Source organism: Cypionkella sp., from assembly GCF_036782355.1.
Taxonomy (GTDB): Bacteria; Pseudomonadota; Alphaproteobacteria; order Rhodobacterales; family Rhodobacteraceae; genus Cypionkella.
In genome coordinates, this window is sequence record NZ_DAIPZF010000011.1 from 1 (window position 1) to 86,640 (window position 86,640).

Sequence of the window (86,640 nt, forward strand, 5' to 3'; positions counted from 1 at the left end):
GAAGGCGGCCGCACCGTCGGCGCTGGCGTGGTTTCGAAAATCATCAAGTAAAAGCAGCGAATCGCCTTTCCAAAGGCGGTTTGACGCTATAAGGCACAGCGGCGCGCCCCCAACAGGGCGCGCCTTCTACGAATTCACAATTGAACCTATGGGCCGGGCATGTTGCCCCGTCTACGTTCAGAAGGAAGAACAAATGCAAGGTCAAACCATTCGCATTCGGTTGAAAGCCTTCGATTACCGCGTTCTGGATGCCAGCACGCAGGAAATCGTAAGCACCGCGAAGCGCACTGGCGCCACTGTGCGCGGTCCGATTCCACTGCCGAACAAAATCGAGAAATTCACGGTTCTCCGTGGTCCGCACATCGACAAAAAGTCGCGCGACCAGTGGGAAATCCGCACGCACAAGCGTCTTCTTGATATCGTCGATCCAACCCCCCAGACCGTGGACGCGCTGATGAAGCTCGACCTCGCTGCGGGCGTTGACGTCGAAATCAAAGTATAAGGGGGCATCAGATTATGCGCTCTGGCGTTATTGCAAAGAAACTGGGCATGACCCGGTTGTTCCTCGAGAACGGCACACAGGTTCCTGTGACCGTTCTTCAACTCGACAATCTGCAGGTTGTGGCACAGCGCACCGCCGAGAAGGATGGCTACACTGCCGTTCAGCTGGGTGCAGGCGCTGCCAAGGCCAAGCGGACCACCGCAGCAATGCGTGGCCACTTTGCCAAAGCAAATGTCGAACCCAAGCGTAAGATCGTGGAATTCCGCGTATCGGCAGCAAACCTGATCGAAGTGGGCGCGGAAATCACCGCTGGCCACTATCTTGAAGGCCAGTTCGTCGACATCGCCGGTACCTCGATCGGTAAAGGCTTCCAGGGTGCTATGAAGCGGCACAACTTTGGCGGTTTGCGCGCGTCGCACGGTGTTTCGGTTTCGCACCGTTCGCACGGTTCGACCGGCCAATGCCAAGACCCAGGTAAGGTTTTCAAGGGTAAGAAAATGGCTGGCCACATGGGCGCAGTTCGCACCACCACGCAGAACCTGCAAGTGGTCCGCACTGACTCCGAGCGTGGCATCCTGATGATCAAAGGCGCCGTTCCAGGCTCCAAAGGCGGTTGGGTCACCATCAAGGACGCTGTGAAGAAAGCAGCTCCTGCTGGTATTCCATTGCCTGCTGGCATCCGTATGGCCGCACAGGCTGCTCCGGCTGCAGATGTTGCAGTTGAAGGGGGTGAAGCATGAAACTTGACGTGATCAAACTTGATGGCGGCAAAGCCGGTTCCATCGACCTTGACGAAGCTCTGTTCGGCCTCGACCCGCGTGCAGACGTTCTGCACCGTGTCGTTCGTTGGCAGCGCGCCCGCGCTCAGGCTGGAACCCACTCGGTTCTGACCCGCGCAGAAGTCTCCTATTCGACCAAGAAGATCTACAAGCAAAAAGGCACCGGCGGCGCTCGTCACGGTTCCAAGAAGGCTCCGATCTTCCGTCACGGTGGCGTTGTTAAGGGCCCGACCCCGCGTTCGCACGCTCATGATCTGCCGAAGAAATTCCGCGCTCTGGGTCTGCGTCACGCTTTGTCCGCAAAGGCCCGCGCAGGCGAGTTGGTGATCTTGGATGCAGCCACTATGGCTGAAGTCAAGACCGCAACGCTTGCAAAGCATGTGTCGGAATTGGGCTGGAAGCGCGTTCTCATCATCGACGGTGCAACGGTTGACGCGAACTTCGCGCTGGCTGCTCGCAACATCGAAGGCGTGGACGTTCTGCCAACCATGGGCGCAAACGTCTATGACATCCTGAAGCGTGACACCCTGGTGATCACCAAAGCAGGTGTCGAAGCTTTGGAGGCTCGTCTGAAATGAGCGTTAAACCAGAACACTACGACCTGATCAAAAAGCCGGTTATCACCGAAAAAGCCACCTTGGCTTCGGAGCATAACGTGGTGGTGTTTCAAGTCGCTATGGACGCAACCAAGCCCCAGGTCAAAGAAGCAGTGGAAGCTGTCTTCGGCGTCAAGGTGAAGGCGGTTAACACCACCATCACCAAGGGTAAGGCGAAAAAGTTCCGTGGCCGCGCCGGCGAGCGCAGTGACAAGAAGAAAGCCTATGTGACGCTGGAAGCTGGAAACACTATCGACGTTTCCACCGGCCTCTGATATTGGGCATCGAATCCCACGGCCTCGGTTCTTCCGAGGCCGTGTGGTTTTTGAAGAATCCGCTTTTTTAGGGTCCAACCCTGCAAAAGCGTCCTCGGGGATCTACGGAGCCCTATAACCATGGGTCTGCCAAATTGCAGGCCCGCTAGCTGACGGAAGACAGAAAGCATGGCACTTAAGTCGTATAAGCCGACGACGCCTGGCCAACGCGGGTTGGTTCTGATCGACCGTTCGGAGCTGTGGAAAGGCCGTCCGGTCAAATCCCTTACTGAGGGTTTGACCAAGACAGGTGGCCGGAACAACACCGGACGTATCACTATGTGGCACAAGGGCGGGGGCGCCAAGCGTCTCTACCGTGTGGTCGATTTCAAGCGCACAAAGTTTAACATTGCCGCGGTCGTCGAGCGGATCGAATACGATCCGAACCGCACCGCGTTCATCGCCCTCGTGCGTTATGCCGATGGCGAACTCTCGTACATCCTTGCACCGCAGCGTTTGGCCGTGGGTGACAGCGTGATCGCTGGCGCCAAGACCGACGTCAAGCCGGGCAACGCTATGCCTTTCTCGGGCATGCCGATTGGTACGATCGTGCACAACGTCGAGATGAAGCCAGGTAAGGGCGGCCAAATGGCCCGCGCTGCTGGCACCTATGCTCAGTTCGTTGGTCGCGATGGCGCCTATGCTCAGCTGCGTTTGTCCTCGGGCGAACTGCGTCTGGTGCGTCAGGAATGCATGGCCACCATCGGTGCTGTGTCGAACCCTGACAACTCGAACCAAAACTTCGGTAAAGCTGGCCGGATGCGTCACAAGGGCGTTCGCCCGACTGTGCGCGGTGTTGCAATGAACCCAATCGACCACCCACATGGTGGTGGTGAAGGCCGGACCTCGGGTGGTCGTCACCCAGTGACGCCTTGGGGTAAGGGCACTAAGGGCAATCGCACCCGCAAGGCTAAAGCTTCGGACAAGATGATTGTCCGGTCGCGTCACCTGAAGAAAGGGCGCTAATCCATGGCACGTTCTATCTGGAAAGGCCCGTTCGTCGACGGCTATATCTTTAAAAAAGCTGAGAAGGCGAAAGAATCGGGCAAAAACGAAGTGATCAAGATTTGGTCGCGTCGCTCCACCATCCTGCCGCAGTTTGTCGGTCTGACCTTTGGCGTTTACAACGGCAAAAAGCATATCCCAGTCGCTGTGACCGAGGAAATGATTGGTCAGAAGTTCGGTGAATATTCGCCGACCCGCACCTACTACGGCCATGCTGCCGACAAGAAAGCGAAGAGGAAGTAAGCCATGAGCACGGAAAAGAACCCCCGTCGCGTGGCGGACAACGAAGCAATGGCGATCTCGCGGATGCTCCGCACCTCGCCACAAAAGCTGAACCTCGTCGCTGGCCTGATCCGCGGTAAGAAAGTGGCGCACGCCCTTTCCGATCTGACCTTCTCGAAGCGCCGCATCGCTGGCGACGTCAAGAAGTGCCTACAGTCGGCTATCGCGAACGCAGAGAACAACCATAACCTGGACGTCGACAGCCTGATCGTTGCCGAAGCCTGGGTTGGTAAGAACCTTGTGATGAAGCGTGGGCGTCCGCGCGCACGCGGCCGTTTCGGCAAGATCATGAAGCCGTTCTCTGAGATCACCATCAAGGTCCGTCAAGTCGGGGAGACTGCATAATGGGTCAGAAGGTAAATCCGATCGGTATGCGTCTTCAGGTCAACCGCACCTGGGACAGCCGCTGGTTCGCAGAATCGAAAGACTACGGCAATCTTCTGCTTGAAGACCTCAAAATGCGCGAATTCGTGCATGAAGAGTGCAAGCAGGCTGGCGTTTCGCGCGTGATCATCGAGCGTCCGCACAAAAAATGCCGCGTGACCATCCACACCGCACGTCCGGGCGTGATCATCGGCAAAAAAGGCGCCGATATCGAAACCCTGCGTAAGAAACTGGCGGCTTTCACCAAGTCGGACCTGCACCTCAACATCGTTGAAGTGCGTAAGCCCGAAGTGGACGCTCAGCTGGTTGCCGAGTCGATTGCACAGCAAATGGAACGTCGTGTTTCCTTCCGTCGCGCTATGAAGCGTGGCGTGCAGAACGCGATGCGCATGGGGGCCCTGGGCATCCGTGTGAACGTTGCTGGCCGTCTTGGCGGTGCAGAAATCGCGCGGACCGAATGGTATCGTGAAGGCCGTGTGCCCTTGCACACCCTGCGCGCTGACATCGACTATGCTCTGTCCGAAGCCATGACGCCTTATGGCATCATCGGTGTTAAGGTCTGGATCTTCAAAGGCGAAATCCTCGAGCATGATCCGCAAGCCCATGATCGCCGTCTTGCCGAAGCGCAAGAAGGTGCAGCACCGCGTTCGCCTCGCCGCGACCGCGAACGCGCGTAAGGGAGTAGAAGAAGATGTTGCAACCAAAACGGACTAAGTTCCGCAAGCAGCACAAGGGCCGTATCCACGGCGAAGCCAAAGGCGGCTTTTTGCTGAACTTCGGCTCCTTTGCGCTGAAAGCGACTGAACCAGAGCGTGTGACGGCTCGTCAGATCGAAGCGGCTCGCCGCGCGATCACCCGTCACATGAAACGTCAAGGCCGTGTCTGGATCCGGATTTTCCCGGATACTCCGGTCTCGTCGAAGCCAACAGAAGTGCGTATGGGTAAAGGTAAAGGCTCCACCGACTATTGGGCAGCCCGCGTCAAACCCGGCCGTATCATGTTCGAAATCGACGGCGTTTCGGAAATCATCGCCCGCGAAGCCCTGCGCCTTGGCGCAAACAAGCTTCCAGTGATGACCCGCATCGTGGCCAAAGAAGATTGGTAAGTGGTGGGGTGTAACCCCACCCTACGCTGAAATCGCCCCCATCGGAAACGGTGGGGGCTTTTTGTTGCGAGCTGTGTGTTAACCAAAAGGCATCTTGGCGGGGCCGGCAAACGAGGCGGCCTTATTTCTTGGAACTTCGCGCTTGCCATCCCACCCCCCAAAGCCTATACGCACCCATCCACGGCTCCGAGGCGACTCGGAATCGGTGGTTTTATATTGATCCACTAGGTCAACGGTTACCCTCGGGGCCGTCTGGTGAACGAAAAGGAAGAGGCGCATGAACGCCAAGGAACTTTTGGGCCAAACGCCCGAACAGCTGCGCGAGACTTTGGTTTCGCTGAAAAAGGAAGCCTTCAACCTGCGCTTCCAAGCAGCCACCAACCAGCTTGAAAACACCGCCCGTATGCGTGCTGTCCGTCGTGACGCTGCGCGTGTTCTGACCGTGTTGAACCAGAAAGCCGCGCAAGCGGCTGCGAACTAAGGAGCGCACCATGCCTAAACGTATCCTGCAAGGCGTTGTGACTTCTGACAAGAACGAGCAGACCATCACCGTTCTGGTGGAACGCCGCTTTAAGCACCCGTTGCTGCAAAAGACCGTCCGTAAGTCGAAGAAATATCGCGCTCACGACGAGCTGAACAAGTACAAGACCGGCGATTCGGTTCGTATTGAAGAATGCGCTCCAATTTCCAAAACCAAACGCTGGACTGTGGTCGTCGAGGCGTAAGCCGCGATCGCTTTTCAGATCTGAACGAAACCCTGGGGAATGAGCCCCAAAGGTCGGGAGAAACCTAAATGATCCAGATGCAGACCAACCTGGATGTTGCTGATAACTCCGGCGCTCGCCGAGTACAGTGCATCAAGGTTCTCGGCGGTTCGCACCGTCGTTATGCATCCGTTGGCGACATCATCGTGGTGTCCGTCAAGGAAGCAATTCCTAAAGGCCGTGTTAAAAAAGGCGACGTCCGTAAGGCCGTTGTTGTTCGCACAGCCAAAGAAGTTCGCCGTGAAGACGGCACAGCTATCCGTTTTGACCGCAATGCCGCTGTCATCCTGAACAACCAGGGTGAACCCGTTGGCACGCGTATCTTCGGGCCAGTTGTGCGCGAACTTCGCGCCAAGAACTTCATGAAAATCATCTCGTTGGCTCCGGAGGTGCTCTGATGGCTGCGAAGCTTAAAAAAGGCGATACCGTCGTCATCCTGACTGGCAAGGACAAGGGCTCTAAGGGCGAGATTTCGTCCGTGAACCCTTCGGCCAACAAAGCCATCGTCGAGGGCGCCAATATGGCAATCCGTCACACCAAGCAAAGCCAGACTTCGCAGGGTGGCCGTCTTGCCAAGGCAATGCCAATCGATTTGTCGAACCTGTCCTTGTTGGACAAGAACGGCAAAGCAACGCGCGTTGGCTTCCGTATGGAAGGCGACAAGAAAGTCCGTTTCGCTAAGACAACTGGGGAGGCGATCTGATGCTTGATCAAGCTCAATACACCCCGCGTTTGAAAGCGGAATACATCACCAAACTGCGCGCTCTTATGAAAGCCGAACATGGCTATAAGAACGACATGCAGATCCCAAAGCTCGACAAAATCGTGCTGAACATGGGTGTTGGTGATGCCGTCAAGGACACCAAGAAAGTCAAGAAAGCCGCAGAAGAGATGACCGCTATTGCTGGTCAGAAGGCTGTCATCACCATGGCTAAGAAGTCCATCGCTGGCTTCCGCGTCCGTGAAGAGATGCCGCTCGGCTGCAAGGTTACCCTTCGTGGCGACCGGATGTATGAATTCCTTGACCGTCTGATCACGATCGCTCTGCCTCGCGTCCGCGACTTCCGCGGCCTGAAGCCGACTTCGTTCGATGGCCGTGGCAACTATGCTATGGGCCTGAAAGAACAGCTCGTGTTCCCCGAGATTGAATTCGACAAAGTCGAAGACACTCACGGTATGGACATCATCATCTGCACCACCGCCAAAACCGATGCCGAAGCAAAGAGCCTGTTGAAGCTTTTCAACATGCCCTTCACGTCGTAATCGCGCGAGGAACCTGACAATGGCAAAAAAATCCATGGTGAACCGCGAAGTAAAGCGCGCAAAGCTCGTGCAACAGCACGCGACCAAGCGCGCCGCACTGAATGCGGTGATCAAAGACCAGTCGAAGCCCGTTGAAGAGCGCTTTAAAGCGACCATCAAACTGGCAGAGATGCCCCGTAACTCGTCCGCCGTACGCTTGCACAACCGTTGCCAGCTGACCGGCCGTCCGCATGCGTTCTATCGCAAGCTCAAACTCTCGCGGATCATGCTTCGTGAACTGGCCTCCTTTGGTCAGATCCCGGGCATGGTTAAGTCGAGCTGGTAAGGAGGTTCTAAAATGATGATGAACGATCCTATCGGCGATATGCTTACACGCATCCGGAACGCACAAATGCGCGGCAAGTCGACTGTGTCGACACCTGCCTCGAAGCTGCGCGCCTGGGTTCTGGAAGTTCTCGCAAGCGAAGGCTACATCCGCGGTTTCGAGCGCGCCACGACCGACAACGGTCAGGGCGAGCTGGTGATCAGCCTCAAGTACTTTGAAGGCGTGCCTGTGATCCGCGAAGTAAAGCGCGTCTCCAAGCCCGGCCGTCGTGTGTACATGTCGGTCAAGGAAATTCCATCGGTCCGCAACGGCCTTGGTATCTCCATCGTGTCGACGCCTAAGGGCGTCATGTCAGATGCAAATGCGCGCGCAGCCAATGTTGGCGGCGAAGTGCTTTGCACCGTGTTCTGAGGAGGGTGGTATGTCTCGTATTGGCAAAAAGCCCGTAACTCTGGTCACGGGCGTAACGGCTTCGATTTCCGGTCAAACCGTCGAAGTAAAGGGGCCGAAAGGCACCCGCAGCTTCACTGCGACCGACGATGTAACGCTGACCATCGAAGAGGGTGCCGTAAAGGTCTCTCCTCGTGGGACTTCCAAGCGTGCGCGTCAGCAGTGGGGCATGGCCCGTTCGATGGTCGAAAACCTGGTGGTTGGCGTCTCTACTGGCTTCAAGAAAGAGCTTGAAATTCAGGGTGTTGGTTATCGCGCAGCGATGAATGGCACCAATCTGAAGCTCTCGCTTGGCTATAGCCACGAAGTAAACTTCGAGGTTCCAGCCGGTGTCACCGTTTCGGCTCCGAAACAAACTGAAATCATTGTGGAAGGCATTGACCAACAGCTCGTTGGTCAGGTCGCTGCGAATATCCGCGAATGGCGCAAGCCCGAGCCCTATAAGGGCAAAGGCATCCGCTATAAGGGTGAATTCGTATTCCGCAAGGAAGGTAAGAAGAAGTAAGGACCGCAATCATGGCGAACACAAAGAGAGACCTGTTCCTCAAGCGCCGCCAGCGCGTCCGGAACAAAATCAAAGCTACATCGCACGGGCGTCTGCGCCTGTCGGTTCACCGCTCGTCCAAAAACATCAGCGTTCAGCTGATCGACGACGTCAAAGGCGTGACCTTGGCTTCGGCATCCACTCTCGAAAAAGAGCTGGGTTTCGTGGGCAAGAACAACGTCGAAGCAGCGACCAAGGTCGGTGCGACGATCGCAGAACGGGCAAAACAGGCCGGTGTCGAAGAGTGCTACTTCGACCGCGGTGGTTTCCTCTTTCACGGCAAGATCAAGGCTTTGGCCGATGCTGCTCGTGAAGGTGGACTTAAGTTCTGAGGAGTTGAAAAATGGCAGAACGTGAAAACCGCCGGGACAACCGTGGCAACAGCCGCGACAACCGGCCCGAAGAGACACCGGAATTCGCTGACCGTTTGGTTGCGATCAACCGCGTTTCTAAAACCGTCAAGGGCGGTAAGCGCTTTGGCTTCGCAGCTTTGGTCGTCGTTGGCGATCAAAAAGGCCGCGTAGGCTTTGGCAAAGGCAAGGCTAAGGAAGTTCCAGAAGCGATCCGCAAGGCGACCGAGCAGGCAAAGCGCCAGCTTATTCGCGTGCCGCTGAAAGACGCCCGCACCTTGCACCACGACATGGAAGGCCGTCATGGCGCCGGTAAAGTTGTGATGCGGTCGGCAGTTGCCGGTACCGGTATCATCGCTGGTGGCCCAATGCGCGCCGTTTTCGAGATGTTGGGTCTTCAGGATGTGGTGGCGAAATCCATCGGCACCTCGAACCCCTACAACATGATCCGTGCCACCATCGACGGTCTTAAGTCCGAGACCTCGCCCCGCCTTGTTGCCGCACGTCGCGGTAAGAAAGTGGCCGAGATCCTGAACAAGCCCGCCGCTGAAACCGTGGAGGCTTAATCATGGCTGACAAGAAAACCATCGTGGTCAAGCAGGTGGCTTCGGCTGCCCGCCGCCCAGCGATCCAGACCGCGACCCTGAAGGGTCTTGGCCTGAACAAAATGAACCGCACCCGCGAGCTGGAAGACACACCTTCCGTGCGCGGCATGGTCAACAAGATCTCGCATCTTGTTCAGATCATCGAAGAGCGCGGCTAAGGCTTTGGGTGGGGTGTAACCCCACCCTACGCTTGTCGAAACGCCCCGCCGTAAGGTGGGGCGTTTTGCGTTTCAGGGTGGGTTACTTACGAAACCGAAACGCCTCGCAAAACTCGACCATCTTCGGATTATCGGCCCGCGCCAAAGCAGCGGCATAGGCCAGATCCAACACGCGTTGGGCGGCGATGATCAGCCGCTCTTCGCGCTCGGAATGGGGCGAGATGTCGCCGTGGAACAGGTTGTTGCGCACATCCTTGACCACCAGAAACCAATCGGCCACCGAATTGATCGCACGGGCCTTTTTCCACGAGCTTTCCTCGCCCTGATCGACCTTGAGCAACATCGGCGGGTTGGTGAACAGCTTTTCCAGATCGGGATCGGCGCGGCAGGTTTCAAGAAAGCCCGCGCCAAGGTCGGCGGCAAAGCCTGCCCAGCCCGCTTCGGCGGTGACACCGGTTTTGCCGTGCTTTAGATAGGGTGCCTTGATCAGCGCATGTTCAAACCGCGCGAAGGTGGCGAAAAAGCTGACCCAATCGGCCTGAAACTGCTGTTCTAGGCCTGCGCGATAGCTGGTATTGGTCGACATTGCGTTCCGATCTGTATTGGGTCAAGCGCGCATCTTGCAGTATTTGGCGCAAGTGTCTATACGCCGCCAATGGCCGCCTATGGTCATAAGAATCATCAACGCCGCGTTTGCCCCCGCCGTCGCAGCCAGGGCAGTTCCGGCATAGGAGTATGCGACATGAAACTTCATGAACTTCACGACAATCCAGGCGCAACCAAAAAGCAAAAGCGCGTTGCACGTGGTCCTGGTTCGGGCTCGGGTAAAATGGGCGGCCGTGGTATCAAGGGCCAGAAATCGCGTTCGGGCGTCGCTATTGGCGGCTACGAAGGCGGCCAGATGCCTCTGTATCGCCGTCTGCCAAAGCGCGGCTTCTCGAAGCCAAACCAGATGCGCTATGCGGTCATCAACCTGGGTTTGATCGAAAAATTCGTTGCCCTTGGCAAGCTGGATATCTCGGCTGAGATCACCGAAGTGATGCTGGTAGAGGCTGGTCTGACCGGTCACCTGCGCGACGGTATCCGCATCCTGAACAAGGGCGAGATCAAATCGGCTGTCAAATTGTCCGTGACCGGCGCTTCGGCGGCTGCGATCGAGGCTGTTGCGGCTGCTGGCGGCACGCTGACTGTTGCGCCAACCCTTGCTCCACACGGTAAGTCGGTGCGCAAAGCGCAATAAGTGGTTGTGAGCCGGCCTTAGACCGCTTACATATCGCCAAGTTCCCGCGCCGCCGACCGGAAACGGTTCGGCGGCGCTTCCCATAATGGGCCTACGCAGAAAGATTTGATCATGGCATCTGCTGCAGAGCAAATGGCCGCGAACCTCAGCTGGGGTACGCTAGGCAAGGCAACCGATCTTCGGAGCCGTATTTTTTTCACCGTCGGCTTGCTGATGGTCTATCGTTTGGGCACCTATGTGCCTGTTCCAGGTATTGACGGAACCGCGCTGCGCAACTTTATGGATGACGCAGGCCAAGGCATCGGCGGCATGCTGTCGATGTTCACCGGCGGCGCAATTAAGCGCATGGGCATCTTCGCGCTGGGGATCATGCCCTATATTTCGGCCTCGATCATCATTCAGCTGCTGGCCTCGATGGTGCCCGCGCTGGAGCAGATGAAGAAAGAGGGCGATCAGGGTCGCAAAAAGATGAACCAATGGACCCGTTACGGCACGGTTGTCTTGGCAACCTTCCAAGGCTTTGGCATTGCCAAGTCGATCGAGGCGGGTGGTCTGGCGCATACGCCGGGCATGTTCTTTGTGATCTCTTGTGTGATCACGCTGGTCGGCGGGACGATGTTCTTGATGTGGCTGGGCGAGCAGATTACTGCGCGCGGCATCGGCAACGGCATCTCGCTGATCATCTTTACCGGCATTGTAGCAGAAATTCCGCGGGCTTTGGCGCAGTTCTTTAGCCAAGGTCGCGCGGGTGTGATCTCGACCCCGGTGATCTTGGGCGTGCTGGTGATGGTGGTTCTGGTTATCGCGGCGGTGGTGTTCATGGAACGCGCCCTGCGCAAGATCCATATCCAATATCCCCGCCGTCAGGTTGGCATGAAGGTTTATGACGGCGGATCGTCGCATTTGCCGATCAAGGTTAACCCAGCTGGCGTTATTCCTGCGATCTTTGCCTCGTCCTTGCTGCTGCTGCCAACCACGATTGCGACCTTCTCTGGCCAGAACACCGGCCCGATCATGTCGACGATCTTGGCCTATTTCGGCCCCGGTCAGCCGCTGTATCTGGCGTTCTTTGTTGGCATGATCGTGTTCTTTGCCTATTTCTACACCGCCAACGTCGCCTTTAAGACCGACGAAGTGGCCGATAACCTGAAGAACCAGAACGGGTTCATTCCGGGGATCCGTCCGGGCAAGAAGACCGAAGAATATCTGGATTATGTCGTTAACCGTGTCTTGGTGCTGGGCGCTGCCTATCTGGCCGCGATCTGCCTTTTGCCCGAGATTTTGCGCGATACCTTCTCGGTGCCGTTCTACTTTGGCGGCACCTCGGTTCTGATCGTGGTTTCGGTGACGATGGACACCATCCAGCAGATTCAATCGCATCTTCTGGCGCATCAATACGAAGGTCTGATCGAAAAGTCGCAGTTGCGTGGCAAAAAGCGCAGCACGGCCAACCGGCCACCTGCACGCCGCTAACTTTGTTCTGCAAAGGCCCGTCTTGCGGCGGGCCTTTTGTTTCCTGACCGCTTGCGAAAGAGTAAACTCATGGCAAACATCATCCTTCTGGGGCCTCCGGGGGCCGGCAAAGGCACTCAAGCCAAGCGTTTGGTGGAAGAGCGTGCGATGGTGCAGCTGTCCACGGGCGACATGCTGCGCGAGGCGAAAACCTCGGGCACCGAGATGGGCCGCCGCGTTGCCGAGGTGATGGCGCGGGGCGAGTTGGTGACCGATGAGATCGTGATCGGTCTGATCGCGGAAAAGCTGGCCTCTCCGGCAGCGGGCGGTTTCATTTTTGATGGCTTTCCGCGCACCTTGATGCAGGCCGATGCTTTGGGCGCCTTGCTGGCGCGCACGGGGCAGGGGCTGGATGCCGTGATCGAGATGCAGGTGGATGACGCCGCCTTGGTGGCGCGCATCACCGGCCGCTATACCTGTGGCAGCTGTGGCGAGGTTTACCACGACCAAACCCGCCCCAGCAAAGTCGAGGGCACCTGCGACGTCTGCGGCGGTCACAATATGCAGCGCCGCGCTGACGACAACGCCGATGCGCTGAAAACCCGGCTGATGGAATATTACAAGAAAACCTCGCCGCTGATCGGCTATTACTATGCCAAGGGCCAGCTTTCGAGCGTTGACGGCCTTGCCGAGATGGACGCGGTCGCGGCTGCCGTGGCTAAGGTTCTTGACAAAGCGTGAAATTCGCCGCGCTGCCCTTGACGATTGCCCCAAAAGCCCCTAATGCACGGCGTCCCGCAGCGGAATCGCTTGCGGGCTTCCGCTTTTGCGGAGATTCGAATCGCCTCTGAAAAAGTGGTGTTGTGAAAAAAGGTTCTGGCGTTACGGAACCGCAACCAAAAAGGAATACACGTTTGGCACGTATTGCTGGCGTAAACATCCCGACCCAAAAGCGGGTCCCGATTGCCCTGACCTATATTGCTGGCGTTGGTCCCGCCATTGCAGAGCAAATCTGCGAAGCCACCAACATCGACCGCACCCGTCGCGTGAACCAGCTGTCTGACGCTGAAGTTCTGGCGATCCGCGAATTCATCGACGCAAACGTCACCGTTGAAGGCGACCTGCGTCGCGAAACCTCGATGAACATCAAGCGTTTGATGGATCTGGGTTGCTACCGTGGCCTGCGTCACCGTAAGAACCTGCCGGTTCGTGGTCAGCGCACGCACACGAACGCTCGTACCCGCAAGGGCCCCGCAAAAGCCATCGCTGGCAAGAAGAAATAAGGGGAGCGCTTAGTTATGGCACGCGATACAAAAGCACGGACGAAGAAAAAAGAGCGTAAGAACATTGCCGCTGGCGTTGTTCACGTGAACTCCTCGTTCAACAACACCAAAATCCTGATCTCTGACGTTCAGGGCAACGCGATTTCCTGGTCGTCTTCGGGCACCATGGGCTTCAAAGGCTCGCGGAAATCGACCCCCTATGCTGCTCAGATGGCTGCGGAAGATGCTGCCAAAAAGGCACAAGAGCATGGCATGAAGACTGTTGAAGTCGAAGTGCAAGGCCCAGGTTCGGGCCGCGAGTCGGCTCTGCGCGCCTTGGCTGCTGTTGGTTTGAACGTCACCTCGATTCGTGACGTCACCCCATTGGCACACAACGGCTGCCGTCCGCCTAAGCGCCGCCGCGTTTAAGGCAATCACTATTGGTCGGGCTGCGCGATGACGCGCGGCCCGATTTCGTCATTTCTGAACCTCGGGCGTCGTCTGCTTTGGACATGAGCAGAGGCAAGTATGGAGGCGGTCACATGATCCACAAAAATTGGCTTGAACTGATTAAACCGACACAGCTGGTTGTCAAAGCAGGGGCAGATGCACAGCGCACCGCCACCGCGATTGCAGAACCGCTGGAGCGCGGCTTTGGTCTGACACTTGGCAACGCGCTGCGTCGCGTGCTGATGTCGTCGCTGCAAGGCGCTGCGATCACTTCGGTGCAGATCGACAACGTGCTGCATGAATTCTCCAGCGTTGCTGGCGTGCGCGAAGATGTCACTGACATCGTGCTGAACCTGAAGGGCGTCAGCCTGAAGATGGACGTCGAAGGGCCAAAGCGCCTGTCGATTTCGGCAAAGGGTCCGGGCGTTGTCACCGCTGGCGACATCTCGGAAACCAATGGCATTGAAGTTCTGAACAAAGACCACGTGATCTGCCACCTTGATGATGGTGCAGATGTGTTCATGGAACTGACGGTTAACACCGGCAAGGGCTATGTTGCGGCTGACAAGAACCGTCCGGAAGATGCGCCAATCGGCCTGATTCCAATCGATGCGATCTATTCGCCGGTCAAGAAAGTCAGCTACGAAGTCACCCCGACCCGCGAAGGTCAGGTTCTGGACTATGACAAGCTGACGATGAAAATCGAAACCGACGGCTCGCTGACCCCAGAAGACGCAATCGCTTATGCGGCGCGCATTCTGCAGGACCAACTGGCGGTCTTCGTGAACTTTGACGAGCCAGAAGCGGCAGGCAAGGGCGCTGAAGACGCAGGTCTTGAGTTCAACCCGCTGCTGCTGAAGAAAGTCGACGAGCTGGAATTGTCGGTGCGTTCGGCAAACTGCCTCAAGAACGACAATATCGTTTACATCGGCGATCTGATCCAGAAAACCGAAGCCGAAATGCTGCGCACACCAAACTTTGGCCGCAAGTCCTTGAACGAAATCAAGGAAGTGCTGTCGGGCATGGGCCTGCACTTGGGCATGGAAGTCGAAGATTGGCCACCAGAGAACATCGAAGATCTGGCCAAGCGTTTTGAGGACCAGTTCTAAGATCAATCGGGTGCGCAACACATGCGCACCCGACCAAATGCCCGGGCTGCCGGGGAACACTGGGTCGCATGACCCCAAGGTGAGCAGGACCACTCGTAGGATCTGCCGGACAAAGCAAAACACGCGATAGGAGATACCCATGCGTCACTCTAATGGCTACCGTAAGCTGAACCGCACCCACGAACACCGCAAAGCGATGTTCGCAAACATGGCTGGTTCGCTGATTGAACACGAGCAGATCAAGACCACTCTGCCAAAAGCAAAAGAACTGCGTCCGATCATCGAAAAGCTGATCACGCTGGCAAAGCGCGGCGACTTGCACGCCCGTCGCCAAGCGCATTCGCAGCTGAAGCAAGACATCCACACCGCGCGCCTGTTCGAGATCCTTGGCCCACGCTATCAGGACCGTCAGGGCGGCTATGTGCGCGTGCTGAAGGCTGGCTTCCGCTTCGGCGACATGGCGCCAATGGCGATCATCGAATTCGTTGACCGCGACGTTTCGGCCAAAGGTGCCGCAGACCACGCCCGCACCGCAGCAGAAGACGCTGCCGAGGCATAAGTCCTAGGGTTAACGCAAAGGCCGTGAAGGCCGTTCTGTTAACCATGTTTGAAAATAAAAAGGCCTGCCCGACGCGGCAGGCCTTTTTATTTTGCCGGAATTGTTGATTGGTGGTTAATACGAAAAGCGTTGTTCTCCAGAATGCGCTAGTCAGTCGATTGTATACTTCTTAAAGTTGTAATCGAATCGTTAAGATTAGGTAAGTATGTCAGTGAAGTTGGGTATCGAGGTCGAATTGCATCAGTTGGCGCTTATGGCTCCTGCTGGGTATTTTCTCGGTTTGCATATTCGCTTTACGGCGCCCCTTTTTACCTTTCAGGCCTATCCGCAGGACTGGCTCGATCACTACACTGAAAAAGGCTATGTGCTGCGCGATCCCATGGTAGCTTGGGGCTTTAGCACGACTGGCGCGATTAGGTGGAGTGATAAGGCCCTGCCCGACCCCTTTGGCGTGTTCAAAGAAGCGGCGCTTTATGGGCTGAAATTCGGGGCAACGGTGGCATCCGGACCTGTTAAATCTCGATCAATTGCCTCTTTCGCGCGCAGTGATCGTGAGTTCGAGGATCATGAAATTGCAGCCTTTGCGGTTATTGTGCAACGGCTGCATGACGTGACAGAACCTCCGGAAGAGCTGACAAAGGCTCAGATCGAGGCTCTGCGCTGTATTGCTGGGGGAGACCGGTTTACTGCCGCTGCGGCGAAACTGGGCATATCGGAAAGTGCCCTTAAGGCCCGTATTACATCTGCAAGAGTACGGTTGATGGCACGCACCACTGCGGAGGCCATCCAACGCGCCAAAGACTATCGGCTTATCTGAAACTCCCTCCGCAAGGTTAGACTGCCATCTAAACCCCTGGAGGCCAAAATGATTACAACGACGCTTTCTTTTGCCAATTTACACAACCACGGCGAGCTTTTCGCCAATATGCTGCGCGCTCGGCGTGAACTTTTTATCGTTCACAACAAATGGGATCTGCCTCAAGCTTTGGGGATGGAATATGATCAATACGACACTCCTGCCAGCCGCTGGGTGGTGGTGCATGACGATCAGGGTAGGGTGCTTGCGGGCAATCGCTTGACGCCAACCACCGCGAAATGCGGGATCTATTCCTATATGATCCGCGATGCACAGCTTGGCTGTCTCGAGACGATTCCCGCCAACCTGCTTTACCAGCCTGCGCCGATTGGGGATCATATCTGGGAATCCAGCCGTTTGTTTGTAGCCCATGATGTGCCCGCCTCTATCCGACGGCGCGTTCATGCGCAGTTGATCCAGCAGTTGGGTGAAACCGTGCGCAGTCTGAACGCCACCCATTGCCTGACACTTTTGGCGGCCACTTGGCCACGCTGGGCCGATCGTGTCGGGGTCAAGATGCGCGCGATGGGGCCGGTGATGGAAATCGACGGCGTCGAAAATCAGGTCGTCGAGATGGATTTCTCTTTGACGGTCCATTAGCGATCCCGCTTTGGCGAAAGCCGCTTCCCAAGCCAAAGGCTCCGCCTGTGAAAGAGGCCTTTCGCAGGCGGGGTGCAGCATTGGATTGCGCTTTCCCTGCCCGCCATCAGGCCCTATTCTGTGCTGATGAGCGATCTTTTTGACATGAACACGGGCGCTGCCAAACCCGCCGAAGGCCCGCGGCCTTTGGCAGACCGTCTGCGTCCGCGCAGCCTGTCAGAGGTGATAGGCCAAAGCCATGTGCTTGGCCCCGATGGTCCCTTAGGGGCCATGCTGGCGGCGCGCAGCCTGTCCTCGCTGGTGCTTTGGGGCCCGCCCGGAGTGGGCAAAACCACCATTGCCCGCCTGCTGGCTGCGCAAACAGACCTGGCCTTTGTGCAAATCTCAGCGATTTTCACCGGCGTGCCGGATCTGCGCAAGGTCTTCGATTCTGCCAAAATCCGGCGTCAGAACGGACAGGGTACTTTGCTTTTTGTCGATGAAATTCATCGCTTTAACAAGGCGCAACAAGACGGCTTCCTGCCTTATATGGAGGATGGCACCATCCTGCTTGTGGGCGCCACCACCGAAAACCCCAGCTTCGAGTTGAACGCCGCCCTGTTGTCGCGGGCCCAAGTCATCGTGCTCGAGCGGCTCACTCTCACCGATTTAGAACGTTTGGTGCAACGCGCCGAAAAGGAACTGGCGCGCGCACTGCCCTTGGATGGCGAGGCCCGCGAGGCGCTGATCGAGATGGCAGATGGCGATGGTCGCGCGCTTCTCAACCTGATCGAGCAGGTCGCGGCATGGCGGCTCGACAAACCCCTTGGCCACGCGGCGCTGGCAACGCGGCTGATGCGGCGCGCCAGCAAATATGACAAATCTGGCGAAGAACATTACAATCTGATTTCAGCGCTGCATAAATCAGTGCGTGGCTCTGACCCCGATGCCGCGCTTTATTGGTTCGCCCGCATGCTGGAAGGCGGCGAAGACCCGCGTTTTCTCGCCCGCCGCATCACCCGCATGGCGGTTGAAGACATTGGCCTTGCCGATCCGCAGGCGCAGCAGATCTGCCTTGAAGGCTGGCAAACCTTCGAACGTCTGGGCTCTCCCGAAGGCGAGCTTGCGCTGGCGCAGGCCGTGGTTTACCTTGCCCTCGCTCCCAAATCGAACGGCGTCTATACCGCCTTCAAGGCCGCCCGCGCGCTGGCACGCGAAACAGGCAGCCAACCGCCACCGCTGCACATCCGCCCCGCCCCGACCAAGCTGATGAAAGAGATCGGCTATGGCAGCGGCTACGCCTATGACCACGACGCCGAAGATGGCTTCTCGGGCCAAAACTATTTCCCCGAAGGCGTGAAACGCCCGGTGCTCTACACCCCGCCCGAGCGCGGCTTTGAACGCGAATTGCGCAAACGCATCGACTATTTCGCCAAACTGCGCGCCAAACGACAGCTCGACTGACAGCAACCCTTCATCTGTCTCTAAATATCCCGGGGTCCGGGGCAGAGCCCCGGTCGGGCTGTTGACAATTCCCGCGCTTACGCCCAAGGAAACCTGATGATCTGGACCCTCTCTCAAGTCGCCCTTGGCGGCGCAATCGGCGCGAGCCTGCGCTATCTCTCGAATGTCTCTGCGATGCGGATTTTCGGGCCCGGTTTCCCTTACAGCACGCTCTTCGTCAATATCCTTGGCTCCTTTGCTATGGGGGTGCTGATCGTGGCGCTTGCGAAAAAGGGCGGCACGCATTTGGCACCGTTTTTGATGACCGGCATTCTTGGCGGCTTCACCACCTTTTCGGCCTTCTCGCTGGACAGCTTTACGCTCTGGGAACGTGGCGACATCACGACGGCTTTGGCCTATGTCGCAGGCACTGTTATCCTCTCTCTCGGCGCTCTTGCCGCAGGGATTTACCTTTCGCGGGAGATTTTCGCATGAGCGCTGTCAGCCTTTTGACTGTCTCGGAAGCCGAGGGCGAGCAGCGCCTTGATAAATGGTTCAAGCGCCGCTTTCCGCAGCTGACCCAAGGCCATGTGGAAAAGATGTGCCGCACTGGGCAAGTGCGGGTTGATTCCGCGCGCTGCAAGGCCTCGGACCGCATCGTGCCGGGCCAAACCATCCGCATTCCGCCGCTGCCCGATCATGCGGCCCCCGTGGTCAAGCGTGTCAGCTATACGCCTGCGGATGCCAAAATGATCCAAGACGCGGTGCTGTGGAAGGATGAGCATATGATCATCCTGAACAAGCCTCCGGGTCTGCCCAGCCAAGGCGGCTCGGGGCAGGGCGATCGCCATGTTGACGGTCTGACCGAAGCGCTGAAGTTTGGCTACAAAGAACGCCCCAAGCTGGTGCACCGTCTGGATAAAGACACCTCGGGTCTGTTGATGCTGGCGCGCACCGACCGCGTGGCGCGCGCCTTGTCGGAAATGCTGCGCCACCGCAACACCCGCAAGATCTATTGGGCCGCCGTCGCAGGCGTGCCGCATCCGCGCAAAGGCTCGATCAAATACGGGCTGATGAAGGGCGGGCGCGGCTATGGTGATTCTGAAAAGATGATCTGTGTGCATCCGGCCAAGATGGCGGACTATCCCGACGCCAAACGCGCCCATACCGACTATTTCACCCTGTGGTTCTTGGGCAATCGCATCTCTTGGTTGGCGATGGAGCCGGTGACAGGGCGCACGCATCAGTTGCGTGCCCATATCGCCGAGATGGGCTTTCCGATCATTGGGGACGGCAAATACGGCGGCTCGTCGACCGAGAATATGGGCGATGGCTGGGGTGCTGGCATTGGCGGCGATCTGTCGCGCAAGCTGCACCTGCATGCGCGGATGCTGAAGGTTCAGCACCCAATCACCAAAGAGATGATGACCTTTATCGCGCCCCTGCCCGAGCATATGGCGCGCACCTGGAAAACCTTGGATTGGGGCGAAAACGATGTGCCTTTGGATCCATTCGGGGGCGATGAATGAGCGCTTGGTCCGCCAAACGGTTCTGGAAACAAGCAACCGCCTCGGCCTGTGACGGGGGCTTTACCGTCACGCTTGACGGTCGCGCCGTAAAGACACCCGCCAAAGCACCGCTTGTGGTGCCGACGCTTGCGATGGCCGAAGCGATTGCACTGGAATGGGATGCGCAAAGCGGCGTGATCAAACCGGACACCATGCCGGTGACCCGTGCCGCCAATTCCGCGCTGGATAAGGTCGCGCCGCAGTTTGCCGAAGTGGCAGGTCTGCTGGCGGCTTACGGTGAGACCGATCTGCTGTGTTATCGCGCCACCGCGCCACAAGAATTGATCGACCGCCAAGCGCAGGGCTGGGATCCGGTGCTGGCTTGGGCTGCGCAGGAATACGCAGCGCCCTTGCTGGTGACGGCTGGCGTCGTGCACATCACCCAGCCCGAGGCCAGCACGCGGGCTTTGTCGCAGGCGCTGCATCAGCTCGACCCTTTTCGGCTTGCCGCCGCGCATGATCTGATTGCGATTAGCGGCTCTTTGGTGCTGGCACTGGCGGTTTTGCGCAAAAACCTGACGGCGGCGCAGGCTTGGCAGTTAAGCCGAATCGACGAGGCTTGGCAGAATGAACTTTGGGGCGTCGACGAAGAAGCCGCCCGTCTTGAATCGTACAAACAAGAGGCTCTTTTTGCCGCAGAGCGATTCTTTGGATTGTGCGGGTAACAATCTTTCTGTTAACTGCCTGAAGTTTGCGCAATCTGTCTAATAGGTCTATTAATCTGAGGCTGTTTGCGCAAACATCCGTTATATTGGCGGTTTTGCTTGACCAACTACGAGGCTATAACTCAAACTGCCCTACACCGACGGCGTTTCCGTCACCGGTCTCGCACCCGCGGTCTACGTGGGGCACTTAACCTTCGCCCAAAAAATGGGCGGAAACAGGAAGAGGTAAGAATGAAAAAATCCGTGTTCCTTGGAACTCTTGTTGCGACTTCGCTTTTGGCGGGCTTTGCTTCGGCTTCGACGCTGGATGATGTGAAAGCACGCGGCGAGTTGATCTGCGGCTCGAACACCGGCCTGACCGGCTTTGGTGCGCCAGACGCAACCGGCCAATATATGGGCTTTGACGCTGATCTTTGCAAAGCCGTTGCCGCAGCCGTGTTGGGCGACGCTTCGAAAGTAAAATACGTTCCAACCACCGGTGAGACCCGTTTCACCGCGCTGGCTTCGGGCGAAGTTGACATGCTGGTTCGTAACTCGACCTGGACCTTCTCGCGCGATAACGACCTGAAACTCGACTTCGTGGCAGTCAACTACTACGACGGTCAGGGCTTTATGGTGCGCAAAGATCTTGGCGTGTCTTCGGCAAAAGAACTCGACGGCGCGACGATCTGTATCCAGACCGGCACCACCACCGAGCTGAACTTGGCTGACTTCTTCAAGACCAACAACATCAACTACACCCCCGTCACCATTCAGGACGATGCTGAAGGCCAGCGCCAGTTCTTGGCTGGGGCTTGCGACGCCTATACCACCGACGCTTCGGGTCTTGCTGCACTGCGCGCAACCCTGCCGTCGCCAGCTGACTATGTGGTTCTGCCAGAGATCATCTCGAAAGAGCCACTTGGCCCAGTCGTGCGTCACGGCGACAACCAGTGGGGCGATATCGTCCGTTGGACCTACTACGCATTGGTCGCTGCTGAAGAAAAAGGCATCACCAAAGCAAACATCGAAGAAGTCGCAGCTTCCACCAACGACCCAGAAGTTAAGCGTATGCTTGGCCTCGAGGGCGACCTTGGCGCTATGATGGGCCTCGATAAAGAGTGGGCAAAGCGCGCGATTTCTGCCAACGGCAACTATGGCGAAATCTTTGAAGCCAACATCGGCGCTTCGACCCCAATCGGTCTGGCTCGTGGCTTGAACGCACAATGGACCCAAGGCGGCTTGCAGTACGCACCACCTTTCCGTTAATCGCACTTGTCTAAGGGGCGCAGTGCAAGCTGCGCCCTCCTTTTCTGATCCTAGAAAATCACCCGTACCGCATGGGGCGCGACCCCGCACCGATCGACCATTAGTCCGACAGGCGGTAGGGCAGGGGGTAATACCATGACGTCTGCAACCGAGGCGCCGAAAGCAAGCTTTCGGCTGGGTATGCTTATCTATGACACACGTTACCGGTCGATCACGATTCAGGTAATTGCGCTTGTTTTGCTGGCGGTTGTGCTGTGGTGGCTGCGCGATAACCTTGTCACCAACTTGGCTGACAAGGGCAAGGATATCAACTTTAGCTTCCTGTGGACACGGGCTGGCTATGATATCGACCAGCAGCTTATCAGCTATACCAATGATGATACCCACTCGCGTGCGCTGTTCATCGGCCTGCTTAATACCTTGGCCGTGGCGTTTTTTGGCTGCATCCTTGCCACCATCATCGGCGTTTTTGCTGGCGTGCTGCGGCTGTCGAAAAACTGGATCGTCGCGCGTCTGATGACGGTCTATGTCGAGGTGTTTCGCAACGTGCCCCTGCTGTTGTGGATTATTCTAGCCTACACTGTCTTTACCGAAATCATGCCGCAGGTGAATGATTTCAAAGTCACGCAAGCGATGATCGACAGCGGCACCCCTGCGGCTGCGTCTATGCTGTTTGACAATACCGTGGCGATTTCGAACCGTGGCACCAGCGTGCCCTATCCTTTGCTGACCCATCCGCTTGGCGGGTTCGAGTTTCTGGGGATACCCTTCAACTTTTCCTTTATCGCGGTTGTCGGCCTGTTTGTGGCCTCGATCTTTGCCAGCCGTGGTGTGACCCGCCGTGCAAAAGCTGTGCAAGAGGCAACCGGCATCCGCCCTGCGACCTGGTGGAAAAACCTGGCCCTGATCGTGCTGCCGACCACGCTGCTGTTTTACGCGCTGGGGTTGCACTGGGATGTGCCGCATTTCAACATCGACGAAAACGGGGTCTGGAAGGGCTTTAACTTTGTCGGTGGCATCTCGATCGCCCATAACTTCACGGCTTTGGTGATCGCCCTGTCGCTTTACACGGGCGCTTATATCGCCGAGGCCGTGCGCGCAGGCATCATGGCCGTTAGCCGTGGCCAATCCGAGGCCGCCGCCGCGCTGGGTCTGCGTCAGGGGCGGATCATGAGCCTTGTGGTGCTGCCACAGGCGTTGCGGGTGATCGTGCCGCCGCTGATCAGCCAATATTTGAACCTGACCAAGAACACCACGCTGGGCATCGCGGTCGGCTATCTTGACCTGAAGGGCACTTTGGGCGGTATCACCATGAACCAAACCGGACGCGAGCTGGAGTGCATGTTGCTGATGATGATGATCTATCTGATCCTCTCGCTGCTGATCTCTGCGATGATGAACGTCTATAACGCCACCACCAAACTGAAGGAGCGCTAAGATGACGCAATCATCCATGTCCTTCGTGCGCGACAAAATGCTGACCCAGCAGAAACCACCCGCCAGTGAAGTTGGCGCGGTGCGATGGGTGCGCGAGAATCTGTTCTCTAGCCCGCTGAACGGCTTTTTGACGCTGATCAGCCTTTATGTGGTCTATTGGATCATCGCTTCGTCGCTGCCTTGGTTCCTGAATGGGGTTTGGACTGCAAATTCGCTGGGCGAATGCCGCCAGATCATCGAAGCCAACGCAGGCCCGGGGGCCGAGGGCGCCTGCTGGGCCATCCTGCGCGAGCGGTGGCACCAGTTTCTGTTCGGTTTTTACCCGATGGATGCCTATTGGCGGCCTGTGCTGGCCTTTGGCCTGATGCTGATGGCGCTGGCGCCGGCGCTGTATTACGGCCTGCGCCGGGTCAATATGCTGATGCTGGGCACAGTTAGCGTGCTGACCTTGCTGGGCATGCTGGGCGTCGGCACTGATGGCTTTCACCTTTTGCTGTCGGTTGTGGTGTTTGCGGCGCTGTTCGCTGTCGCGGCGCTGATGCCGAAAAAGCTGTTGTGGCTGACCTTGGTCTATCCGCTGGTGGGGTTTTACCTGCTCTGGGGTGGGTCGGTTTGGGGCCCTGTAGGGGTGGCGATTGGCTTTGGCCTGTTGGTTGTCGTCTGGAACAAGCTGCAATCGCGGCTGGGGGCGGTGGTTGCGGGCGGTATCGCGGTTGCGGTTGCGTTGATCTGGTGGCTGCAAGTGCAGCCGATGGTGACGACACCGCTAGCACATATGATGCCGATCCGGCTGATGTCGGTCGACAGCGACCAGTTTGGCGGCTTTTTGCTGTCCTTTGTCATCGGCGTCACGGCGGTTTCGGCCAGCCTGCCGATGGGGCTGCTGCTGGCTTTGGGGCGTCGGTCGGACATGGTTTTCATCAAATCGGTGTCGGTTGTCTTCATCGAATTCATCCGCGGCGTGCCGCTGATCACCATGTTGTTCACCGCCTCTTTGCTGCTGAACTACTTCCTGCCGCCGCGCAGCAACTTTGACCTGATCTTGCGGGTTATCATTCTGGTGACCTTCTTTGCGGCCGCCTATATCGCCGAGGTGATCCGTGGCGGTCTGGCCGCCCTGCCCAAGGGCCAATCCGAAGCCGCTGATGCGCTTGGCTTGGACTATTGGCAGGCGCAGCGCTTTATCATCCTGCCACAGGCGCTGAAAATCTCGATCCCTGGCATCGTGTCCTCCTTCATCGGTCTGTTCAAAGACACGACGCTGGTGGCGCTGGTGGGTCTGGCCGATCCGCTGCAGGGCATCACCAAAATGGTTCGTGCCGATATCAACTGGAAGGGCGTCTACTGGGAGCCTTTGCTGTTTGTCGGCGTTATCTTCTTTATCTTCTGCTTCGGCATGTCGCGGTACTCGATGTACCTAGAGCGCAAGCTGAAGACCGATCACCGTTAATAGGGGCCTCTCTCATGAACACACCTGCAATCGACCGCAGCAAGATGACCGTCTCTGATGAGGTGGCGATCCAAGTAACCAATATGAACAAATGGTATGGCCAGTTCCACGTGCTGCGCGATATCGACATGACGGTGAACCGGGGCGAGCGTATCGTGATCTGCGGCCCATCGGGCTCGGGGAAATCGACGCTGATCCGCTGCATCAACCGGCTGGAAGAACACCAGCAGGGCCAGATCATCGTGGATGGCACCGAGCTGACCTCGGATTTGAAGAACATCGACAAGGTGCGCTCGGAAGTGGGGATGGTGTTTCAACACTTTAACCTGTTCCCGCATCTGACCATCATGGAAAACCTGACGCTGGCGCCGATCTGGGTTCGCAAGACCCCGAAAAAAGAGGCCGAGGAAACCGCGATGTATTTCCTTGAAAAGGTCAAAATCCCCGAGCAGGCGCAGAAATACCCCGGCCAGCTTTCGGGCGGTCAGCAGCAGCGTGTGGCGATTGCGCGCTCGCTGTGCATGAAACCACGGATCATGTTGTTCGACGAACCGACATCGGCGCTTGACCCCGAGATGATCAAAGAGGTGCTCGACACCATGATCGAGCTTGCCGAAGAAGGCATGACCATGCTGTGCGTCACCCACGAAATGGGCTTTGCCCAAGCCGTGGCGAACCGCGTGATCTTTATGGATCAGGGCCAGATCGTCGAGCAGAACGAGCCGAAAGAGTTCTTCAACAACCCGCAATCGGATCGCACCAAGCTGTTCCTAAGCCAGATCCTTGGCCACTGATTAAGGGGTCTGCGCAAACAAAAAAGGCGCCCGTTTGGGCGCCTTTTTCATGGGTTAAACCTGGATCTCTCGGGGGATCACGAAATCGACCGTGGCGCCAAGGCCAAAGCCAACCTCGGCCCAGCTGTCGATCATAAAATCGGCAACCAGAGTGGCCCCAGTTGGATACCGCGAAAATTCGGGGTTCAGCGGCGCGGTCGCCACCAAGCGCGCGGCGAAATCGGCGATGCCGGGATTATGGCCGATCATCATCACCACATCGGCCTGCGCATGCTGCAACACCGCAAGCATCACATCGGGCCCGGCATGATAAAGCGCGGGCTTCAGCTCTAGCACCGGTGTGCCGGGCAGGGCGGGGGCCAGCCCTGACCAAGTGGCACGGGTGCGCACAGCATCAGAACAAAGAATTTTTTCAGGCACATAGCCGCGCGAGGCCAACCATTCGCCCAAGTCGGCAGCGGCCGCCTTGCCGCGTTCGTTCAGCGGTCGGTCGTGGTCGGTTACGGTTGGATCGTCCCAAGCGGATTTGGCGTGGCGGGTCAGGATAAGGCGCTTCATGTGTGGAATATTCCCATGTGATAGGCCGAGTGTTCGGCCAGTCTTGCACGGCTCTGCGGTAACGGGCAAGCCCGCCGCACGGCGCAGCCCGAATTCAGGCAATCCCCCCCCGCCGCGCTGTCGAGATAGCCGTGACATGCGGGCAGGTCATAGCCCTGCGCCCCAAGCGCGCCAGCAGGGCAGGCGGTCAGGCAGGGGGCCGTGCAGCTGTCGCAAGGCCACACCGCCTGCGGCAGCTCGACCACTTCGCGCAGCGCCAAGGCACCGCGAAAGCTGACCATCAGGCCGTGGCTGTCATGCACCAACAACCGCACTGGGCTTTCCCAAATCCGCCCCGTGCGCAGCGCCCAGCGGTAAAACGGATGATAGGGCGCACCGCCAAAGGGGAACAGCGCCTTGCCACCTAACTGACAGGCAAGCCCGCCAATCACCCGCCGCGACCAGCGGTCAATCGGGTCCGGCGCGCCGTCTTGCCATTCGGGTTGCGCGGTTACATGCGGCCAATATTGCGGCCCTGCGGGGCCCAGCAGCAACAGGCTGCGGGTGCCCTTTGGCAGGCTTTCGTCCGCGTCACAGGTGAAACCGCCCAGCACCTCGAGCTGATGCGCCGCCGCCAAACCTGCGATCTGCGCCAGCATCAGCGCTTGACGCGGGGCATCACGCGCGGCGCGGTCGAGCGGATCTGACTGCCCGCGCCGTGATCGGTGAACAGCTCAAGCAAGCAGGCGTTGGGAATGCGGCCATCCAGAATCGTCACCGCCCGGGTGCCCGCATCAATCGCCATCAGCGCGGTTTCAGTTTTGGGAATCATCCCGCCGGAAATCACGCCGTCTGCGGTCATCTGCCTGATCTCTTCGGGGGTGATCTGAGTCATCACCTCGCCCGCGGCGTTTTTCACGCCGGCAACATCGGTCAGCAACAGCAACCGATCCGCCTGCAAAGCGCCCGCAATCGCGCCCGCTGCGGTGTCGCCATTGACGTTAAAGGTCTCGTTGTCGGCCATGCCGGTCGCCACAGGGGCCACCACCGGGATGATTCCCGCGCCGTAAAGATCGCGCAGCACCTGCACGTTCATCTCGACTGGCCTGCCGACAAAGCCAAGCTCTGGATCATCGGGCACGCAGACCATCATATCGTCGTCTTTGCCCGAAATCCCCACCGCACGGCCGCCGGCATCCATGATCGCCTGCACGATGCGCTTGTTCACCAGCCCCGATAGGATCATTTCGACCACCTGCACCGTGGCCTTATCGGTCACCCGCTTGCCCCGCACGAATTTGCTTTCGATGCCCAGCTTGGCCAGCATCTCGTTGATCATCGGGCCACCGCCATGCACCACGACCGGGTTCACCCCAACCTGCCGCATCAGCACGATATCGCGGGCAAATTCCGCCATTGCGGCATCATCGCCCATGGCATTGCCGCCAAATTTCACCACCACCACCGCGCCGGAAAACCGTTGCAGATAGGGCAGTGCCTCGGACAGCATTTTGGCGGTGTGAATGGCATCGGTCATGGTAAGGGTCTGCTTCTGCATGGGGCGACTCCGTGGTTGCGAAATACCTAGCGGCTTTGGCAGCCCCTGCCAAGACGCGTTTGGCGCTGCGGGCCAAGGCTTGCTTTCCCCAGCCAAAGCCGTAGCTTGGCGCTAGAAATGGAGACCCCGATGAGTGACCAAAAAACCATCGTGCTGACAGGTGCAAGCCGCGGCATCGGTCATGCCACCGTCAAGCGCTTTGGCTCGGAGGGCTGGCGCGTGCTGACCTGTTCGCGCCAACCCTTTGACCCGCGCTGCCCTTGGCCGGGTGGCGAAGAGAATCACATCCAGATCGACCTTGCCGATCCGAAAAAGACCATCGAGGCGATCGAGACGATCAAATCCAAGCTTAACGGCCGTTTGGATGCGCTGGTCAACAACGCCGGGATCTCGCCCAAGGGCGAGGGTGGCAAGCGGTTGACCACGCTGGACACCGATCTGCGCACTTGGGGGCAGGTGTTTCATGTCAACTTTTTCGCGCCGGTTATTCTGGCGCGCGGGTTGCAAGACGAGCTGGTTGCAGCGGGCGGGGCGGTGGTGAATGTCACCTCGATCGTCGGCTCGCGGGTGCATCCCTTTGCGGGGGCGGCCTATGCGACGTCAAAAGCGGCGCTTGCGGCGCTGACCCGCGAGATGGCGCATGATTTTGGCCCGCTTGGCGTGCGCGTCAATGCCATCGCGCCCGGCGAGGTGGAAACCGCGATCCTGTCACCGGGCACAGATAAAATTGTGCAAACCCTGCCGCTGCGCCGCCTTGGCCAGCCAAAAGAGGTGGCCGAGGCGATCTGGTTCCTGTGTTCGGCGCAATCAAGCTATATCACCGGCACCGAAATTCAGATCAACGGTGGCCAGCACGTTTAGCGCTGTTACACCAAAGTCGCGATAATGGCGCGCAGCGTCTCGATGCCATCGCCCTTTTCCGAGCTGGTTAGCACCAGTTCAGGATAGGCAGCGGGGTGCTTTTTCAAGGCCTCAATCGACAGCGCGATATTGGCGTCGCGCTCGATCTTGGAAACCTTATCAGCCTTGGTCATCACCACCTGAAACGTGACGGCAGACCGGTCGAGCAGCGACATGATCTCTTCATCCACCGGCTTTACGCCGTGGCGGGTGTCGACCAACACGAAAGCGCGGCGCAGGGTCTGACGACCGGCCAGATAGGATTTCAGCAGCGCTTGCCACTTTGCCACAATCGGTTTCGGCGCTTCGGCATAGCCATAGCCGGGCAGGTCGACCAAAAAGCGGTTCATCTCGCCCAGTGCGAAATAGTTGATCTCTTGCGTCCGGCCGGGGGTGTTCGAGGCCCGCGCAAGGCTTTTGCGGCCGGTCAGCGCGTTGATCAGGCTCGATTTCCCAACGTTCGAGCGGCCCGCAAAGCAAACCTCTAACCGGTCTGGTTCGGGCAGGCCCGACATCGCCACCACGCCTTTGACGAAATCAACGGGGCCCGCGAACAGCAAGCGGCCTTTTTCGCGGGCTTCCAGTTCGGGTTCAGGGGCAAGGGTGAATTGCAGGCTCATGCCAGTCTCCATTCATCGCCGACAGAAATCTGTCCGCTTTCTACCACCACGGCGTAAACGCCGAAATCTTGGTGGCCATAATTTTCTTCCAGCGCCGCCAAGGTTGGGGCCGAAATCCGCCCCGTCTTCGGGTCCACGGTTGTGGCGCTGCACCTAGTGATGCGTTCGGTTATTTCAAAAACCGCTTCGCCTATGCAAAGCCGCTGCCCGATCCAGCCAAACTCGGCCCAAGCTGCTGCCCCTTCGATCCACAGATTGCCGCGAAAGCGATCAACCGATAGATCGGTGCCCATCTTGGCCGACAGATCCGCCAGCGACGCCATCGACAAGATCGAAACGGATTCGACCGGATTGTCAGTCATACCGCGCCCTGCGCTGACAATCGCCACTGGCTGCGCACGCTCGGCTGGGTTCAGCGGGCGCACCCAATCCAGAAACCGTGGCAGATCGGCGGCATCATCCGGGCGAAAGGCAATCTCGCCCGCCTCGGGGTGGCGCAGGGTTATCACGCCCATAGCCTCGTCAAAATCCGATGTGATCGCCATCAGGGCGGGCGCCTTGGCGCCGCGCGCAAAATTGGCACAGTGGTTCCAGCCATCGACCAGCTTGGCCGCGTCATGGGCGACGGCCCAATGCCGGTCCCATGGCATGCAGGCCCCCGCCAAAAGACGAACGGACGCGAGGGTCTCGCGTCCGTGTCCCTTGATCGGGTGCCGGCAAATCTGTGCCAGCACTTGCGTCATTTTTCGGCTACCGCCTGCTTTTTCTTAAAGCCTGACTTGATGTTGCCAAAGATGTCGGGCTTGTGGCCATGGCTGCGCATGATCAGATATTGCTGGGTGAAGGTGATGGTGTTGTTGGTGATCCAGTAGACCACCAGACCGCTTGCAAAACCACCCAACATGAACATGAAGACCCAAGGCATCCAAGCAAAAATCTGCTGTTGCACCGGATCAGCGGGCGCTGGGTTCAGTTTTTGCTGCAACCACATCGAGATGCCCAGCAAGATCGGCAGCGCACCGATGAAAATCGTCGCAAGCAGGGTGCCGTGCAAAGGCGCATCCCAAGGCAAAGCGCCAAACATGTTGAAAATCGACGAGGTGTCAGGCGCAGAGAGGTCTTTCAGCCAGCCAAAGAACGGCGCTTGGCGCAATTCCAGCGTGACAAAGATCACCTTGTAAAGGCTAAAGAAAATCGGGATCTGGATCAGAATTGGCAAGCAACCTGCGGCCGGATTGACCTTCTTTTCCTTGTAAAGCTGCATCATTTCCTTTTGCAGCTTTTGCTTGTCTTCGCCGACACGCTCTTTCAGCGCTTCGATTTCGGGCTGCAATTCCTTCATCCGCGCCATCGAGACGTAAGATTTATAGGCCAGCGGCAGCACCAAAAGCTTCAGGAAGAAGGTCAGACCAATGATCGCCAGACCCATGTTGCCGATCAGCGCGTGCAAAAGGTGCAAGACTTGGAAGATCGGCTTGGTCAGGAAATAGAACCAACCCCAATCGATCGAATCGATAAAGCCTTTGATCTGTGGCCGTGCGGGGTCGATTTTTGCGCCAAACAGTTGCGCCACGACGCCCGGATCATTCTCGTATTCGCCAATCGTCTGCCAAACCTTGGCGCCGGCAAACAGCTGGGTCGAGGTTTCCGTCGCCTCGCCCGGTGCCAGCGTCACCAAAGGTTCGCGGACTTCGGCCTGATAGATATCGGCGCCAGCCACATATTTCACCACCGATGTATAGGGCTTGCCCTGTTCGGGGATCAGCGTCGTCATCCAATAGTGGTCGGTAAAGCCGATCCAGCCATCGGTGCTGGCTTGCTTCACCTCGGCTTGTGCCGATTCGGAGTCGACTTGTGGAAGGCCAGCTACCTTTTTGTATTTGATCTCTTCAAGGCTGCCATCGGTGCGACGCACCAGACCTTCGTGAACCACATAGATGTTTTGCAACTGCGGCAAGCCATGGCGGGCAATAATGCCGTAACTGTAAAGGCTTGCAGCCGAGGTGCCATTGTTTTCAACGCGGTCGCTGACGGTGAACATGAAGTTCGCATCAACAGAAATGCTGCGTACAAAGCTCATGCCCTTGCTGTTTTGCCAGGTTAAGCTGACTGGCTGACCAACCGAAAGCGTGCTGCCCGAGGCCAGTTTCCATTCCGATTTCGCGCCCGGTACGTCATCTGCGGTCAGTCCCGCGCCCGGCGCCCAGCCAAAGACGGCATAGTAGGGCGTGGTCTGGCCTACCGGCGACAGAAGCCGCACATTGGCAGAGTCTTTCTCAAGCGTGTCTTTAAAGGTTTTCAGCGACAAATCATCCAACCGGCCACCCAAGAGCGAGATCGACCCTGTCAGCATCGGCGTGTCGATGGTCAGGCGCGGCGCTTCGGGCAAAGGCTCGGTCGAGGTGACCGGCGCGGCAGGTGCCGTTGTGGCTTGCGGCGCGACAAGTGGCTGATCCGCTGCGATTTCAAGCGCGGCTGGGTCTGGAAACCACTGCGGAAACAGCTTGGGCCCTGCGACGAACCAACCAAGGATCACCAGAAAGCTGAGCACTGTCGTGAGGACTAAATTCTTATTTTGATCGTCCATTGGACCACCACCATTCCTGTTCAAGGTCAGGCGTGGTTCAACGATAGGGGCGGGCAAAGGTCAAGCGGTTTTCCCCCTTCTGTGACACTCGGTCAGGGATTTGGGGCAAATTGCGCGGCTTTTCTGTCGATAATGCTGGATCTGGCCTGCTGTCTCGCGCTGGCGCAGCCTGCCCCAAGCCTAACGATGCGCGGCAAGACTTTTGACCTTTGACAGATGTCCGCGATGGCGCGGGATCCAATCCATGGTTTCATCCAAAGGCATTGGGCGGGCAATGCCAAACCCCTGGATATGCGAGCAACCCAGCTGCGCCAACATTTCGTGTTCACCCGGGGTTTCGACCCCCTCGGCCAAAGTGGCCAGCCCCAGCCGCTCGGCCATCGATAAGATCGCCGAGACCATTTTTTGCTGGTCGCGGTCGCTGTCCAGACGGGTGATAAAGCTTCGATCAATCTTGATGCGGCGCACCGCAAAACGCCGCAGTGCAGTGATCGAGGCATGTCCGGTGCCGAAATCGTCTAGATCAATGCCGCAGCCCATCCGCGCCAAAGCCGCGATATTGGCGACCACAACATCATTTGCAGTCTCCGCCACAACGGTTTCTAAGATTTCCACCGAAAGGCGTTTGGGTTCCAGATCAAAGCGGTCCAATTCCCATTTCAACCGCTCTGCCAGCCGTGGATTGCGCAGTTCTTGCGCCGAAAAATTTACGGCCACGGTCGGGATTTTCAGGCCAGCCTTGTCCCATGCAGCCAGCGCCATCAGCGCGTGGTACAAAATCACTTCGCCCAGACGGTCTTCCATGCCGGCGTCTTCGATCAGGGGCAGAAATTCGGCAGGCGGGATCAGTCCCTTTTCGGGATGATACCAACGCGCGAGGGCCTCGAAGCCCGTGATTTCGCCCGAAAAGGTTTCGGTTTGCGGCTGGAAATGCGGGCGAATCTGCCCTTCTTCCAATGCGCGTTCCAGATCTGCGCGCAAAGATTCGCGGATGGCGCGGCTGCGGGCCATATCTGCAGAATAGGCTCTGATCGCATTCGGCCCGCGTCGGCGCGCCTCATCCGCGGCGATTTGAGCGGCGTTCAAAAGGCTGGCCCCGCTTAGGTCGGGGGCATTCACACTGTGGCAAAACCCGATCGAACAAGTGACGTAAAGCTTTGAGGCATCGAGGTTTACCGGCACAGAGACCGCAGATTGCAGCCGCGAGGCAAGCTGCACCAAAGCTTCAAGCTCTAGCCTTCGCACCGGCGCAAGCGCCACAGCGAAACCGCCACCTTCAAGCCGTGCCACAACATCGCCTGCGCGCAAAACGGCACAAATACGCTCGGCAGATCGGGCCAGAACCTCGACTTGGGCGGCGCGGCCAAAGCGGGTGAGCAAACGGTCGCTGTCATCAAATTGCAGCACAAAACAGGCCGAGCTTCGCCCGCTGATAGGGGCGTCCTGCAAGATTTTATCAAGGCTGCCAATGATTTGGCTGCGCAAAGACAATCCCTCTAACACATCGGGCAACCGAGCTGCCTCTGGGGTGGGTGGGCGCTGCCAGGTCACGACGACAACAGTCGGCAGCAGCAAGGCCAGTAAGATCAGGCTTTCTTCGCCCAAAAACCAAAAGCTGCACAGCGCGACGGCAGGGGCGAAAATCAAAACTTCGGGGCGGCGAAGCCAAAAACCAAATTTAAAAAACCATGAAATCATGCGGGACAAAATGCCGGAAACCATCAAACTGACCTTAATCTGATTCGGAGCGACGCAGGCTCTTGCCGTCAGATCTAGGCTTTTGGTCTGATAACTCGGTTAATCCATCCCCCGAAGTTACATAGGATTTTCTGAAATTTTTTCCTGTTTTGGCCTAAGGCCTGCGAAATCAAACAGTGCCGGATCGGCCAAATGCGCGGGCTGTACATGACTTAACGCGCGGAACATCACGTTGCGCCGACCCGGGCTTTTGGTCTCCCATTCGTCAAGCAGCTTTTTGACCTGCGCGCGCTGCAAGCCATCTTGGCTGCCACATAAATCACAAGGAATAATTGGGTAATTCAGGGCTTTAGCAAAGGCATCGCAGTCAGCTTCGGCCACATAGGCCAGCGGGCGATAGACAAATAGATCTCCGTCTTCGTTCAGCAGTTTCGGCGGCATCGCAGCCAGCCTGCCACCATGAAACAGGTTCATAAAAAAGGTTTCCAGAATGTCGTCGCGGTGATGCCCCAGCACCACGGCAGAGCAGCCTTCCTCGCGCGCGATGCGGTAAAGATTACCACGGCGCAGGCGTGAACATAGGCTGCACATGGTGCCTCCGGGGGCGATTTTATCGATCACCACCGAATAGGTGTCGCGATATTCGATGCGGTGCGGCACCCCCATGCGGGCCAAAAACGCGGGCAGAACGGTGGCGGGGAAGTTCGGCTGACCTTGATCAAGGTTACACGCCAGCAGATCAACCGGCAAAAGCCCGCGCCATTGCAATTCGTGCAGCACCGCCAAAAGCGTATAGCTGTCTTTGCCCCCCGACAGGCAGACCAACCAGCGCGCGCCGCGTTTGATCATGCCATAGGCCTCGGTGGCCTCGCGCACCTGTTGCACGATGCGTTTGCGCAGCTTGCGAAAGGCCTCGGTGTCAGGAGCGCCGTGGAACAGGGGGTGAATGTCGTCGGGTGTATCGTCACGCATGGCAGGCCTTTGGTTATCCGGCTTTTGTGCCAGATTGCCCGCAAAAATGCCAGCTAGAGCGTGCGGTCGTGGTCAGGATCAGCGCCCGGCACCGGATCATAGCCAGAGCCGCCCCAAGGGTGGCAGCGGCAAATCCGGCTTACCATCAGATAGCCGCCCTTGACCGCGCCATGGCGGTCCAAAGCCTCAAGCGCATAGGCCGAACAGGTGGGTTGAAAGCGGCACCCATGTCCAACCCAAGGGCTTAGCACCAGCCGATAGGCCCGCACTGGCAGCGCCAGCACCTTTGCCAGCGGTGTCACGAACGGCCCCGATGCACCGAGACAAGCGCGCTGATCAGATCGGCGCGCATATCGGCGAAGACGCGAGAGATTGTGGCTTCGGGCTTGGCGACGATGACATAGTCCCAGCCGGCCCGCGCGTGGCTTGGCAAAATCTCGCGGGCGAGGGCGCGCAGGCGGCGCTTGGCGCGGTTGCGGGCCACTGCGTTGCCGATTTTCTTTGAGGCGGTAAAGCCAATCCGCACGACGGCCGCGCCATCTTCGCGGGCGCGGGCCTGCACCAGAAAGCTGCCAGTGCCCTGCCTACGTCCCTGTGCGGTGCGCAGGAAATCGGGGCGGTTCTTTAATGTCTCAAGACAAACGGAAACCGCCGGAGGCGCTTCGGACGCTTCGGCGGGTGTGCCAATGTCCGATACCTTCGGCGGTGTCATATCGTTACTCCTGTTTGGCCCTGAAAGGACCAGTCAGAAATTATGCCGACAGCTTTTTGCGGCCCTTGGCGCGGCGAGCTGCCAACACAAGACGGCCACCCTTGGTTGCCATACGAGCGCGAAAGCCGTGACGGCGGGCGCGAACCAGGTTCGACGGTTGAAAAGTGCGCTTCATCGCGGTCTCCATCAGACAGGCGTCGATCCAGTGGATTCGACGCGTAAACTTGAAGCCCGTCCTTTAGGGGGGGAATGGCGGTAAGTCAACGCGCGCCGCAGCAGATTTCTGCAACAATTCACCTTGTTGACGCGAAGAGCCTGCTGAAATGTTACAAACCGCTGTCTTTGGGTGCCGCAAAGCCTGCCAAAGATCAAGGCCGCGTGATGCAGGGGCGGTTGGTGCTGGCATTGTCGCGGGGTTTTGCCCATCCTGTGGCGAGTTTTACAGGATGCCTTATGCCTCGCCTTGCCGAAAAGCTGCCGTTCTTGCTGATTCTGACCGCGGCGCTGATCGGCGCGGTGTTTTTGCGCGACAAACTCAGCTTTGATGCGCTGGCTGCGAATCGTACGGCACTTCTGGCCTATAAGGATCAGCATTTCCTGTTGGCGAGCTTGGGCTTTGGGCTGGCCTATGTTGCAATTGTGGGCCTAAGCCTGCCGGGGGCGACGATGGCGACGCTGACGGGGGGCTTTTTGTTTGGGCTGTTTCCGGGGGTGGCCTATAATGTCATCGCGGCCAGCCTTGGTGCGGTTGTGGTGTTTCTGGCTGCGCGCGCGGGCTTTGGGGCGGCGGCGGCTGCAAGGCTGCAAAACAGCACCGGAGCTGCGGCGCGACTGCAAGCCAATCTGCGCGAAAATCAATGGTCGGCGCTGCTGATCATGCGCTTGGTGCCGGCTTTGCCGTTCTTTCTGGCCAATCTGATTCCGGCCTTTCTGGGCATCCGGCTTGCACCCTTTGCCCTGACGACGCTGCTGGGGATTTTGCCTGCAACCTTTGTCTTTACCTCGATTGGCGCCGGGCTGGGTGAGGTTTTTGCGCGCGGCGAGAGGCCCGATCTGTCGGTGATCTTTTCCGCGCCGGTGCTGCTGCCGCTTTTGGGGTTGGCGGCGCTGTCAGCCCTGCCGATCTTGCTGAAATTTCTGCGAAAGGCGCGATAAATGGATGTGATCACCACAGATCTTTGCATCATCGGTGCAGGTTCGGGCGGGCTGTCGCTTGCGGCGGGCGCGGTGCAGATGGGCGCGCGGGTGGTGCTGATCGAGGCGGGCGAGATGGGGGGCGATTGTCTGAACACCGGCTGCGTGCCCTCTAAAACCCTGCTTGCTGCGGCCAAGACTGCGCAGGTGTTGCGCAAGGGGGCTGCGGGCGTGGCGGGGGCTGAACCGCAGATTGATTTTGCCGCCGTGATGGCGCAGGTGGCTGCGGTGATCGCGGGCATTGCCCCCGTTGACAGTCAGGCGCGGTTCGAGGCGCTGGGCGTGCAGGTGATCCGCGCCTTTGCCCGCTTTACCGGCCCGCGCGAGGTTGAAGCGGGCGGCCAGCGCATTCGCGCAAGGCGTTTTGTGATCGCCACCGGCTCGCATCCGATGATCCCGCAGGTCTCGGGCCTGAACGATCTGCCCTATCTGACCAATGAGACGATTTTTGCCCAAACCAGCCTGCCCGCGCATCTGCTGATCCTTGGTGCAGGCCCGATTGCGATGGAGATGGCGCAGGCGCATCGGCGTTTGGGCAGCAAAGTCACGGTGATTGCACGATCCACAGCGCTGGGGCGCGAAGACCCCGAGGCGGCGGCGGTGGTGCTTGCGGCCTTGCGAGCAGAGGGTGTGACGATCCTTGAAGGTCAGGATGCCGCGCGGTTTCGGGCAACGCCGGAGGGGGTCGAGGCGGTCTTGGCCGACGGCACCACGCTGACAGGCTCGCATGTTCTGGTCGCGGTGGGCCGCGTGCCTGCAATTGCGGGGCTGAACCTAGAGGCGGCGGCTGTCGCCTATACCGCGCGCGGCGTGACAGTGGGGCCCAACCTGCGCAGCAGCAACCGCCGCGTCTATGCGGTGGGCGATGTGGCGGGCGGTTTGCAGTTCACCCATGTGGCCGGTGCTCATGCGGGCGTGGTGATCCGCCAAATTCTGCTGGGCTTGCCCGCGCATGAGGCCAAAGTGGTGCCATGGGTCACCTATACCGACCCCGAACTGGCGCAGATCGGGCTGACCGAGGCCGCAGCCCGCGCCAAACACCCCGATGTGACGGTGATCAGGCAAGACTTCGCCCATAACGACCGCGCCCTGACCGAGGCCCGCGCCGAGGGGTTTTTAAAACTGATGCTGGTCAAGGGCCGCCCCGTGGGCGTTACAATCGTCGGCGCGCAGGCGGGCGAGCTGATCGGGCTTTGGGCGCTGGCGGTTTCGGCGCGGCTGAAGATCAGCGCCATCACCGGCATGATCGCCCCCTATCCGACGCGCGGCGAAATCTCGAAACGTGCAGCGGGGGCCTATTTCTCGCCCCAGCTTTTTGATAACCCTAGCCTCAAGCGGCTGGTGGGTTTTGTGCAGCGCTGGCTGCCCTGATGCTGGCAGCGGCTTAGGTCTTTAGGCAAGCAGGAGAGCGCAGAGGTGACAGTCAGACGGCATGGCTTTCTGCATACCCTGTCGGGGCGGTTTTTGCTGCTGACCGTGGCTTTTGTCATGCTTGCAGAAGTGCTGATCTTTGTGCCCTCGATTGCGCGCTTTCGGTCGGATTTTATGACGATGCGGCTGGAAAAAGCCCAAATCGCGGCACTGGCGCAGCTTGCGGCCGAAGATATGGTCACCCCCGCGCTGGAAAAAGAGCTTTTGGCCAATGCCGAGGTCTATAACGTGGTGCTGCGGCGCGACGAGGTGCGCCAGCTTGTGCTGTCTTCGCCGATTCCAACGCCGATCGCAGGCACCTTTGATCTGCGCGAGGCTGGCCCATGGGAGCTGATCCGCGATGCTTTTCGTTGCCTTTTGGATGCGGATGAAAAGATCATTCGCGTGATCGGCTATCCGGTGCAAGCCGCTGGTCTGCTGATCGAGGTAACGATGGATGCGGGGCCGATGCGTGCCGCGATGCTGGATTACAGCGAGCGTATCCTGATTCTTTCGGCGCTGATCTCGGTGGTGACGGCGTTTTTGCTGTTTGTGGCGGTGCAGCGCTTGATCGTCTTGCCGATTCGCCGCGTTGTTTCGCATATGAAAGCCTATGCCGAGGCCCCCGAAGATGCCCGCCGCGTCATCGATCCCACCGCCAGCGTGGTCGAGCTGCGCGACGCCGAAGAAGCGATGGCCTCGATGCAGCAGCAGTTAACAGGCTCGTTGCGGCAAAAAGAACGGCTGGCGCAGCTGGGGGGGGCGGTTGCCAAGATCAGCCATGATCTGCGCAATATCCTGACCACGGCCCAGCTTTTTGCCGATAGGATTGAAGGCTCTGATGATCCAATGGTGGCGCGCGCCGCCCCCAAGCTGGTGAATTCGATCAGCCGTGCGGCGGCTTTGTGCGAATCGACCCTCGCCTTTGGCAAAGCCGAGGAATCGCCGCCCAGCCTACGCCAGTTCAGCCTTGCAGCCCTTGCCGAAGAGGTGGCCGAGGCCGAAGGCCTGGCGGGCGCGGGCAGCGTGACCTGCCTGATCGAAGCGCCGCAAGCCATGATGATTTCTGCCGACTACGAGCAGCTTTACCGGGTGCTGTCGAACCTGATCCGCAACGCTCGCCAAGCCATCGAGGCCACTGGCACAGAGGGCAGCATTGAAATCTCGGCTGGAGAGACCCCCGCCGAATGGTGGATCAGCGTTGGCGACACCGGCCCCGGCCTGCCCGAGCGCGCCCGCGAGCATTTGTTCGAGGCGTTTCAGGGCGGCGCGCGCAAGGGCGGCATCGGGCTGGGGCTGGCAATCGCCGCCGAACTGGTGCGCGGCCATGGTGGCCGGCTCGAGCTGTTTCGCAGCGATTCCCTTGGCTCGGAATTCCTGATCCATCTGCCAAAAACCATCGCCCGCAGCTGAATTTGGCAACATTTACTTGGCTTTATGGGTATTTGTGTTCGAAGCCGCAGAAAAACAAACTTTGTGACAGAGTTTGCAAATCTCTGTGGAATTGCTCTTGCAATGCCGCGCTTGGAGGGCTAAACGCACCCCAAGATGGATCCATAGCTCAGCTGGATAGAGCATCAGACTACGAATCTGAGGGTCGGGCGTTCGAATCGCTCTGGGTCCACCATCTTCCCCCTTTTTATCAGTTGGTTAGCGTAAACGCGTTTCCAACTTTTATCCGTGCAGAGCTTTGGTCTGGCGGTCAGTTTGCGTGCGCGCGGATAAAGAACGCCACGCCACGGGTGACGCGTTCGCGCAAAACTGCGGGGTCTGGGGGGACGGTGCTGTAGCGGCGCTCGATGTCCGAAAATCCGAGCCAAAGCCCCAGCAAATCTTCGGCGGCCGTGCGAGAGCAGCGCAGATCCATCGCGCCGCAATGACAGGCTTCGGCCAGAAGATTGCCCAGAATATCGCGCAGATGTCCTGGCCCCGCGTCAAAGAATCGTTGCGCAAGTTCAGGGTGGCGGGCTTTTTCCATGCTGAGACAGCGCTCGATCGCCTGACGCGAGGGTTCCGAGATCAGGTCCACCAAGGCCATGCCAACGCGCGTCAGCTTTTCGGCCAAATCGCCCTCGGTCTGCATCGCTTCGGCGGCCAGCGAATCCAGCCGTGCGGTTTCACGATCCACAACCGCCAGCATAATCGCATTTTTGTCTTTGAAATTGGCGTAGACTGTCACCTTGGATACGCCGGCCGCTGCGGCCAAAGCCTCCATCGGAACGCCGTCCATTCCGCGTTCGGCAAAAAGTTTCAAACCCGCATCAAGGATGGCGCAGCGCTTCTCCATGTCTTTGGGTCGTCCCAAGGCCTTGGCGGCGATCATCTCTATCCCCTCGTGCCGCTTTTGCGCGGATTTGGGGCAAGGTAGTTCTATCGCATCTTTGGAGCAAGCCATCACAGTGCCTCCACATGCTTGCGCCGGCCCCGAAGGACCGGCGCGGTGTCTTTGGGTGTTTCGGGTTAGTGGCCCGAGGTATTTGCCGCATCTAGCGTGATCAGCTGCGCAATGGTGTAATCGGCAGGGTTCAAACCAAGAGCGCCGGCCAATTGGGCCTTGCCTGCGGTGACAGAACCAAGCGTGTCGGTGGTATTGCGCCCCGCACCCGAGACCACGAAGGCAACGGTCTGTTGGTCGTTGTTAACTTTTGCCGTGATAATGCGTTGCAATTCATTGGCGCTGTATTTGTCTTGCGCCACGCCGGCCAGCTTTGCCAATTGGCCGGCAGCATCACCCGCAGCCTCGTTGCGGTTGGTATGGGTCAGATAGAACTTCTCGGAGGTCGCATCGTTCTCACGGCGTGCCGTGATGATGTTTTGCAGCTCGGCTGTGGTGTATTCGCCAGCCGCAACACCGGCAGCGCTTGCAAGCTGGGTATCCGTCGAGGTTTGGCCAGCAAAGGCAGTACCGGTCAACGACAGGGCGATCAGGGCGGGGGTCAGGATAGATTTCAACATGATAAACTCTTTCATTTGGAAAGCCTTTCCCGTTCCGTTCCCAAGGGGAAGCGGTGGGTTTGGCAGGGATTTTTTAAAACCGAAGCCTGGCTTACATCAGGTAAGCCTTGTCACATTCGGTGCGGCCATTTTGGCCAAGTCATTCAACGTGCGAGTTTTTCTCTCAAGTCATTTGCTCCGTCTCCAGTCTTCGTTTCGATGAGTTAGGTATATACTGAACGAATATGGATGGAAATAGAAAACTGAACGAATTCGTTCATTAAGTTTTCGTGATCGGGGCTTGTCAAAGATTCTGCTGCGTCGCGGCATTTAAACTTAAGCCCTGCTGAGTATTTTCGTCTTTCCGCCAGATGACAGGGCTGTGATGTTACAAAGTAAAGCTGCGGCTTGGCGCTTTCATCACGCAAATCGTGATCGAAATCAGCGGCGTGGCAAGTTTTTGCCGCCAAAACAACAAGGGCCAGCGATTCGCATCGCTGGCCCCCTGCCTCAAATCCTTAGATTTTGCTTAGATATAGTCGTTCCACAGATTCTCGAGCCGTTCTTGCCGGCCTGAACGTGGTTGTGGGTTGATGTTCTGCGCCAAAACGCTTGCCGCCACCGCTTCCAAAGGCTGGGTCAGCATCGCCTTGGCCTCGGCGGACTGCCAGCCCGCATACCGCGCGCGGCGCTTGGCCTCTAGGGCATCGGCCTCGAACAGCGCTGCGGCGGCTTTGAAGGCGCGCGCGCAGGTGTCCATGCCGCCGACATGCGCCAAGATCAGATCTTCGGGGTCAAGCGATTGGCGCCGGATTTTCGCGTCAAAGTTGGTGCCGCCCTTGGTATAGCCGCCGGCACGAATGATTTCGTAGAAGGCCACGGCCTTTTCGGCGTGGTTGTTGGGGAATTGGTCGGTGTCCCAGCCGGATTGGTAATCGTTGCGGTTCATGTCGATCGAGCCGAAAATCCCAAGCGAGGTTGCCAGGGCGATTTCATGTTCAAACGAATGGCCGGCCAAGATCGCGTGACCCTGCTCGATATTGACCTGAACTTCTTTCTCCAGCCCGAAATCCTTCAAAAAGCCGTAGACCGTCGCCACATCGTAATCATACTGATGCTTGCTGGGTTCCTGCGGCTTGGGCTCGATCAGAATTGCGCCTTGAAAGCCGATCTTATGCTTATAGTCCACAACCGATTGCAGGAAGCGGCCTGCGTGGGCGCGCTCTTGCGCCAGATCGGTGTTCAGCAGGGTTTCATAGCCTTCGCGGCCCCCCCAAAGCACATAGTTCTGCCCGCCCAGCTTCATCGTCGCATCAAGGCAAGATTTCACCGTGGCCGCAGCATAGGCGTAAACCTCGGGGTCTGGGTTGGTGGCAGCGCCTGACATCCAGCGGCGATGGCTGAACAGATTGGCGGTGCCCCATAGCAGTTTTGCCTTATGGCTGGCCTGCTTTTCGGCAAGATATTCGACGATCTCTTCCAGATTGCGCAGCGATTCAGCAAAAGTCGCGCCTTCAGGGCGGGCATCGGCGTCATGGAAAGCATAAAACGGCGTGCCAAGGATGTCGAACATCTCGAAGGCGACATCGGCCTTCATCTTGGCCAGCGCCATGCTGTCGCCAAACCAAGGCCGCTCAAAGGTCTGGCCGCCAAAGGGGTCGCCTCCTGGCCAAGCAAAGGAATGCCAATAGGCCACGGCAAAGCGCAGATGGTCTTCCATCCGCTTGCCCATCACCACCTCGTCGGGGTTGTAATGGCGGAAGGCGAATTCGTTGCTGGTGCCTGGGCCTTCGTATTTGATCGTTGGAATGTTTTTGAAGAAATCGGTCATGCAAGGCTCCTGATTGCAGATTGTGCGGCGGCAAAGCGGGCGTGGCCCGCATCGAAGGCATCTTTGAGGGCGGGGTCGGGCAGCACCTCGCGGGCGATCTGGGGTAGGGTGGCGATCTCGGCCCCGGCACCCGTGGCCGCCATCAAGGCAAGCCGCGCCGCGCCAAAGGCCCCGCCAAAATCGCCCGCAACCGGCAGGCTGACCGGGCAATCCAAGGCGGTGGCAATCGCGCGCAGCCAATAGTCCGAGCGCGAGCCGCCGCCAACCGCCAGCAGATTTTCGATTTTGGTGCCGGTGGCGGCCAAAGCATCGCGGCAATCGCGGATGGCAAAGGTCACGCCCTCGAGCACCGCGCGGGTGCCGGCCTGCCGGTCGGTGATATGGTCAAGCCCAGTAAAGGCGCCGCGAATGGCGGCTGAATTCAGCGGCGTGCGCTCGCCGCCCAGATAGGGCAGGAAGGTTGTCTTGCCGGGGGCTTGCAGCGCGCCCAACTCGCCTGTCAGCACCGCCGCCTCTTGGCCGACAAAGCGGCCATACCAATTCAGCGCATCGGTGGCGGCCAAAATCACCCCCATCTGATGCCAGGTCTTTGGCAGCGCGTGGCAAAAGGTATGCACGGCCGTTGCGGGGTCGGGCTGATAGCCGTCATTGGCGGCAAACAGCACGCCGCTGGTGCCCAAAGACACAAAGGCCTCGCCCGCGCGCACCACGCCAACCCCCACGCCTGCCGCAGCATTGTCGCCGCCACCGCCCGCGACGATCACGCCCTCGGGCAGACCAAAGCGGCTGGCAAGGCCCGCGCGGATCTGGCCCGACACCTCAGACCCTTCGACCAAGCGCGGCATCTGCGCGCGGGTTAGACCGCAGGCTGACAACAGGCTTTGCGACCAATCGCGCGCGCCGGTATCCAGCCAGGCCGTGCCCGCTGCATCCGACATCTCGCCCACATGATCGCCGGTCAGCCACAGCCGCAGATAATCCTTGGGCAGCAGAACCTTGGCGACCTTGTCCCACAGGCTGGGTTCATGGGCGCGCAGCCAGTCGAGTTTTGGTGCGGTAAAGCCCGGAAACACGATATTGCCGGAAATCGCGCGAAACTCTGGCCGCGCGTCCAGACGGGCGGCCTCGGCAAAGCTGCGGCTGTCGTTCCACAAGATGCAGGGCCGCAGCACCTGATCCGCCGCGTCGATCAGCGTCGCGCCATGCATATGCCCCGAAAGCCCGATGGCTTTCACGCCGCCCAAACCCTGCGCCGACAACTGCCCCAGCACCGATTCTGCGGCCGCAATCCAAGCTGCGGGGTCTTGCTCTGACCAGCCCTCATGCGGACGCTCGACGGTCAAAGGCGCTGTCGCCTCGGCCAGCACGCGCTGGCTTTCGTCCATCAAGATGCCTTTCAGCCCCGATGTGCCCAGATCAAGCCCGATATACATGCACTGTCCTCCCAGACCTTGGCATTATAGCGCTAACACCGCTGCGCGCAGGCTTACGCTAGCGCGGCTCTTCCTTCAACAGCAACCACAGCGCCAAACTGGTTAAGGCCACGCCGCCCAAGACATTGATCGGCGGGGCAGGGCGGCCCAAGGCCAATTCCCAACAGATCACCCAAGACGGCACCAGATAGGTATAGGCCATCACCTTGGCGCTGGGCAGCCGCATGGTGGCAAATTGCAACAGCACAAAGGTCAGGGCCGAGGCCGCAATCGAGACATAGGCCAGACAGATCCAGACAATCGGCGGCAGGCCTGCCCAATCGGTGGCCAAAACATCGCGCCAGCCCCAAAGGCCCAGCAGCACAAAGCCCGCCGCCATCATCGCAAAGGTAAAGACAACCGCCGGCTCGCCTCGGTTCAGCTTGCGCACCATCGGCGCATAGATCGCATGCGAGACGCAGCCGATAAAATAGATCATCTCGCCGCGGCCAATCTCGAGCCGCATCAACGCGGCCACATCGCCGCGAAAGATTACCCAAAGCGCCCCAGCCGCGCCAATCGCCAAGGCCAATCCCATGCGTGGCGTGGTGATCTGCCCCAACAGCAGCCAAGCAAAGCCCGCCGTCATCAAGGGCGTCAAGGTAAAGACGGCCGAGGTCGGCACCGCGGTCGCTGTCTGCAAGCCTTTGAACATCAGCACGAAATAGGCCGCCAGCAGCGCCGCCAAGACGAAATAGCGCCAAGGCGCCCGCCAAGTGCTGCGCGCAATGCCCGTGCTAAAGGCCGCAGCCGCCCCAACTAAGGCCCCTGCCAAGGCAAAGCGCGCCACGGTCATCGCCGCGGGGGCAATGAACTTCGAGGCCATGGCCCCAAGGCTGAACGACCCCGCGACAAGCGCCGAGAAGCACAGCATTGCCAGATGCCCGCGCTGGGCAGGCGTCAGCTGCCGAAACCACATCATATATCAGTCCAATCTGCTGCCGCGCTTTTCAGATGGTTGAGGAAACTTTGTACCTTCAAGGTGCGGTGCAAATCCACATGGGTCACCAGCCATAGCGGTGCATCCCATTCGGGGATCGGCGCCATCACCTGCACCAAATCCGCCTGTCGGTTGGCCTCATAGACCGCGACAAAGCCCAAGCCCAAACCCGCCTGAATCGCCGTCAGGCTGTCTTCGGGCAGCGAGACGCGAAAGGTCAGACGATCATGCGGCACGCGGTCGGTCATCCACTTGTAAAACGGCGCGCGATTGCCCGTGGTCTCGTTGTAAACAAAGCGATGCTGCGCCAGCTCGGCTTCGTTTTTCGGCATGCCATGGGCTTCGATATAGGCTTTGCTGGCATAAAGCGCCGCTCGCATCCGGCCAAAGGGCATTACCACATTATCGGGCTCTTGCGGCGCATTTCCGGCACGGATTGCGACATGCGCCTCGCCATAATCCAGCCGGAACAGCCGTCGGTCGGTCAGATAGCGGATCATCACCGCCGGATAGTGATCCTGAAAGCTGGCAAAGACCGGAGCCAGCAACGCGGTCAGCCCCGAGATCGAGGTGACAACCAACTCCCCTGCCACCTGTTCGCCCTGACCCTTGATGCGGCTGGCAAGCTGACCAAACTGTTCTTCGGTGGTCTGGGCCACCACCAACAGATCGCGCCCAGCCTCGGTTGCAGTATAGCCGCGCGCGTGGCGCTGAAACAGCTTGGCGCCCAGACGTTTTTCCAAAGCGTCGATATGGCGGATCACGGTGGCATGATGCACGCCCATCGCCTCGGCCGCCCCCGAGACCGTGCCCATCCTTGCCACCTGATAGGCGGTGCGAATCTCGTCCCAATTGTCCATCGCAGGCCCCCTTTTGCTCACTTGCACCTTGGAAAACCCATCGGTTAAAGGCAAGCGGCTTGACTCTGCCGCAACATCTGCGTATCCGCCAGCCTAATTCCCCGGAGGCAAAGGCTTCCGGTCCCTTGGGCTATGCTCGGGATCGCCACCTGTCAGCGCGTTGCGCCCACAGGTGCCGTTTCGCATTGGCCTTTGGGAATCCCGACCGAGCGCCCATATGGGCATAAAAGGAGAGCGCGATGTTTGAAAGCCTGTCAGAACGCCTTGGTGGCGTCTTCGACCGTCTGACCAAGGCCGGCGCGCTGTCCGAGGCCGATGTCGACACCGCCCTGCGCGAAGTGCGCACCGCTTTGCTGGAAGCAGACGTCTCGCTGGATGTGGCGCGCAACTTTGTCAAAGCGGTCAAGACCCGGGCCATCGGCCAAGCGGTGACCAAATCCATCACCCCCGGTCAGCAGGTCGTCAAGATCGTGCATGACGAGCTGGTGCGGGTGCTGGCGGGTGACGAAGAGCCCGAAGCGCTGAAGATCGACAACCCGCCTGCGGCGATCTTGATGGTGGGTCTGCAAGGTTCGGGCAAGACCACGACCACGGCCAAACTGGCCAAGCGTCTGAAAGAGAAAAACGGCAAGCGCGTGCTGCTGGCCTCGCTGGACACCAACCGCCCTGCGGCGATGGAACAGCTGGCGATTCTGGCGCTGCAAATCGGCGTTGACAGCCTGCCGATCGTCAAAGGCGAAAGCGCGGTTCAAATCGCCAAACGCGCCAAGACCCAAGCCGCGATGGGCGGCTATGATGTGGTGTTCTTTGACACCGCAGGCCGGATGCACATCGACGAAGTGCTGATGGATGAAATCCAATCGGTGCGCGACATCGCCCAACCACGCGAAACGCTGCTGGTTGTCGATGGTCTGACAGGCCAAGACGCGGTGAATGTCGCCGCCGAATTCAACGGCAAAGTCGGCATCTCGGGCGTGGTGCTGACGCGGATGGACGGCGACGGGCGCGGCGGTGCCGCGCTGTCGATGCGCGCGGTGACGGGCAAGCCGATCCGCTTTGTCGGTCTGGGCGAAAAGCTGGACGCGCTGGAAACCTTTGAAGCCGAGCGGGTTGCGGGCCGCATTCTGGGCATGGGCGACATTGTCGCCTTGGTCGAACGCGCCCGCGAGACCTTTGAGGCCGAACAAGCCGAACGCATGGCCAAGCGCTTTGCCAAGGGTCTGTTCAACATGAACGACATGCGCGGCCAGTTGGAACAGATGGTCAAGATGGGCGGCATGCAGGGCCTGATGGGCATGATGCCGGGCATGGGCGGCATGGCGAAAAAGGCCGAAGCCGCGGGCTTTAACGACAAAATGCTGGCGCATCAGATCGCGCTGATCAACTCGATGACCAAAAAAGAACGCGCCAACCCTGACCTTCTGGCCGCCAGCCGCAAAAAGCGCATCGCGGCCGGTGCGGGCATGGATGTGGCCGAGCTGAACAAACTTCTGAAACAGCATCGCCAGATGGCCGATATGATGAAGAAGATGGGCAAGGGCGGCATGATGAAGCAGGCCATCAAGCAGATGATGGGTGGCAAAGGTGCCCCCGATCTGGCCAATATGTCCCCCGAAGCCATGGCCGAAGCGGCCAAAGGCATGAAAGAGGGTCTTGGAATGGGCGGCGGCTTCCCCGGCATGCCGCGCGGCGGGCTGTCGCTGCCTGCCTCGCTTTCGGGACTGATGAAAAAGAAATGATCCTGCCCGCTTGCCCCCTTTGCTTTGTGCCAACCCCTGAGGCCCGCATATGACCGACGCCATCACCCGCGCCGCCGAGATCTTGAAAGATCATCGCGCCTCGATCGACCGTCTGGACGCGATCCTTGTCTATACGCTGGCCGAGCGGTTCAAACACACCCAAGCCGTGGGTCATCTGAAAGCCCAGCACGAGCTGCCGCCCTCGGATCCAAACCGCGAAGCGCGCCAGATCGAGCGGCTGGAAGGTCTGGCAAAAGACGCCGACCTTGACCCAGAGTTTGCCAAGAAATTCCTGACCTTCATCATCTCGGAAGTCATCAGGCATCACGAACACCTACAGAAATAACCCAAAAAGCTGCGCGGATGCACAGCCTAGAAAACCTAAGGAGACGACACTATGTCCATGAAAATTCGCCTTGCGCGCGGTGGTTCCAAAAAGCGCCCATTCTATTCGATCGTGGCCACCGACAGCCGCAACCCACGCGACGGCCGCTTCTTGGAAAAGTTGGGCACCTATAACCCACTGCTGGCCAAAGACAGCGAAGAGCGCGTGAAAATGAACATGGAGCGCGTTCAGTACTGGCTCTCGCAGGGCGCACAGCCAACCGACCGTATCGCACGCATGCTGGAAGCTGCCGGCGCGATGCCAAAGAAAGCCCGCTTGAACCCTAAATCGGCGGTTCCAGGTAAGCGCATGGCAGAACTTGCTGCCAAGAAAGCTGCACGCGCAGCTGCACCTGCCGAAGCGGCTGCTGAATAATTCTTTGGGCGGCTCCTGTAATCGGGGCCGCCTTTTTTAAACCGGAGAGCCACATGCCCAGCAACCTGATCTGTATCGGTGCCATCGCAGGCTCTTTCGGCGTTCAAGGCGAGGTGCGGCTGAAAAGCTTTTGCACCGAACCTACCGATATTGCCTCTTACGGCCCTGTTTTCACCGAAGACGGCCAAACCAGCTATAAAATCACCCTGACCCGCCCCGTCTCGGGCGGGCTTGGCGCGCGGATTTCTGGCGTGACGACCAAGGAACAGGCCGATGATCTGCGCGGCGTCAACCTTTACGTCGATAAGAAAAAGCTACCGAAACTGCCCGATGACGAATTCTATCACGCCGATCTGATCGGGCTTGCGGCCTTTGACACCGGCGGTGTCGAGCTGGGGCGCGTCCACGCCGTGCACAATCACGGCGCAGGCGATCTGCTGGAAATTACCGGCCCCAGCCTGAAATCGGCGCTGTTGCTGCCCTTTACCCTTGCCGTCGTGCCCACGGTTGATCTTACCGCAGGCCGTGTGATCCTTGATCTGCCCGAGGGGCTGGACTAAGCCGCCCGCCGCAGCACCACCGCCGCACCATCCGTCTCGACAACCGCAAACCCATTGTGGCGCGCGCTGGCCAAAAACCCGCTGACCGACCTGCCGCTGTCGTGCAAATCCGCCGGATGCAGGCTTAGGATGATCACAGAGCAGGGGGCCAGAACCTCTGGGCGGTCTTGCAGCAAATCGTATAAAAGATTTGCCTGCGCTGTCACCAAGGCAAAGCCGCCCTTCGGCATGTTCGCCTCAAGGCTTTGCTGCAAAAACAGCTCGTGATTGCCGCCCGTTGCGCGCCGGATGTGCCCCTGCAACAGCGACAGCGCGCTGCCCTGCAAGACAACCGCCAAATCTGGCCGCAGATGCTTGGCGATCATCGCCGCTTCACCTTGCAGATGCCGCCCCCGCCGCAGGGCTTTGCGCAGAGCCAGCGGCGCGTCTGCCGACAGATCAAGCGCCAGCCCCTCCAACCGGTAAGCCTTTCTTAAGACCCGCCGATACCACAGATCCGCCAGCGCTGCGGTCAGCCGCTTAAGCTTGTGCGACCATGCCGCAGTCTCGCCCCGCGCCACCCGCCGCGCCAGCTTGCGCTGCCAAAGCCAGGTGCCAAAAGAGCGCGCACCAAGGCTGACCCGCGTTGAAGGCGTCTTGACTTGCAGCCTTGGCCCAAACTGGCGGTATTTGCGCTGAAATGCCTGCATGCAGGTGACAAAACTTTGATCAATCTTCCCCGCTCCCAGATGTTCAAGATGGAAATCCACCGCATAGGCCGATCTGCCCCGCAGATGCGCCTGAAACACAATATCCGTGCCATACAGGTGAAATCCGCACAAATCCTCGGAAAAGCCCAAAGCCGCGTCTTTGCGCAAAATGATGAAATTCTCATCCAAAGACATCACCCGTGCCGCATCGCCCGGAAATTTCACATTAAAGCCGTGCCGGTCGGTGATGCGAGTATATTGCCGCCCCAAAGCATCGCAGCCAGCATTGCCCGCCACCGCCCAAGCCGGATCAACCTGCGTCAACCTCACTAAAACGCTGTCCAGCTTGGCCTTCGTCTCGATGGCAAGCAGATCCTGATGCGCCAAGATCACATAGCGCCCCTCGGCTTTGGCAATCATCTGGTTCAACCCGCTATAACCATCCGCGACACTGGCCAAAGTATTGTCAACATGGATAAATTCACAGCTTTCCGCATCAAAGCCCGCCGCAGCAAAGCTCTGCACCATCGCCTGATACAGCGCGGGCTTGGTCACAAGGCTGCAAAAAGAATAATCGATCGGCCTGCGGGTCAACAGGCTTGCGCTGTCTTGCAAGGGGGGCATCATGGGGCGGGCCAGTCGGTTGCTTCGGGGCACTTGGGTCTCTGTTTTCTTGTGCGGCCGGTTTGGCTGCAAGTCAAATCGTTCCTGCAAGGCCATTGCCGCTTTTGCCATCACAGGTCTCGTGCTTTGGCCCGCCTCGGGCCGCGCGGTCTTTGACCCTAGCGCCCCGCCGCGTCTCGCGGTAAAAGCGCGCATGAGTGATGAAACCACCCCCAAAGCCGATCCCGAGGCGCCCTCCAAATCGCATGGCCGCATCTCGATCCGCGCCAGTTTGCAGCCGCGCGATCTGATGGCCGAACCGATGCATGTCAAATCGGCGTGGCGCGCCAAAATCATCACCCTGATGCCCGATGCCTTTCCCGGCATCCTTGGCCAATCGCTGACCGGCAAGGCGCTCGACCTTGGGCTCTGGGCGCTCGATATCCTGAATTTGCGGCCCTATGGCGTCGGCAAACATCTCAATGTCGATGATACCCCCGCAGGCGGTGGTGCAGGCATGGTGCTGCGCGCCGATGTGCTGGATGCGGCGCTCACCGATGCAGCCCTCGGCACCCCGCCCGACCGGCTGCGCTGGCCGCTGATCTATCTCTCGCCGCGCGGCAAGCCCTTCAATCAGGCCATGGCGCGCCGCTTTGCTGCCTGTGACGGCCTCACCCTGCTCTGTGGCCGTTTTGAGGGTGTCGATCAACGCCTGCTCGATCATCATCAGATCGAAGAAGTCTCCTTGGGCGATTTCGTGATGACCGGCGGCGAAATCGCCGCCATGGCGCTGATCGACGCCAGCGTGCGCCTGCTGCCAAAGGTGCTTGGCAATGCCGAAAGCACGGTCGAGGAATCCTTCTCCGATGGCCTGCTTGAACACCCGCATTACACCCGCCCCGCGCTTTGGAACGATCTCGCGATCCCAGACATCCTCACCTCTGGCAATCACGGCGCCATCGCCAAATGGCGCCAAGCCGCCGCCGAAGAGATCACCAAAATCCGCCGTCCCGATCTGTGGCAAGCCTTCCTGCGCAAGAAAAGCTGACCCAGCGCTTTCATCTTGGTGCAAATATCCCCGCCGGAGGCATCCACCCTTTGTGCCACCAGCCACCGCCCCAGCCCTTGACCCCGCCCGCGCCAAACCCTATACGCCGCCTGTCCGGGGGCTAATCCCTCATCGGGCCCGATTCCTTTTGGCCTTAAGACTTGCCTTCTTCCGCAAGTTTGGCTGAAAACTCGGCTTAAAAACGCAAGCGGCACCTCTGGCGGGCTTACTTTGTAGGGACCCGGTCGAAGATCAGAAGCTCTGTCGCGGGCATCACGTCGGGGAAAACCCCGCTAGCAAAGGACATGCGATGAATCTTATCGCCCAACTCGAAGCCGAGCAGATCGCTGCGCTCGGCAAGACCATTCCGGATTTCAAGGCCGGTGACACCATTCGTGTCGGCTACAAAGTGACCGAAGGCACCCGTTCGCGCGTGCAGAACTACGAAGGCGTCGTGATCGCGCGCAAAGGTGGCGCAACCATCGCAGCCTCGATCACCGTTCGTAAGATCTCCTTCGGTGAAGGCGTGGAACGTGTGTTCCCGCTGTATTCGACCAATATCGACAGCATTGAAGTGGTCCGTCGTGGCCGCGTGCGTCGCGCCAAGCTTTATTATCTGCGCGATCGTCGCGGCAAATCGGCACGTATCGCCGAGGATGCAAATTACAAAGCCAAAGCCGAATAAGGACCGGATCGATGAAAGACGGAATTCACCCCGACTACCACATGATCAACGTCAAAATGACGGACGGTACTGTGTTCCAGACCCAAACCACTTGGGGCAAAGAGGGCGACCAAATGGCGCTCGACATCGACCCACTGGCGCATCCAGCCTGGACCGGCGGCAACGCCAAACTGATGGATACCGGCGGCCGTGTGTCCAAGTTTAAGAACAAATACGCAGGTCTTGGCTTCTAATAGCCCCGCCTTCGCAGATCAGATCAGGCGCATCTTCGGATGCGCCTTTTCTTTTGCCCGATGGCTTGGCATATGGGACATGTCCCTTGCCCAAAGGCCCGCCGTCCATGCCGCAATCCAGCCACCGCGTCCTTGTTACAGCGCTGTCGCTGGCGGGCTTTGTGCTGTTTTGGGCCGGTTTGGCGGTGCTGCGTGCCGATGCGCAGATCTTGCCCGCCCCGCCCGCTGTGCTGGCGGCGATCTGGGCCGAGGCGGTCTCGGGCAGGCTGATGCACCATATCACAGCGACGCTGACACGGGTGGGGGTCGCCTTTGCGTTGTCGATGGGGATTGGCATCGCGCTGGGGCTTGTGCTGGGGCGCAGGCCGCGGCTCAACCAATGGGTAGAGCCTTGGCTGATGATCCTGCTGAACCTGCCGGCCCTGGTCGTGATAGCACTTTGCTACCTCTGGATCGGGCTGAATGAGACCGCGGCCATCGCCGCCGTCACCTTGAACAAAACCGCCATGGTCGCCGTGACCCTGCGCGAGGGCAGCCGCGCCCTTAGCCCCAGTTTGGCTGATCTGGGGCAGGTTTACCGCCTGACCGCACTGATGCGCCTGCGCCATATCACCCTGCCGCAGCTTGCGCCTTATCTGGCCAGTGCCACCCGCAACGGCCTGGCGATCATCTGGAAAATCGTGCTGGTGGTTGAATTTCTGGGCCGGTCCTCTGGCGTCGGCTTTCAGATTCATCTGAAGTTTCAGCTGTTCGACATCACCGGGGTGCTGGCCTATGCGCTCAGTTTCACCGCGCTGATGCTTGTGATCGACTACGCCCTTGTTCAACCCATCGAGCGGCATGCAAACCGCTGGCGCAACCCATAGGCCTGATATGTTCAAATCGCTGCTCTTTGCCCTTAGCCTTGCCACCTCGGCCCAAGCAGGTGACCTTGCCACGCTGCGCGTAGCCACCCAAGTCAGCGGCACGGTGAACTGGGAACTGACCACCATCACCCAAAACGGCTTTGATACCGCCAATGGCTTTCGCCTTGAGGTGGCTGATGTCGCCGGTGGCCCCGCGGCGCAGATCGCCTTTGAAGGGGGGGCGGCAGATGTGATCGTCTCGGATTGGCTTTGGGTGGCGCGGCAGCGGGCCGAGGGGCGCGACTATGTGTTTATCCCTTATTCGCGGGCGGTGGGCGCGCTTTATGTGCCGGCCACAAGCACAGCCCAGACTCTGCCCGATCTGAAGGGCAGCCAGATCGGCATTGCAGGCGGGCCGGTGGACAAAAGCTGGCTTATCCTGCGCGCCTATGCGCAAAGCCAATATGGCTTTGATCTGGCAGGCCAGACAAGCCAAGTCTTTGGCGCGCCGCCGCTGATCTATCAAACAGCACTTGATGGCCAATTTGGTGGTGCGATCAACTTTTGGCATTTTGGCGCCAAGATGCAGGCCGCTGGCCTGCGCCCCTTGGTCACGGTGCAAGAGGCCGCGCTTGCGCTGGGCCTGAACCCTGACACGCCGCTGTTGGGCTATGTGGTGCAGGGGGCTTTGCTGCGTGATCATCCTGATGTGGCGGCAGGTCTGGCCAAGGCCAGCCGCGCGGCCAAGGCGCTTTTGGCCAGCGACGATGTGGCATGGCAGGCCCTGCGCCCGCAGATGAACGCCAAATCCGAGGCCGAGTTTCAGGCGCTGATAGCAGGCTTTCGGCAAGGCATCCCCAGCGCGGGCGCGGTGGACGAGGCAGCTGCGGCCAAACTGCTGGCCGTAATGGCCGATCTGGGTGGGGCCGAGCTTGTGGGCAATCTGAAAACCCTGCCTGCGGGCACGTTTTACACGCCATGACGCCGGCGCTGTCACTGGATCTGCGCGCGGCGCAACATGGGCGTTTGGCGGTGCTGGGCGCGCTGTCGCTGCAAGTGCAGCTGGGTGAAACGGTGGCGATCTGCGGCGCTTCGGGGGTGGGGAAATCGACGCTGTTGCGCATCCTTGCCGGGCTACATGCCGATTGGCAGGGCGATCTGTCGCAGATAGCTCCGCCGGCAATGGTGTTCCAAGAACCGACCCTGCTGCCATGGCGCAGCGTGCGCGGCAACATCACACTTTTGACCGGCTGTTCGGTGCAAGTGGCGGATCAGGCCCTGGCCGATTGCGGCTTGGCCGAGAAGGCTGCGGCCTTTCCAAATGCGCTGTCACTGGGTCAACAGCGCCGGCTTGCGCTTGCGCGCGCCTTTGCAATGCGGCCGCAGATCCTGCTGATGGATGAGGCCTTTACCTCGCTGGATCCACGCCTTGCCGATGAGATGATGACCCTGTTCGAGACCCTGCGCGCCGCGCGCCCGCTTGCCACTGTGCTGGTGACGCACGACCCGGCCGAAGCACTGCGACTTGCCAGCCGCACCCTGACATTGTCTGGGCATCCCGCCCGTTTTGATGCTTCCCCTTTGCCGGTCTAAACGTGTAGGAAGCAATCGAAAGATTATAAGGACGCAAACCATGGCGCATATCATCGTTGTCGGCAACGAAAAGGGCGGGTCGGGCAAATCGACCACCTCGATGCATGTCGGGACGGCTTTGGCGCGCATGGGCCACCGCGTTGGCGCTTTGGATCTGGATCTGCGGCAGCGCTCTTTCGGGCGTTATGTCGAAAATCGGATCGCTTACCTGAAACGCGCAGAGCTTGATCTGCCCAGCCCGAATTATATCGAACTGCCCGAGGTGCCGGCTGACAGTTTGGCAACGGGTGAAAACGCCTTTGACGCGCGGCTTTCGGCGGCGGTGGCGCAGCTAGATCCGATTTCCGATTTCATCATCATCGACTGCCCCGGCAGTCACACCCGTCTCAGCCAAGTCGCCCATAGCCTTGCCGACACGCTGGTCACGCCTTTGAACGACAGCTTTATCGATTTCGATCTGCTGGCGCGTGTGGATGCCGAAACGGGCCGTGTCAAAGGCCCGTCGATCTATTCCGAAATGGTCTGGAACGCGCGGCAGTTGCGCGCGCAGGCGGGGCTAAAGCCCATCGACTGGATCGTTTTGCGCAACCGCTTGGGCGCGCAGCAGATGCATAATAAGAAAAAAGTCGGCGCAGCCTTGGAAGAGCTTTCAAAGCGCATCGGCTTTCGCGTCGCCGCCGGGTTTTCCGAGCGCGTGATCTTTCGCGAGCTGTTTCCGCGTGGGCTGACCCTGCTGGATCTTCGAGATACTGGCGTCGATGGCTTGAACCTATCCAACATCGCGGCGCGGCAAGAGCTGCGCGATTTGATCACCGAGCTGCGGCTGCCGGGGGTTTCGATCGCATTTTGAACAATGCCTGCGGTGGTGCGCGCCAGCCGTCGCGCTGACGGCAGCGCTCGAGGCGGAGGGCAAAGACATCTGCGGTGACCTCGGTCTTTGCGCCAAACTGGCTGATCAATCGTCTGATATGCTTGCCAAACACCATGCACGCCTCCTTGCACTGCTTTGGCCGCCAATCTGCTTGGCAAAAGGGGCGCCTTTGTGGCTGGGATACGAAGAAACTGAGGGGGGTATCGGTTTTTTCAGCGCGGTTGCGGCGGATCTTGCTCGATCTCTTCGGCGGTCGCGCTGAACTCATCCGCTAAGAAGCGCTCGAATGCGTCAAGGTCAACGGGCTCAAACTGGCCAAAGCTGCCCATCCAAACCGAAGCCGCGCGCAGGGCGTCGGGCTCGAGTTTGCACCATATCACCCGACCGCGCTTCTCACGGCTGACCAACCCCGCCTCGGCGAGAATGCCCAGATGTTTGGAAATCGCCGCAAGGCTGATCTGAAACGGCGCGGCCACATCGGTCACTGCCATATCATCCTCCAGCAGCATGCTAAGGATCGCCCGCCGCGTCGGATCGGCCAAAGCCGAAAATACCATGTCTAAGCTTTGTGCCATCGGGCGATTATCACGATGCTTTGCGGAATCGTCAACCATTCGGTTGAATATGCCAAAGCCGTCTGTTGGGGGAAATGTCACCAAATTCGAATCCTTGCTTTTGAAAATAAGTTAGCAAAATCAATACTTTGAATGAGATTATCCTTGCTTGACACCTTGGTGTCGGCTGCGTAGATATCGTTCGAACCATTTGGGGGTTTTCTGCCATGGTATCGGACGCCGAACGGGATCGCCTTGCGGCCTTGGAACAGCGGATCGGATTGGCAAAAGCCGCAGCGGCCCCGCGCCGTTCTGCCAAATCGGAGCAGCATCGTCAGGCACAGCTTGCTTGGCGCATGGTGATAGAGCTTGTTGCCGGTCTGTTGATCGGATTTAGCATCGGATACGGACTGGATACCCTGTTTGGGACCATGCCGCTGTTCTTAGTGCTGTTTGTATTGGCTGGATTTGCGGCAGGGGTGAAAACCATGCTCGGTTCGGCAAAAGAGATGCAGGAGAAGGCCGCAAAAGCGCCGGCTCCCGAGGCAAACGCTGCAAGCGCAGCTGACGATGAAGAGGAAGACTGAAGTGGCAAGCGAAGCGCAAAGCGAAGGTGGGTTGGCGTTCCATCCTCTCCAGCAGTTCGAGGTTCACCCGCTGTTTGGCGAGGGTCCGATCCATTGGTACACCATCACCAACTCGACCCTGTGGTTGGTGATTGCGGCGCTGGCGATTGTTGGCGTCTTTGTTCTGGGCTCTAAGGGTCGCAACCTGATCCCGACGCGCATGCAGTCGGTCGGCGAGATGGCTTACGACTTTGTGCATAACATGGTCGTTGATGTCACGGGTGAAGATGGTGCGAAATACTTCCCAATGGTGATGACGCTGTTTCTGACCATTGCCTTCTCGAACATGTTGGGTCTGCTGCCGGGATCGTTCGCGCCAACCTCGCATATCGCCGTGACGGCAGTGCTGGGCTTTGGAGTGTTCTTTTTCGTCACGCTGCTGGGTTTCTGGAAGCACGGGCTGCACTTTCTGGGCCTTTTCTGGATGAAAGATTCGCCAGCGATCCTGCGTCCGATCATCGCGGTGATCGAATTGATCTCTTACTTCGTGCGCCCTGTCAGCCACTCGATCCGTCTTGCGGGCAACGTGATGGCTGGCCACGCAGTGATGAAAGTTTTCGCGGCCTTTGCACCGATGATCCTGATTTCGGGGATTGGTGTGCTGGTGACGCCGGTGTCGGTCTTGGCCATCACCGCAATCTATGCGCTGGAGGTGCTTGTTGCCTTCATCCAAGCCTACGTCTTTACCATCCTGACCTGTGTGTACCTGAAAGATGCGCTGCATCCTGGGCACTAAGCGTCGGTCGTCTCAAAACACTATCTCATTCCATCCTAAGGAGAATCTCATGGAACTCGCAGCAGCAGCCGCTTTGGGCAAATTCATCGGCGCCGGTCTGGCAGCTATCGGTTCGGGCGCTTCGGCTATCGGTGTTGGCTATGTTGCCGGCAACTTCCTGTCGGGCGCACTTCGCAACCCGTCGGCGGCTGGCTCGCAGACAGCGACCCTGTTCATCGGTCTGGCCTTCGCAGAAGCTTTGGGGATCTTTTCGTTCCTCGTCGCTCTTCTGCTGATGTTCGCAGTCTAATCTGACCTTCGCATCCTTACGGTCAGGGGTGCCGCAATAGTGCGGCGCCCCTGAACTTCCAAAAGGGTCCGACGGAGGGCAAAATGACAGCGACCACCACACCAGAAGCCGCAACCGAAGTTGCGCACGAGGCCGCAGCGGCAGGAATGCCGCAGCTTGATCCCTCGCATTTTGCGAACCAGATTTTCTGGCTCGTCGTCACGCTGGTCGTGATCTTTTTCGTGCTGAAGCTTATCGCTTTGCCACGGATTGGCGGCACTTTGGCCAACCGCAAGGGCACGATCTTGAACGATCTGGCCGCTGCGGAAGAGTTCAAGCAAAAGGCTCTGTCGGCCGAGAAAGCCTATAACGACGCATTGGCGCAAGCCCGTGCCGAAGCAGGCAAGATCGTCGCACAGACCAAGGCAGACATTCAGCAAGACCTGAACGCAGCCATTGCCAAAGCCGATACGCAAATCGCTGCGAAAGCCGCCGAATCCGCCCAGCGGATCGACGAAATTCGCGCTGGTGCGCAAGAGGCTATTAACGAGGTCGCCAAAGACACCGCCAAGGAATTGGTTGCGGCTTTGGGCGGTTCTGCTGATGCGCGTTCGATCACCGCAGCGGTGACCGCGCGGATGAAAGGGTAAGATTATGAAAAACATTTTTCTGATCGTTGCTCTGGCAGGCATCGTGGCGGTGCTGACCGCAAGCAGCCACGGCGCTGCGATGTTCAGCCTGCACAACACCAACTTTGTGGTGCTGATCTCGTTCTTGCTGTTCATTGGCGTGCTGATCTATACCGGCGTTCCAGCGATCTTGGCCAATGCGCTTGACGCGCGGGCTGCACGGATCAAGGCAGATCTGGAAGAGGCCAAGGCGTTGCGTGCCGAAGCCATGGCTTTGCTGGGCTCTTACGAGGCCAAGCAGAAAGAAGTGCTAGAGCAATCTGCGCGCATCATCGCCCAAGCCAAGGAAGAGGCGCAGCTTGCTGCCGCCAAAGCCAAGGAAGATCTGGCACAATCTATCGCACGCCGTCTGGCTGGCGCAGAAGAGCAGATCGCAGCCGCCGAAGCAGGCGCTTTGCGTCAGGTGCGTGAAAGCGCAATTACGGTAGCTGTTGCTGCCGCGGCTGAGGTGCTGGCCAAGCAGGCAACTGCCGAAACCGCATCGGCGTCGATTGATCATGCGATTGCCGAAGTGAACGCCAAGTTCCACTAACCGGCTGATACATCCCTTAAATCGGCTCGGCAGCTTTGCCGGGCCGTTTTTATTTGCTGATTTCGTGTTCAAGCCGCAGCTTGGCTATGGCTTCGTTCCGCCCTGCCTTGGCTTGCTCGGCCATCGAGCCTTGGATGAAATCCATATGTGCCTCGATCGCGGCGCGGGCGGCGGCCGGATCGCGGGCTTGGATCGCATCATTGATCGCGCGATGCTGGTCCAGAAGATGGTCGCGAGTCAGACGGTTTTTGAACATCACCTGCCGATTGTAGAACACGCCACTGCGCAGCAGTTCGTACATCGAGCGCATCATATGCAGCATCACCACATTATGGCTGGCCTCGATGATCGCCATGTGAAAACTGGCGTCTAGCTCGGCCTCATCGGAAGGATCGCGTTTTTGGTGGGCCGCTTCCATCTTGGTGAAAACCGCTGCAATCACCTTCAGATCGGTCTCGGTACCCAGCCGCGCGGCGCGTTCGGCGGTCAGCGCCTCCATATCGCGGCGGAAGGCGACATAGTCGATCACCGCCTCTTCATGGCTTGAAAACAGCCCCACCAGGGCTGGCGAAAACGCCGAACCCAGCACATCGGCGACAAAAATTCCAGCGTTAGGGCGGCTGGTCAACAACCCGCGCTGTTGCAGGTCGGCCACCGCCTCGCGCAGCGAGGGGCGCGACACGCCCAGACGGTCGGACAATTCCCGTTCTGACGGCAAACGCTCGCCCGGTTGCAAGATGCCGCGCAGGATCAGCAATTCAATTTGCTGGACCACGGATTGCGACAGTTTTTCCGCCTCGATCTTCTGGAATGGCATGGGTTTCTCCGAACTGGAGCAAACATATGACCAATTTGCGGCGCTCTCAATACAAAACGCGTGAGGCTGGGGCCCCACGCGTTTATGCAAGTTTGACGCGGGCTTAGGCCGAAGGCCGGATAATGATTTCCACCCGACGATTTGCCGCGCGGCCCTCTGGTGTCAGGTTAGAGGCAACCGGTTGGTCCTCGCCACGACCATAGGCTGCCAGCCGGTTTCCCTGCACGCCTGCATCGCGCAGCACCTGTGCCACCGATGTTGCACGGCGTTGCGACAGGTCTTGGTTATAAGCGGCGGCACCCGAGTTGTCGGTATGCCCAATCACTTCGACCGAGCTGTCAGGATAGCGGTTCAAAGACCCCGCAACCGCGCGCAGATCATAGGTCAGATCAGGCCGCAGTGTCGCGCTGTCGGTGGCAAACAGCACATCTTGCGGCATGTTGACCACCAGATATTGGCCGTTGTTGGTGACCGAGATATTTGAATTGCCGATCGAAGAGCGCAGGTCTGCCGCCTGTTTGTCCAAGGTGCTGCCAATCGCGCCGCCAAGGGCTGCGCCAAGCACGCCGCCAACAACGGCTTTGCCCAGCTTGTCATCGCCCGAACGGGTGGCGCCTGCAAAGGCTCCCAACATACCGCCGACAATCGCGCCGTTCTTGGCGCGGGCGTTTGGATCATCAGGATAGGCGTTTGGGTCAACGCAAGCGGTCAGCCCCATCAGGGCAATGGCGGAAAGAAGAAGGGTTTTGTTCAGGATCATCTGCTGCCTCGAAATTCTACTGGGCCTTTGTGTGGCCTAAGCGGCCATATTAGCAGTGCGGCGTCAGCTCTGACAGTGGCGCGCATGTCACGGCAGGTTTTCGCCCATCACTTATCCGCTACTCGGCGGCATCGGCGCGGGCGGCCTCATAAGCCAGCATGGCGCGCTTGACGGGCAGGCCCCAATGATAGCCGCCCAACGCGCCAGATTTGCGCAGGGCGCGGTGGCAGGGGATCAGCAGGCTGATCGGATTGCGCCCCACCGCTGTGCCGACCGCCCGCACCGCCTTGGGATGGCCAATATGGCGGGCGATTTCGGAATAGGTGGTAACATGGCCCGAAGGAATCGCCAGCAGCGCCTGCCAGACCTTGATCTGGAACGGCGCGCCGATCAGCAGCAGCGGCGCAGGCGCATTGGCGCTGCGGTGCAGGCCAAAGGCGGTCTGCACCCAAGGCGCAAGCTGGGCAGGGTTTTCCCGAAACTGCGCCAAGGGCCAGCGGTTTTGCAAATCGGCAAAGGCTGCGGCCTCGCCCATTTCGGCGGCAAATCCCAGACCGCAGATGCCCTTTTCAGTGCCCATCACAATCGCCGCGCCAAAGGGGCTGTCAAACCAGCCCCAATCAATTGCCAACCCAGCGCCAGCGCGCGCCACATCGCCCGGCGTCATCGCCTCCCATGTCATAAACAGATCATGCAGCCGGCTTGGGCCCGAAAGCCCGGTTTCCAGCGCGGTGTCCAGCAGGGTGAACTTGCGCGCCAAAAGATCGCGCGCATGGTCCAGCACCAGATATTGCTGATAGCGCTTGGGTGAAACCCCAACCCAGGCCGAAAACACCCGCTGAAAATGCGCCGCACTTACACCCATGCGCGCGGCCAATGCCTCGAGCGTCAGGGCTGGGCCCTCTGCCTCCAGAACCCGCAGCGCGCGGGCGATCAGGGCGTAGTGATAAGATGGCGATTGGTCGGTCATCGGGCTCTCCTTGCCGCAAGATTAGGGCGGTTGTGGCCTGCACGCGACCCGAAACTTGCGACAAATACTTGTCGCAAGCCCGCGATTGCGCCATATCTTTGGCATGGTCAAACAACTCGATTATCACGCCTTGCAACGGATCTTTTCGCGCTTTCGCGAGGCCGAGGCCGAACCAAAGGGCGAATTGCATCACAGCAATGCCTTCACGCTGGTGGTCGCCGTGGCGCTTTCGGCGCAGTCCACAGATGTTGGCGTCAACAAAGCCACCAAGCGGCTGTTCGAGCTGGCCGATACGCCGGAAAAGATGCTGGCCTTGGGCGAAGAGGCGGTGATCGAGCATATCAAGACCATCGGGCTTTACCGCAACAAGGCCAAGAACGTCATCAAACTCAGCCGCATTCTGGTTGAAAGCTATGGCGGGCAGGTGCCTTCCAGCCGTGCGGCGCTGCAATCTTTGCCCGGCGTGGGGCGCAAGACCGCGAATGTGGTGCTGAACATGTGGTTTGGCCAGCCTTCGCAAGCGGTCGATACCCATATCCTGCGGCTGGGCAACCGATCTGGTATCGCCGTCGGGCGCGACGAGACCGCGGTCGAGCGTGCGATTGAAGACAACGTGCCTGCCGAATACCAATTGCACGCCCACCACTGGCTTATTTTGCACGGGCGGTATATCTGCACGGCGCGCAAACCAAAGTGTGCGATTTGTCCGATCCGTGACGATTGCCTGTATGAGGAAAAGACCGAATGAAACAGTTTCAGGTTGTCGGAATCGGCAATGCGATGGTGGATGTGCTGGCCCATGCCGACGAGGCCTTTTTGGCCGCCAATGGCATTGGCAAGGGCATCATGCAGCTGATCGACATGCCGCGCGCGGTTGATCTTTATGCCCGCATCGGGCCTGCCAAGGAAATCTCGGGCGGATCGGCCGCCAATACCATCGCAGGCATCGCGCATCTGGGCGGGCGCACCGCCTATGTCGGCAAGGTCAAGGATGATCAACTGGGCGCGATCTTTGCCCATGATCTGCGCGCGCAGGGCGCTGTCTATGAAACCAGCCTTGCCGCCAAAGCCACCGAGCAAGAAACCGGCCGCTGCATCATCATCGTGACGCCGGATGGCGAACGCTCGATGAACACCTATCTGGGCTGGTCAGAATTTCTGACCCCCGCCGATATTGACGACGCGCAAATGGCGCAGGCGGAATGGATTTATCTGGAAGGCTATCGCTTTGACGGGCCGGACAGCCATCAGGCCTTTGAAAAGGCGATTGCGGCCTGCAAGGGGGCGGGGGGCCGCGTGTCGATCACGCTGTCGGATGCCTTTTGCATCTCGCGTCACCGCGATGCCTTTCACAAGATGATTGTGGCCGATGTCGATCTGCTGTTTGCCAATCGCGCCGAATTGCTGGCGATGTATCAGACCGAAGACTTCGCCACAGCCCTGCGTTTGGCTGCGGCAGAGGTGGCGATTGTCGCTTGCACCGATGGTGCGGATGGCGCGCATATCTTGTCGCAGGGGCAGCATTGGCATCTGCCAGCGGTGCCGACACAGATCGTCGATGCAACCGGCGCGGGGGATCTGTTCGCAGGCGCGTTCCTTTGGGGCATCACCAATGGCTATGATCTGCAAACCGCAGGCAAGATGGGCAATCTGGCGGCCTCGGAAATCATCAGCCATATTGGCGCGCGGCCCGAAGCTGATTTGCGCCGCCTGTTCGCCGATGCTGGCCTGATCTAAGCAAGCCGCCCTGCCTTTGTGCATGGCCGCTTGCGGTGGGCTTGGCTTTAGGGCAAGGCTTATTGCAACCAGAAAGAGGCTTTCGACATGGACTATTCCAAATCCGGCAACGCGCGTGCTGACAAAAACACCCCGAAAAACAAACCCGGCCGTGGGCTTGGTGCTGAAAAAAGCCCGACCGGCGGGCGTCCCAGCAAAGAAGAGCTGGTGGCAAAGCTGAAAGCGATCGCCGAGGCGAAAAAGCAAGGCTGATCGAGATCAAGGCGCGCAGATCCTGCGCGCCTATCATCAGGGTCGAACAGGAGATCCCCGATGATAGAACTACCTTTCGACACCGCCGAGATTGACGCGCTGGTTGTGCGGTTCAAATCCGTTATGGCCCGCGAAGGTCTTGATATTCCTGATCTGGGCGGCAATGCCTCGGACGACGAGGTCACCGAGATGTTGCAGGAAACCGCAGGCGATTTAAGCCGCGACGAGATTACCCAAGAAATCGAGACGATGAATGACGATCAGCAAGACGCGCTGGTTGCCTTGTTCTGGATCGGGCGCGGCGATGCCGAGCCTGAAAGCTGGGCCAAGACCTGCCGTCTGGCCCGCGCGCGCCATGTTGGGCGGGTCAGCCGCTATTTGCTGTCAAAACCGCTGGTGGCGACCTATCTTGCCGATGGGCTAGAGGCGATGCAGACCTCGGGCCTGCTTGATCCGTAGCGCCTAGCGCACCGCGTCTAGTTCCGCGTCTTGCAGCGTGCAATCGCGGATCGTGTCGCTGCCACAGCGGCGCGGGGTCAGGTCTTTGGTCAGGCAAATCCGCAGCTCTTGGATCCTGCCCGCCTTGCAGGTGACGGTGATCTGATCGCGGTTCAGCTGCGGGTTGCGTTCCAGAAACGCGCCTTCGATCACGGCGGCGGGCACTTTCAGGTCTTTGTTTATCTTGGCAAAAAGTGGTGGGATCACCACCGAGCGGTAAGCTTTGCGCATGGTGGCGTAATAGCCTTCGGCCGAAAGCCCCGAACAGCGGCCGTGTTTTTTCCATTGGTAAAACGCCAGCCCCGATCCGCCCATGATGTCGGCCATCTGCGCCGTGGCGCTGCGGGCGGGGTCTGTGGCAGTCGTGCGGCAATAAGCGGGGAACCCTGCCTCATATTGCGGCCAAAGCCCGTGCAGCGTCCAGGTCAGCCCGCGCCCTGCGTCACATTGCGGATCGCGGCGCGCATCGCCTTCCAGCGCGCACCAATTTGCCGACCAGCCCAGCGACATCACATAATAATCGAAGTCGCCCGCCTTTTCACCATCGGCGCGCGCCGCACTGCATAGGCAAACCACTGCCAAGAACCCTAAAATAAGACGCATTTCCACTTTCCCTTTGGCTTGAAGCACACTATATCGGCAAATGAATTCCCTGAAAACGTGGAAGTCGCGGCCCTCGGGTCGCAGCCGTTTTCCCGGCACGGGGAAGATTTGCGAATTGGCCCCATGTGGGCAGAAACCGAAAGGACATTGCGATGTCGAAACCTTTGATGGCGAAAGCAACCGCTGTTTGGCTGGTCGATAACACCACGCTGACCTTCCGTCAGGTCGCTGAATTCTGCGGCATGCACGAGCTTGAAGTGCAGGGCATTGCTGACGGCGATGTGGCAACAGGGGTCAAAGGCTTTGATCCGGTTGGCAACAACCAATTGGACGCAGGCGAAATCGAGAAGGGTCAGAAAGATCCGCTCTACAAGCTGAAGCTGAAGTTCAACGCAAGTGCGGTTGGCGAAGAAAAGCGTCGCGGTCCGCGCTATACGCCCTTGTCCAAGCGTCAGGACCGTCCGGCCTCGATCCTGTGGTTGGTGAAATTCCACCCAGAGCTGTCGGACGGCGCGGTTGGCAAATTGGTCGGCACCACCAAGCCCACCATCCAAGCGATCCGCGAGCGGACGCATTGGAACATCAACAACATCACCCCGATTGATCCGGTGGCTTTGGGCCTGTGCAAGCAGTCTGAACTGGATACGGCGGTTCAGGCCGCTGCCCGCAAAAAGGCCGCAGAAGGGTCTGTGATGACCGATGACGAGCGGCGCAAGCTCGTTTCGACCGAGCAATCGCTGGGCATGGAGACCGAAGGCAAGATGGCCTCGGGGCTTGAGCAATTCACCCGCCGCGAAGAAGAAGAAAAGCCTGCCGATTTCTCGGATGCCGACAGCTTCTTTAATCTGCCCGATGCAGATGACGAAGACGACGAAGACGATAACTTGGTGCGTTAAGCGTAAGCTTCGTGTCTGAACGAACAAAGGGGCGGTCGAATTACGCGACCGCCCCTTTGCTTTAATGCGCCATAAAGACCGGAATTTCGGCTTTCTCTAGCATGTTGCGGGTCGTGCCGCCAAGGATGGCTTGGCGCAGCCGCGAATGGCCATAGGCCCCGATCACCAGCATATCGGCATTGATCTCGAGAGCATGCCGCGCCAGCACATCCGAGACGCGGGTCTGGGTGCGCGCCAGAACCGCAACCTCGGCTTTGACACCATGGCGCACCAGCATCTGACAGAGCGCACCACCGGGGTCAGAGCGATCAGAGCCGGTGATCGGCGGGTCAATCACCGTGATGCTGACCGCTTCGGCCTGTTTCAGCAGCGGCAAGGCAAGGCGGGCGGCGGTCATCGCCTCGGCGCTTTGGTTCCAAGCCAGAACGATACGTTTTGGCAGGGTGTTTTCGCCCAAACCGCTGGCTGGCAACACCAAAACCGGCGCATGGGCGTCAAACAGCGCCGCCTCGACCACGGCTTCGGCTTCGGGGCCAAGGCCAGTGCCATAGGGGCAGGGCAGCACCACCAGATCGGCAAAGCGGGCGCGACTGCCGACCAGTTCGGGGGTCAGGCCAATCTGGGCCACCATGGTTTCAACGCTATAGCGCAGATCGGTGCTTTCCTCGTGCAAAGCCGCGCGTGCGGCAGCGTCGATGCGGCGGGCCTCCAGATCGGCCTGCTCTAGGCCCGCTTCCAGTAACATCGCACCCGTGCCCAGATAGGAATAGCCAAGTTGGGTGCGATCGACCGCCAGTGCCAAAATCTCAAGATGGGCATCAAGCTTGCGTGCCATACGGGCGGCAGAACGAATTGCCAGCTCGGCTTCGGCAGGGTGGGTCAGAACCGTTAGGATGGTTTTATAGGTCATCACAGTATGCTCCTTTCAAAGGGGACTGCGTCAGCATGTCACCCAACAAAGGCATTGGCCTTGATGTCGATCAACCTTAGCTACACACCAAGTTGATATGGATCAAAGCTGGAACCGGCTTCGCCTGCGAAAAGCGGGTACAGTCAAAGCTCTGGGCGCAATGCGAATCGCAATCGCATGCGGGTCAGGCCTACGAAGGGACGCAAAATGTGGGATTACGTTAAACTTGTTGTATATGGGGTGATTGCGGTTTTGGCCGCAATTGGCGCCAACTATGCACATGACCTTGCCTATCAGGTGAACGCGATCGTCGTGATGCTTGCCGCAGCAATCGCATTCGTGTGGGAACTGCGGCATGCGGGCGAGGTTCAAGCGCATCCGCAGGATGAATATTTCGACAGCGTCGTGCGCGCGGGTGTGATTGCGACAACCTTTTGGGGCGTCGTTGGGTTTCTGGTAGGCGTGGTTATCGCCTTTCAGTTGGCATTTCCGTCGCTGAACCTTGGCAATATCACCGATGGGGTGCTGAACTTTGGCCGCTTGCGGCCCTTGCACACCTCGGCCGTAATTTTTGCTTTTGGCGGCAACGCGCTGATCATGAGCGCGTTTTATATCGTGCAGCGCACCTCAGGCGCGCGGCTTTGGGGCGGCAACCTTGGCTGGTTCGTGTTCTGGGGCTGGCAGCTGATGATCGTGCTGGCGGCGACCTCGTATCTGACGGGAGGCACCCAGGGCAAAGAATACGCCGAGACGGTCTGGTACATTGATATCTGGCTGACAGTGGTTTGGGTGGCTTTCCTGATTGTCTTTGTGGGCACGCTGGTCAAGCGCAAAGAACCCCATATCTACGTCGCAAACTGGTTCCTTTTGTCGATGATCATCACGGTGGCGATGCTGCATTTGGTCAACAATATGGCGATCCCGGTCAGCCTTTTCTCGTCGCAATCGGTGCCTGTTTTTTCGGGTGTGCAAGATGCGATGACGCAGTGGTGGTATGGTCACAACGCGGTGGGCTTCTTCCTGACTGCGGGCTTTTTGGGCATGATGTATTACTTTGTGCCCAAGCAGGCAGAGCGTCCGGTCTATAGCTACAAGCTGTCGATCATCCACTTTTGGGCGCTGATCTTCCTTTATATCTGGGCTGGTCCGCACCACCTGCACTATACCGCGCTGCCGGAATGGGCCTCGACGCTGGGCATGGTGATGTCGATCATCCTGTGGATGCCGTCTTGGGGGGGCATGATCAACGGTTTGATGACGCTTTCGGGCGCATGGGACAAGCTGCGCACCGATCCGGTTATTCGGATGATGGTGATCTCGCTTGGCTTTTACGGCATGTCGACCTTTGAAGGCCCGATGATGTCGATCAAATCGGTCAACTCGCTGAGCCACTATACCGACTGGACGATTGGCCATGTGCATTCTGGTGCGCTGGGTTGGAACGGCATGATCACCTTTGGCGCGCTTTACTTCCTGACGCCGCGTCTGTGGAACCGTGAAAGCCTGTACAGTCTGAAACTGGTGTCTTGGCACTTCTGGCTCGCCACCATCGGCATCATTCTTTACGCAAGCTCGATGTGGGTGACCGGCATTATGGAAGGCCTGATGTGGCGCGAAGTTGATGCCAATGGCTTCCTTGTCAACGCCTTTGCAGACACCGTGGCGGCCAAGTTCCCTATGTATGTGGTGCGCGGTACCGGTGGTCTGATGTATCTGACCGGCGGCATGTTGATGGCCTATAACCTGTGGATGACAGTGCGCGCGCAGCCTTCCAAGGCAGTGGTCAACGCCAACAACGCCGTTCCGGCTGAATAAGGGGGGCAACAGATGTCTATTCTAAATAAACACAAGTTCATCGAAACCAATGCCTCGCTTTTGCTGGTGCTAAGTTTCATCGTGGTGACCATCGGCGGTATCGTCGAAATCGCCCCGCTGTTCTATATTCAGAACACGATTGAAAAGGTGGAAGGGGTTCGCCCCTACACCCCCCTGGAACTTGCTGGCCGCGATATCTACATCCGCGAGGGCTGCTATGTCTGCCACAGCCAGATGATCCGCCCGATGCGCGACGAGGTCGAACGCTATGGCCACTACTCGCTGGCTGCGGAATCGATGTATGACCACCCGTTCCAATGGGGATCGAAACGCACCGGGCCAGATTTGGCGCGGGTCGGTGGGCGCTATTCGGATGCTTGGCATGTTGACCACCTGAGCAACCCTCAGGCGGTGGTGCCAGAATCGGTGATGCCAAAATATGCCTTCTTGTCGAATGCAGAAATCGACGGCCGCTATATCGAGGATATCATGAAGGTGCACCGCATGGTCGGCGTGCCCTATACCACCGAGATGCTGGACGCGGCTGTGGCGGACTTCAAGGCGCAGGCAGACCCAGAGGCAGACACCGCCGGTTTGGAAGAGCGCTATAAAAAGGTGAACATCGCCAATTTCGATGGCAACCCTGCTTTGACAGAAATGGACGCGCTGATCTCTTACCTTCAGGTTCTGGGCACGATGGTCGATTTCTCGACCTTCATCCCAGACCCAAAACGATAGGGGGCAGGGATGGAAACCTATAGCCTGATGCGCGCCTTCGCCGATAGCTGGGCAATGCTGGCGATCTTTCTAATTTTCGTTGGCATCGTGTTCTGGGCGTTTCGGCCCGGTTCGCAGGCAGTCCACGACGATATCGCCAATTCGATCTTTCGCCATGACAAGAAACCCGCCGCCGAGGCCATCACGCGGACACCGCGCGTTGGCGCCGACCGGCAAGCCGAGGAGGCGTAACCATGTGCGCCAAGCAAGTTAAAAAAGCCGAGAAAGAGGTTCAAACCACCGGCCACAGCTGGGACGGCATCGAGGAATACGACAACCCGATGCCGCGCTGGTGGGTCTGGGTGTTTTATGCCTGCATCGTCTGGGGCATCGGCTATTCCATCGCCTATCCGGCATGGCCGCTGATCCACGGCGCGACCCAAGGCCTGTTGGGGCCAACGCTGCGCACCGAAGTGGTGGCTGAAATCGCGCGCTTTGACGAAGCCAATGCGCCGATCAAGGCCAAGCTGAACGCCGCCGATCTTGCCGCTATTCCGGGCAATGACGAGCTGAAGACCTATGCCATCTCGGCCGGGGCTTCGGTGTTCAAAAACAACTGCGCCCAGTGCCACGGCTCGGGGGCCGCGGGGGTTCAGGGCAAGGGCTATCCGAACCTGTTGGACAACGACTGGCTTTGGGGCGGCGATATGGAAGCAATCCATACCACCATCGCACATGGCATCCGCAACACCACTGACGGGGATGCGCGCTATTCGCAAATGCCAAGTTTCGGCAAGGATGGCATTCTTGAAAAGGCGCAGATTGATGATGTGGTCGAACATGTGCTGCAAATCTCGGGTCAAGACCATGACGCCGCGATGGCAGAAGCAGGGGCGACAGTCTTTGCTGAAAACTGTGCGGCCTGTCACGGTGATGCGGGCATGGGCAACCGCGACTTTGGCGCGCCCAACCTGACCGATGCGATTTGGCTTTATGGCGGCGATCGCAAAACCTTGGTGCAGACCGTGACCTATTCGCGCTTTGGGGTGATGCCAGCGTGGAATGTGCGTCTTTCTGAAGACGAAATCCGCTCGGTAGCGACCTATGTCCACAGCCTTGGTGGCGGCGAGTAAATCTATGCTGTCGCGGCCCGTTTAGCGGGCCGCGATTGTTTTTTGCTGCCTAGGCAGCTCTGCCTTTGCTCCCGCGCCCGCTTGGCGCTTTTGTCGCAGGCTTAAAGCTGCATCGTGAATGTCTGTTTGATGCATATCAAGGCAAGCTCTGGACGGCAGGCGCAAACCCAAGGCCAGATTTAATAACCGGAGATAGGTCCGTGACGATCCAAGACCCTGAAACCCCAGTCCTTTTCGCCGCGCGCGAGCCGATTTTTCCGCGCCGTGTCAAAGGCACTTTCCGCAATCTAAAGTGGTGGCTTTTGGCGCTGATGCTGGGGATTTACTATGTCACCCCTTGGATCCGCTGGGATCGTGGCCCGCTTTTGCCCGATCAAGCGGTGTTGATTGATATGTCGGGGCGGCGGTTCTTTTTCTTTATGATCGAGATCTGGCCCTATGAATTCTATTTCGTGGCAGGTCTTTTGATCATGGCGGGGCTGGGGCTGTTCTTGTTCACCAGTGCGGCGGGCCGCGTTTGGTGCGGCTATGCCTGCCCGCAAACGGTTTGGACCGATCTGTTCATTCTGGTCGAGCGTTGGATCGAAGGCGACCGCAACGCCCGCATTCGTCTGCACCGGCAAAAGTGGGATGCCGAAAAGATTCGTAAGAACGGCCTGAAATGGACCGCCTGGCTGCTGATTGGCTTGGCAACTGGTGGCGCTTGGGTGTTCTACTTTACCGATGCGCCGACGCTGTTTCACGATCTGCTACACGGAACCGCCCATCCGGCTGCCTATATCACGATGGCGATTTTGACGGCGACGACCTTCTTATTTGGCGGCTTTGCGCGTGAACAAATCTGCATCTACGCCTGCCCCTGGCCGCGGATCCAAGCCGCGATGATGGATGAAGACACGCTGACCATCGGCTACCGCGATTGGCGGGGCGAGCCGCGCGGCAAGCAAAGCGTGGAAGGGCACGGCGATTGCATTGATTGCATGGCCTGCGTCAATGTCTGCCCAATGGGGATTGATATTCGCGACGGCCAGCAAATGGCCTGTATCACCTGCGGTTTGTGCATTGATGCCTGCAACGACACGATGGATAAAATCGGCAAGCCGCGCGATTTGATCGGCTATCTGGCGCTGACAGACGAGACCCGCGAGCGCGAGGGCAAGACCCCGAAATCGGTCTGGGCGCATGTGTTCCGCCCGCGCACCATCATGTATACCACGCTTTGGGCGGGGGTTGGTGTGGCGCTTGTGGTGGCTTTGTTCATGCGCACGGATATTGATGTCAACGTCACACCTGTGCGCAATCCACAGTATGTGACATTGTCAGATGGCTCGATCCGCAACACCTATGACCTGCGGCTGCGCAACAAACATGGCGAGGACCGCTGGTTCACGCTGTCTGCAACCTCTGATGCAACCTTTGTGCTGTCGATGGATGGCGATCAGGGGCTGAAGGTTTTGGTGCCTGCCAATGAAACCAAAACCCAACGTCTGTTTATCACCGCCCCCGCGCATAGCCATGGCGCAGAGGAAGAACGCACCGCCCTCAGGCTGTGGATTCAAGACGTAGGCACCCCCGAATTCCCCCATACCGATCGGGTGTCGCATGACACGGTATTTTTCGGCAAAGGAGACTAAGATGCACATCGGCTTTCAGTTCATCCTGATGTTTGTGGCCTTCATGCTGCTGTATTTCGGCGGTTTGGTTTGGCTGTTGTTTCGCAATGGCATCACCGGCCCGCGCTTTGGCGCCTTTATGGTGGCGACCTTTGGTCTGATCATCGCGGTGAATGTGACGATGGCCTATAAGGCCAACTCGACCTTCCCGGGGCTCGAGGTTAGCAATTCTTATGTTGCCAGCCAAAGCTTTGATGCCGATGCCAAGGCACAGCGTGCGCTTGGCTGGACGGTGACGCCCCGCTATGATGGTGCGCAAAGTGCTTTGGATCTGGCGATCACTGATGCTTCGGGTGCCCCTGTAGAGGTGCGCAATCTGATGGTGCTGGTCGGGCGGCCAACCGAAGCCAAGGAAGATATGCAGCCGCGCTTTGTGTTTGAGGGCGGGGTCTATCGGGCCGTAGCCGCCTTGAACCCCGGAAAATGGATGATGCATGTCGAAGCCCGCGCGCCAGATGGCACCCTGTTTCGCCAACGCCTGAACATCTTTGTCACGAGCTAAGTCATGACCCAAGCCGCCGCACATCCGTTGCAAGTTGAACATGGCGGCATGGCCGCTTGTCCGGCCTGTGCGGTGATGCCCTCGGCGCAGGCCTTGGCCGAGGCTGCAAAGCCTCTGCATGCGCGGCTGATGCTGTCGCTGCCAACTGCGCATTGCGCCGCCTGTATCTCGGCGGTGGAAGGCGCGGTTTTGGCCGCCGATGGCGTGATCTCGGCGCGGGTCAATCTGACGCTAAAGCGGCTGTCGGTCGAGGCCGAACCGCAGGTGAGCGCCTCCGATATGATCGCGGTTTTGCGCGGGGTCGGCTATGAGGCGCACGAGCTGGACGCGGGCCTGTTGAACACGACCGAGACCGACCGTCAGGGCCGCGATTTGCTGATGCGTTTGGGCGTGGCGTTTTTCTCGATGATGAATGTGATGCTGTTGTCGGTGGCGGTCTGGTCTGGGGCCGAGGCTGCGACCCGTGATATGTTCCATTGGATTTCGGCGATGATCGCTATTCCAACGGTGGTTTTTGCAGGCCAGCCGTTTTTCAAATCGGCTTGGGCGGCGCTGCGGGTGGGGCGTTTGGGCATGGATGTGCCGATCTCGCTGGCCCTTGTGCTGGCCAGCGCGATTTCGCTTTATGAGACCACGCAAAGCGGGGTGCATGCCTATTTTGACGCCGCCGTCATGCTGTGCTTTTTCCTGCTGCTGGGCCGTTATCTGGACCATCGCACGCGGGCGGTTGCGCGTTCGGCGGCCGAGGAATTGGCCGCACTTGAGGTGCCGCGCGCAAGGGTGCTGGTGGATGGCACCGAGGTCGAGCGCGCGATTTCCGAGATTGCCGTCGGTGATCTGGTGCGGGTGCGGCCGGGGGGGCGGATGCCGGTTGACGGCGTGATCACCGAAGGCGCATCTGAGATTGACCGCTCGTTGCTGACGGGCGAAAGCCTGCCGGTTTTTGCCGGTCTTGGCATGGCGGTTTCGGCGGGCGAGGTGAATTTGACCGGACCTTTGACGCTGCGTGTGACGGCAACGGGGGCCGATAGCAGCCTGCACCGCATGGCCGATCTGGTCGCCGTGGCGGAATCGGCGCGCAGCAAATACACCACTTTGGCCGAGCGCGCCGCCAGTTGGTATTCGCCCCTTGTGCATCTGTTGTCCTTTGCTGCCTTTGGCTTTTGGATGTGGCGCACGGGCGGCGATTTTCGCCATGCCGTCAATATTTCGGCGGCGGTGCTGATCATCACCTGCCCCTGTGCGCTGGGGCTTGCTGTGCCTGCGGTGGTGACCTCGGCCTCGGGCAAGCTGTTTCGCAAGGGTCTGCTGATCAAAGACGGCACTGCGCTGGAGCGTCTGGCGCAGGTCGATGTGGTGGTGTTTGACAAAACCGGAACCCTGACGCTGGGCACGCCCAAGCCGACCAATCTGGCCGATCACAGCCCGCAGGTTCTGGGCGTGGTCGCAGCGCTTGCGGCCGGCTCGTCGCACCCTTTGGCGCGGGCCTTGGCCACGACAGCCACTCCCGCTCGGGTCGAGGATCTGCGCGAAGTCGCAGGCTATGGCATCGAGGCGCGCCATATGGGCCAAGTGGTGCGGCTGGGCCGTGCGGAATGGGTAGGTACGCAGGCCGTTGACGTCACCGCAACCTATCTGTCGCTGGATGGGGTGGTGCATGTCTTTACCTTTGCCGACCACATCCGCCCCGGAGCCGAAGCCGCAATTGCCGCGCTGAAGGCGCAGGGTAAGGCGATTAAGCTGATTTCGGGCGATACCCCGGGCCCTGTCGCCGATCTGGCGCTGCGGCTTGGGATCGCGGATTGGACGGCAGGCGCGCTGCCTGCCGAAAAGCTGGCACTGGTGCGGGGGCTGACAGAAGCGGGGCATTTTGTCTTGATGGTGGGCGATGGTTTGAACGACACGGCGGCGCTTTCGGCGGCGCATGTCTCAATCAGCCCCGCCACGGCTTTAGATGCCGCGCGCACCGCCTCTGATATTGTGCTGTTGGGCCAGAATATGGCCCCAATCGGCGATGCTGCCCGCATCGCACGGCAGGCCAAGCGGCGGATTTTGGAAAACTTTGGCCTCTCAGCCGCCTATAACATCGTGGCGGTGCCAATTGCGCTTTTGGGCTTTGCCACCCCCTTGGCGGCGGCCTTGGCGATGTCGCTGTCGTCGATTACGGTCTCGCTGAACTCATTAAGGCTGAAGTAATGGAAATCTTGTCAATCTTGATCCCGGCTTCGCTTTTGCTGGGCGGCTGTGGGCTTGCGGCCTTTGTCTGGGCGATGAAAACCAAGCAGTTTGACGACCCCTCGGGCGATGCCAATCGCATCTTGATGAAAGACTGGGACGACCACCCAAAACCCTAGGCCCGTCCGGCGGTGGCCGAAAGCGACAGCGGATCAATCCCCATACTGCGCAGCGCATTGCTCCATTTGTAGCCGTCATCTGCGCCAAAGATCAGGGCTTCGGTCGGATCAACCGTCAGCCAGTCGTTGCGGCCAATCTCGGATTCGAGCTGCCCTGCGCCCCAGCCGGAATAGCCAAGCGCCAGCAGCGCGTGATCAGGCCCCGCACCCTGCGCCATCGCTTCTAGCACATCCAGTGTCGCGGTCATGCCATAACCGCCCAAGATATGCATTGTCGCGCCGGTAGAGCGATAGTCAGGCGAATGCAGCACAAAGCCGCGTGCGGTTTCAACCGGTCCGCCAAAATGCACGGTAATATCGCGGCCATGCGGCGATTTTGGGATGTTCAGATGATCGAGCAGCTTGGCAAAGGACAGATCTTGCACGGGTTTGTTGAGGATAAGCCCCATCGCGCCCTCGGCGGAATGCGCACAGATCAAGATCACCGAATGCTCAAAGCGCGGGTCTTGCAGGGCGGGCATTGCCACCAGAAGTTTGCCGACCAAATCCATAGAATCGGGGCCTTTCGTCCGAAGAGCTTTAGGATGGGGTGTCAGGCGGCGCGGCTCAAGCCCCAATCACGGAAGATTTGGTTATGTTGCTCTGGCTCTCGCCCAAACGTGACTTCCCCTGACCGCAGATTTGGCTAAGGTCTCGGCATGATGAAAGCCCTGCTTCTTGCCCTGCTGACCGCCACGCCCGCCCTTGCAACCGAGCAAGACGAGGTGATTTCCGCCCAGATTTTGCCTGGCTGGCAGCAAAGCAATGGCCACCACATGGCCGCGATCAGCCTGACACTGGCACCGCAGTGGAAGACCTATTGGCGCAGCCCCGGGGATGCAGGCATTCCTCCGATCTTTGATTGGGCAGGCTCGCAGAATGTGAAATCGGTGCGGGTGCTTTGGCCAAGCCCCGAGGTGTTTCACACCAATGGCATGCAGACCATCGGCTATCATGACGCGGTTGTGTTGCCGATCGAGGTGGTGCCGGTGGATGCAGCCAAACCTGTGGCCTTGCAGGCCCGTGTAGATCTGGGGGTTTGCAAGGATATCTGCATGCCTGCCGTGGTTGATCTGACGGCGCGGCTTGGCGAGAGCCGCAGCGCTGATCCGCAGATCGAGGCAGCGTTGCGCGATTTGCCAAAGCTGGCACAGGCTGCGGGGCTTTCGTGTCAGGTGCAACCGATCAAGGATGGCCTGCGGGTGACAGCTCAGATGGTGCTTGCGGTGCAAGGCGCCGGGGAAACGGTGATATTCGAGGCCGGTGATCCGGCAATCTGGGTGTCAGAGGCCCAATCGCAGCGTAGGGGCGACAGGCTGACGGCGGTAGCGGATTTTGTGGCGAGCGGCGGTGCTGCCTTTGCCTTGGATCGTTCGGCGATCACGCTGACCGTGCTGCATCAGGGTGGCTCGGTAGAAATGCAGGGCTGCCCCGCACCCTAGGCCGGGTTAAAGGCCGCGCAGTTTCGCTTGCAGCGACAGCAAATCAGCCCAAGCCTCGCGCTTGGCGGCGGGATTGCGTTGCAGATAGGCGGGGTGGGTCATCGCAAGCACCGGCTTGTCAAAGGCCTGCGCCCAAGTGCCGCGATGGCGCAAAATCCCGCTGCTGTTCAGCGCCAATTGCAAGGCATCATTGCCCAACAGCACCACCACGGCAGGATTGATCAGTGCGATATGGCGGGCCACAAAGGGCCGGATGATGGCGATTTCATCCGCGCTTGGCTCGCGGTGCGGCGCGCGCCATGGCAAGCTGGGGGTGATATAGATCGCCTGCGCGGCCTCGGCGCTGCGCGACAGGCCAATGGCTGCAAACATCCGGTCCAGCATCTCGCCCTTGCTGCCAACACAAGGCCGCCCTTCGCGGTCTTCTTCGACATCGGGCGCTTCGGTCAGGATCAGCACGCGGGCCTGCGGGTTGCCATCGCCAAACACCAAATTGCGCGCACCGCGTTTGATCTCTAATTGGTCAAACCGCGCCAGCGCTTCGCGCAGATCGCCCAAGCTTTGCGCGCCAGATGCCGCAGCGGTTGCCGCCGCAATCGCCATATCGGCGGTTGGGGCGGCAGGGGCCACCGCGCGCGGCGGCGCGGGGTTGGGTACTGCGGCCACAGGATCGGGCAGTTTAACAGGCTCTGGCAAATCATAGCGGTCAAGCGGGGCCTCGCCGATAATATCGCTCACGCCCAGATCAACCTGCCATGCCAAGGCTGCAAGCGATGCGTGCCAATCGGCGGCGATGTCGGTCTCGATTCCCATGCCGCCAAACTAGGCGCTTGCGCCGCCTCGGACAAGCCGACTTGTCGTGCGGGCGCGGGCTTTCTATAAGCAGTCAAACATCACGGAGAGGCCCATGTCGTTTCGCGCCCGCCACCTGCTTGGGATTGAGCATCTTTCGCCCGCCGAGATCACCACAATCCTTGATCTGGCCGACCGCTATGTCGATCTGAACCGCCGCACCGTGAAATCCTCGGATGCTTTGGCGGGGCTGACGCAGATCAATATGTTCTTTGAAAACTCCACCCGCACGCAGGCCAGTTTCGAGCTGGCGGGCAAGCGGTTGGGCGCGGATGTGATGAACATGTCGATGGGCTCGTCCAGTGTCAAAAAGGGCGAGACGCTGATCGACACCGCGATGACGCTAAACGCGATGCACCCCGATCTGCTGGTGGTGCGGCACGGCGCGTCGGGGGCGGTGAACCTGCTGGCCGAAAAGGTGAACTGCGCGGTGCTGAACGCAGGCGACGGGCGGCATGAACACCCGACGCAGGCCTTGCTGGACGCGCTGACCATCCGCCGCGCCAAGGGCCGGATTCAGCGCCTGACCGTGGCGATTTGTGGCGATATCGCCCACAGCCGCGTGGCGCGCAGCAATCTGATTCTGCTGGGAAAAATGGAAAACCGCTTGCGGCTGATCGCCCCGCCTACCTTGATGCCTGCCGGTGTCGAACATTTCGGCTGCGAGCTTTATGACGACATGAAAAAGGGGCTTGAGGGCGCCGATGTGGTGATGATGCTGCGGCTGCAAAAAGAGCGGATGGACGGCGGCTTTATCCCGTCAGAGCGTGAATATTACCACCGCTACGGGCTGGACGCTGAAAAGCTGTCCTTTGCCAAGCCGGACGCCATTGTGATGCACCCCGGCCCAATGAACCGCGGCGTCGAGATTGACGGCGAGCTTGCCGATGACATCAATCGCAGCGTTATTCAGGATCAGGTGGAAATGGGCGTCGCGGTGCGGATGGCTTGCATGGATCTGTTGGCGCGCAACCTGCGCGCCGAACGTGGCGCCAAGGCCGTGGGGGCAATGGTGTGAACAAGCTGACCGCCGATCAGATGTATGGCGCGCCGGCACCGCTCGAACCGGGCGAGGTTGTGGTTGCGCACTTTGCGCCTGACCGGCAGCTTTATTGGCGTCTGCATGCCAGGATGGCGGTGATTGGCGGTGTGCTGGCGGCGCTTGCGCTGATGATCAGCGGCAATCCCGATCCTTGGGTTGGGCCGGTCGCGGCAGCGCTTGCGATGGCGATGCGCGGTTATTACCTGCGGTCCGAGATTTTCGCCGAAGAATGGCGCTTGACCAATTGGCGGCTGCTGGGCCCCGCGGGCCGCATCGCACCGCTTGCGCGGCTGAAACTGGCGCGGCCATTCTTGGGGGCGGTGCAGATCGTCACTCAAAACGGTGACAAGCATCTGATCAAATATCAAGCCAATGCTGGCGCTGTTGTGGCGCAGATCATGGCTGCAAAGGAGGCCGCATGACCCCCGATCCCGACCGCAAACCGACCAAGGCCGAAATGCGTATGGGCGGCAGGGTCGCCACTGTGGTTTTGGTTTTGCTGGCGGTGTTCACGCTGGCTTTCGTTTGGATGGCAGGCTGATGGCTGCTGTCGGTATGACTTCTTTTCTGGCGCTGCCACTGGCGCAGCCGAACCGCGAGGCAAAATGACCCTGCATCTGACCAATGCCCGCCTGATCAACCCCGAAACCGGCAGTGATGCTTTGGGGTCTTTGACCATCGACAACGGGCTGATCGTGGCGATGAATGATCCTGCCCCCGAGGGCGCTGTCGAGGTGGATTGCGGCGGCCATTGCCTGGCCCCCGGCATCGTTGATATCGGCGTCAAGATCGGCGAGCCGGGCGAGCGGCATAAGGAAAGCTTTCGTTCGGCGGGTTTGGCGGCGGCGGCGGGTGGCGTCACCACCATCATCGCGCGCCCTGACACCGAGCCCGCGATCGACACCCCCGAGACGCTTGAGTTTGTCACCCGCCGCGCGTCAGAGGCGCGGGTGCGCATTCGCCATATGGCGGCGCTGACCAAGGGCCGCGCGGGTCACGAGATGACCGAGCTTGGGTTTTTGCTGGATGCGGGGGCCGTGGCCTTTACCGATGTGTTTCAGGTTTCCTCTGACACCAAGGGCTTAAGCCGAGCGCTGACCTATGCGCGGTCTTTGGGGGCCTTGGTGATTGGCCATCCGCAGGAACCGGGGCTGTCAAAGGGGGCTTCGGCCACCAGCGGCAAATTCGCCTCGCTGCGCGGCATTCCGGCGGTTTCGGCCATGGCCGAGCGCATGGGGCTGGACCGTGACATTGGTTTGGTCGAGATGACCGGCGTGCGCTATCACGCCGATCAGATCACCACCGCGCGCAGCCTGCCGGCGCTGGAACGCGCCAAGGCCAATGGCTTTGCGATCACGGCGGGGGTGTCTATTCACCATTTGACGCTGAATGAAATGGATCTGGGTGATTACCGCACCTTCTTCAAATTCACCCCGCCGCTGCGGTCGGAAGAAGACCGTTTGGCGATGGTGCAGGCGGTGGCCGAGGGGCTGATCGACATTATCGGGTCGTTCCACACCCCGGCGGATGAGGAATCCAAGCGCTTGCCGTTTGAAGATGCAGCCTCTGGGGCAGTGGGGCTTGAGACGCTTTTGCCCGCTGCCCTGCGGCTTTATCATGCCGATCAGATCGATCTGCCAAGTCTGTTTCGGGCGCTGGCGTTGAATCCGGCCAATCTGCTGGGCCTGCCGCAGGGGCGGCTTGCGCTGGGCGCGCCGGCGGATCTGGTGCTGTTTGACCCCTATGCGCCCTCGCTTTTAGACCGCAGCCGCCTGCATTCGAAATCGAAAAACACCCCCTTTGACGGCTGCCGCATGGAGGGTCGGGTGCTGGCGACCTATGTCGGCGGTGCGCAAGTGTATCAAGGATAGATCATGCCCGAGATTGTCACCTCACCGCTGCTGTTGGTTGTTGTTGCGCTGCTGTCTTACCTGCTGGGATCGGTGCCCTTTGGGCTGGTGATCACGCGGCTGCTGGGCTTGGGCGATTTGCGCGCGATTGGCTCGGGCAATATCGGCGCGACCAATGTGCTGCGCACGGGCAATAAGCCGGCGGCCTTGGCGACACTGATTCTGGATGCCGGCAAGGGCGGCATTGCGGTGCTGATTGCGCGGGCGGCTGTGGGGGCGGATGCGGCGCAACTGGCCGGGCTTTGCGCCTTTTTGGGGCATCTGTTTCCGCTGTGGTTGGGCTTTAAGGGTGGCAAAGGGGTTGCGACGTTTTTGGGCACGCTGCTGGCGCTGGCTTGGCCGGTGGGGCTTGCCTGTTGCGCGGTTTGGGCGGTGACGGCGGCGATCAGCCGGATTTCATCGCTTTCGGCCCTGGTCTCGGCGGCCAGTGCGGTGATTTGGCTGGTGGCCTTTGGTCAGGGCCGGATGTTGGCGCTGGTCTTTGTGCTGACGCTGCTGGTCTATCTGCGCCATTGGGCAAATTTGCAGCGGTTGCAGGCGGGCACCGAGCCAAAAATTGGCGCGAAAAAACCCTGATGCGGTGCCTTGGCCCCGCCTGAGCAGCCTCCGGCGGGGATATTTAGGCCAAGATGAAAGCGGCGGGCGTTACAGGCTTGCGGCCTCGTAGATCGGGCTCAGGCTTGCGCCCCAAGGGCCGTAATAGGCGCGCAGCCAGCGGTCGGCTTGGGTGGTGCCGGATTTCAGACCGTGGACGAGGGGTTTGAGATAGATCTCTTCGCCCAAGCCCCTTGCGGCAAGGCCCGCCTGCGACAAAGCCACCGCCGCGCGCGCAAGATCGAGCAGTTTTACGCCATTGGCCTCGCCCTGAAGCGCTTTTTCGGAAGCCGCGATGCGCAGGCCTTCGCGGGTTTCGGCATCAAAGCCCTTGACCAGATCCCAAGCGGCATCCAGCGCGGTTTGGTCATACATCAGGCCAACCCAAAAGGCCGAAAGCGCGTTGATATGGGCTTGGTCGCCGCAATCTGCGCCGCGCATTTCGATGTATTTCTTAACACGGGCTTCGGGGAAGACTGTGGTCATGTGATCGGCCCAATCGGAAAGCGTGGGCTTTTCGCCGGGCAGCGCGGGCAGGTTGCCGGCCAGAAAATCGCGGAAGGATTGGCCAAGCGCGTTGATATAGGCGCCGTCGCGGTAGACGAAATACATCGGCACATCCAAGACCCAATCGACATAGCGCTGAAAGCCCATGCCGTCTTCAAAGGCCCAAGGCAGCATGCCGGTGCGGCTGTCATCCAAGCCGCGCCAGATCCGCGAGCGCCAGGATTTATGGCCGTTCACGCTGCCATCAAAGAACGGGCTGCTGGCGAAAAGCGCTGTGGCCACCGGTTGCAGTGCCAGCGCGACGCGCAGTTTCTTGACCATGTCGGATTCCGACGAGAAGTCGAGGTTCACTTGCACCGTCGAGGTGCGATACATCATCTGGGTGCCATGGGTGCCGACGCTGCCCATGTAATTTGTCATCAGCCGGTAGCGCCCCTTTGGCATCACCGGCATGGTGTCGTGGCTCCAGTCGGGCGCGGCGCCGATGCCCATGAATTTGATGCCCAAAGGCTCGGCAATGGTGCGCACCTCGTCAAGGTGGTTTTGCAACTCGGCGGCGATGTCGTGCAGGGTTGCAAGGGGGGCGCCCGAGAGTTCGAACTGACCGCCCGGTTCCAGCGAGACATTGGCGCCATTGCGGGTCAGGCCGATGATATTGCCGGCCTCGCGCACTGGCATCCAGCCAAAGCGGGCTTCTAGCCCTGCGAAGATCGCCGAGATCGAGCGTTCGCCCGCATAGGGCAGCGGCGCGCGGCTGTCGGTCAGCCAGCCGAATTTTTCGTGCTCTGAACCGATGCGCCAATCCGCTTTGGGTTTGCAGCCCGAGGCCATATACTCAGCCAATTGCGAGAAATCTTCGATCGGGCCGCCGCCGGACTGTGGAATCGACATGGGCGCACCCCTTGGTTCGTGTTTCAAGCCGATTAGGTGTCGTCGAAAGTCGGGCAAGTCAAGGGCAAGTCGTAAAACTGAACGCTGGCGGCTGGAAATAATCGGCGCTGTTAGGCGCCTGTGACCACGCCGCTGCCGCGCCTGCGCCAGACCAGCGTCATTTCGGGGATGTCGCCACGGATCGGCAGGCTGCTGGCGGGGCCTGCGGCAGGGTTTAGGGCTGCGACCAAAGCGGCAGTGTCGATCTCGGGCAGGCTGGCGAAGGCGTCAAACAGGCGGTCCGCGCCTTCGGCATCGACGGGGATCAAGAGAGCTTGGCCGTCAAGTTGCTTGAGCCGCCAGACCCTGCGTCCGCGCAAGCTGAGCAGGCGGATTTCTTGCAGATCGGCGATCGAGACATAGCCGCCGCCCTGTGGCCCCAGATAGCCCAGCTGCGCCTCGTCAACTTCGACCACCCCTGGGGCTGCAATATCTTGCGCAAAGCGCATGCGGCGATAGGCCAAGATCGCCCAAGCCAGTCCCAGCGCGCCGATGCCACCGCCCAAGGGGGTGAGCAGATAGCCGCCTTGGCCGATCAGCCAAAGGCCAAAGCCAAGGAGCGCTGCCGCCAAGATCACCTCGCGGGCGCGCAAGGCGAGGGCGGTGACTTCGGGGCGGATCAGCGGCATGGCGGCCTATGGGTACAAAAGGCGCTCATGCCCAATCGCCAAGGGCTGCTTGCCATAGGGTGATGGCGGCGACGGCTGCGGTGTCGGCGCGCAGGATACGGGGGCCAAGCGCGATGGGGTGGACCATGGGAAGGCTGCGCAGGCGGGTTTTCTCATCCGCCGAAAAGCCGCCTTCGGGGCCGATCAGGATCGCCCAAGGCGCGCCGCGGTTGCTGGGCAGGGCGGGGGCTTGGCCGACCAGGCTTTCGTCGCACCACATCAGGTGGCGCTCGGCGGGCCAGGAGGCCAGCAATTTATCAAGGCTGGTGATCTCGGCCACCTGCGGCACAAAGGTGGCACCGCATTGCTCGGCGGCCTCCATCGCATGGGCTTGCAGCCGGTCTTGGCGGATGCGGTCGGCGTTGGTGTGGCGGGTTTGCACCGGCATGATGCGGGCGGCCCCCAGTTCGGCAGCCTTCTCGACGATAAAATCGGTGCGGGCCTTTTTGATCGGCGCGAAGATCAGCCACAGATCGGGGGGCAGGCGCAAAGCTGCGGTCTGCACCTCGCACAAAAGGATGCCACCGCGCTTGCCTGCCTCGGCCACGGTTGCGCGCCACTCACCATCGCGGCCGTTGAACAGCGCCACCAAGCCGCCGCGCGACAAGCGCATGACGTTGAAAAGGTAGTTGGCCTGCTCGGGCGACAAAGCCACGGCTTGCCCCATGCCCAAGGGCTGGTCTACATAAAGTCTGATCTTTGCTTCTGTCATGGTGGGAACTTATGTCTGAGACGCGCGAAATGCCAGAGGCCAAAACGGTTGCCGATGCACCTGCGGGCAATTGGGTGGACCGCTGGGCTCCGGCGGCCACAAGGCCCTATTTGCGGCTGTCGCGGGCAGACCGCCCGATTGGCACTTGGCTGCTGCTGATCCCTTGTCTGTGGGGGATTGCGCTGGGCGCGATGCTGGATGGCTTTCGGCTGTGGGATCTGTGGTTGGTGCTGTCTTGCGGGCTGGGGGCCTTTGTGATGCGCGGTGCGGGTTGCACCTGGAATGACATCACCGACCGCGAGATTGACGCCGCGGTGGCGCGCACCAAAAGCCGTCCGCTGCCCTCGGGTCAGGTGACGGTGAAGGCGGCGCTGGTCTGGATGGTGGTGCAGGCGCTGATCGGAGCCTGCATCTTGTTCAGCTATAACTGGCTGGCGGTGGCGCTGGGCGTGGGGTCTTTGGCGCTGGTGGCGATCTATCCTTTTGCCAAGCGGTTCACATGGTGGCCGCAGGTGTTCTTGGGGCTGGCGTTTAATTGGGGGGCACTGCTTGCCTTTGCTGCCCATGCAGGTGCTGTGACGCTGCCCGCACTGCTGCTTTACGGCGCGGGCATTGCCTGGACGCTGTTTTATGACACGATCTATGCGCATCAAGACAAAGAAGACGATGCGCTGATCGGGGTGAAATCCACCGCGCGGCTGTTTGGCGCGCAATCTCTGCGCTGGTTGCAGGGGTTTATGATTGCCGCAGTCAGCCTGTTTGGGTTTGCTGTGATTGCGCTGCCTTTGCCGCCCGAGCGGATGGCGGCGATGGCCGTGGCGCTGATCGGGGTTTGGGGCTTTGGCCTGCATATGCTGTGGCAATTGCGCAAATTGGATATCGATAGCCCCGAGGTCTGCATGCGGCTGTTCCGCTCGAACCGAGATACGGGGCTGATTGCTGCGCTGTTTCTTGCCGTTGCCGCTTTGCTTTGATTGATCCCCTGAGCTGGGCGCTTTATGCCTTGCTAAAGGCTGTGTTGCGCAAAGCGATCTGCCGCCTTGACGATAGCATTTAGACCGAGAATATGGCCCCTGTGGTAAAGAAATACACCCTTCGCTCTTTGCAGCTTAAAACCAAACTTATGGCGCCCACGGCTTTTGTTGGGGCGGCCTGCGTTGCCACTTTGGTGGCTTGGGGCGCTGCGGCCTTGGTGGAAAAGGTCTCGGCACAGGCGGTAAAATCGCGGCTTTTGGCTGAAGGCATCACCTATGCACAGGTGCGTGGCGATGGCTTGCAAATTCATCTCAGCGGTACAGCGCCAAATGAAGCGCTGCGCTACCGGCTGATCAATCTTGTCGGCTCGGTGATCGAATCGTCGCGGATTCGCGATGCGATGGAGATCGCGCCGATCAAAGCCATCGAGGCGCCGCGCTATTCCATCGAGATGCTGCGCAATGATGATGGCATTCAGCTGATTGGCCTGCTGCCGCAGTTAGAGCAGGTGGCGCAGGTCACCAAGACCGCGCAAGCCCTCAGCCCCGATATTCCGCTGATGGATATGATCGAGACTGCCGATTACCCCGCGCCCAAAGGCTGGGATATCGCGCTGGGCTACGGCATGGAGGCCCTAAGCCTTTTGCCACGGTCAAAGATTTCGGTGGCCGCGGATGCCGTGGGGATCACCGCGATTGCAAGCTCGGAGGCCGAAAAACGCAGCTTCGAGGCAGAACTTTCGGCGCTCAAACCCAAGGCTTTGGCTGTCCGGATCGAGATTTCTGCGCCGCGTCCGGTGTTGACGCCCTTTACGCTGCGCTTTGTCAAAGATGCGCAGGGTGCGCGCTTTGACGCCTGTGCGGCCGACACCGATGTGGCAAAGGCCAAGATTTTGGCAGCCGCAGGCGCTGCGGGGGCCGATCCGCGTTCGGATTGCACCATTGGTCTGGGCGTGCCGACGCCGCGCTGGGCCGAGGCGATTGCGTTGGGCATCAGCTCGGTGGCCAGCCTGTCAACCGCAACGCTGACCTTTTCGGATGCCGATGTCAGCCTGCTGGCCGGTGATGATGTCAGCCAAGACGATTTTGACCGCGTGGTTGGTGATCTGGAAAACGGCTTGCCGGATGTGTTTTCGCTGAAATCCACGCTCGAGAAAAAGGCCACCGCAGCGCCGCAGGGGCCTGCCGAATTTACTGCCATCCTCGCTGCCGAAACCCATCAGCTTGAGCTGCGCGGCCGGTTGACCGATGTGATGATGCGCGATGCGGTCGAAAGCTTTGCCAAGGCCGAGTTTGGCACCAAAAAGGTGCGGGTTGGCACGCGGCTTGACCCTGATTTGCCCGATGGCTGGCCGATCCGTGTGCTGGCGGGGCTGCAAGCGCTGTCAGAATTGGACAACGGCAGGCTGGTGGTGCGCGCCGATACCGTCGAGATCAGCGGCGTGACCGGATCGCAATCGGGCAAGGTGCGGATCTCGCAAATTTTGTCGGGTAAGCTTGGGCAGGGCAAGACCTTTAAGGTCTCTGTAAGCTATGACAAGACCTTGGATCCTTTGGCAGATTTGCCAACACCTGCGGAATGTTCGGCTGCGGCAGACGCGGTTTTGGCCAAGAAGCAGATCACCTTCACCCCCGGATCGGCCGAGATCGACGTAGGTGCGGGCGCGGTGCTGGATGATCTGGCGAAAGCGCTGAAGCGGTGCAGGGGTGTCAAGCTTGAGGTCGCAGGCTATACCGACGCGCAGGGTTCTGCCGAGGGCAATCGCGCCCTAAGCCAAGCTCGTGCCGAGCAGGTTATTTTGGCGCTGGAAGGTCGGCAGATGGACGTCGCGGGGCTGATGGCCAAGGGCTATGGCGCCGAAAACCCGATTGCAGATAATGGCACCGAAGCCGGACGCGAGGCCAATCGGCGGATCGAGTTTAATCTGATCGCCCCCCCCGCTCCGGTCGAGGCGGCGGTTATCGCGGCAGGCGCTGGCTTGGCGGGCGATGGCAGTTTGGACGAGGCCGCGCCCATGGATGCGCCGATGGATGCAATTGACGCGGCCGCAGAAGACAGTGCCGCAGCAGATTCAGCAGAGCCCGAAGCGGCGCCGGATTTTTCGGCCGACACCAGCCCCTCGGTCGCCCCGACCAAAATGACCAAGCGCCCCAAAGCGCGTCCAAAAACGAACGGCTAGAAGGCAGACCCCTATGAACCGGACCGAATTCATCGTTGCAACCGCGATCATCTTGCTTTTGGCCTTTGCCGCGGGATGGTTTACCTATTGGTTGCTGCACCGCTTTACCCGTGTTGCGGGTGGCGATGTTGCCGAAATGGACAAGCTGGCGCAATCGCTGCACGAGGCCGAAGAGATGCGTGATCAGGCCTTGGTCTATCTGGAAAGCCGCGAGGCCGAGCTGACCAATCAAATCGCCCAGACCGAGGCCGAATTGCGCGCCGCCATGGAGGGCCTGCGCGATGCGCGACACGAGGCCGAAGAGATGCGCGCCTATATCGAGCGCATGCATGCCAACAGCTAGGCGCGTTTGGCCAGCG

The 86,640-nt window shown here is 59.4% G+C and carries 109 protein-coding genes and 1 tRNA gene; 80 read left to right on the plus strand and 30 right to left on the minus strand.

Annotation, left to right across the window (positions count from 1 at the left end):
• Positions 1-193: 193 nt before the first annotated feature.
• The 20 genes from rpsJ (at position 194) to rpmD (ending at position 9,426) form a co-directional block, all read left to right on the plus strand.
• Positions 194-502, plus strand: coding sequence for a 30S ribosomal protein S10 (rpsJ, locus tag V7Q10_RS05825; protein WP_164626364.1), 309 nt, complete (start codon positions 194-196; stop codon positions 500-502).
• Positions 503-516: 14 nt separating this feature from the next.
• The gene (rplC, locus tag V7Q10_RS05830) at positions 517-1,242 is read left to right on the plus strand and encodes a 50S ribosomal protein L3 (RefSeq protein ID WP_333868119.1); all 726 of its coding nucleotides are present in this window, start codon (positions 517-519) and stop codon (positions 1,240-1,242) included.
• Positions 1,239-1,859, plus strand: coding sequence for a 50S ribosomal protein L4 (rplD, locus tag V7Q10_RS05835; RefSeq protein WP_333868120.1), 621 nt, complete (start codon positions 1,239-1,241; stop codon positions 1,857-1,859). Before rplC ends, rplD begins: the two co-directional genes overlap by 4 nt.
• Positions 1,856-2,152, plus strand: a complete 297-nt coding sequence (locus tag V7Q10_RS05840) for a 50S ribosomal protein L23 (protein WP_333868121.1) — start codon at positions 1,856-1,858, stop codon at positions 2,150-2,152. Before rplD ends, V7Q10_RS05840 begins: the two co-directional genes overlap by 4 nt.
• A gap of 168 nt (positions 2,153-2,320) precedes the next feature.
• On the plus strand, positions 2,321-3,157 hold the full coding sequence (gene rplB / locus V7Q10_RS05845) for a 50S ribosomal protein L2 (RefSeq protein ID WP_333868122.1): 837 nt from the start codon (positions 2,321-2,323) through the stop codon (positions 3,155-3,157).
• A gap of 3 nt (positions 3,158-3,160) precedes the next feature.
• Positions 3,161-3,439: a 30S ribosomal protein S19 gene (gene rpsS / locus V7Q10_RS05850; RefSeq protein WP_333868123.1), complete on the plus strand. Its 279-nt coding sequence runs from the start codon at positions 3,161-3,163 to the stop codon at positions 3,437-3,439.
• A gap of 3 nt (positions 3,440-3,442) precedes the next feature.
• Complete coding sequence (rplV, locus tag V7Q10_RS05855) at positions 3,443-3,823, plus strand: 50S ribosomal protein L22 (RefSeq protein WP_333868124.1); 381 nt, start codon at positions 3,443-3,445, stop codon at positions 3,821-3,823.
• Positions 3,823-4,539 carry a 30S ribosomal protein S3 gene (rpsC, locus tag V7Q10_RS05860; protein ID WP_333868125.1) on the plus strand — a complete coding sequence of 239 codons (717 nt, stop codon included), beginning with the start codon at positions 3,823-3,825 and terminating at the stop codon, positions 4,537-4,539. The genes rplV and rpsC overlap by 1 nt, the downstream gene beginning before the upstream one ends.
• A 14-nt stretch (positions 4,540-4,553) precedes the next feature.
• Entirely contained in the window at positions 4,554-4,967 is a 414-nt protein-coding gene (gene rplP / locus V7Q10_RS05865) for a 50S ribosomal protein L16 (protein WP_333868126.1), read from the plus strand.
• A gap of 277 nt (positions 4,968-5,244) precedes the next feature.
• The gene (gene rpmC / locus V7Q10_RS05870; protein WP_333868127.1) at positions 5,245-5,448 is read left to right on the plus strand and encodes a 50S ribosomal protein L29; all 204 of its coding nucleotides are present in this window, start codon (positions 5,245-5,247) and stop codon (positions 5,446-5,448) included.
• A gap of 10 nt (positions 5,449-5,458) precedes the next feature.
• Positions 5,459-5,692, plus strand: a complete 234-nt coding sequence (gene rpsQ / locus V7Q10_RS05875) for a 30S ribosomal protein S17 (protein ID WP_333868128.1) — start codon at positions 5,459-5,461, stop codon at positions 5,690-5,692.
• Between the two features lie 68 nt (positions 5,693-5,760).
• A complete protein-coding gene (gene rplN, locus V7Q10_RS05880; protein ID WP_013066055.1) occupies positions 5,761-6,129 on the plus strand; it encodes a 50S ribosomal protein L14 in 369 nt (122 codons plus the stop codon).
• On the plus strand, positions 6,129-6,434 hold the full coding sequence (rplX, locus tag V7Q10_RS05885; protein ID WP_333868129.1) for a 50S ribosomal protein L24: 306 nt from the start codon (positions 6,129-6,131) through the stop codon (positions 6,432-6,434). Before rplN ends, rplX begins: the two co-directional genes overlap by 1 nt.
• Positions 6,434-6,994, plus strand: a complete 561-nt coding sequence (rplE, locus tag V7Q10_RS05890) for a 50S ribosomal protein L5 (protein ID WP_333868130.1) — start codon at positions 6,434-6,436, stop codon at positions 6,992-6,994. The genes rplX and rplE overlap by 1 nt, the downstream gene beginning before the upstream one ends.
• A gap of 19 nt (positions 6,995-7,013) precedes the next feature.
• Positions 7,014-7,319: a 30S ribosomal protein S14 gene (rpsN, locus tag V7Q10_RS05895; protein ID WP_333868131.1), complete on the plus strand. Its 306-nt coding sequence runs from the start codon at positions 7,014-7,016 to the stop codon at positions 7,317-7,319.
• Between the two features lie 12 nt (positions 7,320-7,331).
• Positions 7,332-7,730 (plus strand): 30S ribosomal protein S8, encoded by a 399-nt coding sequence (rpsH, locus tag V7Q10_RS05900; protein WP_333868132.1) that lies wholly within the window; start codon positions 7,332-7,334, stop codon positions 7,728-7,730.
• 10 nt (positions 7,731-7,740) lie between these two features.
• Entirely contained in the window at positions 7,741-8,274 is a 534-nt protein-coding gene (gene rplF, locus V7Q10_RS05905) for a 50S ribosomal protein L6 (RefSeq protein WP_333868133.1), read from the plus strand.
• Positions 8,275-8,285: 11 nt separating this feature from the next.
• Positions 8,286-8,645 carry a 50S ribosomal protein L18 gene (gene rplR / locus V7Q10_RS05910; protein ID WP_333868134.1) on the plus strand — a complete coding sequence of 120 codons (360 nt, stop codon included), beginning with the start codon at positions 8,286-8,288 and terminating at the stop codon, positions 8,643-8,645.
• An 11-nt stretch (positions 8,646-8,656) separates the two neighbouring features.
• Complete coding sequence (gene rpsE / locus V7Q10_RS05915) at positions 8,657-9,229, plus strand: 30S ribosomal protein S5 (RefSeq protein WP_333868135.1); 573 nt, start codon at positions 8,657-8,659, stop codon at positions 9,227-9,229.
• Positions 9,230-9,231: 2 nt separating this feature from the next.
• Entirely contained in the window at positions 9,232-9,426 is a 195-nt protein-coding gene (rpmD, locus tag V7Q10_RS05920) for a 50S ribosomal protein L30 (protein WP_333868136.1), read from the plus strand.
• 82 nt (positions 9,427-9,508) lie between these two features.
• On the opposite strand, the gene V7Q10_RS05925 is transcribed toward rpmD, so the two are convergent.
• Positions 9,509-10,012, minus strand: coding sequence for a hypothetical protein (locus tag V7Q10_RS05925; RefSeq protein ID WP_333868137.1), 504 nt, complete (start codon positions 10,010-10,012; stop codon positions 9,509-9,511).
• A gap of 156 nt (positions 10,013-10,168) precedes the next feature.
• Here V7Q10_RS05925 and rplO point away from each other — a divergent pair, with 156 nt between their 5' ends.
• The 17 genes from rplO (at position 10,169) to V7Q10_RS06010 (ending at position 25,538) form a co-directional block, all read left to right on the plus strand.
• On the plus strand, positions 10,169-10,666 hold the full coding sequence (rplO, locus tag V7Q10_RS05930) for a 50S ribosomal protein L15 (protein WP_333868222.1): 498 nt from the start codon (positions 10,169-10,171) through the stop codon (positions 10,664-10,666).
• A 111-nt stretch (positions 10,667-10,777) separates the two neighbouring features.
• On the plus strand, positions 10,778-12,139 hold the full coding sequence (gene secY, locus V7Q10_RS05935) for a preprotein translocase subunit SecY (protein WP_333868138.1): 1,362 nt from the start codon (positions 10,778-10,780) through the stop codon (positions 12,137-12,139).
• A gap of 69 nt (positions 12,140-12,208) precedes the next feature.
• Complete coding sequence (locus V7Q10_RS05940) at positions 12,209-12,859, plus strand: adenylate kinase (protein WP_333868139.1); 651 nt, start codon at positions 12,209-12,211, stop codon at positions 12,857-12,859.
• 173 nt (positions 12,860-13,032) lie between these two features.
• Positions 13,033-13,401 (plus strand): 30S ribosomal protein S13, encoded by a 369-nt coding sequence (gene rpsM / locus V7Q10_RS05945; protein WP_333868223.1) that lies wholly within the window; start codon positions 13,033-13,035, stop codon positions 13,399-13,401.
• Positions 13,402-13,416: 15 nt separating this feature from the next.
• A complete protein-coding gene (gene rpsK, locus V7Q10_RS05950; RefSeq protein ID WP_333868140.1) occupies positions 13,417-13,809 on the plus strand; it encodes a 30S ribosomal protein S11 in 393 nt (130 codons plus the stop codon).
• 113 nt (positions 13,810-13,922) lie between these two features.
• Positions 13,923-14,939, plus strand: coding sequence for a DNA-directed RNA polymerase subunit alpha (locus V7Q10_RS05955; RefSeq protein ID WP_333868141.1), 1,017 nt, complete (start codon positions 13,923-13,925; stop codon positions 14,937-14,939).
• Positions 14,940-15,078: 139 nt separating this feature from the next.
• Positions 15,079-15,498, plus strand: coding sequence for a 50S ribosomal protein L17 (gene rplQ, locus V7Q10_RS05960; protein ID WP_333868142.1), 420 nt, complete (start codon positions 15,079-15,081; stop codon positions 15,496-15,498).
• 205 nt (positions 15,499-15,703) lie between these two features.
• Positions 15,704-16,315, plus strand: a complete 612-nt coding sequence (locus V7Q10_RS05965) for an autoinducer binding domain-containing protein (RefSeq protein ID WP_333868143.1) — start codon at positions 15,704-15,706, stop codon at positions 16,313-16,315.
• A 48-nt stretch (positions 16,316-16,363) separates the two neighbouring features.
• Positions 16,364-16,954 (plus strand): acyl-homoserine-lactone synthase, encoded by a 591-nt coding sequence (locus tag V7Q10_RS05970; RefSeq protein WP_333868144.1) that lies wholly within the window; start codon positions 16,364-16,366, stop codon positions 16,952-16,954.
• A gap of 126 nt (positions 16,955-17,080) precedes the next feature.
• Positions 17,081-18,397 carry a replication-associated recombination protein A gene (locus V7Q10_RS05975; RefSeq protein ID WP_333868145.1) on the plus strand — a complete coding sequence of 439 codons (1,317 nt, stop codon included), beginning with the start codon at positions 17,081-17,083 and terminating at the stop codon, positions 18,395-18,397.
• Between the two features lie 96 nt (positions 18,398-18,493).
• Complete coding sequence (gene crcB, locus V7Q10_RS05980) at positions 18,494-18,871, plus strand: fluoride efflux transporter CrcB (RefSeq protein WP_333868146.1); 378 nt, start codon at positions 18,494-18,496, stop codon at positions 18,869-18,871.
• Positions 18,868-19,905, plus strand: a complete 1,038-nt coding sequence (locus V7Q10_RS05985; protein WP_333868147.1) for an RluA family pseudouridine synthase — start codon at positions 18,868-18,870, stop codon at positions 19,903-19,905. The genes crcB and V7Q10_RS05985 overlap by 4 nt, the downstream gene beginning before the upstream one ends.
• Positions 19,902-20,609 (plus strand): ATP12 family chaperone protein, encoded by a 708-nt coding sequence (locus V7Q10_RS05990; protein WP_333868148.1) that lies wholly within the window; start codon positions 19,902-19,904, stop codon positions 20,607-20,609. Before V7Q10_RS05985 ends, V7Q10_RS05990 begins: the two co-directional genes overlap by 4 nt.
• 231 nt (positions 20,610-20,840) lie before the next feature.
• Entirely contained in the window at positions 20,841-21,857 is a 1,017-nt protein-coding gene (locus V7Q10_RS05995; RefSeq protein WP_333868149.1) for an amino acid ABC transporter substrate-binding protein, read from the plus strand.
• Positions 21,858-21,992: 135 nt separating this feature from the next.
• The gene (locus tag V7Q10_RS06000) at positions 21,993-23,294 is read left to right on the plus strand and encodes an amino acid ABC transporter permease (protein ID WP_333868150.1); all 1,302 of its coding nucleotides are present in this window, start codon (positions 21,993-21,995) and stop codon (positions 23,292-23,294) included.
• 1 nt (position 23,295) lies between these two features.
• Complete coding sequence (locus V7Q10_RS06005; RefSeq protein WP_333868151.1) at positions 23,296-24,744, plus strand: amino acid ABC transporter permease; 1,449 nt, start codon at positions 23,296-23,298, stop codon at positions 24,742-24,744.
• A gap of 14 nt (positions 24,745-24,758) precedes the next feature.
• A complete protein-coding gene (locus tag V7Q10_RS06010) occupies positions 24,759-25,538 on the plus strand; it encodes an amino acid ABC transporter ATP-binding protein (protein WP_333868152.1) in 780 nt (259 codons plus the stop codon).
• A gap of 54 nt (positions 25,539-25,592) precedes the next feature.
• Here the strand turns inward: V7Q10_RS06010 and V7Q10_RS06015 are convergent, their stop codons facing one another.
• Genes V7Q10_RS06015 through argB form a run of 3 tightly spaced genes read right to left on the minus strand, consistent with a single transcriptional unit; the run spans position 25,593 to position 27,612 of the window.
• Positions 25,593-26,096: a SixA phosphatase family protein gene (locus tag V7Q10_RS06015; RefSeq protein ID WP_333868153.1), complete on the minus strand. Its 504-nt coding sequence runs from the start codon at positions 26,094-26,096 to the stop codon at positions 25,593-25,595.
• A complete protein-coding gene (locus tag V7Q10_RS06020; protein WP_333868154.1) occupies positions 26,093-26,734 on the minus strand; it encodes a ferredoxin in 642 nt (213 codons plus the stop codon). The genes V7Q10_RS06015 and V7Q10_RS06020 overlap by 4 nt, the downstream gene beginning before the upstream one ends.
• The gene (gene argB, locus V7Q10_RS06025; RefSeq protein WP_333868224.1) at positions 26,734-27,612 is read right to left on the minus strand and encodes an acetylglutamate kinase; all 879 of its coding nucleotides are present in this window, start codon (positions 27,610-27,612) and stop codon (positions 26,734-26,736) included. Before argB ends, V7Q10_RS06020 begins: the two co-directional genes overlap by 1 nt.
• 150 nt (positions 27,613-27,762) lie before the next feature.
• Between argB and V7Q10_RS06030 the strand changes: the two genes are divergently transcribed.
• Positions 27,763-28,494, plus strand: coding sequence for an SDR family NAD(P)-dependent oxidoreductase (locus V7Q10_RS06030; protein ID WP_333868155.1), 732 nt, complete (start codon positions 27,763-27,765; stop codon positions 28,492-28,494).
• 5 nt (positions 28,495-28,499) lie between these two features.
• Here V7Q10_RS06030 and yihA read toward each other — a convergent pair whose 3' ends face one another.
• From yihA to rpmH, 8 genes are all read right to left on the minus strand, one after another.
• Positions 28,500-29,153, minus strand: coding sequence for a ribosome biogenesis GTP-binding protein YihA/YsxC (gene yihA / locus V7Q10_RS06035; protein ID WP_333868156.1), 654 nt, complete (start codon positions 29,151-29,153; stop codon positions 28,500-28,502).
• Positions 29,150-29,896 (minus strand): MOSC domain-containing protein, encoded by a 747-nt coding sequence (locus tag V7Q10_RS06040; RefSeq protein ID WP_333868157.1) that lies wholly within the window; start codon positions 29,894-29,896, stop codon positions 29,150-29,152. The genes yihA and V7Q10_RS06040 overlap by 4 nt, the downstream gene beginning before the upstream one ends.
• The gene (gene yidC / locus V7Q10_RS06045; RefSeq protein ID WP_333868158.1) at positions 29,893-31,740 is read right to left on the minus strand and encodes a membrane protein insertase YidC; all 1,848 of its coding nucleotides are present in this window, start codon (positions 31,738-31,740) and stop codon (positions 29,893-29,895) included. The genes V7Q10_RS06040 and yidC overlap by 4 nt, the downstream gene beginning before the upstream one ends.
• A gap of 180 nt (positions 31,741-31,920) precedes the next feature.
• Positions 31,921-33,462 (minus strand): putative bifunctional diguanylate cyclase/phosphodiesterase, encoded by a 1,542-nt coding sequence (locus V7Q10_RS06050; protein ID WP_333868160.1) that lies wholly within the window; start codon positions 33,460-33,462, stop codon positions 31,921-31,923.
• 93 nt (positions 33,463-33,555) lie between these two features.
• The gene (gene ttcA / locus V7Q10_RS06055) at positions 33,556-34,410 is read right to left on the minus strand and encodes a tRNA 2-thiocytidine(32) synthetase TtcA (protein ID WP_333868161.1); all 855 of its coding nucleotides are present in this window, start codon (positions 34,408-34,410) and stop codon (positions 33,556-33,558) included.
• 53 nt (positions 34,411-34,463) lie between these two features.
• Entirely contained in the window at positions 34,464-34,712 is a 249-nt protein-coding gene (gene yidD / locus V7Q10_RS06060) for a membrane protein insertion efficiency factor YidD (RefSeq protein WP_333868162.1), read from the minus strand.
• A complete protein-coding gene (rnpA, locus tag V7Q10_RS06065) occupies positions 34,709-35,122 on the minus strand; it encodes a ribonuclease P protein component (protein ID WP_333868163.1) in 414 nt (137 codons plus the stop codon). Before rnpA ends, yidD begins: the two co-directional genes overlap by 4 nt.
• A 40-nt stretch (positions 35,123-35,162) precedes the next feature.
• Complete coding sequence (gene rpmH / locus V7Q10_RS06070; protein WP_008032609.1) at positions 35,163-35,297, minus strand: 50S ribosomal protein L34; 135 nt, start codon at positions 35,295-35,297, stop codon at positions 35,163-35,165.
• 278 nt (positions 35,298-35,575) lie between these two features.
• On the opposite strand from rpmH, the gene V7Q10_RS06075 reads away from it, so the two are divergent.
• The 4 genes from V7Q10_RS06075 to V7Q10_RS06090 all read left to right on the plus strand — a co-directional run bounded on the left by V7Q10_RS06075 (position 35,576) and on the right by V7Q10_RS06090 (position 39,353).
• Positions 35,576-36,277, plus strand: coding sequence for a TVP38/TMEM64 family protein (locus V7Q10_RS06075; RefSeq protein ID WP_333868225.1), 702 nt, complete (start codon positions 35,576-35,578; stop codon positions 36,275-36,277).
• A complete protein-coding gene (locus tag V7Q10_RS06080; RefSeq protein WP_333868165.1) occupies positions 36,278-37,687 on the plus strand; it encodes a dihydrolipoyl dehydrogenase family protein in 1,410 nt (469 codons plus the stop codon). It abuts the gene before it with no gap.
• A gap of 117 nt (positions 37,688-37,804) precedes the next feature.
• A complete protein-coding gene (locus V7Q10_RS06085) occupies positions 37,805-39,139 on the plus strand; it encodes a sensor histidine kinase (RefSeq protein WP_442885827.1) in 1,335 nt (444 codons plus the stop codon).
• A gap of 137 nt (positions 39,140-39,276) precedes the next feature.
• Positions 39,277-39,353, plus strand: a tRNA-Arg gene (locus V7Q10_RS06090).
• A 75-nt stretch (positions 39,354-39,428) separates the two neighbouring features.
• Here the strand turns inward: V7Q10_RS06090 and V7Q10_RS06095 are convergent.
• The 6 genes from V7Q10_RS06095 to V7Q10_RS06120 all read right to left on the minus strand — a co-directional run bounded on the left by V7Q10_RS06095 (position 39,429) and on the right by V7Q10_RS06120 (position 45,763).
• The gene (locus V7Q10_RS06095) at positions 39,429-40,049 is read right to left on the minus strand and encodes a TetR/AcrR family transcriptional regulator (protein ID WP_333868167.1); all 621 of its coding nucleotides are present in this window, start codon (positions 40,047-40,049) and stop codon (positions 39,429-39,431) included.
• Between the two features lie 137 nt (positions 40,050-40,186).
• The gene (locus V7Q10_RS06100) at positions 40,187-40,696 is read right to left on the minus strand and encodes a hypothetical protein (protein ID WP_333868168.1); all 510 of its coding nucleotides are present in this window, start codon (positions 40,694-40,696) and stop codon (positions 40,187-40,189) included.
• A 493-nt stretch (positions 40,697-41,189) separates the two neighbouring features.
• Positions 41,190-42,491, minus strand: coding sequence for a xylose isomerase (gene xylA, locus V7Q10_RS06105; protein WP_333868169.1), 1,302 nt, complete (start codon positions 42,489-42,491; stop codon positions 41,190-41,192).
• Positions 42,488-43,924, minus strand: coding sequence for a xylulokinase (gene xylB / locus V7Q10_RS06110; protein ID WP_333868170.1), 1,437 nt, complete (start codon positions 43,922-43,924; stop codon positions 42,488-42,490). The genes xylA and xylB overlap by 4 nt, the downstream gene beginning before the upstream one ends.
• 58 nt (positions 43,925-43,982) lie before the next feature.
• Complete coding sequence (locus V7Q10_RS06115) at positions 43,983-44,885, minus strand: DMT family transporter (RefSeq protein WP_333868171.1); 903 nt, start codon at positions 44,883-44,885, stop codon at positions 43,983-43,985.
• On the minus strand, positions 44,882-45,763 hold the full coding sequence (locus tag V7Q10_RS06120) for a LysR family transcriptional regulator (protein ID WP_333868172.1): 882 nt from the start codon (positions 45,761-45,763) through the stop codon (positions 44,882-44,884). The genes V7Q10_RS06115 and V7Q10_RS06120 overlap by 4 nt, the downstream gene beginning before the upstream one ends.
• 239 nt (positions 45,764-46,002) lie before the next feature.
• Between V7Q10_RS06120 and ffh the strand changes: the two genes are divergently transcribed.
• Genes ffh through rimM form a run of 4 tightly spaced genes read left to right on the plus strand, consistent with a single transcriptional unit; the run spans position 46,003 to position 48,822 of the window.
• Positions 46,003-47,502, plus strand: coding sequence for a signal recognition particle protein (gene ffh, locus V7Q10_RS06125; RefSeq protein ID WP_333868173.1), 1,500 nt, complete (start codon positions 46,003-46,005; stop codon positions 47,500-47,502).
• Positions 47,503-47,551: 49 nt separating this feature from the next.
• Positions 47,552-47,848 (plus strand): chorismate mutase, encoded by a 297-nt coding sequence (locus V7Q10_RS06130; protein ID WP_333868174.1) that lies wholly within the window; start codon positions 47,552-47,554, stop codon positions 47,846-47,848.
• A gap of 51 nt (positions 47,849-47,899) precedes the next feature.
• Positions 47,900-48,262, plus strand: a complete 363-nt coding sequence (gene rpsP, locus V7Q10_RS06135; RefSeq protein WP_333868176.1) for a 30S ribosomal protein S16 — start codon at positions 47,900-47,902, stop codon at positions 48,260-48,262.
• A 53-nt stretch (positions 48,263-48,315) separates the two neighbouring features.
• Positions 48,316-48,822 (plus strand): ribosome maturation factor RimM, encoded by a 507-nt coding sequence (gene rimM / locus V7Q10_RS06140; RefSeq protein WP_333868177.1) that lies wholly within the window; start codon positions 48,316-48,318, stop codon positions 48,820-48,822.
• Here rimM and V7Q10_RS06145 read toward each other — a convergent pair.
• Positions 48,819-50,138: a hypothetical protein gene (locus tag V7Q10_RS06145; RefSeq protein WP_333868178.1), complete on the minus strand. Its 1,320-nt coding sequence runs from the start codon at positions 50,136-50,138 to the stop codon at positions 48,819-48,821. The genes rimM and V7Q10_RS06145 overlap by 4 nt on opposite strands.
• 190 nt (positions 50,139-50,328) lie before the next feature.
• On the opposite strand from V7Q10_RS06145, the gene trmD reads away from it, so the two are divergent.
• The 7 genes from trmD (at position 50,329) to V7Q10_RS06180 (ending at position 55,368) form a co-directional block, all read left to right on the plus strand.
• Positions 50,329-51,162 (plus strand): tRNA (guanosine(37)-N1)-methyltransferase TrmD, encoded by an 834-nt coding sequence (trmD, locus tag V7Q10_RS06150; RefSeq protein WP_333868179.1) that lies wholly within the window; start codon positions 50,329-50,331, stop codon positions 51,160-51,162.
• A 310-nt stretch (positions 51,163-51,472) separates the two neighbouring features.
• The gene (gene rplS, locus V7Q10_RS06155) at positions 51,473-51,847 is read left to right on the plus strand and encodes a 50S ribosomal protein L19 (protein WP_333868180.1); all 375 of its coding nucleotides are present in this window, start codon (positions 51,473-51,475) and stop codon (positions 51,845-51,847) included.
• 11 nt (positions 51,848-51,858) lie between these two features.
• Positions 51,859-52,080, plus strand: a complete 222-nt coding sequence (gene rpmE / locus V7Q10_RS06160; protein ID WP_333868181.1) for a 50S ribosomal protein L31 — start codon at positions 51,859-51,861, stop codon at positions 52,078-52,080.
• Between the two features lie 107 nt (positions 52,081-52,187).
• The gene (locus V7Q10_RS06165; RefSeq protein ID WP_333868182.1) at positions 52,188-52,946 is read left to right on the plus strand and encodes an ABC transporter permease; all 759 of its coding nucleotides are present in this window, start codon (positions 52,188-52,190) and stop codon (positions 52,944-52,946) included.
• Between the two features lie 7 nt (positions 52,947-52,953).
• Positions 52,954-53,907 (plus strand): ABC transporter substrate-binding protein, encoded by a 954-nt coding sequence (locus V7Q10_RS06170; protein ID WP_333868183.1) that lies wholly within the window; start codon positions 52,954-52,956, stop codon positions 53,905-53,907.
• A complete protein-coding gene (locus tag V7Q10_RS06175) occupies positions 53,904-54,518 on the plus strand; it encodes an ABC transporter ATP-binding protein (RefSeq protein WP_333868184.1) in 615 nt (204 codons plus the stop codon). The genes V7Q10_RS06170 and V7Q10_RS06175 overlap by 4 nt, the downstream gene beginning before the upstream one ends.
• 40 nt (positions 54,519-54,558) lie before the next feature.
• On the plus strand, positions 54,559-55,368 hold the full coding sequence (locus V7Q10_RS06180; RefSeq protein WP_333868185.1) for a division plane positioning ATPase MipZ: 810 nt from the start codon (positions 54,559-54,561) through the stop codon (positions 55,366-55,368).
• 233 nt (positions 55,369-55,601) lie between these two features.
• On the opposite strand, the gene V7Q10_RS06185 is transcribed toward V7Q10_RS06180, so the two are convergent.
• Entirely contained in the window at positions 55,602-55,964 is a 363-nt protein-coding gene (locus tag V7Q10_RS06185) for an ArsR/SmtB family transcription factor (protein WP_333868186.1), read from the minus strand.
• Between the two features lie 206 nt (positions 55,965-56,170).
• Between V7Q10_RS06185 and V7Q10_RS06190 the strand changes: the two genes are divergently transcribed.
• The 5 genes from V7Q10_RS06190 to V7Q10_RS06210 all read left to right on the plus strand — a co-directional run bounded on the left by V7Q10_RS06190 (position 56,171) and on the right by V7Q10_RS06210 (position 58,794).
• Positions 56,171-56,530 (plus strand): AtpZ/AtpI family protein, encoded by a 360-nt coding sequence (locus tag V7Q10_RS06190; protein WP_333868187.1) that lies wholly within the window; start codon positions 56,171-56,173, stop codon positions 56,528-56,530.
• Positions 56,514-57,305 (plus strand): F0F1 ATP synthase subunit A, encoded by a 792-nt coding sequence (locus V7Q10_RS06195; RefSeq protein WP_333868188.1) that lies wholly within the window; start codon positions 56,514-56,516, stop codon positions 57,303-57,305. Before V7Q10_RS06190 ends, V7Q10_RS06195 begins: the two co-directional genes overlap by 17 nt.
• Before the next feature lie 49 nt (positions 57,306-57,354).
• Complete coding sequence (locus V7Q10_RS06200) at positions 57,355-57,594, plus strand: F0F1 ATP synthase subunit C (RefSeq protein ID WP_333868189.1); 240 nt, start codon at positions 57,355-57,357, stop codon at positions 57,592-57,594.
• Positions 57,595-57,677: 83 nt separating this feature from the next.
• Entirely contained in the window at positions 57,678-58,223 is a 546-nt protein-coding gene (locus V7Q10_RS06205) for a F0F1 ATP synthase subunit B' (protein WP_333868190.1), read from the plus strand.
• A gap of 4 nt (positions 58,224-58,227) precedes the next feature.
• Entirely contained in the window at positions 58,228-58,794 is a 567-nt protein-coding gene (locus V7Q10_RS06210) for a F0F1 ATP synthase subunit B family protein (protein ID WP_333868191.1), read from the plus strand.
• 49 nt (positions 58,795-58,843) lie between these two features.
• On the opposite strand, the gene V7Q10_RS06215 is transcribed toward V7Q10_RS06210, so the two are convergent.
• From V7Q10_RS06215 to V7Q10_RS06225, 3 genes are all read right to left on the minus strand, one after another.
• Complete coding sequence (locus V7Q10_RS06215) at positions 58,844-59,611, minus strand: FadR/GntR family transcriptional regulator (protein WP_333868192.1); 768 nt, start codon at positions 59,609-59,611, stop codon at positions 58,844-58,846.
• A gap of 103 nt (positions 59,612-59,714) precedes the next feature.
• Positions 59,715-60,371 (minus strand): OmpA family protein, encoded by a 657-nt coding sequence (locus V7Q10_RS06220; RefSeq protein ID WP_333868193.1) that lies wholly within the window; start codon positions 60,369-60,371, stop codon positions 59,715-59,717.
• 118 nt (positions 60,372-60,489) lie between these two features.
• The gene (locus tag V7Q10_RS06225; protein ID WP_333868194.1) at positions 60,490-61,341 is read right to left on the minus strand and encodes a methylated-DNA--[protein]-cysteine S-methyltransferase; all 852 of its coding nucleotides are present in this window, start codon (positions 61,339-61,341) and stop codon (positions 60,490-60,492) included.
• A 103-nt stretch (positions 61,342-61,444) separates the two neighbouring features.
• Between V7Q10_RS06225 and nth the strand changes: the two genes are divergently transcribed.
• The 4 genes from nth to V7Q10_RS06245 all read left to right on the plus strand — a co-directional run bounded on the left by nth (position 61,445) and on the right by V7Q10_RS06245 (position 63,789).
• Positions 61,445-62,089 (plus strand): endonuclease III, encoded by a 645-nt coding sequence (gene nth, locus V7Q10_RS06230; protein WP_333868226.1) that lies wholly within the window; start codon positions 61,445-61,447, stop codon positions 62,087-62,089.
• Positions 62,086-63,078, plus strand: a complete 993-nt coding sequence (locus V7Q10_RS06235; protein WP_333868195.1) for an adenosine kinase — start codon at positions 62,086-62,088, stop codon at positions 63,076-63,078. Before nth ends, V7Q10_RS06235 begins: the two co-directional genes overlap by 4 nt.
• Positions 63,079-63,165: 87 nt before the next feature.
• Positions 63,166-63,330 (plus strand): hypothetical protein, encoded by a 165-nt coding sequence (locus V7Q10_RS06240; protein ID WP_333868196.1) that lies wholly within the window; start codon positions 63,166-63,168, stop codon positions 63,328-63,330.
• A gap of 60 nt (positions 63,331-63,390) precedes the next feature.
• A complete protein-coding gene (locus V7Q10_RS06245; RefSeq protein WP_333868197.1) occupies positions 63,391-63,789 on the plus strand; it encodes a DUF3775 domain-containing protein in 399 nt (132 codons plus the stop codon).
• A gap of 3 nt (positions 63,790-63,792) precedes the next feature.
• Here the strand turns inward: V7Q10_RS06245 and V7Q10_RS06250 are convergent, their stop codons facing one another.
• Positions 63,793-64,431: a ribonuclease T2 gene (locus V7Q10_RS06250; protein WP_333868198.1), complete on the minus strand. Its 639-nt coding sequence runs from the start codon at positions 64,429-64,431 to the stop codon at positions 63,793-63,795.
• A 152-nt stretch (positions 64,432-64,583) separates the two neighbouring features.
• Here V7Q10_RS06250 and V7Q10_RS06255 point away from each other — a divergent pair, with 152 nt between their 5' ends.
• Positions 64,584-65,327: a DUF1013 domain-containing protein gene (locus V7Q10_RS06255; RefSeq protein WP_333868199.1), complete on the plus strand. Its 744-nt coding sequence runs from the start codon at positions 64,584-64,586 to the stop codon at positions 65,325-65,327.
• Between the two features lie 61 nt (positions 65,328-65,388).
• Here the strand turns inward: V7Q10_RS06255 and V7Q10_RS06260 are convergent, their stop codons facing one another.
• Positions 65,389-66,237 (minus strand): universal stress protein, encoded by an 849-nt coding sequence (locus V7Q10_RS06260; RefSeq protein WP_333868200.1) that lies wholly within the window; start codon positions 66,235-66,237, stop codon positions 65,389-65,391.
• Between the two features lie 207 nt (positions 66,238-66,444).
• On the opposite strand from V7Q10_RS06260, the gene ccoN reads away from it, so the two are divergent.
• The 8 genes from ccoN (at position 66,445) to ccoS (ending at position 74,431) form a co-directional block, all read left to right on the plus strand.
• Entirely contained in the window at positions 66,445-68,052 is a 1,608-nt protein-coding gene (gene ccoN / locus V7Q10_RS06265; protein ID WP_333868201.1) for a cytochrome-c oxidase, cbb3-type subunit I, read from the plus strand.
• A 12-nt stretch (positions 68,053-68,064) separates the two neighbouring features.
• Positions 68,065-68,790, plus strand: coding sequence for a cytochrome-c oxidase, cbb3-type subunit II (gene ccoO / locus V7Q10_RS06270; RefSeq protein ID WP_333868202.1), 726 nt, complete (start codon positions 68,065-68,067; stop codon positions 68,788-68,790).
• Positions 68,791-68,799: 9 nt separating this feature from the next.
• Positions 68,800-69,021 (plus strand): cbb3-type cytochrome c oxidase subunit 3, encoded by a 222-nt coding sequence (locus V7Q10_RS06275; RefSeq protein WP_333868203.1) that lies wholly within the window; start codon positions 68,800-68,802, stop codon positions 69,019-69,021.
• Between the two features lie 2 nt (positions 69,022-69,023).
• Positions 69,024-69,902 carry a cytochrome-c oxidase, cbb3-type subunit III gene (gene ccoP / locus V7Q10_RS06280; protein WP_333868204.1) on the plus strand — a complete coding sequence of 293 codons (879 nt, stop codon included), beginning with the start codon at positions 69,024-69,026 and terminating at the stop codon, positions 69,900-69,902.
• 200 nt (positions 69,903-70,102) lie between these two features.
• Complete coding sequence (gene ccoG / locus V7Q10_RS06285) at positions 70,103-71,536, plus strand: cytochrome c oxidase accessory protein CcoG (protein WP_333868205.1); 1,434 nt, start codon at positions 70,103-70,105, stop codon at positions 71,534-71,536.
• A gap of 43 nt (positions 71,537-71,579) precedes the next feature.
• Positions 71,580-72,077, plus strand: coding sequence for a FixH family protein (locus tag V7Q10_RS06290; protein WP_394970754.1), 498 nt, complete (start codon positions 71,580-71,582; stop codon positions 72,075-72,077).
• 3 nt (positions 72,078-72,080) lie between these two features.
• Complete coding sequence (locus V7Q10_RS06295; RefSeq protein WP_333868206.1) at positions 72,081-74,273, plus strand: heavy metal translocating P-type ATPase; 2,193 nt, start codon at positions 72,081-72,083, stop codon at positions 74,271-74,273.
• The gene (gene ccoS, locus V7Q10_RS06300) at positions 74,273-74,431 is read left to right on the plus strand and encodes a cbb3-type cytochrome oxidase assembly protein CcoS (protein WP_333868207.1); all 159 of its coding nucleotides are present in this window, start codon (positions 74,273-74,275) and stop codon (positions 74,429-74,431) included. The genes V7Q10_RS06295 and ccoS overlap by 1 nt, the downstream gene beginning before the upstream one ends.
• Here ccoS and V7Q10_RS06305 read toward each other — a convergent pair.
• Positions 74,428-74,982, minus strand: a complete 555-nt coding sequence (locus V7Q10_RS06305) for a YqgE/AlgH family protein (RefSeq protein WP_333868208.1) — start codon at positions 74,980-74,982, stop codon at positions 74,428-74,430. The two genes, ccoS and V7Q10_RS06305, sit on opposite strands and share 4 nt — an antisense overlap.
• A gap of 147 nt (positions 74,983-75,129) precedes the next feature.
• On the opposite strand from V7Q10_RS06305, the gene V7Q10_RS06310 reads away from it, so the two are divergent.
• A complete protein-coding gene (locus V7Q10_RS06310; RefSeq protein WP_333868209.1) occupies positions 75,130-75,912 on the plus strand; it encodes a protein-disulfide reductase DsbD domain-containing protein in 783 nt (260 codons plus the stop codon).
• A 6-nt stretch (positions 75,913-75,918) separates the two neighbouring features.
• Here V7Q10_RS06310 and V7Q10_RS06315 read toward each other — a convergent pair whose 3' ends face one another.
• Complete coding sequence (locus tag V7Q10_RS06315; RefSeq protein ID WP_333868210.1) at positions 75,919-76,725, minus strand: uracil-DNA glycosylase; 807 nt, start codon at positions 76,723-76,725, stop codon at positions 75,919-75,921.
• 94 nt (positions 76,726-76,819) lie between these two features.
• On the opposite strand from V7Q10_RS06315, the gene V7Q10_RS06320 reads away from it, so the two are divergent.
• The 5 genes from V7Q10_RS06320 to plsY all read left to right on the plus strand — a co-directional run bounded on the left by V7Q10_RS06320 (position 76,820) and on the right by plsY (position 80,292).
• Positions 76,820-77,782 carry an aspartate carbamoyltransferase catalytic subunit gene (locus tag V7Q10_RS06320; protein ID WP_333868211.1) on the plus strand — a complete coding sequence of 321 codons (963 nt, stop codon included), beginning with the start codon at positions 76,820-76,822 and terminating at the stop codon, positions 77,780-77,782.
• Positions 77,779-78,228, plus strand: a complete 450-nt coding sequence (locus V7Q10_RS06325; protein ID WP_333868212.1) for a hypothetical protein — start codon at positions 77,779-77,781, stop codon at positions 78,226-78,228. The genes V7Q10_RS06320 and V7Q10_RS06325 overlap by 4 nt, the downstream gene beginning before the upstream one ends.
• Positions 78,225-78,347, plus strand: a complete 123-nt coding sequence (locus V7Q10_RS06330; protein ID WP_333868213.1) for a hypothetical protein — start codon at positions 78,225-78,227, stop codon at positions 78,345-78,347. Before V7Q10_RS06325 ends, V7Q10_RS06330 begins: the two co-directional genes overlap by 4 nt.
• Before the next feature lie 64 nt (positions 78,348-78,411).
• Positions 78,412-79,677, plus strand: a complete 1,266-nt coding sequence (gene pyrC / locus V7Q10_RS06335) for a dihydroorotase (RefSeq protein WP_333868214.1) — start codon at positions 78,412-78,414, stop codon at positions 79,675-79,677.
• A gap of 3 nt (positions 79,678-79,680) precedes the next feature.
• Positions 79,681-80,292, plus strand: a complete 612-nt coding sequence (gene plsY / locus V7Q10_RS06340) for a glycerol-3-phosphate 1-O-acyltransferase PlsY (protein ID WP_333868215.1) — start codon at positions 79,681-79,683, stop codon at positions 80,290-80,292.
• 69 nt (positions 80,293-80,361) lie between these two features.
• Here plsY and V7Q10_RS06345 read toward each other — a convergent pair whose 3' ends face one another.
• The 3 genes from V7Q10_RS06345 to V7Q10_RS06355 all read right to left on the minus strand — a co-directional run bounded on the left by V7Q10_RS06345 (position 80,362) and on the right by V7Q10_RS06355 (position 83,127).
• Entirely contained in the window at positions 80,362-81,708 is a 1,347-nt protein-coding gene (locus tag V7Q10_RS06345; protein WP_333868216.1) for a glutamate--cysteine ligase, read from the minus strand.
• Positions 81,709-81,818: 110 nt separating this feature from the next.
• Positions 81,819-82,376 carry a hypothetical protein gene (locus tag V7Q10_RS06350; RefSeq protein WP_333868217.1) on the minus strand — a complete coding sequence of 186 codons (558 nt, stop codon included), beginning with the start codon at positions 82,374-82,376 and terminating at the stop codon, positions 81,819-81,821.
• Positions 82,377-82,401: 25 nt separating this feature from the next.
• Positions 82,402-83,127, minus strand: a complete 726-nt coding sequence (locus V7Q10_RS06355; protein WP_333868218.1) for a 16S rRNA (uracil(1498)-N(3))-methyltransferase — start codon at positions 83,125-83,127, stop codon at positions 82,402-82,404.
• Positions 83,128-83,138: 11 nt separating this feature from the next.
• On the opposite strand from V7Q10_RS06355, the gene ubiA reads away from it, so the two are divergent.
• From ubiA to V7Q10_RS06370, 3 genes are all read left to right on the plus strand, one after another.
• A complete protein-coding gene (gene ubiA / locus V7Q10_RS06360; RefSeq protein ID WP_333868219.1) occupies positions 83,139-84,101 on the plus strand; it encodes a 4-hydroxybenzoate octaprenyltransferase in 963 nt (320 codons plus the stop codon).
• Between the two features lie 92 nt (positions 84,102-84,193).
• On the plus strand, positions 84,194-86,281 hold the full coding sequence (locus V7Q10_RS06365) for an OmpA family protein (protein WP_333868220.1): 2,088 nt from the start codon (positions 84,194-84,196) through the stop codon (positions 86,279-86,281).
• 13 nt (positions 86,282-86,294) lie between these two features.
• The gene (locus V7Q10_RS06370) at positions 86,295-86,624 is read left to right on the plus strand and encodes a hypothetical protein (protein WP_333868221.1); all 330 of its coding nucleotides are present in this window, start codon (positions 86,295-86,297) and stop codon (positions 86,622-86,624) included.
• Positions 86,625-86,640 lie beyond the last annotated feature (16 nt).

Coding starts and splice junctions, on each gene's coding strand:
- rpsQ (WP_333868128.1), top strand. CDS start 5,459: ATGCCTAAACGTATCCTGCAAGGCGTTGTGACTTCTGACAAGAACGAG.
- V7Q10_RS05975 (WP_333868145.1), top strand. CDS start 17,081: ATGAGCGATCTTTTTGACATGAACACGGGCGCTGCCAAACCCGCCGAA.
- V7Q10_RS06005 (WP_333868151.1), top strand. CDS start 23,296: ATGACGCAATCATCCATGTCCTTCGTGCGCGACAAAATGCTGACCCAG.
- V7Q10_RS06085 (WP_442885827.1), top strand. CDS start 37,805: ATGCTTGCAGAAGTGCTGATCTTTGTGCCCTCGATTGCGCGCTTTCGG.
- V7Q10_RS06170 (WP_333868183.1), top strand. CDS start 52,954: ATGTTCAAATCGCTGCTCTTTGCCCTTAGCCTTGCCACCTCGGCCCAA.
- rplD (WP_333868120.1), top strand. CDS start 1,239: ATGAAACTTGACGTGATCAAACTTGATGGCGGCAAAGCCGGTTCCATC.
- V7Q10_RS06000 (WP_333868150.1), top strand. CDS start 21,993: ATGACGTCTGCAACCGAGGCGCCGAAAGCAAGCTTTCGGCTGGGTATG.
- V7Q10_RS06290 (WP_394970754.1), top strand. CDS start 71,580: ATGCTGCTGTATTTCGGCGGTTTGGTTTGGCTGTTGTTTCGCAATGGC.
- rpsS (WP_333868123.1), top strand. CDS start 3,161: ATGGCACGTTCTATCTGGAAAGGCCCGTTCGTCGACGGCTATATCTTT.
- V7Q10_RS06320 (WP_333868211.1), top strand. CDS start 76,820: ATGTCGTTTCGCGCCCGCCACCTGCTTGGGATTGAGCATCTTTCGCCC.
- V7Q10_RS06205 (WP_333868190.1), top strand. CDS start 57,678: ATGACAGCGACCACCACACCAGAAGCCGCAACCGAAGTTGCGCACGAG.
- ttcA (WP_333868161.1), bottom strand. CDS start 34,410: ATGCGTGACGATACACCCGACGACATTCACCCCCTGTTCCACGGCGCT.
- rplO (WP_333868222.1), top strand. CDS start 10,169: ATGAAACTTCATGAACTTCACGACAATCCAGGCGCAACCAAAAAGCAA.
- V7Q10_RS06365 (WP_333868220.1), top strand. CDS start 84,194: ATGGCCCCTGTGGTAAAGAAATACACCCTTCGCTCTTTGCAGCTTAAA.
- V7Q10_RS06240 (WP_333868196.1), top strand. CDS start 63,166: ATGGACTATTCCAAATCCGGCAACGCGCGTGCTGACAAAAACACCCCG.
- argB (WP_333868224.1), bottom strand. CDS start 27,612: ATGACCGATGCCATTCACACCGCCAAAATGCTGTCCGAGGCACTGCCC.
- rpsC (WP_333868125.1), top strand. CDS start 3,823: ATGGGTCAGAAGGTAAATCCGATCGGTATGCGTCTTCAGGTCAACCGC.
- rpsP (WP_333868176.1), top strand. CDS start 47,900: ATGTCCATGAAAATTCGCCTTGCGCGCGGTGGTTCCAAAAAGCGCCCA.
- V7Q10_RS06030 (WP_333868155.1), top strand. CDS start 27,763: ATGAGTGACCAAAAAACCATCGTGCTGACAGGTGCAAGCCGCGGCATC.
- V7Q10_RS06175 (WP_333868184.1), top strand. CDS start 53,904: ATGACGCCGGCGCTGTCACTGGATCTGCGCGCGGCGCAACATGGGCGT.
- V7Q10_RS06080 (WP_333868165.1), top strand. CDS start 36,278: ATGGATGTGATCACCACAGATCTTTGCATCATCGGTGCAGGTTCGGGC.
- rpsK (WP_333868140.1), top strand. CDS start 13,417: ATGGCACGCGATACAAAAGCACGGACGAAGAAAAAAGAGCGTAAGAAC.
- V7Q10_RS06050 (WP_333868160.1), bottom strand. CDS start 33,462: ATGGTTTCCGGCATTTTGTCCCGCATGATTTCATGGTTTTTTAAATTT.
- rpsN (WP_333868131.1), top strand. CDS start 7,014: ATGGCAAAAAAATCCATGGTGAACCGCGAAGTAAAGCGCGCAAAGCTC.
- V7Q10_RS05970 (WP_333868144.1), top strand. CDS start 16,364: ATGATTACAACGACGCTTTCTTTTGCCAATTTACACAACCACGGCGAG.
- V7Q10_RS06310 (WP_333868209.1), top strand. CDS start 75,130: ATGATGAAAGCCCTGCTTCTTGCCCTGCTGACCGCCACGCCCGCCCTT.
- V7Q10_RS06195 (WP_333868188.1), top strand. CDS start 56,514: ATGAAGAGGAAGACTGAAGTGGCAAGCGAAGCGCAAAGCGAAGGTGGG.
- yidC (WP_333868158.1), bottom strand. CDS start 31,740: ATGGACGATCAAAATAAGAATTTAGTCCTCACGACAGTGCTCAGCTTT.
- rplV (WP_333868124.1), top strand. CDS start 3,443: ATGAGCACGGAAAAGAACCCCCGTCGCGTGGCGGACAACGAAGCAATG.
- V7Q10_RS06130 (WP_333868174.1), top strand. CDS start 47,552: ATGACCGACGCCATCACCCGCGCCGCCGAGATCTTGAAAGATCATCGC.
- rimM (WP_333868177.1), top strand. CDS start 48,316: ATGCCCAGCAACCTGATCTGTATCGGTGCCATCGCAGGCTCTTTCGGC.
- V7Q10_RS06075 (WP_333868225.1), top strand. CDS start 35,576: ATGCCTCGCCTTGCCGAAAAGCTGCCGTTCTTGCTGATTCTGACCGCG.
- V7Q10_RS06260 (WP_333868200.1), bottom strand. CDS start 66,237: ATGACCTATAAAACCATCCTAACGGTTCTGACCCACCCTGCCGAAGCC.
- V7Q10_RS06255 (WP_333868199.1), top strand. CDS start 64,584: ATGTCGAAACCTTTGATGGCGAAAGCAACCGCTGTTTGGCTGGTCGAT.
- ccoP (WP_333868204.1), top strand. CDS start 69,024: ATGTGCGCCAAGCAAGTTAAAAAAGCCGAGAAAGAGGTTCAAACCACC.
- V7Q10_RS06165 (WP_333868182.1), top strand. CDS start 52,188: ATGCCGCAATCCAGCCACCGCGTCCTTGTTACAGCGCTGTCGCTGGCG.
- nth (WP_333868226.1), top strand. CDS start 61,445: ATGGTCAAACAACTCGATTATCACGCCTTGCAACGGATCTTTTCGCGC.
- V7Q10_RS06225 (WP_333868194.1), bottom strand. CDS start 61,341: ATGACCGACCAATCGCCATCTTATCACTACGCCCTGATCGCCCGCGCG.
- V7Q10_RS06185 (WP_333868186.1), bottom strand. CDS start 55,964: ATGGCACAAAGCTTAGACATGGTATTTTCGGCTTTGGCCGATCCGACG.
- rpsE (WP_333868135.1), top strand. CDS start 8,657: ATGGCAGAACGTGAAAACCGCCGGGACAACCGTGGCAACAGCCGCGAC.
- rplE (WP_333868130.1), top strand. CDS start 6,434: ATGCTTGATCAAGCTCAATACACCCCGCGTTTGAAAGCGGAATACATC.
- V7Q10_RS06010 (WP_333868152.1), top strand. CDS start 24,759: ATGAACACACCTGCAATCGACCGCAGCAAGATGACCGTCTCTGATGAG.
- rpsH (WP_333868132.1), top strand. CDS start 7,332: ATGATGATGAACGATCCTATCGGCGATATGCTTACACGCATCCGGAAC.
- rplX (WP_333868129.1), top strand. CDS start 6,129: ATGGCTGCGAAGCTTAAAAAAGGCGATACCGTCGTCATCCTGACTGGC.
- V7Q10_RS06210 (WP_333868191.1), top strand. CDS start 58,228: ATGAAAAACATTTTTCTGATCGTTGCTCTGGCAGGCATCGTGGCGGTG.
- rpmD (WP_333868136.1), top strand. CDS start 9,232: ATGGCTGACAAGAAAACCATCGTGGTCAAGCAGGTGGCTTCGGCTGCC.
- xylA (WP_333868169.1), bottom strand. CDS start 42,491: ATGACCGATTTCTTCAAAAACATTCCAACGATCAAATACGAAGGCCCA.
- V7Q10_RS06345 (WP_333868216.1), bottom strand. CDS start 81,708: ATGTCGATTCCACAGTCCGGCGGCGGCCCGATCGAAGATTTCTCGCAA.
- crcB (WP_333868146.1), top strand. CDS start 18,494: ATGATCTGGACCCTCTCTCAAGTCGCCCTTGGCGGCGCAATCGGCGCG.
- secY (WP_333868138.1), top strand. CDS start 10,778: ATGGCATCTGCTGCAGAGCAAATGGCCGCGAACCTCAGCTGGGGTACG.
- ubiA (WP_333868219.1), top strand. CDS start 83,139: ATGTCTGAGACGCGCGAAATGCCAGAGGCCAAAACGGTTGCCGATGCA.
- ccoO (WP_333868202.1), top strand. CDS start 68,065: ATGTCTATTCTAAATAAACACAAGTTCATCGAAACCAATGCCTCGCTT.
- V7Q10_RS06190 (WP_333868187.1), top strand. CDS start 56,171: ATGGTATCGGACGCCGAACGGGATCGCCTTGCGGCCTTGGAACAGCGG.
- V7Q10_RS06200 (WP_333868189.1), top strand. CDS start 57,355: ATGGAACTCGCAGCAGCAGCCGCTTTGGGCAAATTCATCGGCGCCGGT.
- V7Q10_RS06100 (WP_333868168.1), bottom strand. CDS start 40,696: ATGAAAGAGTTTATCATGTTGAAATCTATCCTGACCCCCGCCCTGATC.
- plsY (WP_333868215.1), top strand. CDS start 79,681: ATGCCCGAGATTGTCACCTCACCGCTGCTGTTGGTTGTTGTTGCGCTG.
- rplS (WP_333868180.1), top strand. CDS start 51,473: ATGAATCTTATCGCCCAACTCGAAGCCGAGCAGATCGCTGCGCTCGGC.
- rplB (WP_333868122.1), top strand. CDS start 2,321: ATGGCACTTAAGTCGTATAAGCCGACGACGCCTGGCCAACGCGGGTTG.
- V7Q10_RS06235 (WP_333868195.1), top strand. CDS start 62,086: ATGAAACAGTTTCAGGTTGTCGGAATCGGCAATGCGATGGTGGATGTG.
- V7Q10_RS06295 (WP_333868206.1), top strand. CDS start 72,081: ATGACCCAAGCCGCCGCACATCCGTTGCAAGTTGAACATGGCGGCATG.
- V7Q10_RS05985 (WP_333868147.1), top strand. CDS start 18,868: ATGAGCGCTGTCAGCCTTTTGACTGTCTCGGAAGCCGAGGGCGAGCAG.
- V7Q10_RS06245 (WP_333868197.1), top strand. CDS start 63,391: ATGATAGAACTACCTTTCGACACCGCCGAGATTGACGCGCTGGTTGTG.
- V7Q10_RS06180 (WP_333868185.1), top strand. CDS start 54,559: ATGGCGCATATCATCGTTGTCGGCAACGAAAAGGGCGGGTCGGGCAAA.
- rpsJ (WP_164626364.1), top strand. CDS start 194: ATGCAAGGTCAAACCATTCGCATTCGGTTGAAAGCCTTCGATTACCGC.
- V7Q10_RS06020 (WP_333868154.1), bottom strand. CDS start 26,734: ATGCTGGCGCAGATCGCAGGTTTGGCGGCGGCGCATCAGCTCGAGGTG.
- V7Q10_RS06370 (WP_333868221.1), top strand. CDS start 86,295: ATGAACCGGACCGAATTCATCGTTGCAACCGCGATCATCTTGCTTTTG.
- V7Q10_RS06220 (WP_333868193.1), bottom strand. CDS start 60,371: ATGATCCTGAACAAAACCCTTCTTCTTTCCGCCATTGCCCTGATGGGG.
- rnpA (WP_333868163.1), bottom strand. CDS start 35,122: ATGACACCGCCGAAGGTATCGGACATTGGCACACCCGCCGAAGCGTCC.
- rpmE (WP_333868181.1), top strand. CDS start 51,859: ATGAAAGACGGAATTCACCCCGACTACCACATGATCAACGTCAAAATG.
- rplP (WP_333868126.1), top strand. CDS start 4,554: ATGTTGCAACCAAAACGGACTAAGTTCCGCAAGCAGCACAAGGGCCGT.
- V7Q10_RS06315 (WP_333868210.1), bottom strand. CDS start 76,725: ATGGGAATCGAGACCGACATCGCCGCCGATTGGCACGCATCGCTTGCA.
- V7Q10_RS06215 (WP_333868192.1), bottom strand. CDS start 59,611: ATGCCATTCCAGAAGATCGAGGCGGAAAAACTGTCGCAATCCGTGGTC.
- xylB (WP_333868170.1), bottom strand. CDS start 43,924: ATGTATATCGGGCTTGATCTGGGCACATCGGGGCTGAAAGGCATCTTG.
- rplN (WP_013066055.1), top strand. CDS start 5,761: ATGATCCAGATGCAGACCAACCTGGATGTTGCTGATAACTCCGGCGCT.
- rpmH (WP_008032609.1), bottom strand. CDS start 35,297: ATGAAGCGCACTTTTCAACCGTCGAACCTGGTTCGCGCCCGCCGTCAC.
- V7Q10_RS06355 (WP_333868218.1), bottom strand. CDS start 83,127: ATGACAGAAGCAAAGATCAGACTTTATGTAGACCAGCCCTTGGGCATG.
- rplQ (WP_333868142.1), top strand. CDS start 15,079: ATGCGTCACTCTAATGGCTACCGTAAGCTGAACCGCACCCACGAACAC.
- rpmC (WP_333868127.1), top strand. CDS start 5,245: ATGAACGCCAAGGAACTTTTGGGCCAAACGCCCGAACAGCTGCGCGAG.
- V7Q10_RS06015 (WP_333868153.1), bottom strand. CDS start 26,096: ATGAAGCGCCTTATCCTGACCCGCCACGCCAAATCCGCTTGGGACGAT.
- V7Q10_RS05955 (WP_333868141.1), top strand. CDS start 13,923: ATGATCCACAAAAATTGGCTTGAACTGATTAAACCGACACAGCTGGTT.
- V7Q10_RS06095 (WP_333868167.1), bottom strand. CDS start 40,049: ATGATCGCCGCCAAGGCCTTGGGACGACCCAAAGACATGGAGAAGCGC.
- rplR (WP_333868134.1), top strand. CDS start 8,286: ATGGCGAACACAAAGAGAGACCTGTTCCTCAAGCGCCGCCAGCGCGTC.
- ccoS (WP_333868207.1), top strand. CDS start 74,273: ATGGAAATCTTGTCAATCTTGATCCCGGCTTCGCTTTTGCTGGGCGGC.
- V7Q10_RS06040 (WP_333868157.1), bottom strand. CDS start 29,896: ATGACGCAAGTGCTGGCACAGATTTGCCGGCACCCGATCAAGGGACAC.
- V7Q10_RS06305 (WP_333868208.1), bottom strand. CDS start 74,982: ATGGATTTGGTCGGCAAACTTCTGGTGGCAATGCCCGCCCTGCAAGAC.
- yihA (WP_333868156.1), bottom strand. CDS start 29,153: ATGAGCCTGCAATTCACCCTTGCCCCTGAACCCGAACTGGAAGCCCGC.
- rplF (WP_333868133.1), top strand. CDS start 7,741: ATGTCTCGTATTGGCAAAAAGCCCGTAACTCTGGTCACGGGCGTAACG.
- ccoN (WP_333868201.1), top strand. CDS start 66,445: ATGTGGGATTACGTTAAACTTGTTGTATATGGGGTGATTGCGGTTTTG.
- rplC (WP_333868119.1), top strand. CDS start 517: ATGCGCTCTGGCGTTATTGCAAAGAAACTGGGCATGACCCGGTTGTTC.
- V7Q10_RS05995 (WP_333868149.1), top strand. CDS start 20,841: ATGAAAAAATCCGTGTTCCTTGGAACTCTTGTTGCGACTTCGCTTTTG.
- V7Q10_RS05990 (WP_333868148.1), top strand. CDS start 19,902: ATGAGCGCTTGGTCCGCCAAACGGTTCTGGAAACAAGCAACCGCCTCG.
- V7Q10_RS06115 (WP_333868171.1), bottom strand. CDS start 44,885: ATGATGTGGTTTCGGCAGCTGACGCCTGCCCAGCGCGGGCATCTGGCA.
- ffh (WP_333868173.1), top strand. CDS start 46,003: ATGTTTGAAAGCCTGTCAGAACGCCTTGGTGGCGTCTTCGACCGTCTG.
- V7Q10_RS05925 (WP_333868137.1), bottom strand. CDS start 10,012: ATGTCGACCAATACCAGCTATCGCGCAGGCCTAGAACAGCAGTTTCAG.
- pyrC (WP_333868214.1), top strand. CDS start 78,412: ATGACCCTGCATCTGACCAATGCCCGCCTGATCAACCCCGAAACCGGC.
- V7Q10_RS05840 (WP_333868121.1), top strand. CDS start 1,856: ATGAGCGTTAAACCAGAACACTACGACCTGATCAAAAAGCCGGTTATC.
- V7Q10_RS06250 (WP_333868198.1), bottom strand. CDS start 64,431: ATGCGTCTTATTTTAGGGTTCTTGGCAGTGGTTTGCCTATGCAGTGCG.
- V7Q10_RS06330 (WP_333868213.1), top strand. CDS start 78,225: ATGACCCCCGATCCCGACCGCAAACCGACCAAGGCCGAAATGCGTATG.
- V7Q10_RS05940 (WP_333868139.1), top strand. CDS start 12,209: ATGGCAAACATCATCCTTCTGGGGCCTCCGGGGGCCGGCAAAGGCACT.
- V7Q10_RS05965 (WP_333868143.1), top strand. CDS start 15,704: ATGTCAGTGAAGTTGGGTATCGAGGTCGAATTGCATCAGTTGGCGCTT.
- trmD (WP_333868179.1), top strand. CDS start 50,329: ATGAGTGATGAAACCACCCCCAAAGCCGATCCCGAGGCGCCCTCCAAA.
- V7Q10_RS06275 (WP_333868203.1), top strand. CDS start 68,800: ATGGAAACCTATAGCCTGATGCGCGCCTTCGCCGATAGCTGGGCAATG.
- V7Q10_RS06350 (WP_333868217.1), bottom strand. CDS start 82,376: ATGCCGCTGATCCGCCCCGAAGTCACCGCCCTCGCCTTGCGCGCCCGC.
- V7Q10_RS06145 (WP_333868178.1), bottom strand. CDS start 50,138: ATGATGCCCCCCTTGCAAGACAGCGCAAGCCTGTTGACCCGCAGGCCG.
- V7Q10_RS06120 (WP_333868172.1), bottom strand. CDS start 45,763: ATGGACAATTGGGACGAGATTCGCACCGCCTATCAGGTGGCAAGGATG.